This window comes from Erythrobacter sp. JB1-7 (genome assembly GCF_057365015.1).
On record NZ_CP200291.1, the window covers coordinates 1 to 113,354 of the forward strand.

Annotated in this window: 111 protein-coding genes and 5 pseudogenes (1 of these 116 running past the window's edge); 49 read left to right on the top strand and 67 right to left on the bottom strand. The window is 57.4% G+C overall.

What is annotated here, in order from left to right; all coding sequences use genetic code 11:
• Positions 1-170: 170 nt before the first annotated feature.
• Positions 171-575, bottom strand: a complete 405-nt coding sequence (locus AC0V6W_RS00005) for a DUF2177 family protein (RefSeq protein ID WP_486145948.1) — start codon at positions 573-575, stop codon at positions 171-173.
• Positions 576-640: 65 nt separating this feature from the next.
• Between AC0V6W_RS00005 and AC0V6W_RS00010 the strand changes: the two genes are divergently transcribed.
• The 9 genes and pseudogenes from AC0V6W_RS00010 (at position 641) to AC0V6W_RS00050 (ending at position 7,814) form a co-directional block, all read left to right on the top strand.
• On the top strand, positions 641-910 hold the full coding sequence (locus AC0V6W_RS00010; protein ID WP_486145950.1) for an exodeoxyribonuclease VII small subunit: 270 nt from the start codon (positions 641-643) through the stop codon (positions 908-910).
• Position 911: 1 nt separating this feature from the next.
• Complete coding sequence (locus tag AC0V6W_RS00015; RefSeq protein WP_486145952.1) at positions 912-1,826, top strand: polyprenyl synthetase family protein; 915 nt, start codon at positions 912-914, stop codon at positions 1,824-1,826.
• Between the two features lie 397 nt (positions 1,827-2,223).
• On the top strand, positions 2,224-2,736 hold the full coding sequence (gene coaD / locus AC0V6W_RS00020; protein WP_486145954.1) for a pantetheine-phosphate adenylyltransferase: 513 nt from the start codon (positions 2,224-2,226) through the stop codon (positions 2,734-2,736).
• A 131-nt stretch (positions 2,737-2,867) separates the two neighbouring features.
• The gene (locus AC0V6W_RS00025) at positions 2,868-3,542 is read left to right on the top strand and encodes a peptidylprolyl isomerase (protein ID WP_486151390.1); all 675 of its coding nucleotides are present in this window, start codon (positions 2,868-2,870) and stop codon (positions 3,540-3,542) included.
• Positions 3,543-3,593: 51 nt separating this feature from the next.
• Positions 3,594-4,631 carry a tRNA preQ1(34) S-adenosylmethionine ribosyltransferase-isomerase QueA gene (queA, locus tag AC0V6W_RS00030; RefSeq protein ID WP_486145956.1) on the top strand — a complete coding sequence of 346 codons (1,038 nt, stop codon included), beginning with the start codon at positions 3,594-3,596 and terminating at the stop codon, positions 4,629-4,631.
• Between the two features lie 10 nt (positions 4,632-4,641).
• Positions 4,642-5,618: pseudogene (locus tag AC0V6W_RS00035) on the top strand (ABC transporter ATP-binding protein).
• Positions 5,618-6,385 (top strand): ABC transporter permease, encoded by a 768-nt coding sequence (locus tag AC0V6W_RS00040; RefSeq protein ID WP_486151392.1) that lies wholly within the window; start codon positions 5,618-5,620, stop codon positions 6,383-6,385. Before AC0V6W_RS00035 ends, AC0V6W_RS00040 begins: the two are co-directional and overlap by 1 nt.
• A complete protein-coding gene (tgt, locus tag AC0V6W_RS00045; protein ID WP_486145958.1) occupies positions 6,378-7,508 on the top strand; it encodes a tRNA guanosine(34) transglycosylase Tgt in 1,131 nt (376 codons plus the stop codon). The genes AC0V6W_RS00040 and tgt overlap by 8 nt, the downstream gene beginning before the upstream one ends.
• 3 nt (positions 7,509-7,511) lie before the next feature.
• Positions 7,512-7,814, top strand: coding sequence for a chorismate mutase (locus tag AC0V6W_RS00050; RefSeq protein ID WP_486145960.1), 303 nt, complete (start codon positions 7,512-7,514; stop codon positions 7,812-7,814).
• A 93-nt stretch (positions 7,815-7,907) separates the two neighbouring features.
• Here the strand turns inward: AC0V6W_RS00050 and rpsD are convergent, their stop codons facing one another.
• From rpsD to AC0V6W_RS00105, 11 genes are all read right to left on the bottom strand, one after another.
• On the bottom strand, positions 7,908-8,522 hold the full coding sequence (rpsD, locus tag AC0V6W_RS00055; protein ID WP_486145962.1) for a 30S ribosomal protein S4: 615 nt from the start codon (positions 8,520-8,522) through the stop codon (positions 7,908-7,910).
• Between the two features lie 179 nt (positions 8,523-8,701).
• A complete protein-coding gene (locus AC0V6W_RS00060; protein WP_486145964.1) occupies positions 8,702-8,956 on the bottom strand; it encodes a hypothetical protein in 255 nt (84 codons plus the stop codon).
• Positions 8,957-9,078: 122 nt separating this feature from the next.
• Positions 9,079-9,816, bottom strand: a complete 738-nt coding sequence (locus AC0V6W_RS00065; RefSeq protein WP_486145966.1) for an RNA methyltransferase — start codon at positions 9,814-9,816, stop codon at positions 9,079-9,081.
• A 3-nt stretch (positions 9,817-9,819) separates the two neighbouring features.
• Complete coding sequence (gene nrdR / locus AC0V6W_RS00070; RefSeq protein WP_486145968.1) at positions 9,820-10,296, bottom strand: transcriptional regulator NrdR; 477 nt, start codon at positions 10,294-10,296, stop codon at positions 9,820-9,822.
• Positions 10,297-10,311: 15 nt separating this feature from the next.
• Positions 10,312-11,622, bottom strand: coding sequence for a serine hydroxymethyltransferase (gene glyA / locus AC0V6W_RS00075; protein ID WP_486145970.1), 1,311 nt, complete (start codon positions 11,620-11,622; stop codon positions 10,312-10,314).
• Positions 11,619-12,098, bottom strand: coding sequence for an RpiB/LacA/LacB family sugar-phosphate isomerase (locus AC0V6W_RS00080; RefSeq protein ID WP_486145972.1), 480 nt, complete (start codon positions 12,096-12,098; stop codon positions 11,619-11,621). Before AC0V6W_RS00080 ends, glyA begins: the two co-directional genes overlap by 4 nt.
• Positions 12,099-12,182: 84 nt before the next feature.
• On the bottom strand, positions 12,183-12,836 hold the full coding sequence (gene parA / locus AC0V6W_RS00085) for a ParA family partition ATPase (RefSeq protein WP_486145974.1): 654 nt from the start codon (positions 12,834-12,836) through the stop codon (positions 12,183-12,185).
• Between the two features lie 42 nt (positions 12,837-12,878).
• The gene (locus AC0V6W_RS00090) at positions 12,879-13,493 is read right to left on the bottom strand and encodes a DUF2059 domain-containing protein (RefSeq protein WP_486145976.1); all 615 of its coding nucleotides are present in this window, start codon (positions 13,491-13,493) and stop codon (positions 12,879-12,881) included.
• Positions 13,494-13,503: 10 nt separating this feature from the next.
• Positions 13,504-15,528 carry an RNA polymerase sigma factor RpoD gene (gene rpoD / locus AC0V6W_RS00095; RefSeq protein WP_486145978.1) on the bottom strand — a complete coding sequence of 675 codons (2,025 nt, stop codon included), beginning with the start codon at positions 15,526-15,528 and terminating at the stop codon, positions 13,504-13,506.
• A 9-nt stretch (positions 15,529-15,537) separates the two neighbouring features.
• Positions 15,538-17,463 carry a DNA primase gene (gene dnaG / locus AC0V6W_RS00100; RefSeq protein WP_486145980.1) on the bottom strand — a complete coding sequence of 642 codons (1,926 nt, stop codon included), beginning with the start codon at positions 17,461-17,463 and terminating at the stop codon, positions 15,538-15,540.
• A 60-nt stretch (positions 17,464-17,523) separates the two neighbouring features.
• The gene (locus AC0V6W_RS00105; protein WP_486145982.1) at positions 17,524-17,976 is read right to left on the bottom strand and encodes a GatB/YqeY domain-containing protein; all 453 of its coding nucleotides are present in this window, start codon (positions 17,974-17,976) and stop codon (positions 17,524-17,526) included.
• A gap of 153 nt (positions 17,977-18,129) precedes the next feature.
• On the opposite strand from AC0V6W_RS00105, the gene carA reads away from it, so the two are divergent.
• The 4 genes from carA (at position 18,130) to greA (ending at position 23,811) form a co-directional block, all read left to right on the top strand.
• On the top strand, positions 18,130-19,332 hold the full coding sequence (gene carA, locus AC0V6W_RS00110) for a glutamine-hydrolyzing carbamoyl-phosphate synthase small subunit (protein WP_486145984.1): 1,203 nt from the start codon (positions 18,130-18,132) through the stop codon (positions 19,330-19,332).
• On the top strand, positions 19,332-19,865 hold the full coding sequence (locus AC0V6W_RS00115; RefSeq protein ID WP_486145986.1) for a hypothetical protein: 534 nt from the start codon (positions 19,332-19,334) through the stop codon (positions 19,863-19,865). Before carA ends, AC0V6W_RS00115 begins: the two co-directional genes overlap by 1 nt.
• Positions 19,865-23,212, top strand: coding sequence for a carbamoyl-phosphate synthase large subunit (carB, locus tag AC0V6W_RS00120; RefSeq protein WP_486145988.1), 3,348 nt, complete (start codon positions 19,865-19,867; stop codon positions 23,210-23,212). Before AC0V6W_RS00115 ends, carB begins: the two co-directional genes overlap by 1 nt.
• A 122-nt stretch (positions 23,213-23,334) precedes the next feature.
• A complete protein-coding gene (gene greA, locus AC0V6W_RS00125; RefSeq protein ID WP_486145990.1) occupies positions 23,335-23,811 on the top strand; it encodes a transcription elongation factor GreA in 477 nt (158 codons plus the stop codon).
• Between the two features lie 30 nt (positions 23,812-23,841).
• Here the strand turns inward: greA and AC0V6W_RS00130 are convergent, their stop codons facing one another.
• The 6 genes from AC0V6W_RS00130 to AC0V6W_RS00155 all read right to left on the bottom strand — a co-directional run bounded on the left by AC0V6W_RS00130 (position 23,842) and on the right by AC0V6W_RS00155 (position 26,900).
• Complete coding sequence (locus tag AC0V6W_RS00130; RefSeq protein ID WP_486145992.1) at positions 23,842-24,330, bottom strand: GNAT family N-acetyltransferase; 489 nt, start codon at positions 24,328-24,330, stop codon at positions 23,842-23,844.
• 22 nt (positions 24,331-24,352) lie between these two features.
• The gene (locus tag AC0V6W_RS00135) at positions 24,353-24,583 is read right to left on the bottom strand and encodes a DUF4170 domain-containing protein (protein ID WP_486145994.1); all 231 of its coding nucleotides are present in this window, start codon (positions 24,581-24,583) and stop codon (positions 24,353-24,355) included.
• A 122-nt stretch (positions 24,584-24,705) separates the two neighbouring features.
• On the bottom strand, positions 24,706-25,287 hold the full coding sequence (locus AC0V6W_RS00140) for a glycine zipper domain-containing protein (RefSeq protein ID WP_486145996.1): 582 nt from the start codon (positions 25,285-25,287) through the stop codon (positions 24,706-24,708).
• Positions 25,280-25,708 (bottom strand): hypothetical protein, encoded by a 429-nt coding sequence (locus tag AC0V6W_RS00145; protein WP_486145998.1) that lies wholly within the window; start codon positions 25,706-25,708, stop codon positions 25,280-25,282. Before AC0V6W_RS00145 ends, AC0V6W_RS00140 begins: the two co-directional genes overlap by 8 nt.
• Positions 25,705-26,229 (bottom strand): phage holin family protein, encoded by a 525-nt coding sequence (locus AC0V6W_RS00150; protein WP_486146000.1) that lies wholly within the window; start codon positions 26,227-26,229, stop codon positions 25,705-25,707. Before AC0V6W_RS00150 ends, AC0V6W_RS00145 begins: the two co-directional genes overlap by 4 nt.
• A gap of 38 nt (positions 26,230-26,267) precedes the next feature.
• Positions 26,268-26,900 carry a hypothetical protein gene (locus AC0V6W_RS00155; RefSeq protein WP_486146002.1) on the bottom strand — a complete coding sequence of 211 codons (633 nt, stop codon included), beginning with the start codon at positions 26,898-26,900 and terminating at the stop codon, positions 26,268-26,270.
• Positions 26,901-27,114: 214 nt separating this feature from the next.
• On the opposite strand from AC0V6W_RS00155, the gene eno reads away from it, so the two are divergent.
• Positions 27,115-28,404 (top strand): phosphopyruvate hydratase, encoded by a 1,290-nt coding sequence (gene eno / locus AC0V6W_RS00160; protein ID WP_486146004.1) that lies wholly within the window; start codon positions 27,115-27,117, stop codon positions 28,402-28,404.
• On the opposite strand, the gene AC0V6W_RS00165 is transcribed toward eno, so the two are convergent.
• The 7 genes from AC0V6W_RS00165 to AC0V6W_RS00195 form a co-directional block, all read right to left on the bottom strand.
• Positions 28,401-28,994: a MarR family transcriptional regulator gene (locus AC0V6W_RS00165; RefSeq protein WP_486146006.1), complete on the bottom strand. Its 594-nt coding sequence runs from the start codon at positions 28,992-28,994 to the stop codon at positions 28,401-28,403. The genes eno and AC0V6W_RS00165 overlap by 4 nt on opposite strands.
• A 309-nt stretch (positions 28,995-29,303) precedes the next feature.
• Complete coding sequence (ribH, locus tag AC0V6W_RS00170) at positions 29,304-29,726, bottom strand: 6,7-dimethyl-8-ribityllumazine synthase (protein WP_486146008.1); 423 nt, start codon at positions 29,724-29,726, stop codon at positions 29,304-29,306.
• Positions 29,727-29,729: 3 nt separating this feature from the next.
• Positions 29,730-30,977 (bottom strand): 3,4-dihydroxy-2-butanone-4-phosphate synthase, encoded by a 1,248-nt coding sequence (gene ribB, locus AC0V6W_RS00175; protein ID WP_486146010.1) that lies wholly within the window; start codon positions 30,975-30,977, stop codon positions 29,730-29,732.
• 190 nt (positions 30,978-31,167) lie between these two features.
• A complete protein-coding gene (locus AC0V6W_RS00180) occupies positions 31,168-31,908 on the bottom strand; it encodes a LuxR C-terminal-related transcriptional regulator (protein ID WP_486146012.1) in 741 nt (246 codons plus the stop codon).
• A gap of 176 nt (positions 31,909-32,084) precedes the next feature.
• Positions 32,085-32,768, bottom strand: a complete 684-nt coding sequence (locus AC0V6W_RS00185; protein WP_486151394.1) for a PIG-L deacetylase family protein — start codon at positions 32,766-32,768, stop codon at positions 32,085-32,087.
• On the bottom strand, positions 32,768-33,673 hold the full coding sequence (locus tag AC0V6W_RS00190; RefSeq protein ID WP_486146014.1) for a methionyl-tRNA formyltransferase: 906 nt from the start codon (positions 33,671-33,673) through the stop codon (positions 32,768-32,770). Before AC0V6W_RS00190 ends, AC0V6W_RS00185 begins: the two co-directional genes overlap by 1 nt.
• Before the next feature lie 4 nt (positions 33,674-33,677).
• Entirely contained in the window at positions 33,678-34,880 is a 1,203-nt protein-coding gene (locus AC0V6W_RS00195; protein WP_486146016.1) for a glycosyltransferase family 4 protein, read from the bottom strand.
• A 388-nt stretch (positions 34,881-35,268) separates the two neighbouring features.
• Here AC0V6W_RS00195 and AC0V6W_RS00200 point away from each other — a divergent pair, with 388 nt between their 5' ends.
• From AC0V6W_RS00200 to AC0V6W_RS00220, 5 genes are all read left to right on the top strand, one after another.
• Positions 35,269-37,395, top strand: coding sequence for a polysaccharide biosynthesis protein (locus tag AC0V6W_RS00200; RefSeq protein WP_486146018.1), 2,127 nt, complete (start codon positions 35,269-35,271; stop codon positions 37,393-37,395).
• Positions 37,392-38,633 carry a DegT/DnrJ/EryC1/StrS family aminotransferase gene (locus tag AC0V6W_RS00205; RefSeq protein WP_486146020.1) on the top strand — a complete coding sequence of 414 codons (1,242 nt, stop codon included), beginning with the start codon at positions 37,392-37,394 and terminating at the stop codon, positions 38,631-38,633. Before AC0V6W_RS00200 ends, AC0V6W_RS00205 begins: the two co-directional genes overlap by 4 nt.
• An 8-nt stretch (positions 38,634-38,641) precedes the next feature.
• A complete protein-coding gene (locus AC0V6W_RS00210) occupies positions 38,642-39,499 on the top strand; it encodes a sulfotransferase family protein (protein WP_486146022.1) in 858 nt (285 codons plus the stop codon).
• A gap of 62 nt (positions 39,500-39,561) precedes the next feature.
• Positions 39,562-40,140: a polysaccharide biosynthesis/export family protein gene (locus AC0V6W_RS00215; RefSeq protein ID WP_486146024.1), complete on the top strand. Its 579-nt coding sequence runs from the start codon at positions 39,562-39,564 to the stop codon at positions 40,138-40,140.
• The gene (locus tag AC0V6W_RS00220; protein WP_486146026.1) at positions 40,140-41,378 is read left to right on the top strand and encodes an outer membrane beta-barrel protein; all 1,239 of its coding nucleotides are present in this window, start codon (positions 40,140-40,142) and stop codon (positions 41,376-41,378) included. The genes AC0V6W_RS00215 and AC0V6W_RS00220 overlap by 1 nt, the downstream gene beginning before the upstream one ends.
• Before the next feature lie 47 nt (positions 41,379-41,425).
• Here AC0V6W_RS00220 and AC0V6W_RS00225 read toward each other — a convergent pair whose 3' ends face one another.
• Genes AC0V6W_RS00225 through AC0V6W_RS00235 form a run of 3 tightly spaced genes read right to left on the bottom strand, consistent with a single transcriptional unit; the run spans position 41,426 to position 44,996 of the window.
• Positions 41,426-42,625: a glycosyltransferase family 4 protein gene (locus AC0V6W_RS00225; protein WP_486146028.1), complete on the bottom strand. Its 1,200-nt coding sequence runs from the start codon at positions 42,623-42,625 to the stop codon at positions 41,426-41,428.
• Positions 42,625-43,992, bottom strand: a complete 1,368-nt coding sequence (locus AC0V6W_RS00230; RefSeq protein WP_486146030.1) for a pectate lyase family protein — start codon at positions 43,990-43,992, stop codon at positions 42,625-42,627. The genes AC0V6W_RS00225 and AC0V6W_RS00230 overlap by 1 nt, the downstream gene beginning before the upstream one ends.
• On the bottom strand, positions 43,989-44,996 hold the full coding sequence (locus AC0V6W_RS00235; protein WP_486146032.1) for a sulfotransferase family protein: 1,008 nt from the start codon (positions 44,994-44,996) through the stop codon (positions 43,989-43,991). The genes AC0V6W_RS00230 and AC0V6W_RS00235 overlap by 4 nt, the downstream gene beginning before the upstream one ends.
• Positions 44,997-45,190: 194 nt before the next feature.
• Between AC0V6W_RS00235 and AC0V6W_RS00240 the strand changes: the two genes are divergently transcribed.
• The 11 genes from AC0V6W_RS00240 to AC0V6W_RS00290 all read left to right on the top strand — a co-directional run bounded on the left by AC0V6W_RS00240 (position 45,191) and on the right by AC0V6W_RS00290 (position 56,731).
• Positions 45,191-46,537 carry an O-antigen ligase family protein gene (locus AC0V6W_RS00240; RefSeq protein WP_486146034.1) on the top strand — a complete coding sequence of 449 codons (1,347 nt, stop codon included), beginning with the start codon at positions 45,191-45,193 and terminating at the stop codon, positions 46,535-46,537.
• The gene (locus AC0V6W_RS00245; protein WP_486146036.1) at positions 46,522-47,889 is read left to right on the top strand and encodes a lipopolysaccharide biosynthesis protein; all 1,368 of its coding nucleotides are present in this window, start codon (positions 46,522-46,524) and stop codon (positions 47,887-47,889) included. Before AC0V6W_RS00240 ends, AC0V6W_RS00245 begins: the two co-directional genes overlap by 16 nt.
• Positions 47,886-48,431, top strand: a complete 546-nt coding sequence (locus AC0V6W_RS00250; RefSeq protein WP_486146038.1) for a glycosyltransferase — start codon at positions 47,886-47,888, stop codon at positions 48,429-48,431. Before AC0V6W_RS00245 ends, AC0V6W_RS00250 begins: the two co-directional genes overlap by 4 nt.
• Positions 48,410-49,033 (top strand): glycosyltransferase, encoded by a 624-nt coding sequence (locus AC0V6W_RS00255; RefSeq protein WP_486146040.1) that lies wholly within the window; start codon positions 48,410-48,412, stop codon positions 49,031-49,033. The genes AC0V6W_RS00250 and AC0V6W_RS00255 overlap by 22 nt, the downstream gene beginning before the upstream one ends.
• 5 nt (positions 49,034-49,038) lie before the next feature.
• Positions 49,039-49,887, top strand: a complete 849-nt coding sequence (locus AC0V6W_RS00260) for a sulfotransferase domain-containing protein (protein ID WP_486146042.1) — start codon at positions 49,039-49,041, stop codon at positions 49,885-49,887.
• A gap of 28 nt (positions 49,888-49,915) precedes the next feature.
• Entirely contained in the window at positions 49,916-51,004 is a 1,089-nt protein-coding gene (locus AC0V6W_RS00265) for a glycosyltransferase family 4 protein (RefSeq protein ID WP_486146044.1), read from the top strand.
• Between the two features lie 156 nt (positions 51,005-51,160).
• Complete coding sequence (locus tag AC0V6W_RS00270; protein WP_486146046.1) at positions 51,161-53,512, top strand: GumC family protein; 2,352 nt, start codon at positions 51,161-51,163, stop codon at positions 53,510-53,512.
• A gap of 30 nt (positions 53,513-53,542) precedes the next feature.
• Positions 53,543-54,268: a metallophosphoesterase family protein gene (locus AC0V6W_RS00275; RefSeq protein ID WP_486146048.1), complete on the top strand. Its 726-nt coding sequence runs from the start codon at positions 53,543-53,545 to the stop codon at positions 54,266-54,268.
• Positions 54,265-55,260 (top strand): ATP-grasp domain-containing protein, encoded by a 996-nt coding sequence (locus tag AC0V6W_RS00280; RefSeq protein WP_486146050.1) that lies wholly within the window; start codon positions 54,265-54,267, stop codon positions 55,258-55,260. The genes AC0V6W_RS00275 and AC0V6W_RS00280 overlap by 4 nt, the downstream gene beginning before the upstream one ends.
• A complete protein-coding gene (locus AC0V6W_RS00285; RefSeq protein WP_486146052.1) occupies positions 55,260-56,159 on the top strand; it encodes an NAD-dependent epimerase/dehydratase family protein in 900 nt (299 codons plus the stop codon). Before AC0V6W_RS00280 ends, AC0V6W_RS00285 begins: the two co-directional genes overlap by 1 nt.
• On the top strand, positions 56,156-56,731 hold the full coding sequence (locus AC0V6W_RS00290) for a sugar transferase (RefSeq protein WP_486146054.1): 576 nt from the start codon (positions 56,156-56,158) through the stop codon (positions 56,729-56,731). Before AC0V6W_RS00285 ends, AC0V6W_RS00290 begins: the two co-directional genes overlap by 4 nt.
• 18 nt (positions 56,732-56,749) lie before the next feature.
• On the opposite strand, the gene rodA is transcribed toward AC0V6W_RS00290, so the two are convergent.
• From rodA to AC0V6W_RS00315, 5 genes are read right to left on the bottom strand one after another with little or no spacing between them, the layout of a single operon-like run.
• Entirely contained in the window at positions 56,750-57,874 is a 1,125-nt protein-coding gene (gene rodA, locus AC0V6W_RS00295; protein WP_486146056.1) for a rod shape-determining protein RodA, read from the bottom strand.
• A complete protein-coding gene (gene mrdA / locus AC0V6W_RS00300) occupies positions 57,871-59,973 on the bottom strand; it encodes a penicillin-binding protein 2 (protein ID WP_486146058.1) in 2,103 nt (700 codons plus the stop codon). The genes rodA and mrdA overlap by 4 nt, the downstream gene beginning before the upstream one ends.
• Entirely contained in the window at positions 59,970-60,524 is a 555-nt protein-coding gene (gene mreD, locus AC0V6W_RS00305; RefSeq protein WP_486146060.1) for a rod shape-determining protein MreD, read from the bottom strand. The genes mrdA and mreD overlap by 4 nt, the downstream gene beginning before the upstream one ends.
• Positions 60,524-61,474, bottom strand: a complete 951-nt coding sequence (gene mreC, locus AC0V6W_RS00310) for a rod shape-determining protein MreC (protein ID WP_486146062.1) — start codon at positions 61,472-61,474, stop codon at positions 60,524-60,526. The genes mreD and mreC overlap by 1 nt, the downstream gene beginning before the upstream one ends.
• A gap of 51 nt (positions 61,475-61,525) precedes the next feature.
• Positions 61,526-62,569 carry a rod shape-determining protein gene (locus AC0V6W_RS00315; RefSeq protein ID WP_486146064.1) on the bottom strand — a complete coding sequence of 348 codons (1,044 nt, stop codon included), beginning with the start codon at positions 62,567-62,569 and terminating at the stop codon, positions 61,526-61,528.
• Positions 62,570-62,756: 187 nt separating this feature from the next.
• On the opposite strand from AC0V6W_RS00315, the gene mutL reads away from it, so the two are divergent.
• Positions 62,757-64,622 (top strand): DNA mismatch repair endonuclease MutL, encoded by a 1,866-nt coding sequence (mutL, locus tag AC0V6W_RS00320; protein WP_486146066.1) that lies wholly within the window; start codon positions 62,757-62,759, stop codon positions 64,620-64,622.
• Between the two features lie 47 nt (positions 64,623-64,669).
• Here the strand turns inward: mutL and AC0V6W_RS00325 are convergent, their stop codons facing one another.
• From AC0V6W_RS00325 to AC0V6W_RS00375, 11 genes are all read right to left on the bottom strand, one after another.
• Positions 64,670-65,134, bottom strand: a complete 465-nt coding sequence (locus AC0V6W_RS00325) for a response regulator transcription factor (RefSeq protein WP_486146068.1) — start codon at positions 65,132-65,134, stop codon at positions 64,670-64,672.
• A 140-nt stretch (positions 65,135-65,274) separates the two neighbouring features.
• The gene (locus AC0V6W_RS00330; protein WP_486146070.1) at positions 65,275-65,739 is read right to left on the bottom strand and encodes a response regulator; all 465 of its coding nucleotides are present in this window, start codon (positions 65,737-65,739) and stop codon (positions 65,275-65,277) included.
• 8 nt (positions 65,740-65,747) lie between these two features.
• Complete coding sequence (locus AC0V6W_RS00335; protein ID WP_486151396.1) at positions 65,748-66,512, bottom strand: ATP-binding protein; 765 nt, start codon at positions 66,510-66,512, stop codon at positions 65,748-65,750.
• Positions 66,496-68,187, bottom strand: a complete 1,692-nt coding sequence (locus AC0V6W_RS00340) for a PAS domain-containing protein (RefSeq protein ID WP_486146072.1) — start codon at positions 68,185-68,187, stop codon at positions 66,496-66,498. Before AC0V6W_RS00340 ends, AC0V6W_RS00335 begins: the two co-directional genes overlap by 17 nt.
• 322 nt (positions 68,188-68,509) lie before the next feature.
• On the bottom strand, positions 68,510-69,610 hold the full coding sequence (gene ychF, locus AC0V6W_RS00345; protein WP_486146074.1) for a redox-regulated ATPase YchF: 1,101 nt from the start codon (positions 69,608-69,610) through the stop codon (positions 68,510-68,512).
• 206 nt (positions 69,611-69,816) lie between these two features.
• A complete protein-coding gene (locus AC0V6W_RS00350) occupies positions 69,817-69,975 on the bottom strand; it encodes a hypothetical protein (protein WP_486146076.1) in 159 nt (52 codons plus the stop codon).
• A gap of 134 nt (positions 69,976-70,109) precedes the next feature.
• Positions 70,110-70,256 (bottom strand): hypothetical protein, encoded by a 147-nt coding sequence (locus AC0V6W_RS00355; RefSeq protein ID WP_486146078.1) that lies wholly within the window; start codon positions 70,254-70,256, stop codon positions 70,110-70,112.
• 224 nt (positions 70,257-70,480) lie between these two features.
• Entirely contained in the window at positions 70,481-71,050 is a 570-nt protein-coding gene (gene pth / locus AC0V6W_RS00360) for an aminoacyl-tRNA hydrolase (RefSeq protein ID WP_486146080.1), read from the bottom strand.
• A gap of 98 nt (positions 71,051-71,148) precedes the next feature.
• Positions 71,149-71,823, bottom strand: a complete 675-nt coding sequence (locus AC0V6W_RS00365) for a 50S ribosomal protein L25/general stress protein Ctc (RefSeq protein WP_486146082.1) — start codon at positions 71,821-71,823, stop codon at positions 71,149-71,151.
• 136 nt (positions 71,824-71,959) lie between these two features.
• Complete coding sequence (locus AC0V6W_RS00370; protein ID WP_486146084.1) at positions 71,960-72,859, bottom strand: TraB/GumN family protein; 900 nt, start codon at positions 72,857-72,859, stop codon at positions 71,960-71,962.
• Between the two features lie 24 nt (positions 72,860-72,883).
• Positions 72,884-73,816: a TraB/GumN family protein gene (locus tag AC0V6W_RS00375; protein WP_486146086.1), complete on the bottom strand. Its 933-nt coding sequence runs from the start codon at positions 73,814-73,816 to the stop codon at positions 72,884-72,886.
• A gap of 123 nt (positions 73,817-73,939) precedes the next feature.
• Between AC0V6W_RS00375 and AC0V6W_RS00380 the strand changes: the two genes are divergently transcribed.
• The 3 genes from AC0V6W_RS00380 (at position 73,940) to ppdK (ending at position 80,013) form a co-directional block, all read left to right on the top strand.
• On the top strand, positions 73,940-74,869 hold the full coding sequence (locus AC0V6W_RS00380) for a glycine--tRNA ligase subunit alpha (protein ID WP_486146088.1): 930 nt from the start codon (positions 73,940-73,942) through the stop codon (positions 74,867-74,869).
• Positions 74,869-77,229, top strand: coding sequence for a glycine--tRNA ligase subunit beta (gene glyS / locus AC0V6W_RS00385; RefSeq protein WP_486146091.1), 2,361 nt, complete (start codon positions 74,869-74,871; stop codon positions 77,227-77,229). Before AC0V6W_RS00380 ends, glyS begins: the two co-directional genes overlap by 1 nt.
• A gap of 96 nt (positions 77,230-77,325) precedes the next feature.
• The gene (ppdK, locus tag AC0V6W_RS00390; RefSeq protein ID WP_486146093.1) at positions 77,326-80,013 is read left to right on the top strand and encodes a pyruvate, phosphate dikinase; all 2,688 of its coding nucleotides are present in this window, start codon (positions 77,326-77,328) and stop codon (positions 80,011-80,013) included.
• A 5-nt stretch (positions 80,014-80,018) separates the two neighbouring features.
• Here ppdK and AC0V6W_RS00395 read toward each other — a convergent pair whose 3' ends face one another.
• Entirely contained in the window at positions 80,019-80,774 is a 756-nt protein-coding gene (locus AC0V6W_RS00395) for a class I SAM-dependent methyltransferase (RefSeq protein WP_486146095.1), read from the bottom strand.
• Between the two features lie 86 nt (positions 80,775-80,860).
• On the opposite strand from AC0V6W_RS00395, the pseudogene AC0V6W_RS00400 reads away from it, so the two are divergent.
• The 5 genes and pseudogenes from AC0V6W_RS00400 to AC0V6W_RS00420 all read left to right on the top strand — a co-directional run.
• Positions 80,861-80,923: pseudogene (locus AC0V6W_RS00400) on the top strand (hypothetical protein); the annotation flags it as partial.
• 75 nt (positions 80,924-80,998) lie between these two features.
• Positions 80,999-81,496: a ComF family protein gene (locus AC0V6W_RS00405; protein WP_486151398.1), complete on the top strand. Its 498-nt coding sequence runs from the start codon at positions 80,999-81,001 to the stop codon at positions 81,494-81,496.
• 481 nt (positions 81,497-81,977) lie between these two features.
• On the top strand, positions 81,978-82,379 hold the full coding sequence (gene hisI, locus AC0V6W_RS00410; RefSeq protein WP_486146097.1) for a phosphoribosyl-AMP cyclohydrolase: 402 nt from the start codon (positions 81,978-81,980) through the stop codon (positions 82,377-82,379).
• Between the two features lie 31 nt (positions 82,380-82,410).
• Positions 82,411-82,875 carry a MerR family transcriptional regulator gene (locus AC0V6W_RS00415; RefSeq protein WP_486146099.1) on the top strand — a complete coding sequence of 155 codons (465 nt, stop codon included), beginning with the start codon at positions 82,411-82,413 and terminating at the stop codon, positions 82,873-82,875.
• 51 nt (positions 82,876-82,926) lie between these two features.
• A complete protein-coding gene (locus AC0V6W_RS00420) occupies positions 82,927-84,732 on the top strand; it encodes an acyl-CoA dehydrogenase C-terminal domain-containing protein (RefSeq protein WP_486146101.1) in 1,806 nt (601 codons plus the stop codon).
• A gap of 263 nt (positions 84,733-84,995) precedes the next feature.
• On the opposite strand, the gene cysK is transcribed toward AC0V6W_RS00420, so the two are convergent.
• The 4 genes from cysK to tyrS all read right to left on the bottom strand — a co-directional run bounded on the left by cysK (position 84,996) and on the right by tyrS (position 89,014).
• On the bottom strand, positions 84,996-85,916 hold the full coding sequence (cysK, locus tag AC0V6W_RS00425; RefSeq protein WP_486146103.1) for a cysteine synthase A: 921 nt from the start codon (positions 85,914-85,916) through the stop codon (positions 84,996-84,998).
• A gap of 1 nt (position 85,917) precedes the next feature.
• Positions 85,918-87,225 carry an MFS transporter gene (locus tag AC0V6W_RS00430; RefSeq protein ID WP_486146105.1) on the bottom strand — a complete coding sequence of 436 codons (1,308 nt, stop codon included), beginning with the start codon at positions 87,223-87,225 and terminating at the stop codon, positions 85,918-85,920.
• A gap of 84 nt (positions 87,226-87,309) precedes the next feature.
• Positions 87,310-87,648: a PilZ domain-containing protein gene (locus AC0V6W_RS00435; RefSeq protein ID WP_486146107.1), complete on the bottom strand. Its 339-nt coding sequence runs from the start codon at positions 87,646-87,648 to the stop codon at positions 87,310-87,312.
• A gap of 133 nt (positions 87,649-87,781) precedes the next feature.
• Positions 87,782-89,014, bottom strand: a complete 1,233-nt coding sequence (tyrS, locus tag AC0V6W_RS00440) for a tyrosine--tRNA ligase (RefSeq protein WP_486146109.1) — start codon at positions 89,012-89,014, stop codon at positions 87,782-87,784.
• Positions 89,015-89,093: 79 nt separating this feature from the next.
• On the opposite strand from tyrS, the gene AC0V6W_RS00445 reads away from it, so the two are divergent.
• The gene (locus tag AC0V6W_RS00445; RefSeq protein ID WP_486146111.1) at positions 89,094-89,609 is read left to right on the top strand and encodes a DOMON domain-containing protein; all 516 of its coding nucleotides are present in this window, start codon (positions 89,094-89,096) and stop codon (positions 89,607-89,609) included.
• Here the strand turns inward: AC0V6W_RS00445 and AC0V6W_RS00450 are convergent, their stop codons facing one another.
• Complete coding sequence (locus tag AC0V6W_RS00450; RefSeq protein WP_486146113.1) at positions 89,610-90,128, bottom strand: TspO/MBR family protein; 519 nt, start codon at positions 90,126-90,128, stop codon at positions 89,610-89,612.
• A 51-nt stretch (positions 90,129-90,179) separates the two neighbouring features.
• On the opposite strand from AC0V6W_RS00450, the gene AC0V6W_RS00455 reads away from it, so the two are divergent.
• On the top strand, positions 90,180-91,382 hold the full coding sequence (locus AC0V6W_RS00455) for an exo-beta-N-acetylmuramidase NamZ family protein (protein ID WP_486151400.1): 1,203 nt from the start codon (positions 90,180-90,182) through the stop codon (positions 91,380-91,382).
• On the opposite strand, the gene AC0V6W_RS00460 is transcribed toward AC0V6W_RS00455, so the two are convergent.
• The 4 genes from AC0V6W_RS00460 to AC0V6W_RS00475 form a co-directional block, all read right to left on the bottom strand.
• Positions 91,379-92,500, bottom strand: a complete 1,122-nt coding sequence (locus tag AC0V6W_RS00460) for a zinc-binding dehydrogenase (protein ID WP_486146115.1) — start codon at positions 92,498-92,500, stop codon at positions 91,379-91,381. The genes AC0V6W_RS00455 and AC0V6W_RS00460 overlap by 4 nt on opposite strands.
• Positions 92,501-92,577: 77 nt before the next feature.
• Positions 92,578-92,745 carry a hypothetical protein gene (locus AC0V6W_RS00465; protein ID WP_486146117.1) on the bottom strand — a complete coding sequence of 56 codons (168 nt, stop codon included), beginning with the start codon at positions 92,743-92,745 and terminating at the stop codon, positions 92,578-92,580.
• A gap of 277 nt (positions 92,746-93,022) precedes the next feature.
• Positions 93,023-93,676: an immunity protein Imm33 domain-containing protein gene (locus AC0V6W_RS00470; protein WP_486146119.1), complete on the bottom strand. Its 654-nt coding sequence runs from the start codon at positions 93,674-93,676 to the stop codon at positions 93,023-93,025.
• 4 nt (positions 93,677-93,680) lie between these two features.
• On the bottom strand, positions 93,681-94,865 hold the full coding sequence (locus AC0V6W_RS00475) for a vWA domain-containing protein (protein ID WP_486146121.1): 1,185 nt from the start codon (positions 94,863-94,865) through the stop codon (positions 93,681-93,683).
• Positions 94,866-94,991: 126 nt separating this feature from the next.
• Here AC0V6W_RS00475 and AC0V6W_RS00480 point away from each other — a divergent pair, with 126 nt between their 5' ends.
• Positions 94,992-96,410 carry a methyl-accepting chemotaxis protein gene (locus tag AC0V6W_RS00480; protein ID WP_486146123.1) on the top strand — a complete coding sequence of 473 codons (1,419 nt, stop codon included), beginning with the start codon at positions 94,992-94,994 and terminating at the stop codon, positions 96,408-96,410.
• A gap of 24 nt (positions 96,411-96,434) precedes the next feature.
• Here the strand turns inward: AC0V6W_RS00480 and AC0V6W_RS00485 are convergent, their stop codons facing one another.
• Positions 96,435-97,289, bottom strand: coding sequence for an AAA family ATPase (locus AC0V6W_RS00485; RefSeq protein WP_486146125.1), 855 nt, complete (start codon positions 97,287-97,289; stop codon positions 96,435-96,437).
• 112 nt (positions 97,290-97,401) lie between these two features.
• Positions 97,402-98,724 (bottom strand): serine hydrolase, encoded by a 1,323-nt coding sequence (locus tag AC0V6W_RS00490; RefSeq protein ID WP_486146127.1) that lies wholly within the window; start codon positions 98,722-98,724, stop codon positions 97,402-97,404.
• Positions 98,725-98,869: 145 nt separating this feature from the next.
• On the opposite strand from AC0V6W_RS00490, the gene AC0V6W_RS00495 reads away from it, so the two are divergent.
• Positions 98,870-100,096, top strand: a complete 1,227-nt coding sequence (locus AC0V6W_RS00495) for a bifunctional alpha/beta hydrolase/OsmC family protein (protein WP_486146129.1) — start codon at positions 98,870-98,872, stop codon at positions 100,094-100,096.
• 1 nt (position 100,097) lies between these two features.
• Here the strand turns inward: AC0V6W_RS00495 and AC0V6W_RS00500 are convergent, their stop codons facing one another.
• The 3 genes and pseudogenes from AC0V6W_RS00500 to AC0V6W_RS00510 all read right to left on the bottom strand — a co-directional run bounded on the left by AC0V6W_RS00500 (position 100,098) and on the right by AC0V6W_RS00510 (position 103,694).
• The gene (locus AC0V6W_RS00500) at positions 100,098-100,472 is read right to left on the bottom strand and encodes a hypothetical protein (RefSeq protein WP_486146131.1); all 375 of its coding nucleotides are present in this window, start codon (positions 100,470-100,472) and stop codon (positions 100,098-100,100) included.
• Positions 100,465-102,454, bottom strand: a pseudogene (gene parE, locus AC0V6W_RS00505) (DNA topoisomerase IV subunit B). Before parE ends, AC0V6W_RS00500 begins: the two are co-directional and overlap by 8 nt.
• A 76-nt stretch (positions 102,455-102,530) precedes the next feature.
• Positions 102,531-103,694, bottom strand: coding sequence for a penicillin-binding protein activator (locus AC0V6W_RS00510; protein WP_486146133.1), 1,164 nt, complete (start codon positions 103,692-103,694; stop codon positions 102,531-102,533).
• 47 nt (positions 103,695-103,741) lie between these two features.
• On the opposite strand from AC0V6W_RS00510, the gene rsmI reads away from it, so the two are divergent.
• The 3 genes from rsmI to gshB all read left to right on the top strand — a co-directional run bounded on the left by rsmI (position 103,742) and on the right by gshB (position 106,033).
• A complete protein-coding gene (rsmI, locus tag AC0V6W_RS00515; protein ID WP_486146135.1) occupies positions 103,742-104,608 on the top strand; it encodes a 16S rRNA (cytidine(1402)-2'-O)-methyltransferase in 867 nt (288 codons plus the stop codon).
• Positions 104,605-104,964, top strand: coding sequence for a YraN family protein (locus AC0V6W_RS00520; RefSeq protein WP_486146137.1), 360 nt, complete (start codon positions 104,605-104,607; stop codon positions 104,962-104,964). The genes rsmI and AC0V6W_RS00520 overlap by 4 nt, the downstream gene beginning before the upstream one ends.
• Before the next feature lie 118 nt (positions 104,965-105,082).
• Positions 105,083-106,033: a glutathione synthase gene (gene gshB / locus AC0V6W_RS00525; RefSeq protein ID WP_486146139.1), complete on the top strand. Its 951-nt coding sequence runs from the start codon at positions 105,083-105,085 to the stop codon at positions 106,031-106,033.
• A gap of 74 nt (positions 106,034-106,107) precedes the next feature.
• Here gshB and AC0V6W_RS00530 read toward each other — a convergent pair whose 3' ends face one another.
• From AC0V6W_RS00530 to hemW, 5 genes and pseudogenes are all read right to left on the bottom strand, one after another.
• Entirely contained in the window at positions 106,108-106,395 is a 288-nt protein-coding gene (locus AC0V6W_RS00530; RefSeq protein ID WP_486151402.1) for a GIY-YIG nuclease family protein, read from the bottom strand.
• Between the two features lie 109 nt (positions 106,396-106,504).
• Positions 106,505-106,657 (bottom strand): annotated as a pseudogene (locus tag AC0V6W_RS00535) (tyrosine-type recombinase/integrase); the annotation flags it as partial.
• Positions 106,658-106,687: 30 nt separating this feature from the next.
• Entirely contained in the window at positions 106,688-107,086 is a 399-nt protein-coding gene (locus tag AC0V6W_RS00540; RefSeq protein WP_486146141.1) for a hypothetical protein, read from the bottom strand.
• A gap of 23 nt (positions 107,087-107,109) precedes the next feature.
• A pseudogene (locus AC0V6W_RS00545) lies at positions 107,110-107,996 on the bottom strand (tyrosine recombinase XerC).
• Positions 107,997-108,034: 38 nt separating this feature from the next.
• Positions 108,035-109,201 (bottom strand): radical SAM family heme chaperone HemW, encoded by a 1,167-nt coding sequence (gene hemW, locus AC0V6W_RS00550; RefSeq protein WP_486151404.1) that lies wholly within the window; start codon positions 109,199-109,201, stop codon positions 108,035-108,037.
• 135 nt (positions 109,202-109,336) lie between these two features.
• Here hemW and AC0V6W_RS00555 point away from each other — a divergent pair, with 135 nt between their 5' ends.
• Positions 109,337-110,014: a CAP domain-containing protein gene (locus AC0V6W_RS00555; RefSeq protein ID WP_486146143.1), complete on the top strand. Its 678-nt coding sequence runs from the start codon at positions 109,337-109,339 to the stop codon at positions 110,012-110,014.
• Between the two features lie 29 nt (positions 110,015-110,043).
• Here the strand turns inward: AC0V6W_RS00555 and rdgB are convergent, their stop codons facing one another.
• Genes rdgB through rph form a run of 3 tightly spaced genes read right to left on the bottom strand, consistent with a single transcriptional unit; the run spans position 110,044 to position 111,902 of the window.
• On the bottom strand, positions 110,044-110,670 hold the full coding sequence (rdgB, locus tag AC0V6W_RS00560) for an RdgB/HAM1 family non-canonical purine NTP pyrophosphatase (protein ID WP_486146145.1): 627 nt from the start codon (positions 110,668-110,670) through the stop codon (positions 110,044-110,046).
• Entirely contained in the window at positions 110,667-111,185 is a 519-nt protein-coding gene (locus tag AC0V6W_RS00565; protein WP_486146147.1) for a YcxB family protein, read from the bottom strand. The genes rdgB and AC0V6W_RS00565 overlap by 4 nt, the downstream gene beginning before the upstream one ends.
• A 3-nt stretch (positions 111,186-111,188) precedes the next feature.
• Positions 111,189-111,902 (bottom strand): ribonuclease PH, encoded by a 714-nt coding sequence (rph, locus tag AC0V6W_RS00570; RefSeq protein ID WP_486146149.1) that lies wholly within the window; start codon positions 111,900-111,902, stop codon positions 111,189-111,191.
• Between the two features lie 115 nt (positions 111,903-112,017).
• Here rph and hrcA point away from each other — a divergent pair, with 115 nt between their 5' ends.
• Together hrcA and grpE are read left to right on the top strand one after the other, a co-directional pair.
• Complete coding sequence (hrcA, locus tag AC0V6W_RS00575; protein WP_486151406.1) at positions 112,018-113,064, top strand: heat-inducible transcriptional repressor HrcA; 1,047 nt, start codon at positions 112,018-112,020, stop codon at positions 113,062-113,064.
• Between the two features lie 32 nt (positions 113,065-113,096).
• On the top strand, positions 113,097-113,354 hold the 5' end (the start) of the coding sequence (gene grpE / locus AC0V6W_RS00580) for a nucleotide exchange factor GrpE (protein ID WP_486146151.1). Its footprint extends 321 nt past the window's final position; only the first 258 of its 579 coding nucleotides appear in the window; its start codon is at positions 113,097-113,099; its stop codon lies beyond the right edge, outside the window.

Here is a 113,354-nt window from a genome sequence, read left to right on the forward strand (position 1 = left end):
CTCTATCCCCGCAAAGGCAAGGATGAAAAACGCCCAATCCACCAATTGCGCGGCCACAAACATGGTGGCGATGCCCGGCCCATTGGCGCGGCGCTGTGTGACAGAGGCGGCGAGGAAAGCGGGAGCGAAATGACCAATAAACATGCTTCCGCTCCCAATCCCTGACCCGTTTAGCTGGTTATCTTAAGCGTTGCCCAGGTGGCAATCGCGCTGGTCGTGCCCGTTGCGAACGCGCCCCAGCAGATATCCATGACACTTATTTTCGTGGCCCATACCTTAAAAACTGCTTGCGAGGTCAAGTCAAAAGTCGCGTAGCATAGCGCGCCGAGCAACGCGCCGTTGAGCAGGGCTTTGGTCCAGTCACCGCTTTCAAGGCCGGGTTTGATGCCAAACCACATCATGCCAAGCAGATAGAAGACATAAAACACTCCGGCTGCGCCCATATTGAAATTATCGGCCATAATCTCGCCGATAATCGGGCGGTACAGATTTGGCCCGGCCCAGCTCAGCCACATCGCATCCATCGCGCCAAAGGTGACGGCGGCAATGCCAAAGGCGATGAGGTAATTTGTCATTTGTCTCTATCCTTCATTCGTCCCGGTCTTGACCGGGTGATATTGCATGTTCAATGCTTGAGCGCATGGATGAGGCAAATAGTTCCGCGCAAAGCGGCGGCGAAATTGAACAGCTCAGCTTTGAAGACGCGTTGATCGCGCTTGAGCAGATCGTGCAGCAGCTGGAGCGCGGCGATGTTCCGCTCGACCAGTCGATCAACCTGTATGAAAAAGGCGAGCGCCTGCGTGAGGCGTGCCAGAAGCGGCTGGATGCAGCCCAGGCGCGGATTGAGAAGATTGTGACGGGCGCAGATGGCGCGCCATCGGGCACTGCGCCGTTCGACAAGGCGGGTTGACGTGGCGTTGCAAGAGGTTGCCAATGATGGGCTCGCAGCTGAGCTAAAACGGGTTCAGGCCGAAGTGGATTCGGTCTTTGATGCGTTTCTACCCGTGCCAGATGACACCAGCGCCCGGCTGGTAGAGGCCATGCGCTATGCCGCGATTGGCGGGGGCAAAAGGGTGCGCCCTTTCCTGCTTGTCAGCACGGCGGAATTGTTCGGCGTGTCGCGCGATGCGGCTTTGCGGGCAGGGGCGGCGATAGAGGCGATCCATGTCTATTCGCTGATCCACGATGATCTGCCGTGCATGGACGATGATGATCTGCGCCATGGAAAGCCAACCCTGCATCACAAATTTGATGAGGCAACCGCTGTGCTCGCCGGGGACGCGCTGCATGCGCTGGCGTTTGAGATTTTGGCCGATAGCGGGACCAGCACCGATCCGTTCACACGCTCAGAATTGATCGCGACACTTGGCCAGGCGAGCGGGATGAGCGGCATGGCAGGCGGTCAGATGATGGATATGGTCGCCGATGAAGAAGGGGTGGAATATGACCTTCAGGCGATCACGCGGCTGCAACAATTGAAAACGGGCGCTTTGCTGGCAGCCAGCGTCGAAATGGGCGCAGTGCTGGGCAAAGTACCGCCCGAAGGCCGCGCGAACCTGCGGGCCTATGCGCGTGACATTGGCCTTGCTTTCCAGATTGCTGATGACCTTTTGGATGTGTCAGGTGATGAGGAAAAGGCGGGCAAAGCGCTGCGCAAGGATGAAAGCCAGGGCAAGCAGACATTTGTGACCCTGATGGGCGCGGACAAAGCCCGCGATCAAGCGCGGATGCTGGTGGATCAGGCGGTAGAAAGGCTTGGTTCCTACGGCACAGAAGCGGATATGCTGCGCGCGCTGGCTCGCTTTATTGTTGAGCGGGACCGGTGAGGGCGCTCTTGGGGGCTTTGGGAGGCTTTGCCCTTTGCAGCTGTGGTGCGTCTGCTGCTGATCAGGAAGTTTTGAGTGATATCTTAGGCCGATCAGACTTGGCTGGCTGCGGGATGTTCGAGCCAAATTTTGCAACTCAGCGAGAGGCTACATCTTCGTTCTTTGGGAATAGCGAGACGTATCAGTTTACAGCAATGATGACGCAGGTTGGTGGTTGCGATGACGAGGAATGGACGAACCATGTAAAGCTTGCTGGATATTCAGACAGTGGGGGCGGGATGTGGGAAAACCAACAAACACAGTGTCTAGCATCGGGCGTGGACAAAAATGGCACTGTTGCCGTTGTTTGTGAAGTGCCATCGCCAGTTGAAAACGTACCAATATGGAGGCCTGGCGAATGACACGCCGCATCGGAATATACCCCGGAACATTCGACCCGATCACTTTGGGCCATGCCGATATCATCCGGCGCGGGGCAAAGTTGGTGGATGATCTTATCATTGGCGTGACCACCAATCCTTCCAAAAACCCGATGTTCACCACCGACGAACGCCTCGCCATGGTCAAGCGCGAAGTGGCGGATATGGGGATCGATAATGTTAAAGTCGTCGGCTTTGATGCGCTGTTGATGAAATTCGCCCGCGCGCAAGGGGCAAGCGTTATCGTGCGGGGCCTTCGCGCTGTGGCTGATTTTGAATACGAATATCAGATGGCGGGCATGAACCAGCAATTGGATGGAGAGATTGAGACCGTCTTTTTGATGGCCGATGTGTCCCTGCAACCCATCGCCTCCAAGCTGGTCAAGGAAATCGCCATTTATGGCGGCGATGTCACTCCATTTGTGAGCGAGCAGATCTGCAAGGATGTGAACGCACGGGTGGAAAAGATCGGCAGGCGCGGTGATTACTAGCGCAGGGGTTATTGGCGCAGGGATTATTAGCGCGGGGATTATTGCCCCCGGCGCTCGCATCATTCATTGAAGTGTCAGCCTGCTCTGGTTAAGACGCGCACATGTTTGAACAAACGATCAAAATTTTTGCCATGCCCAAGACATTTCTCGCCGGAGTGGCCGCGCTCACTTTGGCTTTCAATCCGTCAATTGCATCCGCACAGGACGAAGACGAGGCGCCTACCGCGCCGCGCACCTATGCGCCGATCAATTATGATGTGAGCGCCAATCCCGAAAATGTTTGGGTGCTGGACTTATCCAATGGCGAACGCGTGTCGATCCGCCTGATGCCTGAATGGGCGCCCACGCATGTCGAACGGATCAAGGAACTGACTCGCCGCGGCTTTTACGATGGAATTATTTTCCACCGCGTCATCGATGGATTTATGGCTCAGGGCGGTGATCCAACCGGAACCGGGCAGGGCGGGTCGGAATTGCCCGACCTCGAAGCGGAATTTAACCCCATGCCGCATGTTCGCGGCAGTCTCGCCATGGCCAGGGCTGCGGAAGAAAACAGCGCCAACAGCCAGTTTTTCATCGTGTTTTACCCGCGTTTCAGCCTCGATAAACGCTACACCAATTTTGGCCGCGTGATTGATAATATGGCAGGCGTCGATGCGATCAATAAGGGCGAGCCGCCGCAAAACCCCACGCGCATCGTGCAAGCCTCGCTCGCCAGCGACAACCGCGCCCCGCCAGCGCCGCCTGCTCCCCCTGTGGAAGAGACGATCACGGCTGATCTGCTGAACGCTCCATTGGAGCAATAAGCGTCCTCAGGACTTTCCAGCGCCGCCGCCTGCGATTAGGGGCTTCGGCATATGAAAGTCGATCTGTTTGATTTTGAGCTTCCGCAAGACCGCATAGCGCTGCGCCCCGTGCGCCCGCGCGATGCGGCGCGAATGCTGGTTGTGCGCGGCAGTGATGCCCCATTCCAAGATGCCGGCGTGCGCGATCTGGCGCAGTGTTTGGAACCCGGCGATGTGCTGGTGTTCAATGATACGCGCGTCATTCCGGCTCAATTGGAAGGCCGCCGCGCAGGCGGTGAGGCCAAGATCGGTGCCACTTTGCACAAACGCATCGATTTGCGCCGTTGGCAGGCCTTTGTCCGCAATGCCAAGCGGGTGAAACTGGGCGATCAACTGGTGTTTGGCGGCGGGGTGACGGCAATTGCGGAGCACCGCGCAGACGATGGTTCAATCACGCTTTCTTTCGAAGGTGATGAGCCGGTTGAAGTGCTGCTCGAGCGTGCAGGCACCATGCCGCTGCCGCCCTATATCGCGCAAAAACGCGGCGTGGATGAAGCCGACCTTGAAGATTACCAGACAATGTTTGCGCGGGAGGATGGCGCGGTTGCTGCCCCTACCGCCTCTTTGCATTTCACCGATGCGCTGATCGGCAGTCTCGATGCGCGCGGGATAGCGCGCGAAACGCTTACCTTGCATGTGGGCGCTGGGACGTTTCTGCCAGTGAAAGCGCAGGATACCGACGATCACCAGATGCACAGCGAATTTGGCCGGATCGATGCGGCAACCGCTGAAAGGCTCAACCGGGCCCGCGCCGATGGCCGCCGGGTCATTGCGGTAGGCACCACGTCGCTGCGCCTCCTTGAAAGCGCTGCATCACCCGACCGGACGATCAACGCGTTTGAAGGCGACACCGATATCTTCATCACGCCCGGATACCGGTTCAACGGAGTGGACGGCCTGATGACCAATTTTCACCTGCCCAAATCGACCCTGCTGATGCTGGTGAGCGCGCTGATGGGCCGCGATCGGATGATGGCTGCTTATGCCCATGCGATCGCAAACAAATATCGCTTCTATTCCTATGGTGACTCTTCGTTGCTGCTTCCCTAGGTCCGCTTTCATGTCCGAACCGATCCTTACAATCGAACGCCTGTCCAAGGTTTACAAAGGCGGGGTGCGCGCGCTGGACGATGTCGATCTGAGCATTCGCAAAGGCGAGATTTTCGCGCTGCTTGGTCCTAATGGCGCGGGCAAGACGACATTGATTGGCGCGGTGTGCGGTCTGGTCCGGCCAAGCGGCGGTGTCATCACCGCTTTTGGCCACGATCTATCGCGCGATTGGCGCCGAGCGCGCGCGCTATCGGGCTGGTTCCGCAGGAATTGAGCACGGATATGTTCGATACGGTCTTCCGTACCGTATCCTATTCGCGCGGCCTGTTCGGCCTGGCCCCTGATAAAGCGCGCATCGAAGAGATTTTGAAGAGCCTGTCCTTGTGGGACAAGCGCGATAGCCAGATCCGCGAATTGTCAGGCGGGATGAAACGGCGGGTCTTGATCGCGAAAGCTCTGGCCCATGAACCTGAATTGCTGTTCCTTGATGAGCCGACAGCGGGCGTTGATGTGGAACTGCGCAAAGGCATGTGGCAGCAGATCAGCGCGCTGAAAGAACGCGGGGTCACAATTATCCTCACCACGCATTACATCGAAGAAGCCGAGGAAATGGCAGACCGCGTCGGCATTATTCGCGGCGGCAAAATCCTGATGGTCGATGATAAAGCGGCGATGATGGAACGGCTCGGCACGACAGAGGCGGTGATTGAGCTTGCCACACCGCTGGCCGCCTTGCCGGACGCAATAGCCCACTATCCCGCCGAACTGCGCAACGAAGGGCGCGAGATTTGTTATCGCGGCGGCAATAGCGGCGATGGCAGCGGCAGCGGGCGGGCAGAGGTTGCACAGCTGACCAAGGCATTGATCGGTGCCGGGATAGATTTTGTCGGCATCGACATTCACGACAGCTCATTGGAAGATATTTTCGTCAGCCTGCTTGGCGAGGAAGATCATCCGACCCAAGCCGAACAGGGCAGGGCGGCATGATGGGGTTCAATTTTCGCGGAGCCTGGTCGATCTACAAGCGCGAGTTGATGCGATCCTTGCGCACGGCGTTCCAGTCAATCCTTGCTCCGGTGCTGACGACTGCCTTGTATTTCATCGTGTTCGGGTCCGCGATTGGCAGCCGGATGGAGCCGATTGGCGGGGTGGAATACGCAGCGTTTATCATTCCGGGCCTGCTTATGCTCACCCTGCTGGGGGAGACGACCAGCAATTCCAGTTTCGGCATTTACATGCCGCGCTTTACCGGCACCATTTATGAACTGCTATCCGCACCCGTCGGGGTGGCGGAAACGCTGACCGGATTTGTCGGGGCGGCTGCCACCAAAAGCCTTGTTCTCGCCGCGATCATTCTGGGCACGGCGACCCTTTTCGTGGATTACGAAATAAAGCATCCGCTGTTCGCTTTGGGATATATCATGCTGGTTGCGGCCAGTTTCTCGCTGTTCGGCTTTATCCTTGGGATTTGGGCGGACAGTTTTGAGAAGCTCGGCATTATCCCCGTCCTCATCCTCACGCCGCTTACCTTTCTGGGCGGCACGTTCTATTCGCTCGATATGCTGCCAGCGCCGTGGGACACGATTGCGCTTGCCAATCCGATTGCGTTTCTGGTGAGCGGGCTGCGCTGGACATTCTACGGCACCAGCGATGTGTCGATTCTGGTATCCTTGGGGCTGACATTGGGATTTCTGACTGTGTGTGTTGGCGTGATCGCGTTCATTTTTAAAACTGGGTGGCGGCTGCGTGAGTAAGCGGTTCCAATTCACTCTCCACGCGACAGATGGAAAGGCACGCCGGGGCACTATCGAAATGCACCGCGGCGCAATTGAGACGCCTGCCTTTATGCCCGTGGGCACCGCGGCCACTGTGAAAGCGATGAAGCCGGAAAACGTCCGCGCGCTGGGTGCGGACATCATTCTTGGCAACACCTATCACCTGATGCTGCGTCCGGGGGCTGAACGCATTGCGCGGCTTGGCGGATTGCACCAATTCATGAAGTGGGATCGTCCCATCCTGACCGATTCCGGCGGCTATCAGGTGATGAGCCTGTCTGATCTTAACAAGCTGACCGAAAAAGGCGTTGAATTTCGCAGCCATATTGACGGGTCAAAGCATATGCTGACCCCTGAACGCTCTATGGAAATTCAGCGCCTGCTTGGCTCTGACATCGTCATGGTGTTCGATGAATGCCCGCGTGCAGACCGTCCGCGTGATGAGATCGCAGCCAGCATGGAAATGTCGATGCGCTGGGCAAAGCGCAGCCGCGATGCTTTCGATGAAGGCGGCGAGCATGCGCAGCGATCAGCCCTGTTCGGTATTCAGCAGGGCGCATTGGACGAAGAATTGCGCCGGATCAGCGCTGAGAAACTGGCTGACATTGGCTTTGATGGATATGCGGTGGGGGGACTCGCCGTGGGGGAAGGGCAGGAGGCGATGTTCAGCGTGCTCGATTATGCGCCCGCGCAATTGCCCGCAGACCGCCCGCGCTATCTGATGGGCGTGGGCAAGCCCGATGATCTGGTTGGCGCGGTGGAACGCGGTATCGACATGTTCGATTGCGTGCTGCCAACCCGTTCAGGCCGCAATGGGCAGGCGTTTACCTCGAATGGCACCATAAATCTGCGCAATGCCCGCTTTGCCGAGGATACAGCGCCGCTTGATCCCGCATCCGATTGCGCCGCATCGCGCGATTATTCGAAGGCCTATTTGCACCATTTGCAGAAATCGGGCGAGATCCTGGGGGCGATGCTGGTGACGGAACACAATCTCGCCTTTTACCAAGCCTTGATGCAAAAGATGCGCGATGCCATTGGGCAGGGCACATTTGCTGAATTCGCTGCCGAATTTCGGCGCAACTATTTTGGAAGCTCCTGATAAATGCCCAAATCTCCCGACACTTGTGAAACCATGATCGACGTGCGCGAAGGGGTCGATGCGACTGACAGGGAATTGGTCGCGCTGCTTGATCGGCGCTTTGGCTATATGCGCGCGGCAGCCCGGATCAAACCTGTGCGCGAGGCGGTTCGCGATGAAGAACGCAAAGCCAGCGTGATCGCTGCGGCGGTCGATGATGCAGAGGCGCGCGGCATTCCCTCAGACGTCATTGGCGATATCTGGGAACGGCTTGTCGAAGGTTCGATCCGATATGAATTTGAAATCTGGGATCAAACGCGCGACTGATGCATTTTATAAGCCTCTCTAACGAGGCTCAAAAATGAAAAGGCCCCGCGATCCAATCGGATGGCGGGGCCTTTTTACATAAATGCGCCTGAATTAGCGGGAATAGAATTCGACCACCAGGTTCGGTTCCATCGTCACCGGATAGGGCACTTCGTCAAGCTTGGGCACGCGGCTGAACGCGACTTTGTCATTGCCTTCGGGCACGACATAATCGGGAATTTCACGCTCGGGCAGGCTTTGCGCTTCGATGACCAGCGCCATTTCCTTGGCTTTGCTGCCCAGGCTGATGACATCACCCAGATCGCAGCGACGCGACGGGATGTTGCACTTCACACCGTTCACATAGATGTGGCCGTGGTTCACAATCTGACGCGCGGCAAAGATCGTCGGCGCGAATTTCGCGCGGTAAACGATCATATCAAGGCGGCGTTCGAGCAGACCGATAAGGTTCTGGCCCGTGTCACCCTTCATGCGAGTGGCATCTTTATAGGTGGAGCGGAACTGTTTTTCCGTCACATCGCCGTAATAGCCTTTGAGCTTTTGCTTGGCGCGTAGCTGCAGACCAAAGTCTGACATCTTGCTTTTGCGACGCTGACCGTGCTGGCCGGGGCCATAGGAGCGCTTGTTCACTGGAGAATTGGGACGACCCCAGATGTTTTCGCCCATCCGGCGGTCGAGCTTGTACTTGGCGCTTTTGCGCTTTGACATATGTCTTTCCTTCAATTTTGCTGGATTGCCCGTGTGGCAATCGTTGAACCCGGCATCGCACCACCCAGCCAAAATGCTGGATGGGGCCGCCGCTTCACCGGGGTGCGGAGCCAATTGCGAACGCGCCCCATAACAGGGCTGTTCGTGCAGTCAAGCCGCAGGGTTTGCGCCGCCCGCGATCAGCGCGGATTGTTGAGCGCGCGCCACCCTTCTTCGGTGCGGCACACTTTGGTTTTGCGCCGGCTGCTGGTGTCAAGCCGGACATAGCGGCAGATCACTTTGTCTTTATCGCCAGCGGCGGCTTCGTCCTTGGCGTCTTTGTCCTCGCTCTTGGCTGAAGCTGCGGGTTTCGCCTCATCAGGCTCAAATGCATTGGCAGGGGCAAAAGCGAAAGGTGCAGCCAGCAGGATTGCGGCGAAAATGGGAGATTTCATCAAAGTTCTCACAAAGATAGGGGGAGGGGTGGTGCTACCCAGTGCGCAAGGGCCTGTCCATCGCCCGTTTGCCAATCGCTGAAACTTGCCCAGCCGCGTTGCCCCCTCACCACACAGCCCGCTTAGCGTGGGCCGCGCTCCAACGTGCTCAAAATCCCGCGCAAGGTCCGCACCTCAAGGTGGTTCCACCCCGGCTTTGTCAGAACGGTGCGCAAAGTGCGCTGCGTCGCCTCGCGGCGGGCCTCGGGCAGGAAATAGCCACACGGATCGAGCAGCTTTTCAAAATGCGCGATCAACCCTTCAAGGTCATGCTGCGGGGCAGGGGGCAGCGCCTCTTCCTCCGCAGTGGGCTGGACCAGATCGCCAGCATCCGCCTGTTCGCGCCCGATCCGCGCCCATTCATAAGAGGCAAGGATCACCGCCTGCGCGAGATTGAGCGATCCAAATTCAGGATTGATCGGCACAGTGAGAATGTGCCGCGCCAGCGCAACATCGCCCGTTTCCAATCCTGATCGCTCTGGCCCGAACAGGATTGCGTGGCGGCCTGCTTTGCTGTGGATCAGGCGCGCTGCCTCATCCGCGCCCACCACCGGCTTTGTCACGCCGCGTTTGCGCACCGTGGTGGCATAGACATGCTCGCAATCCGCGACCGCCTCAGCAGTGTTGGCGAACACCTCGGCGCGGTCCAGCACGATGTCCGCCCCTGCCGCCGATGGCCCTGCCGATGGGTTCGGCCAGCCATCGCGCGGCTCAACCAGGCGCATCTCAGTCAGCCCAAAATTGAGCATTGCGCGCGCTGCCTTGCCGATATTCTCGCCCAATTGCGGGCGGACCAGCACGATGACAGGCTTGCTGGCCATGCCTTAATCCTTGGCCGCTTCGGCGACAGTGCTCGCAAATTCCTCAAAATCGCGCGCTTCTGAAAAGTCGCGGTAAACGGAGGCAAAGCGGATATAAGCAACGCTGTCGATCCCGCGCAGCCCGTCCATGACCAGTTCGCCAATCCGTGCAGAGGGCACTTCGGCGTCGCCTGCGGTTTCCACCTGGCGCTGAATGCCCGAGACGAGGCGGTCGATTTGTTCCTGGCTCACACCGCGCTTGCGGCAGGCGAGCGCGACGGATCGGTCAAGTTTGGTCCGGTCAAACGGTTCGCGCCGGGCATCCTCGCCGTCCTCGCCCGCTTTCACCACCACAACCTCGCGCAATTGCACGCGTTCAAAGGTGGTGAAGCGCGCCCCGCATGAATTGCACTGGCGCCGCCTGCGGATAGAGGTGTTGTCCTCTGTCGGCCGGCTGTCTTTTACCTGTGTGTCTTCATTGGCGCAAAAGGGGCAACGCATGATGGGCGGCGGCGATCAAGCGTCAGGATAGACGGGGAAGGCCGCGCACAATTTGGCGACTTCGCCGCGCACGCGCTCTTCGACCTGGCCGTTGCCTTCGGGGCCATTCTTGGAGAGCCCTTCGACCACTTCGGCGATCAGCGCCCCGATCTGGCGGAATTCCGCAGGGCCAAAACCGCGCGTTGTGCCCGCTGGCGTGCCCAGCCTGACACCGCTAGTGATAAACGGAGAGCGCGTATCGAACGGAATGCCGTTTTTGTTGCAGGTAAGCCAGGCGCGATCGAGGCCTTTTTCCGCGTCCTTACCGGTCACGTCTTTCGCCGTCAGATCAACCAACATGGAATGGTTGTCTGTTCCGCCTGAACAAATTCGCAGGCCGTTCTCTTCAAGGCTTGCTGCGAGCGCGCGCGCGTTTTCCACGATGCGGTGCGCATAGGTTTTGAAATCGGGCCGAAGCGCTTCGCGGAAAGCCACCGCTTTGGCGGCGACCACATGCATCAAAGGTCCGCCTTGCAGACCGGGGAACACCGCCATGTTCAGCGGTTTTGTGTATTTCTCGTCATTCCACAGGATGATGCCCGAACGCGGCCCGCGCAGGGATTTGTGCGTGGTCGAAGTGACGATATCGCAATGCGGGAAAGGCGAGGGATGCGCGCCGCCTGCAACAAGGCCGGAAATATGGCTCATATCGCAGAGCAAAATGGCGCCCACCTCATCGGCAATGGCGCGGAATGCGGCAAAATCCCATTGACGCGAATAGGCCGTGCCGCCGCAAATGATCAGCTTGGGCTTGTGTTCGCGCGCCGTTGCGGCAACCGCGTCCATATCAATCATCTCGTCTTCCCGACGCACACCGTAGCTGACAGGGTTGAACCATTTGCCAGACATATTGACGGGCGAACCGTGTGTGAGGTGCCCGCCAGAATTGAGATCCAGCCCCATAAAGGTGTCGCCCGGCTGAAGCATAGCGAGGAACACGGCCTGATTCATTTGGCTGCCGCTGTTCGGCTGAACATTGGCAAAATTGCATCCAAACAATTGCTTGGCGCGGTCTATTGCCAAGGTTTCTACCACATCGGCATAATCGCAGCCGCCGTAATACCGCTTACCCGGATAGCCTTCTGCATATTTGTTGGTGAAGACGCTGCCTGTCGCCTCCAGCACCGCTTTCGAAGCGATGTTTTCAGATGCGATCAGCTCGATCTTATCCTGCTGGCGCGCCAGTTCCTTGCCAATCGCTGCTGCGATTTCCGGATCGGCGGCTGCCAGATCATCGTTCCAGAATGCATCCATAGGGTTGAGTACGTCTGACGGGGCTGTGCTCATTGGAGGGTCTCAATTGTATCAGAGTGAACAGGCGGATGACCGAGCTTTGCAACCCGGCGTTGATGGCGACCTTCAGGATTGCCTTTGTCGGCAAATTCGGTCCCTAGGAAAGCAGATACGCAGGCTTTGGCCATTTCGATGCCAATTATCCGCGCGCCAAGGGCGATACAATTCGCATCATTGTGTTCCCGGGACAAAGCAGCGGACAAAGGTTCCGCTACCAAAGCGCAGCGCACAGCGGGATGGCGGTTGACGCTGATTGATATGCCGATGCCGCTGCCGCACAGAGCAACGCCTGCTTCAGCGACGCCCTCGGCCAAGACTTCGGCGAGCTTATATCCATAATCGGGGTAATCGACGCTTTCGCCCGCGTCGGGGCCTAAGTCGGCAACTTCGTGACCCGATTCGATAAGCCATTCGATAAGATCGGCTTTCAGGTCCGTTGCGGCGTGGTCTGATGCTATAGCGATGCGCATGGGCGCTACATAGTGGGTGCAGGCGCAATGCTCCACCCCGGATATTGCGGTTTTAGACCGAGTTTTGCGTTGTTCGCCGCCCAGCTACTCTTTCGCGGCCTTTTTCAGCTCTTTGCTGAGCCATTTCCATAGCTTGTCGATCTCTTTGGCGGCTTTGCTGTCCGGGTTGATTTCTGCTGCGGTTTCGCCCTTGGCGCTGGAGCGGTGGAAAGCGGCGCGGTCACCCAGTTCCACCGGGCAGACTTTCAGGCCGATTTCCTTCGCCGCGTCCTTGGCTTCGGCAGAGATTTTGGTTGCGCCCGATGGCACCGCGTTCAGAATCACAAAAGCAGGAGTGTTTGCAAAATTCACCAGATCCGCAATCGGCTCCAGCGCAGCGAGATCAAAGGCGCGCGGCTTTGTTGGGATCAGGACGATATCGGCCGCCTTGATCGCCTCTCGCGCGGCGGCATCGGCATGGGGCGGGGTGTCGATGACGATAAAGTCCACGCCCTGTTTCTTGGCGCTTTCGATGGTGCGGCCAAGCCGGGCAGGGGGCGCGGTCACGACAACGGGCAGGAAATCCCCGCGCCAATCAGACCAGGCGGCAGCGGTTGCCTGCGGATCGGTGTCAATCACGCAGCTTTCATGCTTAGCCTGCGCCGCACGCGTAGCGAGGTGGACAGCGAGAGTGGTTTTGCCAGACCCGCCTTTTTGACTGGCGATGGCTATAATCTTAGGGGCGATTGTCGTTGGCATTTTGCATTCCCCGCCGCAAAAGCGAACCCTGTATCAGCTCGATCAGTTGGAAGCGCCAACTCCGGCCTTTTCAAGGCGTTCGACCACGTCAGGGTTGTCTTGCAGATATTGGACGACTTCCTGAGCAAGCGCCGCTGAGCGTTCCTGCGAAAGCTGGGACACGTCCTGAAAAAACGTCCTGTTGGTTTCCGCAACGATGGGATCGTTCAAGAGCTGCTGCGAGCTGGAAAAGTAACGCCGGCCGCTTTCGGTTTCTGCAAAGGCGCGGATGTCTTGGAGCTCGCTCAGCGAAAATTCGCGTGTGTAAGCAATCGCGGTGGAATCGAGCATGCTGGGCAAATGTTTTACGATCACCGGGCGCATGGTCTCAGACAGATCGGCCAAGAACTGGTCCATGATCGCCCGAATGCCCGGTTCTTCAAAAACGGGGCCCTGCATCATCCCTTGGGCTGCCTGTTCGCCCATCGATGTCGCCATTGCGAGCATTGTTTCCTCGCGTGTTTCTGCTGGAAACATCACCTCGATAATGGCCTGTGCTTCCACCAGCTCATCAGTTGGCGCTTCGTAAGCCGCGTCCTGAGCGAGCGCAGGCGAAGCCAGCGGCAGAGTGATCGCAGCAGCCATTGGCAGCGCAAACCGGGTGAATGCTTTCATCATGTTGCCTTTCTCACTGATCCAGGAACGAGCGCATTTTGCGGCTGCGCGATGGATGTTTTAGCTTGCGCAAAGCTTTCGCCTCAATCTGCCTGATCCGTTCGCGTGTCACGGAGAATTGCTGGCCAACCTCTTCCAAGGTGTGGTCGGTGTTCATCCCGATGCCGAAACGCATACGCAGCACGCGTTCTTCGCGCGGGGTGAGCGAGGCTAGGACGCGAGTGACCGTTTCCTTCAGGTTAGCCTGAATGGCGGCATCCACAGGGATGATCGCGTTCTTGTCCTCGATGAAATCACCCAGATGCGAATCTTCCTCGTCCCCGATGGGGGTCTCAAGGCTGATGGGCTCTTTGGCGATTTTCATCACCTTGCGCACTTTTTCAAGCGGCATGGAAAGGCGCGCTGCCATTTCCTCTGGGGTCGGCTCGCGGCCTTCCTCGTGGAGGAACTGGCGGCTTGTGCGCACGAGTTTGTTGATCGTCTCGATCATGTGCACCGGAATACGGATCGTGCGGGCTTGGTCAGCGATAGATCGCGTGATCGCCTGCCTGATCCACCATGTCGCATAGGTCGAGAATTTGTAACCGCGGCGATATTCGAATTTATCGACCGCTTTCATCAGGCCGATATTCCCTTCCTGAATAAGGTCGAGGAATTGCAGGCCGCGATTGGTGTATTTTTTGGCGATGGAGATCACGAGACGGAGGTTGGCTTCCACCATTTCCTTCTTCGCGATGCGCGCCTCACGCTCGCCTTTTTGCACCATGTTCACGATGCGGCGAAATTCGGGAAGCGCCATGCCGGTGTTCGCTGCAATATCAGCGATTTCGGTGCGGATGCGTTCGATGGCGGAGGCTTCTTTCTCAGCGAAAGCGGCCCATTTCTTATCTTTTTTGGCGTTGGCGTAAATCCAGCTGTCATCGAGCTCATTGCCAACATAGCTTTTGAGGAAATCGATCCGTTTGATCTTATGACGCTCCGCCAAACGCAGCATCTGGCCGCCCAGCGCGGTGAGGCGGCGATTGAAAGCATAGAGGTTGTCGACCAGAAATTCGATTTTCGTGGCGTGGAACTGCATGCTTTCCACCTCAGCAGTCAGCTCATCGCCAAGATTTTCGTATTTCTTCTCTTTCGCCTTGGGAAATTCATTGCCAACCGCCAAAGTGTCGACGCGCTCAGCCTGCAATTTCTCAAAGGTTTTGAACAGCTTGGTGATGCGCGCAAATCGTTCGATCGCATCGGGTTTAAGCGCGGCTTCCATCTGCGCGAGTGAAAGAGTGTTGTCCTCTTCCTCTTCATCGTCGCGCTTTTTCTCAGAGCCTTCGCCCTCTTCGCCGTCTTCGCCTTCCTCTTTGTGATCCTCGACCTCTTCATCCTCGCGGATGGTGGGGCCAGCGGTCTCTTCAGAGATTGTGCCGTCGTCTTCCTCGTTCTCCTCCTCCATCTTGTCTGGCGGAGGTTCCTTGGAAAGCATGGCGTCCAGGTCAAGGATTTCGCGCAATTGCATGTCTTCTGCATTGAGCGCTTCGGACCATTGGATGATCGCGTGGAACGTGATCGGGCTTTGGCACAGGCCCATGATCATCATGTCGCGGCCGGATTCGATCCGCTTGGCAATCGCGATCTCACCTTCCCGGCTGAGCAGTTCCACCGCGCCCATTTCGCGCAGATACATGCGCACCGGATCATCGGTGCGGTCACCGGTTCCGGTTTTCTTGGCCGCAGGCTTGGCATCTTTTTTGGCGTCTTTCTTGTCGCCAGCACCAACCTGCATTTCTTCCACTTCGGATTCGGCTTCCGCCTCGGCCTCTGCTTCCTCGTCATTCTCGACGATCTGCACGCCCATTTCCGACAGAGCGGTCTGGACATCTTCGATCTGGTCGGGGCTCATTTCACCTGAAGGCAAAGCTTCGTTCAGCTCGTCATAGGTGACATAGCCTTTCTTCTTTGCCTTGGTGATGAGCTTTTTGATTGATGCCTCATTGAGGTCAATCAGCGGAGCATCTTCTTTATCCTGAGATTTCGCGCTCGTTGCCATATATCGCTATCAATCCATTGCCCGGTCTTGAGCAGAACCGTCTGCCCGCGCCGATGTTAATTCCGATGCTGCCTGATCGGCAGCCAGGGTGGTGTCACTTTCGTCGCTATCGGCAGGAGAGGCGTTGCGCCGTCCAAACGCTTTCAAACGATCATTAACTAAAGTCAGCTGTGTGCGGAGCCGTTCCTGTTCAGCAAAGGCCCCTTCGGGATCCTCATCAAAACGCGCGACCGTTGCTGCCATAGCAGCTTCGAGCGCTGGCTTTTGGGCCAGCAGCGACACAGCTTCAGCCAGTTGATCGCGCGCTTCAGCGGGTTGGGCGCCGTCTCGGAGAAAGGCGTATTTACGAGTATCCGCTGGGGCGATTTGGCCTTGATCTAAGGATATGGCCATTTCGCTGCCTGAATCAAGGGTGTCTGACAGGTCTATCAGCGATTCTATTGCAGCTGTGCTTTGCGGGTCGGCCTGAGCGAGCTGGATCAGCTCGCGGGAATGGCGCTCTATCTGGTCGGGATGGCGCAGGAATCCGGCGAGCACGGCCTTTAAAAGATTGTTATCGAGGCTGTTCGCCAAAACCCCCTGAAGCGCAGCGCGCGCGTCGTTGGATAAACGGGCAGGGGCCATAGCCTTGCCGCGCCATTCGCCTTTGTTCATTTTGCGCGGTTCGCGCGGGGGATAGGCGAATGCTGAAAACCGATCGAGCAATTCACGCCGGTACAGCGCTTTGATGTCGCCATCGGCAATTGTATCGACATGCTGCATCAGCCGCGCTTTCAACCCCGCTTTCGCTTCGGGTGTATCGAGCGATTGGGCATCGCGTTCGGCAATCCAGATCGCATCGAGCAGGCTTTGCGGATTGGCCAGCAGCTTTTCCATCGCGTGCGCGCCTTGCTGTTTGACAAGGTCATCCGGATCAAGGCCTGCGGGCAATCGCACTATGCCAAGCGAGCGCATCGGGGCAAGCATGGGCAAAGCGCGCGATATGGCCCGCATAGCAGCGCGCTGACCGGCTTGGTCTCCGTCAAAGCACAGGATTGGCACTTCAACCATGCGCCACAGCATTTCGAGCTGCGTTTCAGTAAGGGCAGTGCCAAGCGGCGCAACACTGTCGGTAAAGCCAGCCTGATGCAGCGCGACGACATCCATGTAACCCTCAACCACGATCACGCGGCCCGTCTGGCGCGAGGCGGTGGAGGCGCGGTGGAGGTTGTAAAGCGTGCGGCCCTTGTCAAACAGCGGCGTATCAGGCGAATTGAGATATTTCGCCACGCCGTCGCGCTTGGCCAGAATGCGCCCGCCAAACGCGATCACCCGTCCGCGCGCATCCTGAATGGGCAGCATCACCCGCCCGCGAAACCTGTCATAGGAGCTGCTATCATCGGTGTTGATGCGCATTCCGCTTGTCGCAAGCATTTGGTCATCATATCGGGCAAGGGCACGGTGCAAAGCCTGCTTGCTCTCAGGCGCATAGCCAAAGCCAAATTCGTTGAGAACCTCGCGCGTCAGGCCGCGCCGTTTGAGATAATCGAGCGCCTCGCGCCCATCCGCGCCGCGTAAGTTATCGACAAACCAATCCTGCGCGGCAGTGGTCACATCGACAAGCTCCGCGCGTTTCTCCGCCTTCTTGGCTGCGACAGGATCGGGCGCAGGCACTTCCATGCCCGCTTCAAGCGCGAGTTCCTTGATCGCATCCATAAAGCCAAGCCCGCGTTGCTCGATCATCCATGTGATGACATCGCCATGCGCGCCGCAGCCAAAGCAGTGATAGAACTGCTTTTGATCGTTCACGTAAAAGCTGGGTGTTTTCTCATCATGAAACGGGCAGCACCCGGCCCATTCGCGCCCCTTTTTGACGATTTTGGTCGTGCGCTGAACAATGGTGGACAAGGTCACGCGCGCGCGCAGTTCGTCTTTCCATTGCGGGGTGATGGCCATAACGACAAAATGCGCCCGCCGCGCTCGCAATTCAAGCGGGGCGTGTGAATATGTCTGTGGTCAAGACAGCGCGGCTTTCACCATTCCGCTCGCCAGCTTGCCGTCCAGCACGGCGCCATGGCGCTTTTTCAATTCGCCCATCACGCTACCTATATCTTTCATGGAGGACGCGCCAAGCTCGGTTTTGATCGCATCAATGGCGGCTGCGGTTTCTGCCTCGCTCATCATCTGGGGCAGGAATTCCTCGATCACGCCAAGCTCTGCCTGCTCATTTGCTGCGAGTTCAGCGCGGCCGCCTTTTTCGTACATCTCAATCGATTCGCGGCGCTGCTTGGCCATCTTTTGCAAGACACTGGTGACCAGCGCATCATCGTCGATGTCCTTGCCAGAGGTGCGCTCTTCGATATCGCGGTCCTTAATCTTGGCCGATATCTGGCGAAGGGTCGCGGTGCGCTCTTTCTCTTTCGCTTTCATTGCGGTGATGGTGGCGGCTTTGATGTCGTCTCGGATCATGGCTGTTTTCAAACTTTGCTGTGGATGAGTGGATGCATAAGCGCGGCCTAACGCACATTGCGATGGAAACCTAGGTTGACGCGGGCCATGTGCAAGCTTAGCCGGTGAGACTTAGCGACATTGCTGGAAAAACCTTTTTGAACGGAGCGCCCCATGGCCCCATCCGCCACTCCCCCTGCGCAGCCTGACGGCGCGACAGGTTGTCTTGTTCTGGCCGATGGCAGCGTGCTGTGGGGCCGCGGATTTGGGGCATCTGGCACAGCCGTTGGCGAGGTGTGCTTTAACACCGCGATGACCGGCTATCAGGAAGTGATGACCGACCCGTCTTACGCGGCGCAGATTGTCACGTTCACATTCCCGCATATCGGCAATGTCGGAACCAACAGCGAAGATGTGGAAAGCGCTGTGGATAAGTCTGTAGAAAGCGCAGTGGGCTGCATCACGCGCGAGGATGTCACCGCGCCCTCGAATTTTCGCAGCATGGATGGCTTTACCGATTGGATGGCGCGCCATGGCAAAATTGGCCTGTCCGGCATTGATACGCGCAGCTTAACCCGGCGTATCAGGAAATCGGGCGCTCCCAATGCAGTGATTGCGCATAACACATCGGGCCAGTTTGATATTCCCGCTCTGCTTGCTCAAGCGCAGGATTGGGCTGGGCTTGAAGGGATGGACCTTGCTGCGCGCGCAACCCGGCAAGCTTTGCAGAAATGGGAAGGCGGGTATTGGCGGCTTGGCACAGGCTATGGCCGAGCGGATTGGTCGAACAAGCCGCATGTGGTCGCGATTGATTACGGGGCAAAAGACAACATCTTCCGCAATCTGGCGCGGGCAGGGGCGCGTGTGACGGTGGTGCCTGCTAAAACAGCGCTGGAAGAGATCCTCGCGCTGGACCCTGACGGCGTGTTCCTGTCCAACGGCCCCGGCGATCCGGCGGCAACAGGGGTTTATGCAGTGCCGGTTATCAAGGCTCTGCTCGAACGCGATGTGCCGATGTTCGGCATTTGCCTCGGCCACCAGATGCTCGCATTGGCAGCGGGCGCAAAAACGGTAAAAATGCACCAGGGCCACCGCGGTGCAAACCATCCCGTGCAGCGCGTGGGCGAAGGCTGGGGTGAGAGCGCCGGTGTGGTCGAGATCACCAGCATGAACCACGGCTTTGCCGTCGATGCGAACACTTTGCCCGATACGCTGGAGCAAACCCATGTGAGCCTGTTCGACGGCTCCAATTGCGGGATCGCAGTCAAAGGCAAGCGCGCATTCGGCGTGCAATACCACCCCGAAGCATCCCCGGGCCCGCAGGACAGCTTCTACCTGTTCGAGAAGTTTGTCGGGGGGCTGGGGGATCAGCCATAATGCGCGTGCGCCTCGCCATCCTCCTTTTGCCCTTAACTCTCCCGGCTTGCTCCATCCTCTTCCCCGAAGACTGGCGCGATGTTGCCGAATCCACCGATGAGTGCATCGCGCGCATGGCCTCGACCACGTCGGCGCGTGATTTTCGCAATGCGGGGATTGATAGCGGGGTTTGGGTGCCGACCTTCACTTATGACATCACCAAGCTTGATCTGGATGCAATCAATGCGCTCAGCGTGGCGGGCAGTGATGAAAAGGCGGGGCGGCGCAATATGACCAGCACCAACGAAACCTCCACCGCTGTCGATCAATTCATGGCGCAATCAGTCGATGAAAAAGGCGCGTTTTTCCTTGGCAAAGACCCCGCGCTTTACCGAGTGCGCGGCGCGGCCGTGTCGCATGATGCAATCGTGCGCGCCGGGTGCGAGCGCCAGCAGGATGGCATGCGGCTGATCGCTTTCACCGTGAGCGCACCCGCCGCTAAGCCGGCTTCCAAGCCCAATTCAGACACCTCGAATGATGAGACCCCTCAATAATGCCCAAGCGTAACGACATATCCTCAATCCTCGTCATTGGCGCTGGTCCCATCATTATCGGGCAGGCGTGTGAGTTTGATTATTCGGGCACACAGGCGATCAAGGCACTGAAAGAGGAGGGGTACCGCGTCGTTCTGGTCAACAGCAATCCAGCGACCATCATGACCGACCCGGAATTTGCCGACGCGACTTACATAGAACCGATCACGCCAGAAGTTGTCGCCAAGATTATCGCCAAGGAAAAGCCCGATGCTCTGCTGCCGACCATGGGTGGGCAAACAGCGCTCAACTGCGCTCTGGCACTTGATGAAATGGGTGTGCTGACCGAGCACGGGGTCGAGATGATCGGCGCCAAGGCGGACGCGATCGACAAGGCGGAAAACCGCCAGCGCTTCCGCGAGGCGATGGATTCGATCGGTCTGGAAAGCGCGCGTTCGGGTGTGGCAAACACGCTGGAAGAAGCGCGCGTGATTTTGGAGCGCACAGGTCTTCCCTCAATCATCCGGCCCAGCTTTACCCTAGGCGGCACGGGCGGGGGGATCGCTTACAACAAGGCCGAATTTGACAAGATCGTGTCCGAGGGCCTCGATGCCTCGCCCACAACCGAAGTGCTGATCGAAGAATCGCTGCTCGGCTGGAAAGAATACGAAATGGAAGTCGTCCGCGACAAAGCGGACAATGCGATCATCATCTGCTCGATTGAGAATGTCGATCCGATGGGGGTTCACACCGGCGATTCCATAACGGTCGCGCCCGCTTTGACGCTGACGGACAAAGAATATCAGATCATGCGCAACGCCTCGCTCGCCTGCCTGCGCGAGATTGGCGTGGAAACCGGCGGATCGAATGTGCAGTTTGCGGTCAATCCGGCAGATGGCCGGCTTATCATCATCGAGATGAACCCGCGCGTGTCGCGCTCCTCGGCGCTTGCATCCAAAGCAACCGGTTTTCCCATCGCCCGCGTCGCGGCGAAACTGGCGGTCGGATACACTCTGGATGAGATCACCAATGAGATCACCGGAGCAACGCCCGCCAGTTTCGAGCCGACTATTGACTATGTCGTGACCAAGATCCCGCGCTTTGCGTTTGAGAAATTCAAAGGCGCGCAGGCATCGCTTTCGACCGCGATGAAATCGGTGGGCGAGGTGATGGCGATAGGGCGCAATTTCTCCGAATCGATGCAAAAGGCACTGCGCGGGCTGGAAACAGGGCTCGACGGTTTCAACCGGGTGCGAGAGCTTGAAGGCGTGTCGCGCGATGTCGTCACGGCGGCCATCACCAAGCGCACGCCTGATAGGCTGTTGAAAGTGGCCCAGGCCATGCGCGAGGGATTGAGCGTTGAGGAAATTGGTGCGCTTACCGGCTATGATCCCTGGTTCCTTCGCCAGATTGAGGCGATTATTGCTGCTGAGGCGGATATTGCGACAAACGGTCTGCCCCAGGATGCGCAAGGTTTGCGGCGGCTGAAATCCATGGGTTTCTCCGATCAAAGGCTCGCCAATCTTGCCGTCCGCTCTGTCGGAGTGAAAGGCGGGCTAGCTGAAACGCAGGCGCGCCGGTCTGGGCTGCTGCACGATGCGCTTCAGGCGATGGCCGGGGCCACCAGCGAAGACGAAGTGCGCGCGCTGCGCCAGCGGCTTGGTGTGCTGCCCGTGTTCAAGCGGATCGACAGCTGCGCCGCTGAATTCGAGGCGATCACGCCGTATATGTATTCAACCTACGAAGCGCCGAGCTTTGGTGAAGCCGAGTGCGAGGCCGCACCGTCTGACCGGCGCAAGGTTGTCATCCTGGGCGGCGGACCGAACCGGATCGGGCAAGGGATCGAGTTTGACTATTGCTGCGTGCATGCCTGCTTTGCGTTGGGCGAGGAATGGCCAAAGGGTGCCAATCCTGCCGAAGCATTCGAGACCATCATGGTCAATTGCAATCCCGAAACGGTCTCAACCGATTACGACACGTCCGACAGGCTGTATTTTGAGCCGCTGACAGGCGAGGATGTTCTCGAAATCCTCCGGGTTGAACAACAATCGGGCGAGCTTGTCGGTGTGATCGTGCAGTTTGGCGGGCAGACCCCATTGAAACTCGCTCAGGCTTTGGAGGATGCGGGCATTCCGATCCTTGGCACCAGCCCTGATGCGATTGACCTTGCCGAAGACCGCGAACGCTTTGCCAAACTGGTCAATCAGCTGGGTCTTAAACAGCCCGATAACGGCATCGCTTATAGCCGTGATGAAGCCGCCGCTGTCGCTGCGCGGATCGGTTATCCGGTGCTACTGCGCCCATCCTATGTACTGGGCGGGCGAGCGATGGAAATCGTCGATTCCGAAGCGCAATTGGATGACTACATGCGCACAGCCGTCCAGGTGTCAGGCGAAAGCCCGGTGCTGGTCGATCAATATCTGCGCGATGCGATTGAATGCGATGTCGATGCTTTGTGCGATGGCAATGAAGTGCGCATTGCAGGCGTGATGCAGCATATTGAGGAAGCCGGGGTTCATTCAGGCGACAGCGCTTGCACTTTGCCCGCCTATTCGCTGCCCGCTGATATTATTGCAGAAATGGAGCGGCAGGCCGAAAGTCTTGCCATGGCGCTCGGTGTGCGCGGATTGATGAATGTTCAGTTCGCGGTGAAAGAGGGCGAAGTTTATCTTATCGAGGTGAACCCGCGCGCCAGCCGCACAGTCCCCTTTGTCGCCAAAGCCATCGGACAGCCCGTCGCTAAAATTGCCGCGCGCGTGATGGCGGGCACTCCATTGAGCGAATTTGAACCGTTCAAGCGCGATCTTGAATATATGGCGGTGAAAGAGGCGGTGTTCCCCTTCAGCCGTTTCCCCGGATCCGATCCTGTTTTGACCCCTGAGATGAAATCAACGGGCGAAGTGATGGGGATTGATCGCAATTTTGACACCGCATTTCTTAAATCTCAAATGGGCGCAGGCATGGTCCTGCCGACATCCGGCACTGTGTTTGTATCGGTCAAGAACACCGACAAATCAGTTATCCTGCCGGGCGTAAAAAGCCTTCTTGAACAAGGGTTTGATGTCGTCGCCACCGCTGGCACCCAAGCGTATCTGGCGCAGCAGGGTTTGGATGTTGAGCGGGTGAACAAGGTCGCCGAAGGGCAGCCGCATATTGTTGACCGGATCATTGATGGCGACATCGCCTTGATCTTCAACACGACCGAGGGGTGGCAGTCTTTGCTCGACAGCAAATCAATCCGGCAGGCCGCTTTGGAGAACAAAGTGCCCTATTACACCACCGCTGCGGCATCGATCGCATCGGTGGGAGCAATCAGCACAATTTCGCAGGAACTTGAAGTTCGTTCTCTTCAGGACTATTACAGCTAGGCAATTGCAGCCCTTTTCCGACATTTCATAGTCCGACAGGCCGTTCCGGCAGGAGCGACCATGGCTTTGGGATGTGGGTGATTTTGAATGTGCCAGGACTGCGTCAGAAGGAAGAAAAGGTAATGGCGACGATGGAAAAAGTTCCAATGTTGGCTGAAGGGTATGAGCAGTTAACCGCTGACCTCAAAACTCTGCGCGAGGAACGTCCCCGGATTGTCGACGCGATTGAAGAAGCGCGCGCGCACGGCGATCTTTCCGAAAATGCGGAATATCACGCCGCTAAAGAGCGTCAGGGCCAGGTCGAAGCCATGATCGGCGATCTGGAAAGCAAGATCAGCCGTGCGCAGATCATCGATCCGGCAAGTTTGAGCGGTGACCGCATCGTATTTGGCGCGACCGTCACTTTGCTTGATGATGACGACAAGCCGATCAAATATCAGATCGTCGGTGAAACCGAGGCGGATGCAGCCAAAGGGCGCATTTCTTATTCATCGCCTATGGCGCGCGCGATGATCGGCAAACAGGTCGAAGACGAGATCGAAGTCACCGTGCCGTCAGGCGATAAGTTTTATTTGGTCGACAAGATCGAATTTGTTTGAGGTTGAAAGTCTGATCGGCTGCAGCAATCCTCAGCCGATCCGTTTTTCCATCGCATAATTGTGGATGGCGACATCGCGGCCCTCATGGCGAATAGTGAAGTCGCGCCTTTCGGTCACTGAGTATCCCGCACGTTCAAACGCCGGACGAGCCAGTTCGCTTGCCTCTGTGTAAAGGCGCGATAGGCCGCCTTTGGCAGCGTGGTCTGCCGCAGTCCGCAGCAAGGCATCAGCCAGTCCCTGCCGCGTATGATCGGGGTGGCAATACAGCATGTCGAGGTGCCCATCGGCTTCCAGCAGGGCGTAGGCGACCGCTATTTCGTCTTCTCCTATTGCCACCCAGATACGGTCGCCCGCCTTTGCCCGTTCGGCAAAGCGCTCTGGCCCCGGATGGCGCGCCGCCCAGGCAGCTGTTTGCTCAGGGGTATACCGCGATGACCCGACAGCTTCGATTGCTGCAACGGTAAGCGCCGCAAGAGCATGGGTGTCGCTGAGGGCGAAAGGTCTGATTGAGTATTTCAAGGAGAGCGAGCGACTGGCGGATTTACTCGCTTGGGGTCAGCAATTTGTGAATATGCACGACCACATATTTCATCTCAGCATCGTCAACTGTGCGCTGTGCCTGCGCTCTCCAAGCGTCCTCTGCTGCTTCGTAAGAGCTGTAGACCCCCACGACATGGACGCTTTCGGGATCGGCAAATTCATGCCCGCGCGGATCGGTGACCCGTCCGCCCATTACCAGATGCAAGCGCTGTTTTGTGGTGGTTTCTTCCATGACAGGGTTCCGTTTTGATAGTGTTCCCCGGCGCGTTTAGCGCTGCTCAGCGGCGTGGCAAGGGGAAGCGTGTCGAATTTGGCAGCTCCCTTGGGCCGCGCTGGCTATTGCGGGACTGGATATCAGTTCGTCACGCGGTCCTTGATGGTGCGCACTGCGCGCTCTGCACGTCTGCGAGTGCGCTGCGAAACGGCGCGGGATTTGTCCGCGGCGGACCCTGCAAAATACTCAGCATCGCGCCGGACTTCGCGCGCTTTTTCGGAGGCATCATCGGAGATGTCTTCAAGTTTGTCGCGCCCTGTGCGTGCGCCATCAAGTGCGTTGTCGATCGCCTTGATACCATAGGCAACTACGGCGTCTGCTACCAAAGCACCGAAGGCCGTTCCGCGCTTTTTGGTGGCTGTTCCAACCGATTTGGCAGCGCCTGATGCAGCCCCGCTTACGGCATTTGCAGCGCCTGTGGCGGCGCCCTTGGCTGCTCTGCGGCCTGGCTGTGTCATCATCCCGATTACCAAACCAACCGCGATCGCGCCGCCCAGAACCGTCAGCGGATTGTCTTTCACATATTGCGTCGCCGCGCCTGCCGCATCGCTGGCCTGATCGGCCATGGTGCGCTCTGCTATGCGGCGTTCGCTGGCTTCGATTTTGGCGCGCAATTCATCGCGCGGGGCAGGGACGGGTACGGTTGCGGAGGGTTTAGTCATTGTCACTCACCATATTTGAAGCCTGCTCGTCTGGCTTGGCTTCGTGATTGTTCATTGGAGCTGCCGCCGCTGGCTGCGGCGCATCCTCGTCCAGCCCTGCTTCAGTCTCTTGTGCCGCTGTATCGTCTGTTTCGTTGTCGCTTGCTGAACCGAAACCCATTGCATTGAGAATGGGATCTTTGGCAAACCACAAGATGAGCGCCGCGATGATGGCTGCGAGGATACCGCGGTTTTCCTCGGCATGAAATCTGGCGATCTCAAAAACGTCCTTGGCGCCGTCCCCTACCTTGTCGCCGACCCGTCCAGCGATGGCTTTGCCTGAGAGCGCTTCTTTGGTGTGCTCAATATCAGCCATCAAGACCATCTTGGCTGCATCGCGCATCGCTCGGTCTTCGACCAATTGCTCATCAAGCCGGCTCATGCTGCGTCATCCTTGGGCGGTGAGGCGAACAAACGGGCAATTTTCTGGCCGCTAGACTTCGCTTGCCAGCCCAAAAGCCCAACCAGAACCATCAATCCGCCCACCACAATGGCAATCGCGCCCCAAGTGGTCACCAAAGGGGCGAGTGCAATCACCAGACCCACGGCAAGCGCCAAGAACGCTATGTGAAGCAGAACAATAGCCAAGACGACACAAACAACAGTGATCGCAATGGTGCGGCCTGTCAGCTTTGCGCGCGTTTTTTGAAACGCCAGTTCAGCCTCAGCATAGGTGCGCCCATCATCAATCAGGGCCGCTATCTCGCCGGTGATCGTATCATCGAAAGGAGGTTGGGGCGGGGCGGCCTCCGCTTCCCCGGGGACTGCGCCCTGTGCGCGTGGCTCGCGCGCGTTGGCTTCGCCCGTGGGGACATATGCGCCGTGCAGCGGTGCAGCCGGGTCCGGGTTGGAACCAGCTGCACCTGCATTAGCATTGGCGGCCAGTCTGCCGTCACCGCTCATAGTTTGGTTGTTTTCAATGGGAGAGCTGTTGATTTGGCTCAGTCGCGCGATCCGCGGAACATTCGCGCCACAAGAAAGCCTGCAACCGCTGCGATACCAACGGCGACACCGGGGCTTTTGCGGACAAATTCGCGCGCATCTTCGCCCAATTCATCGACGCTTTTCGCTTCGAGCTTTGCCGAGGTTTCAGCCAATGTGCGCGAAGCCTTGCGAGCGTAATCGCCATATTGTTCGCCCAAACGCTCATCAATCTGTCCAGCGGTATCGCCAACGACCTGACCAAGCGAGGCGATGCCATCGCTGACCGCGCTTTTGCCATCAACGGCCAATTCGCCAGCCCGGCTCATCGCCTTGTCGCCATATTGTTTGGCATCGTTCACGAGTGTGTCTCCTTTGTTTTTGGCCTGATCTCGGTAGGCATCAGCGCGATCGCCCGCTTCTGCACGCAAAGCCTGCGCGCCTGCTTTTGCCTCTTCAAGCGCAGCGTTAAAGCGGCTTTTTGCCTCAGCAGTGCCGGTTGTCGCCGCGCTGGCAGCTTTGCCATTGGCGGCTTTTGCCGAAGTGGCCTTTTTCGCGGATGCCGTAGATTTGGTCGCCGTCTTCTTCGCAGCGGGTTTGCGTGTGGTTGCGGTTTTGCGTGTGGTCGTCTTGGTTGTTTTCGTCTCAGCCATGAGCTTTGTCTTGCCTTCTGATTGCGTGAATTTCCAGTGTTTAAACGCATGCAGATGCGTTTGTAGAGTTAACGCATCTTGCACCGATTGTTTCCGGCGAATAGGGCACCGGACGAAATGCTGCATTGCGTAACCGCGGTGTTGTTGACTTTTTAGAATCGCTGCACCTTAAGGTGTTTTACCTGTATACTACACATTGAGCCAGGAGCCAAATATGACTGCGATCATCGACCTGCACGGGCGTGAGATTCTTGACAGCCGGGGCAATCCCACCGTTGAGGTTGATGTGCTGCTCGATGATGGCAGTTTTGGCCGCGCGGCCGTGCCATCGGGCGCTTCAACCGGCGCGCACGAGGCGGTTGAGCTGCGCGATGGCGATGCGGGACGCTATATGGGAAAAGGCGTTCTGGGCGCGGTAAAAGCCGTCAACAATGACATCCGCGATCTTTTGGTCGGCGCGTTTGATGCAGAAGACCAGCGTGATGTTGATCTGGCGATGATCGCGCTTGATGGCACCGATAACAAAAGCAGGCTTGGCGCAAACGCCATTCTGGGCACCAGCCTTGCCGTGGCCAAAGCCGCTGCCAATGCGCGCGGATTGCCGCTCTATTCCTATCTGGGCGGAGTGTCAGCGCATGTGCTGCCCGTGCCGATGATGAATATCATCAATGGCGGCGAACACGCTGACAACCCGATTGATATACAGGAATTCATGGTGATGCCTGTGGGCGCAGATAATCTTGCCGAGGCGGTTCGGTGGGGTTCCGAAATCTTCCACACGCTGAAAAAGGGCCTGAGTGAGAAAGGCCTTGCGACCTCTGTTGGCGATGAGGGCGGATTTGCGCCCAACCTTGCGAGCACACGTGCCGCGCTCGATTTTATTATGGAATCGATCACGCGTGCCGGTTTTACTCCGGGCGATGATGTCGTCCTCGCGCTCGACTGCGCGGCCACCGAGTTTTTCCGCGATGGCAAATATGAAATTTCGGGCGAAAGCCTGAGCCTCGCCCCTGAAGGCATGGCGCAATACCTTGCCCAATTGTGCAAGGATTATCCCATCCGATCAATCGAAGACGGGATGAGCGAAGATGACTTTGCAGGCTGGAAAGCGCTCACCGATATGGTGGGCGAGAGCGTGCAATTGGTGGGCGATGATCTGTTTGTGACAAATCCCGCGCGGCTGTCTGATGGGATCGATCAGGGGCTTGCCAATTCGCTGCTCGTAAAAGTCAATCAGATCGGGACGCTGACCGAGACTATGGCTGCGGTCGATATGGCGCACCGTGCGCGCTACACATCTGTGATGAGCCACCGTTCGGGCGAAACCGAAGATGCCACTATTGCTGATCTTGCTGTGGCGACCAATTGCGGACAAATCAAAACCGGGTCGCTCGCACGGTCGGACAGGCTGGCCAAATACAATCAGCTCATCCGCATCGAAGAAGAATTGGGCGACAGCGCGATCTATGCCGGGCGAGGGTGCTTCGGATCGCTGAAGGGTTAAGCGGAGGCTTTATTCAGGCGCCTGGCGACATTGGCAAAATGGGTGTCCATCGCCTCCACCGCTCTATCGGTTAGACGCACCAGAACCCGGCGCTGATCCTCGGGATCATGCTCGCGCGCGATCAGTTCGTGGCTTTCGAGCACACCAAGCCACCGCAATCCGGTCGTGGGCGGCGAAGCGGAACCGATACAGGCGCTCGAAACGGAAACTAGCTTATCGTCGGCATGCGCGATATAGAGGTCGAGCAGGATATCCCAGGCTGGTTCGCCAAAGATCACCTCATTGGTGAATATGCCGGTGCGCTGCCGCCTGATTGCATAAGCATCGCGTGCCATTTGAGCGTAGATTTGCCGTGTGGCTGATTGGCCTTGGCGGTTGGCCTGTAACGATTTTTGAGCGATCCGAGAGCTCGATGGGGCCGGTTCATTGGAGGCCTCACCCGTGCCGGCATCCTGACTGCGCAAAGCCTGGGCAATGGCGATCAGTTGTTCTGCGAAAGGGCGGAGGTCTACAGGATCGTCCTCAAAAGCGGCGGCGCCGTCGGAGCTGCGCGATATGATTGAGGCGATTTGGCCGTCATCAAGATCCACGACGGTTCTCCGCAAGCTGACTACGCAGCCCTTTCAAACTGGAGGACTTCATCATCTTGGAAGACTTCGCAAGCAGTGTTGCGGAACAATCGCCGTGCGTGCCTTGCAATAAAACTGCGACACTAGACATTGAGAGCTATTACACCTCCATTTGCGCGTAAGAAATATGTGCTTCATTTCTTCGCATCGATTGAGGGTATGTTCTTAGTCTATTGTGCGGATGGGGGCATTAAGGATAACTGCGTAAGATACATCCATATTGGAGAAAGTAGCCTGCTTTTTGGCCAAATCCTAGTCTTGAGCAGGGCCTTACCGGCCAAACCTGCTCGCCAAATCCAGCAGCGCCAAGGCTGCCTTGGCCGCTTCGCCGCCTTTGTCCTTTTGTTCAGGATCAGCGCGAACGAGCGCCTGCGCTTCGTTCTCGACCGTCAGAATTCCATTGCCAATGGCAATACCATCCATCGTTAACGCCATGATGGCGCGCGCGCTTTCTCCTGCCACAATTTCGAAGTGATAGGTTTCGCCTCGGATCACGACGCCAATGGCGACAAAGCCGTCAAATTCCCCGCTATCCGCTGCAAGACCGATAGCGCCGGGGATTTCGAGCGCGCCGGGAACCGTGAGAATTTCAACCTCATGCCCTTCAGCTTCCAAGGCAGCGCGAGCACCCTTGATAAGCATGTCATTCAGGCCTGCGTAAAAGCGGGCTTCGACAATTAGAATGCGTGACATTGGTTACTCCGGAATGGGTTTGTGGCCAGAAATCGTGAGGCCGTAGCCTTCGATGCCGACAAGATCGGGGCGGGAATTGGATAGCAATATCATGTCATTAACGCCCAAATCTACGAGAATTTGTGAGCCGATGCCGATATTGCGAATTTCTTCGTCGTGGCTCCATTCGCTGCCGCCAATGCGGCTTGTGATAATAACAATCACGCCCGAACCATGTTCCCCGATCGCGTCCATGGCGCGCTGCAAAGTGCGTTTGCGCGGACCAGGTTGGCCCAGCACATCATCGAACACCGAAATGGGATGAACCCGGGCCAGAGTGGGATTTGCAGGATTCACATGCCCTTTCTGCAAGACATACGCCTCGGTGTTGGCCACTCTATCGCGGTAGGTGATGAGCCGCCATTGCCCGCCATAATCGCTTTCAAAACTGCGCTCACCCAGTCGGTCCACAAGATGATCGTTGCGCATCCGGTAGGCGATCAAGTCGCGGATGGTGCCAATTTTCAGATCGTGCTTGCGCGCAAAACTGACGAGATCGTCGAGGCGGGCCATTGTCCCATCCTCATTCATAATCTCGCAGATCACGCCGCTGGGATTAAGCCCCGCAATGCGCGATATATCGACCGCTGCTTCGGTATGGCCGGCCCGTACCAAGGTACCGCCATTGCGCGCGGCCAGGGGGAAGACGTGGCCCGGCGTCACAATATCGGCGGCGCCCTTGGTGGCATCAATTGCGACCGACACCGTACGTGCGCGGTCTGCGGCGGAGATCCCCGTGGTCACGCCCTCCTTCGCCTCGATTGAGATAGTGAAGGCGGTTTGCATGCTTTCGGTGTTGTTGCGTGTCATCGGCTCAAGCCCAAGCTCGTCAACACGCTTCTGATCGAGCGCAAGGCAGATCAGCCCGCGCCCATGGGTCGCCATAAAGTTGATTGCGGCAGGTGTTGCCATCTGCGCCGGGATAATCAGATCGCCTTCATTTTCGCGATCTTCGTCATCGACAAGGATATACATCCGCCCATTTCGCGCTTCGTCGATGATCTCTTCGATGGGGACCAGGACGGGCTTATCGTCATTCGCATCTAGAAACTCAGAGAGCTTCGCCAGCGTTTCTGCCGTGGGGTTCCAGTCATCCTCGGTGCAGTCACGCAAGGTGTTGGCGTGAAGGCCGGACGCGCGCGCCATGCCTGCCTTGGTCATTTGCCCGGTGGTGATAAGGTTGCGAACGCGTGTGATCGTGGATGTGTTCATGCATGCGCAGTATCACACTACAATGTGCAATCAAACTATCAATTGCGTGAGGAGTCCTCGATTTTTGAGGCAGCGAGGCGCGTGAGAAGCCAAAAAGAGCAATGCAAACGAAACAGCCGCTGACACACCTCAATGTGTCAGCGGCTGTGAACCGTGTTCTACTTCAGTGGAACCTGTCCGAAAATCCCGATCAAACAGCGATGGGGCGCTGTTCGTCAAAGTCGGCTTTGTTATCCTGAAGCTCGTCGGCAGAGACCACCAGTTCGGGCTTCTTCAGATCGACGCCGTTATTGACTGCCCAAATGGCCGCTTGCGTGCGGTTTTGAACGCCAAGCTTGCGCAAAATGGCCTTCACATGGACTTTCACTGTGGCTTCGCTGATGTTGAGATGACCTGCGATCACTTTGTTGGGCGAACCCAGGATCAGATACCGCAGCGTCTCAATCTCGCGCTCTGACAACAAAGTCACAAGCTCACGCTGGGACATGGCCGGCAATGTGCCACGAGCCCATCGGCGCGGCAGGCCAAGAGCGAGTTCGCTCGGCATGACCTTTTCGCCCATGTGAACCAGTTTCAGCGATTCAATCAGCGGCTCGCAAGCAATACGCTTGACGATATAGCCATCAACGCCCGCCCGGAATGCACCGACCATTGCGTCAAAATCGAAATCATTGCTGAGCACCACAAGACGCGCATCAGGAAGTTCTTCCTGCAATTGCTCCACTTCAGAGCAAAGATTGTCGTCCTCGTTCTCATCCAAAATGATTAGACGCGGACACTCATCGCGCTGCGTCTTTTCAAGCAGTCCGAGACTGGAATCATGTGATTCAGTGACAGAGAAAACGTCACCATTTAATATTCTTCGCATGCCCTCTCGGGCTAATGTATTTCTACTAACAATTGCGACTGGTACGCATGCACCGTTTTCCATCGCATAACCTCCTTCGAGATAAACCCCTGCGACCCGAAGAATCCGCTCCCAAGCGGCTGTTGACCTTGGTTTTTTTGCTTAGTGCTATGAAAAGCCCGCTAAGGGAAATGCCCTTGCGATGTCGAGTCTCATTTTGGCACAGGAAACACCATAAAGTTGTAGGCGTTTACCTCTGGTTAGGCGATCTCTCGAATCAGCATAAAACCCTCGGCTGCGTCCAGAAAAGCCGTTGATCCCCTAAGGGTTGCGAGCGCCTCGATCGTTTTGAACGACCTCTCATCAGGGGTAGGCTTGACCTGACTTTTGAAGCAGGCGAACGCTTTTACTTTGCGATCAAGGGTGTGGGTAACATCAAAAAAAACGTTCGGAATGAATGTTTCTGTGATGCCAGGGGCTGCCCAATTCGTCTCTGAGAGTGTTTCGTAAGCATAAACGCGATTCGGAATATCCCTCGAACGCGGTCTTGCGGCGACGAGTGCTGCAATAAAGATCAGTTGATGATCGCGATGGATATCGCCGATAAATGGAATGAACAAAGTGTCGGGCTGAACCTCGTTCACAATCCTGCCAATCGCGGCATTGATTTGAGATCCCGGCAGAGTGTCGAGCGCAGCGGCGGGCAGGTCGCAAAAATGGCATTGTTTAACGCCCAGCAATTTATGCGCTTCGGCTAACTCGGCTCTTACTTGCGTCACCAGGCTTTCGGGAAAGGAAGGCTCAAACCCTTTGGTAATGACGGCAACATGCACTTCGTGCCCCGCATCAGCGAGCCGCGCCATCGTTCCGCCGCACCCCAGCACTTCGTCGTCGGGGTGTGGGGCAATCACCAGAACTTTGCCCAAATGTGATAAATCGCTCATCAATCGCGTCCCAACACTGCATGCATGCGCAAAGGTTTGTCTCCGGTCAGTTCCCAGTCTGTGGCGCGGATAAGGCCGTCGCCGGTGAGCACGTCGAGGCTGTTTTCGCTCATCGCAACGATCTGACCCGGTGCGGCGTGATGGATGGCGCAGGCTTCAAAATCCGCCTCCCAGATCACGAGTTTTCCACCGCCGATATCGCAGAACGCGCCGGGATAGGGCCTACCGACGGCTCGGATAAGGCGATCAATGGCCTCAGCTGGTTGGTGCCAATCAATCCGGCCATCTGCGGGCCTGCGGCGCGCGGCAAACGTTGCGCAGCTTTCGTCCTGCAATTCGCGCCGGGGATTGTCGCTGGCAAGCTCGTTCAAAGCCTCGCCGACCATCGCTTCGAGAGCAATCATGTGTTTGTGATACAAAGTTCGCGCTGTTTCGCGCGGGGCGACGTGGAAGAAACGCTGCGCAAGGATCGCGCCGGTATCGGTGCCGCCATCCATCCAGAACAGGGTTGCCCCGGTGATCTTTTCATCTGCAATGATCGTCCACGGCAAAACCGCGCGCCCGCGCATTCGGGGAAGCGGTGCGGGGTGATATCCGATGATCCGATCAGGGCAGATGCCGAGAAATTCATCCCGGCAAATCTGCGACCAGCCAATCACGAAGATATAATCGGGAGCCGCATCGCGCATGGCTTTGATGGCGTGATCATCGTTGATATTACGGACATGAAGCACATCAACCCCATGCTCGCGCGCAAGAGGGGCCAGATCGACAAAATCGGAATGCCGCTTTGACAATTCAGGTTCGAGCGTAGCCACAAGCACAAGCTCGCATCCCGATGCCGCAATCATCGCGCGCATCGCGCATTCGGTGCTGTCGACCGCGCCTACCAGAGCCACTCGCATCGTCTTATTGCGCCTGACTAGCGAGCTTGCCCGCATTTGGTTTTGCAGGGGACGGCTTCACATTGGCATCAGGCGCATCGTGCGGGCGGGTCAGGTGCATTTCATCCATCAGCAAGGCGTTGACGAGGCGCACATCGTATACCGTTTCGGCCAGATGGCGCGAATGCGCGCCCATTTGTTTCACGAGGGCCGGGTCTGCGGCAAGTTTCCCCATAGCCTCAGCCAAGCTTTCAGCGCTGCGTGGTTTGACGAGAAAGCCGTTTTTGCCATCGGCAACCGCATCGCGGCATCCAGGCATATCGGTTGTGACAACCGCGCGGCCCACGGCCAGCGCTTCCAGGATTGTGCGCGGCAGACCTTCGCGGTAATAGGTTGGCAAGACAAAGACATGCGAACTGGCGAGAAAGCTGGGCACATCGTTGGTCTCTGGGATCACCTCGATCGGGTAATCGCGCTTGAGCCTTTCGAGGTCACTTTCATTCAGTCCGGTTGGATTGGCAGGTTCGGGCCGGCCAATCAGGCTGAAACGCGCATCGGGAAATTTCCCGGCAAGCGATTTGGCGGCCTCGGCATATTCCCACACCCCTTTATCGCGCATCAATCTTCCGATCATCAGGAACCGGATGGGTTCTTGAGGGGGAGGGGTGGTGGTGAACCGTTCAAGATCAACGCCAGATCCCGGCACTTGTAGGACGGGGGCCTTGGCATCGATTATGCCTGCATCAAGCATGTCTTGTTCATCGTCTGAATTGAACACGAATATTCGCTCAGCCTTGGCGAGGCCGGATCGATAAAGGCGGCAGAACACTGTCTTCAAAAGATTACGCCCTTCAGCCGCCTCGCTGAATAGGTATCCAAGCCCTGACATCAGCGCGTAATACCGTTTGATCCCGGCAATCCGGCAGGCAATCCCGCCATAGATGATCGGTTTCTGCGTGTAAGCGACCACCACGTCAGGTTCATGCGCGCGCAGCATTTTTACATAGGCGTTGATGGTTTGAAGGTCGGCAATGGGGTTTGTGCCCGTGCGCGCCATCGGCACGATTTCAAACGCAATGCCCATTTCGGAGAGCTTTTCGCGCACTCGCGGATCGTCATCGGGCGCAACCGCGACCACCTGATGGCCCGCTTTGCGCATTTCAGCCAGCAAAGCCCCGCGAAAATTGATGAGCGAGAATGCCAGGCTCGATAGAACAACGATTTTCACCGAAGAGCTCCTTGTCGCGGTCACCCGCAATTGCTGTCGCGGCTGACCGCGCTTTAATTTCCAATGTCTGCTTTGCCGCGAGGGCGGGTAAAGGGAAAGCTGCATTCAGTGGCATAAACCAAAGAATTTCTGCGCCCGGATTGGCCTTTCACAGAGCCATAGGAGAAGGCAACCTCTCGTTTGGGGAGTGCCCCGCTCATCCTTTCGCGCAGATCGCGTTCTCTCCCTGATTGCCAAAGGCTCACGTTATGCCCTTCTGGCTAATGGCTTGATGAGCAAGTGCAGCCTTGATCAAGGCCGGGTAATTAAGAAACCGTGAAATTGTATGGGCGTTGTCCGGGGAGTTCTCGGGCCACAAACGCCCAAGGATTGGGAAAGCAGTATCTTAATGGACACTCCTGCTGACGATACAGGTCCGGCAAATGTGGCAGCAAAGCTGGAGGCTGCGGAACGAAAGCCCGGTCGTTTGACCCGGTGGTCGCGCCTGTTTGCTGATACATTCGGCATCGTGCCTGCGTTTATGTGGCGCAAGATGATCCGGCTTGCCGGCGTGATGTCGCTTGACCTTGTTGCGGTGGCGGGCACGTTTTTGCTGCTGCTGCCATTCGTTCAGCCGCGCGTGACGCTGACAGGTATGCTCGACACGTTGCCGCTGCTTGCATTGTCGGCGAGCGCGTTGACTGTTGCGCTGCTGTATCTGAGCGGGCTTTACCGGCGCAGCTGGCGATTTACGTCCTTGTCCGATTGCGTCGCGATGGGTTTCAATATCGGCTTTGCGCTGGCGATAACATGGTCAGCGATCTGGTGGTCGATTGGCAGCCCGCGCAGTCTGGGCGATATTGCTCTGCTGGGCTTGCTGCATTTCTGCCTCAGCTTCCTCACCATGCAGGTGATGCGCCTGTCGCGCCGGGCAATTCGGTATCTGCCGCTTGGCAATGTCTCGGGCGGGCGCGGTGCATCGCAAGTGGAGCGCCAGAATGTCATCCTCGTTGGCCCTGCCAATTGGGCCGAATCCATCATAAAATTCAGCAATTCGGAAGCGATGGCTCCGGTTCAAGCTGTTGGTGTGCTGCTACCCGAAGCTGACGGGCCGATTGTGCAAATCCACGGCGTGCAGGTGCTCGGTTTTCCTGAGAACCTTCCAACCGCCATCGCAATATTGGAACAGCGCGGCCGGCGGCCTGAAAATATCGTTTTGTGCGATGATGCGGTGAATATGAGCGCGCGCGAAATCGCCTCTATCACCGGGCGCGCGCGTGATCTGGGCATTACCGTTTCGCGCGTTGGTGATGATTGGGGGCAGCTTTTGGGCCGCTCCACGACGCCTAACCTTGATAAGCTTTCCACCGCAGACCTTTTGGGCAGGCGCGAATTTGAGCTGCGCGAGGCGGCCATCTCGCAGCAGATTGCGGGCGAGCCAGTGCTGGTGACGGGTGCTGGCGGCACTATCGGCAGCGAACTTGTGCGGCAGCTGGCCGGCTTCAAACCGAGCAAGATCGTGCTGCTCGATCATTCCGAATACGGCCTTTACAATATCGAAAAGCAAATCCGCGAGGATTTCTCCGAGCAGAACCTTTCGATTGAGCTTTGCAATATCCGAAACCCTATCGAAGTGCGCCGCGTGTTTGAGCGGCACAAGCCAGCGATTGTGTATCACGCCGCCGCGCTCAAGCATGTTCCCATTGTCGAAGGCAATCCGTGCGCGGGCGTCCACACCAATGTGATCGGCACCAAGAATATCGCCGATGCCGTGTGCGAATTTAGCGTGCGCGCAATGGTTCAGGTCAGCACGGATAAAGCGGTGAACCCTGTCGGTATGATGGGCGCAACCAAGCGCGTGGGCGAGCTGTATGCTCAATCGCTCGATCTGTGCGGAATTGATGATCCGGATGCGCCGCGCTTTATGACGGTGCGGTTTGGCAATGTCCTGGGCTCGTCGGGTTCGGTTGTGCCCTTGTTTAAACGCCAATTGCTTGCAGGCGGTCCTTTGACCGTTACCCATCCCGATATTGAGCGCTTCTTTATGACAGTTGGCGAAGCGGTTCAGCTGATCCTCGAAAGCTCCTCGCGAGCGCTTCAGGAAAACACGCCGCGCGGCCGCGTTATGGTTCTTGATATGGGTGAGCCTGTCAAAATCGTCGATCTGGCGAAACGGATGATCCGCATTTACGGGCTGGAACCCGATGTCGATGTCGCGATCTCCTTCACCGGGCTGCGTCCGGGGGAAAAGCTGTTTGAGGAATTGTTCGACAGCTGCGAGGAACAGGACGAATCGGACATTCCCGGTATCTTCGAAGCATCCTCCAATCCCATCCCGCTGCCCTTTATCACGCGCGCTATCGAACAACTCGCGCTCGAAGTGGAAGCGGGCAATGACAGCAATGTGCGGCGCATCACGCATCATCTGACAACTCTGCCCAGCAGCGCTGGCAGTCTGGCAGGCTATGTCTCCAATTCCGAAGCATTTTGGCGCAGTCGCCGGTTCAAAACGGTTGAGGAGGTAAAGGCCCCATGATCCAGATCGCAGGCGCCATGCACACCGCTCCCGGCTTTGAAGAAGAATTGCCGCCACTCGCTAAATCTAGCTGGCCGCGCCATGATGCGGATGAAGTCGCCGCAGTCACGCGCGTACTGGAAAGCGGGCGCACCAATTCGCTGGTCCACGGTGATGAGAACACAGCGTTTCAAACAGAATTTGCGGATTACGTCGGAGTGCCCTTCGCGGTCGCAGTGAGTAACGGCACGGTGTCAATCGAACTCGCGCTGCGGGCTCTGGGGGTAGGGAAGGGCGATGAAGTTATCGTTCCGGCGCGAAGCTTCTTCGCCACCACCAGTGCAGTTGTTGCGGTTGGCGCTACACCTGTTTTTGCTGAAGTAGAGGGCGATACACAGAATATCGATCCCGCTTCGGTCGAACGGGTTATCAGCGAAAAGACTCGGGCGATTGCCTGCGTCCATCTGGCAGGCCAGCCCTGCGATATGGACCGCCTTTGCGATATTGCGCAGCGGCATGACCTGTTCCTTATCGAAGATTGCGCGCAGGCGCACGGGGCGAAATGGCGGGGAAAACAGGTCGGATCGTTTGGCGATGCGGGCTCTTTCTCGTTTTGCACCGACAAGATCATGTCAACCGGCGGCGAAGGCGGCATGCTGGTGCTGCGTGATGAAAAGGTGTGGCGGCGTGCCTGGGCTTATAAAGACCATGGCAAAGATCCCATCCGCCTGAAGGAAAAGACCAATTCTGCCCCAGGCGAATTTCGCTATTGCATTGATGATTTCGGCAGCAATTTCCGGATGACCGAGATGCAGGCCGCGATTGGCCGGGTGCAATTGGGCAAGCTTGATCAATGGGTCGAGCAGCGGCGCGAAAATGCCTGCGCATTGGTGACAGAGGCGACCAAGCATCCCGCCGTCAGCGGCATGACCATTCCCGATCACGCCCTTCACGCTTTCTACAAATGCTATGTCCTGCTTGATCTGGACGCATTGCCAGCGGGCGTTTCGCGAGCAGATGTTCTGGGCGGCCTGATGGCAGAAGGTATTGCGTGCGGCAGCGGATCGTGCCCCGACATGAGCCGTGAAGGCGCATTCTCTGATCTCGAAGTGCGCCGGGATGGCGATCTTGCTGCAAGCCATGCGATGGCAGCGCGCACGATCATGTTTCAGGTCGATCATACATTGTCGCGCGAAGACACGGCCCGCTATGGCCGCGCGCTTGTGAGCGTGCTTGACCGGCTTGAGAGTGAGGATTGAGGCAGGCCATGGCCGTTTCCCCCAAACCTCCCTTAGATTTTATCGTCATCGGCGCGATCAAAGCGGCGACGACATGGGTGCAGGCACAGATGGGCCAGCACCCAGACATATTTGTACCAGAGATTGAACCGCATTTCTTCACCCGCGATCATGATAAAGGGTGGCAATGGTATCGCGATCTGTTCCCTGATGAGAAAGCTGACGGCGAACTGTGGGGCGAGAAGACGGCCGATTACCTTGCCAAGCCCGAAGCCGCCGAGCACATCAAACGCGAATATCCCGATGCACGATTGATCGTGCAGTTTCGCAATCCGATTGAGCGAGCCTATTCCGATTACAAAATGCTATATCGCCGGGGCACTGTGAAAGGCCAGCCGGAAGAATATCTCACCGCGCCCGGCAATGCCCAGCCGCGATTTTTGAACGATGGGCTGTACGCAAAGCACCTGTCGCGCTGGTTTGATCTGTTCCCGAAAGAGCAAATCCTCAGCTTTACATTTGAGGATGTGAAACAGCGTCCCCAAGAAACTCTCGACAAAGTGTGGGGCCATATCGGGGCCAATCCGCATTTTGACAGTGAATTTGCCAAGCGGCGGCAAAATGACAGCTCAGCGCGGCTGTTGCCTTTGCCAGTGCGGCAGGCGCTTGCCCCGCTAAAGCCGCTGGTTAAGCCCTATCGCAATTCATCCCTGTTCAAATCAACCCGCGCCTTGTTTGCGCGCGATCTTGAATATCCCGCGCTTTCGCCTGATCTGCGCGCGCATCTGGCTGAATTCTATGCCGATGATGTCGCGCAGCTTGGAACGATGTTGGGACGCGATCTGTCACCGTGGCTTTCTGCACAAAAACATGCAGATGCCGCCTAGTTATTGTTATGTATGATACAAACCGCCCGAATGCGGGCCAGATGAGAAGGAGGGGCACCGCCATGCGTACAGTCTCAATCAACACCACCAAAGCCGCCGCCGCAGCAATTCTGCTCGGCGCGATGACAGCCTGCACCAGCGGGACGGCTGACTTGCCGCCGCTCGAAAGCGCAAGCGCAACCCAATTGCGCGTTGCGCCAGGGGACAAGGTTCGCGTTTCGGTTCAGGATCTTGATACAGTCAATGGCGATTACACCATTGATGAAACCGGTTCAATTTCGCTGCCGCTGATCCAGCAGGTAAAAGTGAGCGGTCTAACCTATGTGGAGATCGAAGAAGCTTTGCGAGGTGCACTGGCCGCCAAAGAGGTTCTCAAAAACCCCAATGTCACGGTCCAGCCGCTTGAACTGCGCCCGATCTATATCCTTGGTGAAGTGCGCCAGCCGGGCGAATACGCCTATCGCCAAGGTCTCACCGTCTTTGCAGCGATTTCGCTTGCGGGCGGGTACACATACCGTGCGAAAACCGACGAAGTTGAAGTGATCCGCACGATTGGCGACCGCGAAACCACTGGCAAGGCATCAGAGGACACCGTCCTTTTGCCCGGTGACCGTATCCGCATTTATGAACGGTGGTTCTAATGCCGAAACAACCGGGCGCATGGCGCGCTGTCTCGCTGTTGGCGATTTCCGCAGCGACGCTTTCGGGCGCTCCTTTGGCGGCGCAAACGACGATTGCTCCGTTGGTGGATGGAGAGGATTCTGAATTTCAGATCGACCCCATCACCGCCGGCCCGCTAAAGATATCGCCCGGTATCAATGCGACCACGAGGTATGACAGCAATATTCTTGCCGCCCCGCAAGGGACCGAAATTGACGATCTGGAATTCATCGTCCGCCCGGAATTGGGCGTGGAAATTGGTGAGAATGATTTTCGTGTCAATTTCGATGCGTTCGGCCAGTTCACCCGTTATCTCGATTTCACCACGGAAAATTCGGATACTTATGGTGCCGGGCTGGGCGTAAGTTACAGCCCGCGTCAGGGTGAGCGGCTCAGCTCCAATGTCAGTTTTGCCCGACTGGCAGAGGATCGCGGTGATCCCGAAGCGCGCAATATTGCCGGGCCAGGCCCGCGTTTGATCGATCAGCTTGAAGCAGGTGTGCGCTATCGCCGCGAAGGGGGCAGGATCCTGCTCGATTTCGAAGCCGAAGTGCGCGAGCTTGATGCGACAGCGGCGATTGACGACGATCGCGATTTCACCTCGTTTGGTGGGCGTGCAACAGTTGGCTATCGTTTGAGCGGGCCGCTTTATGCGACCGTCACAGGTTTTGCGACCTATCGCGATTTTGTGCTGCCAGCGACCGCGATTGATCCAGATCGCGATGCCACAACCTATGGCGGACGTGTGGGGCTCAGCTTTGTTGACAGCGACCGTATCAGGGGCCGTGTCGGCGTGGGTGTGTTCCAGTTCGATCCGCAAGATGCGCGGCTCGATGCGCGCACGGGGCTGTCTGTCGATGCCTCGATTTCGCTGCTGCTTGACCGCCGCGCGGCGGTTGTCATTGATGCGTTCAGAGGCGACGTTGCAACCTTCCGTCAGGGCGCACAAGCGCGAACGGACACGCGCGTCGCGGTAACGGGCCAGGTTGAAATGCGGCACAATTTCTATGGCCGGGTTGGCCTGCGATATCGCGACACCAACTTTGTCGGCTCAGGCATAAGCGAGCAGACTTATGGTCCGACAATTGCGGTGGAATATCTGGCCAATCGCAATCTTTCGCTGATCGCGGATGCCAATGTGGCGGAACGTGTAAGCGATGATCCGTTTGAGGAATTTGAACGGTTCCGCGTGGGCCTTACCGCGCGGCTGCGCTTCTAATCCGGTTTGGCTGCGGCCCGCGTTTTGCGCGGTCGCAGCCCGCCTGATTAGCGCGAAAGTTCCTCATAAACCTGTGTGACACTTGCCGTGTGGCGTTCCACGCTGAAGCGGTCGCGCGCTGATGGCGCGGCGCGGGCAATCATCTGAGCGGTTTGATCAGGATTTGCCAGAACGGACCTTACTCCCTCAGCCAAAGCGGCCGCGCTTTCCGGTTCCACCAGAATGCCCGTCTCATCCTTGAGCGCTTCTGGGCTGCCGCCTGATCTGGTTGCGACCACCGGCGTTCTCACCAGCATCGCCTCCACCAGAGTGCGGCCCAAAGGCTCACCCGTTGCGGGAACCAGCAATTGATCGCATGCGCCGATCCAGACGTGACCGGGTTTCCTAAAGCCCATCACCCGCACCGCATCCTTCATCCCGCTTGCCGCAATATGATCGCGCAATTTCGCGTCCATTTCGGGCACCTTTGCCTCGCCAAACATCAAGCCGAAAATGGGACGGTCTAGCGTGCCCTGCAAGTGCTTGATCGTATCGACGAACAGCAAGGGCCGTTTGCGGGGCACAAAACTGCCGAAAAAGCCAAGCACAAGGGCATTATCGGGCAGGCCCGTTTCGCGTAGCAATTGGGCGCGCGCTTCATCGCGGTTTACGCTGATGGTAGTGTCAAAGGGGCTGTGAACGACCTGAGCCTTGTGCGCCGCGCTCCAGATTTTGCCTTTGGGAAGGGAGAAGCTGGACACAGTCAGCACGCGGGTTGCGAGGGCAGGGGCGAGCAACCGCAAACCCATCGCGGTGGGGTCGGCGCGGTGGTGCCAGATAAGCGGCAGGCCGGCCATGCGCGCGGCCAGTGCCCAGGTGGCGTGAGTGCGGCCATCATTGGTGTGCACAATGCTAACCTGCTGATCGCGCAGGAATTTTGCGCGCGGGCTTACGCCTTTCAAAGTGCGCACAAATTTGCCCGCGCTGAATGCCTCGCCCGGAGTGAAGGATGTGACCGGAGAGGCAGGGTCAGCGATTTGCTCAAATGCACCGAAATGCTGGGCGATTTTGCCGCCTGCCACTTCGGGCACTATCAGAATGCGAAACCGCGTCTGGTCAAGCCGTTGGAGCAAACCGAGCAAGGAAATGTGGCTGCCGCCTATGCTGTCACCGGCAAAGGGAAAGCAGATCGTGATGCGCGAGTTTTGCTTTGGTCCATCACTGTTGCTCGCCGCTTCAAACCCTTGTTTGGGAGGAGCAGCGTTCATCAGCCTTTGCCTTTTTTCTTCAGACTGTCGCGGAAGCTCAAGAAATTGTCGAAATTGGAATATCCATCGCCATTGGCATCGCCCCAGCTATCGGCAACGGTGGGGTTGGCGCCGTGGCGGACTTCCCAATTGTCATCCATCCCGTCGCGGTCTTTATCCTTGTAGGCCGTGCCATCGCGCAGCTTGCTGATGGTGCCGGGGCGAGAGACAATCTTGCCTGTCTGGCTGCGGATTTCGCTGACGACCTTTTGGTCAATCCCATCGCGCGGCCATGTACCTGCACTGGCAAGAACATCGCCGTAAGCTTTCGCGGCGCTTTTCGCCTTGATGGTGGGCGCGCAGGGCGCATTGGCGACCTGACGCTGACGCGCGGATGTCGCGACAAAGCGGAAATTGCCGATAAACTTATTGTCCCAGAGGTAGATGCTCGCTTTGCCCTTTGAGCCGATATTGTTGCGCGCGATGCCTTGCGTGTTCTGGCTGCCATTGGGGCCAAGAACAAAGGTGTTGCCGACGATGGAAACGGGTGTTCCGCCAAAGCTCTCCCAAACCTCGGCAAACTGGCTTTCCGCGTTGTAGAGGACGTTGTTGACCACTTCGACGCAGGAGCCCTTGGGGAAATTTATGTCCGGATTGCGGTCGCCATTATGCGCGCAGATATTGCCGATAAAGCTGACGCGCTGCGCGTCTTTGGGATCGCTTGCCAGCAAAGCGCATTTGTCATGGCGAGGGATACCGTAAGAAAAGATCGAATTGCTGATCGTGATCTGATCATTGTCGCCATATCCATTGATCAATTCATCGCTCGCCCAACTGGCGCTGATGTGATCGAGCAAAACTTTGCGGCTGTTTTCAATGGTGATGGCATCATCGCTTTTGCGATTGGCGCTGAGCCGGTCGAGCCGGATGCGCACATGGCGGACAACCACATTGTGCGTGTTCTTGATAAGGATGGGGGTGCGCGCAGAATTGCCGCCTGCATGACTGATAACAATGCCTCCGCCCGGAGCGGTCTGCCCGGCAATCGTCAGATAGGGGTTTTTGATCACCGGAGGGCGCGATGTGAAGCGGAAGACGCCGCCGACGCGGAACACGCAAACACGCGGACCTTTCGCCACAAGACAGGCGCGCAATGATCCTTTGCCGGTATCCTTGCGCGTGGTGACATAGATAATCTTGCCCCCGCGCCCGCCAACAGCGCCCGCACCATGTCCAATAGCGCCCGGAAATGCGAGCGTGCCGCTTACCGGCTGCGGCGCGGGCGGAGGCGCTGCATCCACCGGTTCAGCGCAGGCCGTAAGGCCCAGGGCCAGCGCGGTTCCTGCGGCAAATGTTGTTTTTGCCGAATGCGCAAACATCTTAATCATGCTGGTCTCCCTGACATAGACCTGTCCTGAGTTTCGTTTGCGACGTTATCATCATTGGACTTGTTGAAATAACCATACCGCCACAACAAGGGTGCAGCAAGCAAGCTGAACATCGCCTGTTTGGCGCGCGGCATTTTGGATTTCCATCCGATATCTTTGCTGATGCGGATTTCATCTGACATCCGGTGACGGCTTCCCGCGACCTGATGCTGCGGCTTCATAATCTCGCCGCCATGGGCAGGGCGGACATACTCTTCACCAACCAGCGCCATGATCCGTTTGATCGTGGCTTCGGGGTCGGCGACGAAATCCTCATAGCGCACACGGATGCTGCGATTGCCTGGCAGCCTCCAGCGCAAGATTTCCGCTCCCATGTTGACGACGAACCAGCGCGCAGCGGTAAACCACAATGGCTTGGGCTTAAGTTCTTTCTGAATGCCGTCTTCGACTTTGATGTTGTACGGCTTCATCATCGACCATGCGACACCGCGTCCATCGCGGACCACATGGACAAGATAAATCTCGACATCGTCCATGGCGAGCATGCTGGACGCGCGGCCCGGCAATTTTGAGCTATCGAGCACAATGCGCGTGCCCGCCTGATTTGCGATTTCGGCAAAGAGAGACCGGGAAAGGCGGGCATACGCCTCCACATCCTTTTGCGGGCGCAGCTTTTGCAGCAGGCGTTTCAAGCTGAATAACCACTCTGAGCGGTCCAGCAGCTGCCCGTATTCTTCAACCGAAGTTTCGGGATTGGCATCCTTCCAGCGGGTGACAACTGGCCCCCAAAACTCGCAATCAGGCACGGTTTCGCGGCATGCGCAAAATTCGCTGTTTTCCCATACATGCCGCGGAAGCGCGGTGATCTCGCCTGCTGCAAACACGCTTTCCTGCTGGCCCACAGCGATATCAAGCAGCGTTGTCCCGCTGCGGCCATAGCCTGTCACATAGATCAATTTGAGCGGAGCGCGCCCGCTTTCCCCCTGGCTTTGATGCTTGGACATTGATCGCGGGCTTTCTGGCTCGAGGCGAAACTTCTACGCGATGTTAAATCGGCTATTTTGGGCACAGTGAGCAAGGTATCTTTGGTATATCCAAAGGACCAATTCCTGATACGAAGTGATAGCCACAATGCGCAAGCGGCTGTCCTTCTACGCAATTGTGTGACGGCGGGCGTGAAGGCACTAAGGCCGCAGACATGTCTAGCGAACACACCTTGGACCAAACCGAAAGCGCTGCTGAAGCGCCGGAAACATCTGCGGATGAGGCCGGATATTTTGCGCCGCCGGTTTATGGGGTTGAACAACAGGGCCACATGAATGTCGGTGCCCAGCCGCGCATCACGCGTCTGGTTCTGTTTCTGGCTGTGTTCCTGTGCGGGTGGAGCGTGCTGCGGGTTGGCGATATCAACCTGACATTGAGCGATATAGGGATCACCGTGGTCATCTGCGCGATGCTTTTCCGCGGAGAATTGAACACCCGGCCATTTGGATCGATGAGCGTCTTCTGGATATCTGGCATCGCGCTTATGCTGGGCGGGCTCTTGTTCAGCACGATTGCCAATGGAGAGATGATCCGCTGGCTGCTCGTCGCCGCGCAATATCTGTTTGCGTTTCTGTTGGTGCCGATGGTCCTTATGGGTCAGCAAATCACAGTAACCCGGCGGCTGCCTGCGCTGTTTGTGCTGGGCATTACGGTGTCGCAAATGATCGGGATTTCAGCGAGCTTGCTGTTCGATCACACTGACACGCTCGCGCTCATGGGCGATGGATTTCTCACGGGCAATGGGCGCGTCGGCGCGATGACGGGAGAGCCCAATCCCAATGGCGCCATGATCGCCTTTGCGTTTCCGATGCTGCTTTATTGTGTGCGTAATAGCACCATTCCAGCCAGCATCGCGGTGATCTGCGGAGTGATCTTGGCCTGGGGATTGCTGGCGAGCGGGTCTTTCACAGGCTTTATTGCGGCGGTTGTCGCGACCGGTGTGTATTTCGGGTTTTCCGGCTTTGCCGCATTCACTCGGTTCGCGATCGCCGGGGCGCTTGGAATCTTTTTGTTTGTCGCATCCGGTGCGCCCCTGCCCGAAGCGTTTGAGACCCGCGTGGCAGGCGCGCTTACGACAGGCGATCTTAATGAAGCGGGCACATTCACTGACCGCGCCGATCTGATTTCAGAAGCCTGGCAAATGGCCGACGATAACGTGCTGGTTGGCTTGGGCGTCGATCAATACCGCGTCGTCAGCCCGCATGGCGCGCCCGTGCATGAACTGCACCTGTTAATCTGGAATGAAGGCGGCGTTGTCGCATTTGTCGGCTTGCTGATGATCCTGATCATGCTGATCGCAGCGGGGCTGACCGCGCTTGCCCGAAGCCGGGATGAAGGCGCGATGATCATCGCGGTTGTCGCGGTGTTTATGGTGTACACCTTTTCCATCCCGCACATGTATTCGCGCCAATGGATCATGCCCGTCCTGCTTGCGATGAGCACCTATTTCGCCATTCATCCCAGCTATCAGGCGGTCTTCAGACCATGGCAGCGCAGCTGAATATGGGCGCTATCGGGCAAAAATGGGCGCAGCTGTCGGGCAACGATATGCTGCGCTCGCGGCTTGGCAGCATCATGCATTTGCTCACCGGCAGCATCGGTGTGGCTTTGCTGATGATGGTCAGCACCGTGCTGGCTGCGCGCGCATTGGGGCCAGAGGCTTACGGCGTCCTGGCTATCGTGCTCACCATCGGGCGCATTTGCGAGCGTCTTTTGCGATTTGAAAGCTGGCAGCCGCTGATCCGTTTCGGCACTCAGGAAGAGGTTGAAAACGATCCTGAAAAGATGTCGCAGCTGTTCCTGTTCGGGCTGTTGCTTGATGCAGGGTGCGCTTTGCTTGCTGCGGCGGTTATGTTGGGGGCAGGGTTCTTTCTGCTCGAACAAGTCGGGCTCGAGCCATCGGACTTTTACCTCCTTGCCATTTTTGCACCGGCCATCGCGTTCAACATCAGAGGCGCGCCCACCGCTGCGCTCAGAATGGCGGGTCAGTTCAAACGGCTTGCCTATTTCAAACTGTTTTCTGCCGTGCTGCGGATCATCATGGCGGGCGCCGCTTATCTTGCAGGGGCTGACATTGCGACGTTTCTGGCGATCTGGATGGCTGCGCAATTGATTGACACTGCCGTGTTTGGCTGGCTGGCGAAATTAGCGCTTGAAGACATGGGGGTCGCCAATCCGTTCAAAGCGGGGGTCGCAGGCATGACGAACCGCTTCCCCGGCTTTATGGGATTTGCCTGGTCCACCAATGCATCAAGCGCGCTGCGAACCCTTACGCAAGAGGCGGACACTTTGATCGTCGCTGCATTTGTCGATCCTGCGGCGGCCGGTTTCTACCATCTGGCAAAACGCTTTGCGAAAGTTGCACAGCAGGTGGGCCAGCATGTGCAAGCGGTGATCTATCCCGACCTTTCACGCATGTGGGCGCGTAAGCAATTCACCGATGTGCGCGGGCTAAAACTGAAAGTGCAATTGGCGCTCGGGACGATTGGCGTGCTGCTCATTGGGGGCACGTGGGCCGTTGGACGGCCCTTGGTTGAATGGGTGTTTGGCTCTGATTTTGAACTGGTGTTCCCGTTACTGCTCACTCAATTGGTTGCGGTGACTTTGATTATGGTGGCCGCGCCAGCGCGCTCAACCATGCTCGCGATGAACCGGCCCACGATTGTTCTCGGTATTGCCATTGCGGCAACGGCGGCGTTTTTTGGTGTCGCGTTCACCGCTCTACCCGCCTTTGGCGCGATTGGCGCGAATTATGCGCATATCGCGTTTGCAGGGCTGACAGTCATCGCGCTCGAAATTGCGTTCCGGTTTGGGTATGCCGCGCCGCGCGATGCACAGGCGAGAGCGTCATGACCGCGCCCCCGCGCCATATCACATTTGTGCTGCCCGGATTGCGAGCCGGAGGTTCTGAGCATGTCGTCACTTTCGTGGCGGGCAAGCTGGCAGAGCGCGGCCACAAGGTTGAAATTGTCAATTTTGAAACCGGCGAAACACCGCCTTATTATCCCCCCGATCCGCGGGTTGAGGTTTCTTATCTTTCGCGGCCAGTGAAGAAGCGCGCCAAGCTTGATGCGCTGCGCGAAATTGCAGTGCGCACGCGTGATCTGCGCCGGCATTTTGAGCGCACAAGGCCCGATCTCATCATCAGTTTTCTGACCCGCACCAATGTTCAAACGGTGCTCGCCAGCTGCGAATTGGGCATCCCGGTGATCGTGTCTGAGCGCAACAATCCGGTGCAGCAAAATCCGGGCAGAGTGTGGAATTGGCTGCGCCGTAAAACCTATCCCATGGCGACCGGGCTTGTAACGATGACGCGCGGCGCGATGGAGTGTTTCCCCCTGCTATGCGCCAAAGATCTTGGGTTATTCCCAATATGGCTGAGTGGGGTGATGTGAACCCGGCGGGCCATAAAGGGGCGGATAATCAAGAGGCGGGCAAAGTGCTTACCGCTGTAGGCAGGCTGACCCATCAAAAGGGTTTTGACATGCTGCTCGAAGCCTTCGCCAAAATCGCGTCCGACCATCCCGATTGGATTTTGCGCATCTGGGGCGAAGGGCCTGATCGCCGCGCGCTTGAACAATTGCGCGACAATCTTGGCCTTGAAGGGCGAGCAGAGCTTCCCGGTGTGACCGAAAGGCCAGGCCAATGGGTCGAAAGCGCCGATGCCTTTGTCTTAAGCTCGCGGTTTGAAGGCTGGGGCCTTGTCCTGGGCGAAGCGATGGCGGCGGGCATTCCCTCAATCTCATTTGCTTGCGATTTTGGTCCTGAAGACATGATAAAAGATGGCGATGATGGCCTGTTGGTAACCGCCGATGATCCGCACGCCTTGGCGCAGGGGCTTGACCGATTGTTGGGTGACAATGACCTGCGCCGCCAGCTAGGCGCGCGCGCGAAAGAAACCAGCCAGAGATTTGTGCCAGAAGCCATTGGTAAACAATGGACCGATATGATTGAAAGTCTCCTGAGCGAGACGGCACCTACAGATACCGGAGTTTGAAGACGATGTTGACTGCCCTCAAAGCCCGTGTGCTGGATTTCAAACGATCCAACCATGATGCGCGGCTGCAAACCATGGTGGGCAATGTCAGCGCCTATCTGGTTTCCTACCCCAAAAGCGGGCGGACCTGGCTGCGGTACCTGCTCTCGCTTTATCTGGCGCGCACATATGATCTGGGCTTCGAGCCTGATCTGCGCTCGACTTTCAAAGTGCTGCCAAATTTCGATCTCGATATGGAGCGCGGCCTGCCATCGACTGAGGCTTTGGCTACCAAGAACCTGCCTTTGATCGCGGTCAGCCACCGGGATTTTGACGCAGAATTGTTCGCCCCGCGCAAAACGATCATGTTGGTGCGTGATCCGCGCGATGTGCTGGTCTCATCCTATTTCCACCAAACCAAGCACAAGCACCGCTTTGAAGGTGATATTGCCGCATTTCTCGAAGATGAAACTTACGGTGCTGCTGCGATTGCTGCTTACCACAATGGCTGGGCGCAAGGCTTGATCGGGCATCACGCGCTGACGATCAGCTACGAAGAATTGAGCGAGGACACGCACGGGGTTGTTCGCAATGTCCTGCACTTTTTGGGCATTCCGGTGGATGAAGCGGTGCTGGATGAAGCGGTGACCAAGGCGCAGTTTGATAAGATGCGCAAGAAAGAGCAGAAAACCGGCATTCCTGGCCACGAATACAACCGCGAAGATGCCGATGCATCGCGGGTGCGGCGGGGTAAAGTTGCCGGATACACTGATTATCTTGGCCCTGATGAAGACGCGCGCGTGCAGGAATTGTTCGATGCGCATTTAACGCCGGCAGGCCGCGCTTTGTTCGCGCCAACCGGCTTTCTGGCTTAGGCGAAAGGGTGCAGGGTCAGGCACGCTTGTGAAGATTTGCTCCATCACCAACAGCCTGACATCGGGCGGCGCAGAAGTGCTTGTGAGCGGGCTTTCGGCTGAATTCGCACGCGCGGGCGATGCGTCATTGGTGATCGCGCTTTGCGATGCTGAAACGGTCGGCAATTCGCCGGAAACCGAAGCGCGCATGATTGCCGAGATCGAAGCGGCGGGCGGCAATTTTGTGTCGCTGGGCCTGTCGGCAAAGCGAGGGCCTGTGGCAGCCGCTTTTGCGATGCGCAAAGCTTTGCGGACTTTTCAGCCCGATATCGTCCATGCGCACACTGTCCGCGCGCTTCCGATGCTGACATTGAGCCGGAATAAAGCGCCGGTTGTGCTCACTCATCACAACACCAAATTGCCGTTTTCGCCGCGCATGTTTCCGCTGTTTGACCGGATGACGGACACCTATGTCGCCATCGGAGCGGATGTTGAAAACGTGCTTGCACCTTTGGTCCAAAAGCCGATTGTCCGCATTCCCAATGCAGCAGGCCGTTCGTTTGCGCAGGGTAAACCGCGCGCTGCTTCGCAAGCTAAGCCGCATATCCTTTCGGTAGGCACGATCAGCGAGCAGAAGAATTACCCGCTGCTGATAGAAGTTGCCATGGCAATGAAGGCCAGCGCGCCGGGCCATCCCATGCCGGTGTTCCAGATCGCGGGCGGCGGTGCGCAGCTGGACGCCTTGCGCGCGAGTATTACGCGCGAAGACCTTGATGAAATGGTTCGCTTTCTGGGCGAACGATCTGATATTCCTGATCTTATGCGGGCGAGCGATCTTTATCTAAACGTGTCGCTCTATGAAGGCATGCCGATCACATTGCTTGAAGCGATGGCCAGCGGATTGCCGATCATTGCCACCAATGTTCCCGGCAATTGCGAGCTGGTCGATGATGATATCAACGGGCTGAAAGCACCCTTGGGCGATGCGCATGCCATTGCCGCGCGGATCAGCGATATTCTTGGCGATGGCGCTCTTTATGCGAAGTTATCGAAAGGCTCGGTTGCTCGCAGCGGTGATTACTCCATGGAGAACACCGCTGCAAAGCACCGGAATCTCTACGTTTCTTTGGCGGGGTGAGCATTCGGACAGGGCGACCTCCACCAAAGGGGTAGTCTCAAGAGGGACGGGTCCGCTCCGCAATAGCCTTTTACCCCGGTGACTGATCTACGGTATTGAGGCTGGGAACTTGCTGCGGGACGCAACCCTTGGTGCAGCAATCATTGGAGACGAACGGTGAACGATCTAGCCCTCAATCAGCCTCGGGAAAACCTTCCCACCCAGCGCCGAGGGTATCTCACGCAGCAGCTGCAGGATTCGCAGCCGCAAACCTTGCAGGCGGAACAATTCGGCCTGCAAGATCTGGTCCGCATTTTTGAACGCCACAAATTGCTGATCCTTGGCATTGTTGCGGCGGTCACTTTGGCGACGTTGGCGTGGCAATTGCTGTCGCCCAAGCTTTACCAGTCCACCGCCAATATTCAGGTTGAGCTGATCGATGACACCGGCACCAACCAGGCCGATGTTCTGGCGCGCAATGTTCAGCGCTTGGCAAACGAGCGCAAATTGTACCGTTCGCGTAATTCTGCACAGACTGTTGTTGAAACGCTGGCCTTGCATGAAGACCCCGCCTTCCACCGCGAAATGGGCGGAGCGCCTTCGGGCAGCGAGGCGGACCAGATCAACAAGGCCGTTTCCACCGTCCTTGATATGACACGGGTGGAATCGGAAGATGGGTCTGACCTTATCGAATTGACGGCAACCGCGCGCTCGCCCGAAATGGCCGCCGATATCGCCAACGCATTCCCCGCAGCCGTGCGCGATCTTAAGCGCACACGCAGCGAAGAGCGCCGTCAGGAATTGCTCGGCGATCTGGGTGCTGAACGCGAAGAGCGCGTGACGGTTGCAAAAGAAGCGGCCGACAAGCTCGCTGAATTTCGTGTTGAGAACCGGATGCTGGTCGGGGCAGGGGGCACAGAAGACCTTGCGCAGATCAACCGCATTGCTGCCGAAGCGGCCTCTGCCACCGCCCGAGGAGCAGGCGCATCAGCCGCTAGCGCAGGTGTTGCAGCCGCCGCTGGCATTCGCTCAACCGCGGGCGCTACCAATGCTGCGGTCAACCAATTGCAACGCCAGGAGGCGCAATTGAGCGCGGAACTGGCGCGTTTGTCGCAAACTTATGGTGATGGATATCCTGAATTGGTGCGAGTGCGCACCGAGCTGCAAACCGTGCAGTCCAATCTGGCGCGCGAACAGGCAGCCGCACGCGCTGCTGCGCAGGAACAGGCCAATGCCGAAAGTGCGCGCATGGCCCAATTGTCCCGCGCCGATGCCGCCCGCGATCAGGCGCGTGCTGGCCAGTTGCAGTCCGCAGTCGCCTCGCTGACATCCAAAGCGTATCAGAATGCGGCCAATACTCCGCTGTTAGAACAGCTCGAGCGCGAAGCTGTCACCAGCGCGCAGGCCGTTGCCGAGGTCGCTGAACGGATCACGCGCGTGCGTTCTGAAAAGCTGGTTGAAGGTGTGACATCCAACATCATCTCACCTGCGACAGCCAACAATGAAGCCGTATCACCATCACCGCTGAAGACGACATTGATCGCGCTGATCGGCTCGGCCATTCTGGGTATGATTATCGCATTCATGATCGACATGCTCGACGACCGGCTGCGCACTGTTGCGCAAATCCGCAAGTTCTTCGGCATGCCGGTGTTTGGCATGTTGCCGATGCTGGATGAGGGTGTCTCGCCCAAGCTGCGCGAAAGCCCGCTGTTCAAAGAGCCGCAATCGATGTTCTCCGAAGTGTCGCGCTCCATGTATTCCGAAGTGCGCGCGCTGATGCCTGTCAATCAATCGCAAAGCGTGCTGGTCACATCGCCATTGCCGGGGGATGGCAAATCGGTGGTCGCGCTGACATTGGCAGCGGCGGCTGTTTCGATGGGTAAACGCGCGGTGATCCTTGATCTTGATCTGCGCCGTTCGGGTATCTTGCAGATGATCCAGCAGGATATCAACGCGCCCGAATTGATGGACGTGGTTCGCGGCGAAGTTGACTTGCCCGCTTTGAATGCGCCTGAGGATCCCGATGTGGTTGATGCAAAATCAGGTGTTGATCTGGTCACGCACCCTAATGACGATGAAGAGATGATTAGCCGTTTTGCCCTGCTCAGCGCCTCATCGCCGGTGGCAGAGCCTGCCGCAGTTCTAAGCTCGTCGAAGTTCCACAATATGGTTCAAGACCTCAAATCACGGTTTGACCTGGTGGTCGTCAATGCGCCTGCCGTGCTGGCTGTACGCGATGCCCGTTCCATGTGCGATTACACCGATGATACGGTATTGGTTGCGCGCTGGGGTAACACCACGATCGATCAATTCCGTGCCACGCTGGAAATGCTCGGCTCGGGCAATGTTGCAGGCTGCGTCTATAATCAGGTCGATTACGCCGAACATGCGCGCCGCCGTTATGGCGACTCGGTCCAGTTCTACTACGAGGCTGCTGATTACTATGTCGGTGTGCCGCGTCAGTTGACTTTGAAAGAACGGATCATGCGCAAATTCGGTCGCCGCCCGGCCAAAGCATCGATCTAATAAAGGCGGGTTGAGCGCCCATCAAACCCCATGCGTATCGCGGTTATCTCTGATGTCCATTCGGTGGCGGCGCCTTTTCGCACTGCGTTGAAAGACGCGCGCGCCGAAGGGTTTGATCAGATGATCCTGCTGGGTGATTTGTTCACCTATGGCGTGGATCCCGCTGAATGCATGGATCTTGCGATTGAAGCGATGGAGCGCGATGGCGCTTTCCTGGTCGGGGGAAACCACGAACAGCTCTATATCGATATGACCGAAAAGCGGTCTGCCTATTTTGACAAACTGCCCGACTGGATCCGCGAGTCTGTTGAATGGACCTGGCGCGAATTGGGCGAGACTTGGCCTGCCAAACTGGAATGGATCCCGGAATGGGCGTGGGGCAATGTGCTGTTCGCGCATGCCAATCCGTGGGGCTATGGCGATTGGACCTATCTGTCGAATGAGGAATTGCAGGGCGCGGCGGCGAAAACGCTGTCGGAGCGAGGTTTTCGTGCAGGGATCTTCGGTCATCTTCACCGTCCGAAATTCTTTTGTGCTGACGACGGGACACAGGTGCACGTGGTGAATTCGGTTGGCCAGCCGCGCAGCAAGACCGAACAAGGGCCATCATGGACAATGGTAACATTGGAAAGTGGCGATCTGTCGGTCGAAACGCGTCCAATCCCCTTTGATACCGAAGACCATTGTGCCGCAATCACGGCGACCAACGGCCTTTCGGATGATACCAAATCTATGCTTTGCAGGTTTTATCAATGACAAAAATTGCGGTTACTGGCGCGGGCGCTGTTTTGGGGCAGGGGATTATCAAATCTCTCAAAAGCGCCTCGCGAGTTTATCAGGTGCATTGCCTTGATCCAGATCCGAGGTCGCCGGGGCTGTATTGGGGCGACAGCCACGGGCTTTTGCCGATGGCGAAAGACCCCGCTTACAAACCTGCGATTGAGGCAATGCTGCAGCGGGAAAAACCTGCCGCTGTCCTCGTCGGCACGGATGTAGAGCTGGATATCTTTGCAGAGAACCGCGCAGAATGGGAGGAGCGTTTCGGCACCCATATCGTGGTCAGTTCGCCCCAGATCATTGCGATTGCCGATGACAAGCTGAAAACCGCCCGCTGGCTTGAGGCGAATGGTCTGCCTTTTCCGAAATCGGTTCCGGGAGAGGATGCAGATGCGATTGACGCTTTGGTCGCAGACATCGGCTTTCCGCTTATCGTCAAACCGCGCATTGGCGCGCGCGCTGTCGGTGTTTCGATGGTCAGCAACCGGGCGGAGCTCGATGCGGCGCTGGAAGGGCGTGAGGGGCTGGTGGTGCAGCAATGGGCCGGGCCTGACGATCAGGAATACACCGCTGGGGCTTTGTGTTTCGACGGCGAAGTGAAAGCTAGCATCGTCCTTCGCCGCGACCTGCGCGATGGCAACACATTCCGCGCCTATGCGGGCGAATATCCCGAATGCGAGGAGTATGTCCGCAATCTGGCTCAAGCGCTGCAACCTTACGGCCCAGCAAACTTTCAATTCCGCAAAGGGCCGGACGGGGTATTCCGTCTGTTTGAGATCAACGCCCGGTATTCCGGCACCACGCCCATGCGCGCGCTGTTTGGTTTTAACGAGGTCGACATGGTGCTGGGCAAATTGCTGTTCGGTGAAGCGATCACGCAGCCCGACATTCATAAAGGCACCGTCGTCCGCTTTTTGGAAGAGCAATTGCTGCCAGACGATCTGGCGCGAGAGTCAAAGGCCGAAGCGTAGTGCGCATTGCCATTACAGGCGGCACCGGCACTGTTGGCCGGGCATTTGCTGAACGCGCAGCGGCGGCGGGGCACAGCCTTGTCCTGCTGAGCCGGACCGTGCCTGATACGCTGCCTGCCAATTGCGAATGGCAAAAATTTGATCTGACCGCGTCAGACTTTGCTTTGGGCGATGCGCTGGATGGCGCAGAATGCGCGGTGCATTTGGCGGCTTGTATTGATACCAATCCTGCTGATGAGGCAGCCGCTGCGGCTTTGTGGAACACCAATGTGCTGGGCACAGGCCGCTTTATCGAAGCGCTGGCCAAAGCAGGCGCGGCGCATATCGTGATGGCATCGAGCGCCAATATCTACGATCCCGATGTCGAACGCGCCGATGAAAACACTCCCATCCGCCCGCAGAGCCGCACGCTATACCTTTCATCCAAGGCCGCGCAGGAAGCCTATGCGCGCGAGACCTGCCGCAAGCTTGGCATACCCATGGCAATCCTGCGCATTTCATCGGTCATCGGGACGGGCAATGATCTGGCGAGCAAGTTCCTTGATATCGCCATGTCGGGCAAAACCATCGCTTTGGCGAACCCGGAATACGGTGCTGATATGGTGGGTTTGGACGATGTGGCTGATGGCCTTTTGCTGGCAGCGCAGGAACGCCTTGAAGGTGATTTCAACCTCTCCTCTGGCCAGCGGTACACATTGGAAGACCTCGCAGTGACAATCGCGAAAGTGTGCGCCGCGCCGGTCAATATCAACGAAAGCGGCCCGCACGGCGCGCCCGATACTGGCTTTCCCGCGATTGATTGCACGCGGCTCTCAGCGCATGGATATAAACCCGATACGCTTGAAGATGTGCTGGTTAAAATGCGCGCCAACATTTTGAACGAGGAAGGGCAGGCATGATCTCGCTTCTCACCCGGCTGCTTGCACTGATTGTGCTGCTTGTGATCCTGCCTGTGCTGCTCGTTCTGGGGGTGCTGGTCATCATCTTCCAAGGCCGCCCCGTCATGTTTCGCCAAATGCGCGCAGGCAAAAACTCTGTTCCGTTTGAGCTTATCAAGTTCCGGTCCATGCGCGACACCCGCGATGAAAAAGGTGAATTGCTGCCGGATGAGGCACGCACGACAGGCATCGGCAAATTCCTGCGCCGGTCGCGGATTGATGAGCTGCCGGGCATTTGGAATGTCGTCACTGGCGATATGGCGATTGTCGGCCCGCGGCCTCTCCTTCCTGAAACGATCCGTGATCTGGGCGAGGCGGGGGTAAAACGCCAATCGGTGCGGCCGGGCCTGACCGGATGGTCGCAAGTAAGCGGGAACACGCTGCTGACGCTAGACCAGAAAGTCGCGCTGGACCATTGGTATATCGACAATCGCAGCTTCGCGCTCGACCTTCAGATCATTGCGCGCACGGTTATCGTGATGGTTGGCGGGGAAAAGCTGAGCGCCGATGTGCCGGAAAGCTCTGCTGATTAACTGGACCGGATCACGCGATTAAGACAGGCCGCTAAGCCCGCCGCGCGGAGCATTCTGGTTCCAGCGATTGACCATCATCAGCGCGCCGATGCAGATCATATTGGTCAGCATGGATGATCCCCCATGGCTCATAAACGGCAAGGGGATGCCAACGACAGGCGCAAATCCCATCACCATGAGCAGATTGACCGCGATGTAGAAAAAGATCGTCGCGCTCATGCCCGCCGCCATCAGCGCAGCAAAGCGATCCTGCGATTGACGCGCGACGCGTAGGCCCCAGCGCAGGATGATTGTGAATATTCCAATCACGAAAATCCCGCCGAGCAGGCCCCATTCCTCCGCCATGGTGGCAAACACGAAATCGGTGTGGGGTTCAGGCAGGTATTGCAAATGGCTTTGCGAACCTTCGTTGAAGCCTTTGCCAAAAATGCCCCCCGATCCAATGGCGATCTTGGATTGCGTGATGTGATAGCCAGCGCCCAGCGGGTCTGATTCCGGATCAAACATCGTCATGACGCGGCGCTGTTGATAGTCCTGTAGACCGAAATAAAACACCAAAGGCGCAAGCGCAGCGCCCGCCACACCAGCGCCAATAAACCAGCGCAGCGGTAATCCCGCCAGCAGCATAACCACCGCCCCGCCGAACACGATGGCAAGCGATGTGCCCAGATCAGGCTGAAGCAGAACAAACGCAACCGGCAGCATAATCAAAGCTCCCGGCAGCAATATGGCGCGCCAAGTCGCGATCATGCCCAATGGCAGCGATGAATAAAAATGCGCCAGCGTGACCACAATCACCGGCTTCATCAATTCGGACGGTTGTAGCACCATGAACCCCAGGTTGAGCCAACGCTGGCTGCCGCCGTTGACCTGGCCAACAATCTCCACCCCGATCAGCATCAGCAGGATTATGACATAAGCAGGATACGTCATAAACTTGACGAGCGGTTTCGGCAGGACCGAAATAAACGCGGCAATGCCGAGCGCCACGCCAAAACGCATAAGATGCGAGGAAGCGAATGGCTGCATTGATCCGCCCGCGGCTGAAAACAATACTGCTGCACCAAACGCGACGAGCAAAAACAGCGGGATCAACATCCCCCAGGGCTGGCGCGCTATGGGTTCCGGGACGATGGAGTTCATTGCGCCGGGCCTCGCGGCGTCGGTGTTGCGCCAGTGATCGGCGTTCCCGATGCCGCCTGATCGGCGCGCGGAATGATCGCATCGTCAGCGATTTCTTCTGATTGAGAGGCCGCGAGGCGCGCTTCTGCTTCAACCATGTCGAAGATTTCTTCATCGCGGCTAGGCGGGCGGGTCACGCTTTCCCCGCGTTCGGCGGCATAAGCGGCATAGCGTTTTTCGAGCCGTTGCTGCGCCGTTCCGCCCCAGGCCCGTTCCAATTCCCGCAATTGATCGAGCCCGCGTTGCGGATCGAACATGAATGTCATCACATCGCGGGCAATCGGATAGGCTGAACCGGACCCGCCGCCATGCTCAATCACAACCGCGCCTGCATAGCGCGGATTGTCAAACGGTGCGAAGAACACGAAGAGGCCATGATCCCGGTATTTCCACGGACCGCTGCGGCCATCAGATACGCTCAAGGAAACGACCTGCGCTGTGCCTGTCTTGCCCGCAAGTTTGACGCCCGGCAAAGGCAAACGCGCACGGCGAGCAGTGCCTGCACCATTCACCACATTGCTCATGGCCTGCCGGATATAGGCCATTTCGTCTTCGTTGAAATTATAGCTCTTGATGGTCGGTTTGGCATCGTCGATCACAAGACGAGGATTGACCACTTTCCCGGTCGCAAGCCGGGTTGCAAGCACGCCCAGTTGCAGCGGGCTGGCGAGGTAATAGCCTTGCCCGATGGATGCGTTTACAGTGTCATGCGCACGCCAGGGCTGATCAAATTTCTTCAGCTTCCAATCCGGATCGGGGACCGTGCCATAAAACTGGCTGGAGACGGGTAGGGGGTATTGCTGGCCCATGCCCATCAGCTTGGCCATATTGGCGACCTTATCAAAGCCGATAACCTGCGCGAAATGATAGAAATAGCTGTCGCAGCTTTGTGCGATGGCCTTGTCCATGTCGACCACGCCGTGGCTTGAGTGGCAGCGGAAAAAGCGGTTGCCGATCTGCCTGCCGCCGCCGCACACAATGGTGTCGGTTGGTTTCACCCCTTCTGCCAGGAACGCCATGCAATGCATGGGTTTGATGGTTGAGCCGGGCGGGTAGAGACCCTGAAGCACTTTGTTGCGCAGGGGCACGCGTTCGTCTTCACGCAGCATGGCGTATTCGATGCTGCCAATCCCATCGGAAAAGCTGTTGGGATCGAAACTGGGCATGGATGCCATGCAGAGCAGGTCGCCCGTCAGGCAATCCATCACGACAACCGATCCGCTTTCCAGCCCGATGCGGCGGGCGGCGTAATCCTGCAGCGGGCCATCAATCGTCAGCTTGACCGGGTCGCCTTGTTCATCATCGCGCTTTTCCAGATCGCGAACGACCCGGCCCGATGCAGTGACCTCCACGCGCCGCGCGCCGGGAATGCCGCGCAGATTGGTTTCAAACCGGCGCTCCAGCCCATCCTTGCCGATTTTGTAGCCCGGGGTGAGCAGCAGAGGATTTCTATCTTCCTCAGCGTATTGTTCGGCATCTGCCGGGCCGACATAGCCGATCAGATGCGCGACGCTGGATGCGGTGGGGTAATAGCGGGCAAAACCCTGCTGCGGGATCACGCCCTGCATATCGGGCAGGCGCACGCTGAGCGCTGCGAATTCATCAAAGTTCAAGCCGCTCGCAACTTCGACCGGTTGATAGCCCTTCTGTTCGAGCACATTGCGTTTGATATCCGCAATGCGCGCAGGCTCCAGTTTCAGCAGCTCGCCGATTTGATCGACCGTTTTTTCTGGCTCTGAGAGACGTTCAGGGATCACATCAACACGAAAATCCGCACGATTGGTGGCAAGCGGAGAACCATTGCGGTCCAATATCCATCCACGCCGGGGCGGGATCAGCGTCAGATTGACGCGGTTGCTTTCGGATTCGAGCCGATATTTCTCGTTCTCTGCAATCGCGAGATAGCCCATCCGCCCCGCCAGCAGCACGGCGATGCCGCCCTGAAACGTGCCAAGCATGACCGCCCGGCGATCAAAGGCATTTTTGAGCGTTGATGCGTTGACGATTTTTGAGGGGCGCCGCTTTGCCTGACCGCTGCGCCATTTCTTCCAGTTTATCACCCCACCCTCCGCGAACGGGCAAGGCGAAAGCGATCAAGCCGCGCGATGATGCGGGCAAGGATCGGGTAAAACAGAACGGAGAAGACGATTTGGGGCACAGCTGAAAACAAGTGGAAAGGGGTCACGTTGCCCCCTGATACTACAATAGCGGACAGAACATAACCGATAATGGCAAGCGTCGCGGCGAACCAATCCTGCCAGAAACCGCGCCAGGGAAAGCGGCTTTCAATGATTTCCAGCATGATCATTGTGATCGACCAAAGGAATATGGCACTGCCAAATGGCTGGCCGCTGAACAGATCATCAAACGCGCCTAGCGGCACGCCGACCCAAATCGGCAAAAGGCCGGGCCGCATAATCCGCCATGCAATCAGCATCAAAAAACCCATCGGCGGAAAAGTGGGCATCACAATCGCCAGAAAAAGCACAGGCAGAAAGCTTGCCGTCATGATCGAGGCATAGGGCACCATAAGCGCACGCCACGGCGATTGCTCGTGATTGATGCGGTTCTGAAAGCGATCTGCGCGCGATATTGGGCTGAGGCGGGCCATTATTCTGCCGGGGTTTCAGCGCCTGCGGGCAGGTTGATTTGCTGGGTATCGCTCAACACATCATCGCTCAGCGGTTCCTCAATCGGGATCTGCGATGCGGCGACGCCTTCGGGTTCATAAATGGGTTCAACCGAGACAAAGTCCGTCGCTGCCGGATCAGCAATCAATTGCGCCAGACCGCCATCAGGCAGAATTTCGCTCATAATCGCGACGGCGACGCCGGGACGGTAATAGCCGCCGGCCCCTGATGTTACGAAGACATCGCCTTTTTCAAACGGGTTCAAACCCAAATTGATAAGCCGAATGCGCAAGAGGCCATCGCCGCGCCCTTCGGCAAAAGCGACATTGTCATCGGATGTGCGGCGCACAGGCACGATGCTTTCGCTATCGGTAAGCAGTAGGACGCGTGACGAACCGCGCGCCACTTCGAGCACTCTGCCCACCACGCCGCGCGGGGATCGCACGGGCATGCCAACCTCGATTCCCTGATTGCGGCCTGCACTAATTGTGGCAAAGCGGCGGCTGCTCGATGCGCTGGACCCGATCAGCCTGGTCACCGCGACAGGTTCAATTTCGCTGTCAGCCAGTGCGATGAGCGAACGCAGCCGTTCATTCTCCTGCTCCAGCGCTTCTGCCTCTGCCAATTTGATCCGCGCCAGTTCAACTTCTTCGCGCAAAGCCGCGTTTTGATCCGCTGCTTCGAAATAGCCTGAAAGGTATTCCCACCAATCGGTCGTCTCATCGCGCACAACGGCCGTTGCAACACCAGCAGGCGCGGTCACATCCTGCGCTGCGCCGCGCAAAGGGGCAAAGCTGGCGGGTTGCCACATGGACAAAATCAGGAGGGCAAGACCAATCAGCGCCCCAAGCGAGGCGAGAACATAGCCAGTAAAGACTGAATATTGCGCCTTCTTCGAAAAGCCCGATCGGCGCGATGATGGCGACGCCATGGCTTGCCTTTGTCCTTCTTTTCCGTCTTGCGAGCGACCCTTATAGGAGGTTTACGCAGTCATCAAAACGCCGCGATAGATCGGGTCTTCCATCGCCCGGCCCGTACCAATCGCAACGCAAGTAAGGGGGTCTTCGGCGATAGAGACGGGCAGGCCTGTCTCTTCGCGCAAATGTTCATCCAACCGGCGGATCAGCGCGCCGCCGCCGGTGAGCACGATGCCTTGATCGACAATGTCAGCGGCGAGTTCGGGAGCCGTGTTTTCAAGCGCGATGCGCACACCTTCGACGATCGCGCCGATGGGTTCGGACAAAGCCTCTGCCACATGCGCCTGATTGATCGTGATTTCCTTGGGCACGCCGTTGACCAGATCGCGGCCTTTCAATGTGATGCTCTCGCCCGCACCGTCCTCGGGAACGACGGCGATGCCGTAATCCTTCTTGATGCGTTCAGCGGTGGCATCACCGATCAGCAGGTTGTGGTGCCGGCGCACATAGGAGACGATTGCCTCGTCCATCTTATCGCCGCCCGTGCGCACCGATGTGGTGTAGGCCAGACCGCGCAGCGACAGAACGGCGACCTCTGTCGTGCCGCCACCAATATCGACGACCATCGATCCCACGGGCTCTGTCACGGGCATATCGGCACCGATTGCGGCTGCCATGGGTTCAAGGATCAGGTGAACTTCCGATGCGCCAGCGTTGGAGGCCGCATCGCGAATGGCGCGTTTTTCGACCGAAGTTGAGCCTGAGGGCACGCAGATCACGATTTCAGGATAGCGAAACAGGTTGCGCTTTCCGTGCACTTTGCGGATGAAATGTTTGATCATTTCCTCGGCGATTTCGATATCTGCAATCACGCCATCGCGTAAGGGGCGGATCGCTTCGATGGTGTCAGGTGTTTTGCCCATCATCATCTTGGCATCATCGCCCACCGCTTTGACGCGCTTGATCCCATTGATCGTCTCAATCGCGACGACAGAGGGTTCGTTGAGGATAATGCCCTGGTCCTGCACATAGACCAGCGTGTTGGCTGTCCCCAGATCGATCGCCATATTCTGCGACCCGAATTTAAACAGATTCGAAAAGAAGCTCATTGCGTTTGTATTCCACGGCTGCCGGGCGTGACTTGCAGACCCCCTGCAAGGTTTCGTGCCCCGATTAATGCAACATCTCTCGCGCCTAGCGAATCCAGTGCCAAAAGGCCAAAATTTTGTTGACGAGACGCCAATTTATTCACGGCAACCCTCGAAACCGGGTCAGATCGCGGCTAGTTTGCGACCAATGATTGGTAATACCCCCCATATCCGCCGTCTTCCGCCCGGCTTGGTGAACCGAATTGCGGCAGGCGAAGTGGTGGAACGCCCTGCTGCTGCGCTCAAAGAGCTGGTGGAGAACGCGATTGATGCCGGATCTTCGCGAATCGCTATCGCGCTGAAAGGGGGCGGGCTGGGGTCGCTGGAAGTTACCGATAATGGCTGCGGGATGGGACCGGATGATATTGCTTTGGCGCTGGAACGCCATGCGACATCCAAACTGCCCGATGAAGCGATTGAAATGGTCACCTCGCTGGGTTTCCGGGGAGAGGCCTTGCCTTCGATCGCCAGCGTTGCCGAAGTGACCATCGAAAGCCGCCCGCATGATGCGGACACGGGCTGGCGATGCCGGATAGATCATGGCGAAATCGTCGATCAAGGCCCTGCGGCATTGCCTCAGGGAACGCGAGTGAGGGTGGAAAATCTGTTTGGCAAAGTGCCCGCGCGGCGCAAGTTTCTGCGCACCGAACGCAGTGAGCATATTGCGAGCCTCGATTGCGTGCGCCGCCTCGCAATGGCGCGGCCCGATATCGCCTTTACCTTGACGAACGAAGTATCGGGCAAGGTCCGCAAAGTTCTCACAACGCAGGGTCAGGACGATCTTGCGTCGCGTGTTGCGCAGATTGTCGCGCGCGAGCTGAAAGACAATTCGGTCGCCATTAATCTTGAACGCGGCGGGCCAAGCGGCATCATGCGGCTGACCGGGATTGCCGGATTGCCAACCTACAATCGCGGGATTGCCGATCACCAATACCTGTTCGTCAATGGCCGCCCGGTGAAAGACAGATTGCTAACAGGCGCGGTGCGGGGCGCGTATTCCGATATGCTCGCGCGGGATCGGCACGCTGTGCTGGCGCTGTTTCTGGATATTGCGCCGCAGGATGTGGATGTGAATGTCCATCCGGCTAAGACCGAGGTCCGCTTTCGCGATGCGAGCGGGGTGCGCGGATTTATCGTGTCGGGTTTGCGGCAGGCTTTGGCGACGGGCGATCAGCGCTCTGCCCAAGGGCCGGACCGCGCAGCGATGGGGCGTTGGCAAGCGGAACCGGTTGTGCCGGCTCCCGAAGCCGCACCTGCGCTGCGCTCTATCTTTGAAGGTCGCGATTGGTCTGCTTCGTCAGGGCAGGTCGCAGAGCCGCGAGTGGATTGGAACAGCGCTGCCGAAGGGCAAAGCGATCAGGCGCTTCCTCAGGGGCGGGCGGAGCAGGCGGAACCTTTGCCGCAAGATGCTGCACAATATCCGCTGGGCATTGCGCGCGGGCAGGTGGCGAACACTTACATCATCGCCGAAAGCGCCGATGGTCTGGTTCTGGTCGATCAACACGCCGCGCATGAACGCCTTGTGCTGGAAAGGCTGAAAGCGTCTGGCGCTGCTGAGGCCGCGCAACGCTCGCAGGCTTTGCTCGTGCCCGATGTCGTTGAGATGGACGAGGTTGATTGCGACCGCTTGGAAGAAGCCGCCGACGGCCTCGCGCGGTATGGATTGTCGGTTGAACGGTTTGGCCCGGCTGCCATGTTGGTGCGCGCTGTGCCAGCCGCTATTGCCAAAGCGGATAGCGCAAAATTGCTGCGCGACCTTGCTGACGATATTGCCAAACACGGCCCCCAATCTGACAGCGGCGCCTTGTTACTTGCCGAAAGACTGGACTATGTCCTCGCCACCATGGCCTGCCACGGATCGGTTCGGGCCGGGCGAGTGTTGAGCGTGGCGGAAATGAACGCCCTCCTGCGCGAAATGGAAGCCACCCCGCGATCAGGCCAATGCAATCATGGCCGGCCCACTTGGGTCAAACTCAGCATGGACGATGTGGAAAAGCTTTTCGGACGGCATTGAAGCCCAGCCCAACCCAGCCCCGTCAAGCATGTCCTTGCCGTCGGCGATTACAGATAGGTGCGCACCAGCGCGATCAATTCGATCGGCTTGATAGGTTTTGCCAAAGTCTTGTCAGCGCCAACTGTCATCGCTGCTGAGATAGCCTGATATTGATCGGTCGCAAAAGAGCCGCTGATCGCAATGACTGGAGCAGGGTGGCCAAGAATCTTCTTGAGGGTTGAGATCAATTTGATCCCGCCATCCTGTAAGAAGCGCCCCTCCTTTTTGATCAAAAGATCCGCGATAACGAGGTCAACATCGTGCGTTTCGATGTATTCTAGCGCGCTTGTTGCATCGACATGAAGGGACACGACGAAGCCTTCTTCTTCCAGCGACCATTTCAGGAGCGGGCCAAACTCGACGTCGTCTTCGAGAATCAGAATCGTTTTAGTTTTGTTTTTCGCCACAAATCCGCTTCCCCAATCAGGCCATTTGTGTTCGAGCATATTTTCAGGTCTGGTCAAGACATTCATGACGAAACACACTTCCAAATCAATGTGAGATATCGCGCAAGATGCGAGGTTATCTCACGCCAACAAAACCCGCTGCCGCGCCTGAGTGATGACGGCCGATTTGAGCGCAGGTTAATACGCGTGAATACCTAAGCGCTTTCTTAATGCGCGGTTTTGGGCGGGCCTGCGCGACCTTCAGCAGAAGCCTGCGGCGGCTTTTCGTTACTTACGATAAGCCCAGCTATCGTTTCTGAAAACGCAGAAAGGTCAATAGGCTTCACAAAGTGTTCATCGCTTTTTGCAGGTGTCCCAGGCTGATTTTCTGTAAGATTGGACAAAACGGCATCCATTTCCACGCCCGACATCGACACAATCGGAAGATCAATTGATCCCCCGTGATTGCCATTGCGAACCGCAGTTATAAGATCCAGCCCTTGCGCCTCGTCATTGTCTTCGCCGCCATACATGTCCGTTATAAGCAGATCGAAATCGCTTTGCTCTTGCAGCTGTTTTAAGGCCTCGGCTCCTGTGTGAGCCACTTGGACCTCATGGCCGTCCAGCTCCAACCAATCCGAGAGCATCATGGACTGCAGCGTGCAGTCTTCCATCACCAAGATTTTCGCCATGATTTACCTTACTTCTTCGCCCTGTCGAGCACGGATCTGATTTGTTTCGAGGTCATGGTTGGAGAAGATGGTTTGGGCAGCAGCGGCGCGATAACATCGCCCATCTCTTCATCGGTGAAACCTGTGTAGCCCGACATGTAAATGATCGGGATATCGGGAATGATTTCGCGTGCATTGCGGGCCAGTTCAAAACCGCCAATCCCGCCCGGCATGACAACATCCGTCAGGATCAAATCGGGCCGTGCGCCGTCTCTCAATACGGCAAGCGCTGCTCTTCCGTTGGGTATTCTAAGAACGTTGTAACTCAGCTCTTTCAACAACTCAGCCATCTGTTCGAGCAGATATTCTTCATCCTCCACGAGCATAATCGTTTCACCAGAACCCAGAGCAAGCGGATCAAGTTCGGTGGGCTTTTCCAGCCCGATATCGCGAGATCCGCGTGGCAAATACAGCTTGACGGCGGTGCCTTCGCCTTCCTCTGTGTAGATACGCAGATCACCATTGGCCTGCTGGACAAAGCCATAAACCATCGACAGGCCCAGCCCGGTTCCTGAATTGACGCCTTTGGTGGTGAAGAAAGGATCAAGGGCGCGGCTTGCAACGGCTTTGGTCATGCCGGGGCCGTTATCGGAAACGGAAATCTCGATATACCGGCGTGAATGCCCAGCCTTGGCATCGCCATCAGGAACTTCAGGATACTCTTCCGGTTCGCCAGATTGTTGCTCGCCGTCTTTCGATTGTTCGGTGGGCAGAGCATCAACTGCGCGCGAGATCGATCCGGATCAGATTGCCCTTGTTATGCTGCATGATCGCATCGCGGCTGTTGAGTATCAGATTGAGAATGGCGTTCTGCAATTGGCCTGAATCGCAAAACACCAAATAGTCTTCACCCGCTTCGGCAAACTCAACTGCCAACGACGCTTCGATTGCAGGGCCAACCAGCTCTCGCACATCAGACAGAACCTCACGCAAGGGATGGGCGGCCGCGCGAGAGGGCTGTTTCTTGGCAAACGCCAATAGGCGATTGGTCAAATCTGACCCGCGAGTGATCGATTTTAGCGCCGCTGCGACGGATCGCTGACTTCGCTCGCTCAGGTCATCGCGTCGGATCAATTCGAGAGCATATTGCATTGTATTGAGCAGATTGTTGAAATCGTGCGCGATCCCGCCTGTTAGCTGTCCCAGAGCATCCAGCCGTGATTGACGCTCGATATGCTGCCGGTTGCGTTCCGCCTCGGATACGTCATCAAGCACGATCACTGTCCGTAAGGCAGTGCTTGCGCTTTTCACTTCAGAAGAGGTGACGCGCACATATCGGCTTTCGGACGATGACTTGCGGGTCATCAAATGCACTTCGCCGCCTATGGCGTGTCCGATCAGCGCCCGAGCAATGGGATCGTGTGAGGATTCCAGCGGCTGCATATCGGCAGGATCAAGGAATTCGATATCATCCGGCCAGGCAAAAGGAGTTTCGGTGGACTTACCGCCGATCATGTGGCGTGCAGCGTTGTTTATCATCAACACCTGCTTGTCGTTATCGAGACCAATGATTGCGCCCGTAACGGTTTCGAACACGGTGTTGAGCAATGCTATGGAAAGCTCATTGTCCCTGCGTGCTTCGACCAGTTCGGTGATGTCCCTGCCGATGCCAAGCACGAACCGTTCCCCGTCGCCATTTTCAAAACGGGCCTTTTTTGTGAACAGAACGCGCCGTTGACCATCGGGGAAAACAAGGTCTTCCTCGGTTTCGGAAAAGCCGGTTTCAAACGCGATCCTGTCCTGCCTAAGGAACTGTTCGCGCTCTTCCTTGTCGTATTGCTCGATTGTTGTTGAACCGATTACTGATGCGCGCACGTCGCTAGGATAGACGTTGAGGAAATTCTCATTGGCTTTGATGATTTTGAAATCTTCGTCTTTGACAAACACCATGTCGGGGATGTGATCGAGCATTAGATCCTGAAAGGTAACCGCTGAACGAAGCTGTTCTTCTGCCTTGTGGGCGACGGTTACATCGCGTGCCAAAGCAAGCAGATAAGGTGTCCCATCTTGCGTTTCGAACCGAATTTTCTTGGTGTGATATCTACGGGGTTCTTGGCCGGCGACCGTAACAATCTCTGTCGTCTCTGAATGCCCGTTTTCAAAAGCCTCATGGTCTTTAGCCTGAAAAGCATCGACGTCCTGAGGCGCAATCTCTTCAGCGCCAGTGGAACCCAGTACGCTTTGGCGCATGTCCTCGGGAAACAAACTAAAGAAAGCCGCATTGCCTTGAATATGGCGGAACTGCGCATCTTTAATAAACACGACATCTGGAATGCTATGCAGAATGAGACTTAGAAAGTCGCGCGCCTCTGCCGCACTCATGCGTTCTGTAATCGAGAGAAACTTCACATGATCATTAAACGCGCCGCTTGCTTCGTTTTTTTCGTTGGAACCTGTTTTGTCACTCACCAATTAAGCCCCACAAAACATCGCGGATAGTCGTTCTACCCTTGTAGTGGTATGTATTGTTAGCGCAATAGGACTTACATTTTTACAACACACAAAGATTTTGCGGAGGAGTTGAGGTTGCAATGTTTTAACTCCACCCAGAATCCCCTTAATTCAAGTAAATCAATTGCTTTTGAGGTATGGCATTTGGTGAGGGAGTGGCGATACTGTTGTATTTTTACTAAGGTATGAAGAATAAGTGATGGACCTGAGCGACCGCACGCGCTCGATCAGCCTTCGTTCCGGTTTTCAACCGGAGGAATTTAGGTGTGGTTCAGTTCTGTCAAACATTGAACTTGAATAGCATCACATCCCCATCCTGAACGTCGTAATCCTTGCCTTCCTGACGCAATTTACCCGCGTCACGCGCAGGGGCTTCACCACCGAGCGCCACGTAATCGTCAAAGGCGATCGTTTCTGCACGAATAAATCCGCGTTCGAAATCCGTGTGAATTTCGCCTGCGGCTTGCGGGGCTTTTGCTCCTTTGGGAAAAGTCCATGCGCGCGATTCTTTCGGGCCAGCGGTGAAGAATGTTTGCAAGCCAAGCAAAGTGTAGCCGGCGCGGATGACGCGGGCGAGGCCGCTTTCTTCAAGTCCCAATTCAGCTAAAAATTCACCGCGGTCTTCTGTCGGCATTTCCACCAATTCCGCTTCAATTGCGGCAGAGACGACGACTGCCTGCGCGCCTTCGGCTTCGGCTTTGGCAAAGACTTTGGCGGACATGGCATTGCCTTTGGCCGCATCTTCCTCAGCAACGTTGCAAACATACAGGACGGGTTTGGCGGTGAGCAATTGCGCCTGAGCAAACATGCGCGCTTCTTCGTCATCTTTGGGTTCGGTCAGGCGGGCGGGCTTGCCGTCTTTAAGCAGGTCCAATGCCTGGCCCAGCACACTGGCAAGGATCTTGGCTTCCTTGTCGCCGCTGGTGGCTCGTTTTTGAGCGTTGGGCACGCGTTTCTCTAGGCTTTCCAGATCAGCCAGCATCAATTCGGTTTCGACCACTTCGGCGTCTGCGATGGGATCGACCGTATTGGCGACATGCTGAATGTCGTCATCTTCGAAACAGCGCAGCACATGCACGATGGCATCAACCTCGCGGATATTGCCGAGGAACTGGTTGCCCAATCCTTCGCCCTGGCTGGCCCCTGCGACCAATCCGGCGATATCGACAAACGCCAATTGCGTCGCCACCACCTTGGCGCTTTTCGCAATTGCCGCGATTTGGTCGAGCCGTTCATCAGGCACTGCGACCTGGCCCACATTGGGTTCAATCGTGCAAAACGGATAGTTTGCCGCCTGCGCCGATTGCGTTTCTGTAAGCGCGTTGAACAAAGTTGATTTGCCGACATTGGGCAGGCCGACAATTCCGCAACGAAAGCCCATGTGAGATGATCCTTGAGTGCATCGGCGTTGCTTGATTGGCGGGTGCCAATGGCTGTGCCTGGATAGGTTGCTGCCTCTTTGAGATTTGTTTGCCGCCCGTCAAGCGTCAGGGCCAATGTTGCGTGCACGCAATGCGCATAAAAAGAGGGCGTGCCTCACGACCACTATGCAAGGCACGCCCTTCAGGCAACAACTTGTGAACACGCTTAATTGGAGGATTTGTCCTGATGCAACGTTTGGACTTTCGATCCAATCTGATCGATGACAGAGCCGATTGAGGACAGGTCTTTGGCAGCCGTGGGCGCGCCAGCCAGGCACACGGCCATAACCGTCAGCACCAGCGGCATGATGATATCTTTACGCATAGTTCCCCCGTAGATCGTCATATGCGATCCGTTAATCCGCGTTAACCACAGGCCTGTGACTTTTCCAAGTCAACGCGCTGGTCCGCTTTGCACCGTTCCTTTTTGGGTCAGTTTTCGTGGCTCACGCAGCGGCTTCAGCCTTGCGCGGCGTTGTCCAATGCGGCGATTTCGCTGGCAGTGTCGCTATCGTCCGATCCGAACACTTCGCTGCGGTCAGGAAAGATCGTCATGCCGATGACCATGACGGTGAAAATGGCGGGAAGGATGAATTCGCGGCTCATGTGAACAATAACCCCTAAAGCAATTGGTTAAAAACCAGTTCGTTATTGATTTTTAACTAATGGAGGCTGGGCGCGCTGTCCCGCGCGAAACGGGGGCTGTGCCGCATCGGATCAGAATTTCTGTGCGGGTTATTCCGGTTAAGAATCAAAGCGATTTGGTTAACGGAAGAGCGCAGCGGGGAAGGGGCAGGCCGGCTTGCTGCCTGCCTTTGGGTTTGCAGCGTTTAGCCCTGCATTCGCATGGCAATCTCGCTCATGAAGCGGGGATTGTTATCATCGGCCAGCCACTGCGCCTCTGCTCCGATGGCGCCAAGCATGGCCGCCAGATTATCCTGCTCGTCCTTGGCATAATTGCCCAGCACGTGCGCGTTCACTCTTTCCTTGTGCCCCGGATGACCGATCCCGATGCGAACCCGGCGAAAAGCGGCACCCAGATGCTGGTTGATAGAGCGCAGACCATTGTGCCCAGCATGCCCGCCGCCCTGTTTCACCTTGATCTTGAACGGGGCCAGATCAAGCTCATCATGGAACACCGTAAGCGCGTCCAGATCGAGTTTATAGAACCGCATCGCTTCGCCCACGCTGCGTCCGCTTTCATTCATAAAGGTAGCGGGTTTGAGCAGCAGGATTTTATGCGGGCCAATCCGGCCTTCCTGCACCCATCCGGAAAACTTCTTTTGCACCGGGCCAAAGCTGTGCATGTCCGCCAGCACATCCAGCGCCATAAAACCGATATTGTGCCGGTGAAGCGCATAGCGCGGTCCCGGATTTCCAAGGCCTACCCAAATCTGCATCTGCGCTCCCTAGCGCTGCGCGTCACAAAACAAAACACCGGACCCCTTGTGGGAGCCCGGTGCCTTGGTGATTGGTTCGATGACCGAAGGAGTGGGGCTTATTCGCCGCCTTCTTCGCCGTCGCCATCGTCTTTCTGATTGGTGGCTTCAACCTCATCGGCTGCCACTTCTTCGCCTTCTTCTGCTTCGTCTTCGCTCTTCTTGAGCGCGGATGGAGCAACGAGGGTCGCGATGGTGTAATCGCGGTCTGTGATCGCGCTTTCGCTGCCTTCGGGCAGAGTGACTTCGGAAATGTGGATCGAATCGCCAACTTCCTTGCCGGTGACATCGATAGCGATCTCGCCGGGAATTTTGTCTGCGGCACAGATCAATTCCAGCTCGTGGCGGACCACGTTCAAAACGCCGCCTTTTTTGAGGCCGGGCGATTCTTCCTCGTTGATGAAGACCACTGGGATCGAGACATCAACTTTCGCATCTTTCGAAAGACGCAGGAAATCCACGTGGGTCGGGCGATCCGTTACCGGGTGCAGCGCAACGTCTTTGGGAAGCGTGCGAACCTTGTCACCACCCAGCTCAACCTGCACGATTGAGTTCATGAAGTGCCCTGTCATCAATTGCTTGACGAGCAGCTTCTCTTCAACATGGATTGTTACTGGTTCTTCTTTTCCGCCATAAATAACAGCAGGAACCCGACCTTCGCGGCGAAGTGCACGGGAGGCTCCCTTGCCAGCCCGTTCGCGCGCTTCGGCGGGCAGGTTAAGAGCTTCGCTCATAATACGTGCCTTTCGAATGCATTGTTTACAGTATTGTCTTCCAGCGCGCCGCCTCCAGGGATGACCAGAACGCTTGGGAAGGGCGCACATAACGGGGATGGGCGAAAACGCAAGCCTTTTGCGGGTAAGCGCGCGCCTATTGGTGGATGCGGGTTACGGTGTAGCCGCGGTCTTCCAGCATCGCCGGCAATCCAGCTGCCCCTACAAGATGCGCAGCGCCGACCGCGACGAGGGGTTTTTCCGGTTTCGTAAGTGCTGCGGCGAGCTGTCTGTCCCAATCCCGATTGCGCTGAACCAATAAGGCATCGCGCAATTCGCGGTCTGCCATGATGCCGCTTTGCGTCGTTTCGATCAGGCTTGCCTCGTCGCCGGTGATCCAGGCGGTGCGCAGTTTATCGGTCTGGTCATCCCGAATTGCGATTTCGGTGATGACTCCTTCAAGGAGATCGCGCTGATCCTCTAAGGGCAGCTCGTCAAAAATTCTCAGCTGTTTTTCGGCCCCTTCCAATTCGATCACATCGCGCCCTGAAAAATCGGCGATTACGGCGCGGTCAACCCCATTGGCAGGATCGCCCGCCGCGCCCACTTGCGAGAGCATCAGGGCGACTGCCCATGTCTCTGTCGCTTTGAAATCGGCGAGGGAGAATTGCGAGCGTTCGACCAGTTTGGCGAGCTCTTCGCGGTGTTCGGGGCCGACGCGCGCAGTTAGGTCAGGCAAGTTGGTCGAAGTGGACAGCTGCGCAAGAGTTTTGGCGATCCCAGCGCGGTCGGATAAATTGGCAACCTCGACCATGACATAATCGGCCCCGTCAATTGCCTTTTCCGTCGCAGCAGAGCGCCATTTGGTATCATCGGGCAAGGCGTGGATTGTGCCCAGCATCCATCCTTCGATTTCGCCGCCCGCATTGGTGATCTCGTAAACGATGGGGTCCGCGGCAAGGGCTGGCTCAGCCGCGCGATCTTCCGGTCCGCACGCGGTCAGAGTGAGCGCGGCGACACCAAAGAGCGCGGCTGAGAGTACCTGCCGAAAATGCATGATGAGCTAGGGTGAGCGAGAGCTTTACTGCAAGCGCTCGGTCGCAATGCCTTCTTTGCTGAGATAATCCTGCACGCTCATATCGCCCGCAAAGTGCAAGGCGCCCGCCGCAATGAAGACTGTTCCCGGTGTATCAAGGCGTTTTGCGATCCACTGCGCCCATGCGGCATTGCGGTTGTAGAGCAAGCGTTCCGCGAGGACGGTGTTGTCGGCAAAGCCATCATCCATCAGATCGGCGAGCTCATCCACTTTGCCCATGGCCCAAAGATCGACCAACTGGTTCAATAAGGTGATCCCTTCGAGTGGGTCTTTCGAGCCTTCAATCAGAAAGTCCATTTGCGCATCGATCGGCATTTCATCAAATGCGGCCAGCTGGCTCTGGATCGTCTCAAGCGCTCCGCGCCCTACATCTGGCCCGACCTTCTCTTCCAAAACCGACTCCACCCCTTTTTCCGGTGTAAAACCAGAAGCCTGCGCGATGATCTGTGTCATTATTAACGACGCGAACCAAGGCTCCATTGTATCAAAGGTTTCAGCAGGGACGTTGATTTTCGCCAGGCCCGCCTCAAAGGTGGTGCGCTGTTCCTCTGTCATCAGACCTCGCAGCGTCTGCCCCTCAGGCAGCATGCCTAGCGTTCCCATAAGCGCTGCCGCCTCTTCCATCTTCTCAGGCGTCATATCGATTTCGGTGACGAGAGTGTCTGCGCTATCCAAAGCGGTTTTTATCGGGCCTGCATACCATTCGACATCATCGGGCAGCATATGGACCGTGCCAAGCATGTAAATGGTGGTGTCCTCATCAGACACCAGCCACATTGCTGGCGCGCCCTCAGGCTCAGCTGCGGCATCGGCCTCGGCAGGCACTTCGGCAGCAGCGTGATGATCTGCAAAAGCGGGGGCGGCGTAAAGCATTGCGAATGCGGCAGCAGAAGCGGTGAGTGTTGAGCGAAGTTTCATGATGTCTCCTTTGCGAGGCAAGATAGAGCGTTGCGCAACAAGGTCAAATGGCCCAAATTCGCGCACATCTGTGCTGCGCTGCGGCATTGACGATAAACGGGCCATCCTGCATGGGCGGCTGCCATGAGTTTAGAGCCTGAAATCCAGCTTCCCGTGCGCAATCCCAAGGCATCGTTTCAGGATTTGATCCTGGCGCTGCACGACTTCTGGGCGGCGCAAGGCTGTGTGATCCTCCAGCCCTATGACATGCGTATGGGCGCGGGCACGTTTCACACCGCCACAACCTTGCGCGCGCTGGGGCCAGAGCCTTGGAATGCGGCTTTCGTCCAGCCATGCCGCCGCCCTACCGATGGGCGTTATGGCGAAAATCCGAACCGTTTGCAGCATTATTACCAATATCAGGTCATCCTGAAGCCATCGCCCGCCGATATTCAGGATCTCTATCTCGGCAGCCTCAAAGCCATCGGGATTGATCCGCTGCGCCATGACATTCGCTTTGTCGAAGATGACTGGGAATCGCCAACCCTTGGCGCATGGGGGCTGGGCTGGGAGGTTTGGTGCGATGGGATGGAAGTCACCCAGTTCACCTATTTCCAGCAAATGGGCGGGTTTGACTGCAAACCGGTTGCAGGCGAGCTGACATACGGGCTCGAACGGCTCGCCATGTATGTGCAGGGCGTCGACAGCGTTTACGATCTCGATTTCAACGGCCGCGGCGTTTCTTATGGCGAAGTGTTCCTTGAGAACGAAAAGCAGATGTCGAAATGGAATTTCGAGGTTGCTGAGACGGACGCTTTGTTTGACCTGTTCACCAAGGCCGAGGCAGAATGCCAAAATGCACTTGAAAATGAAGTGCCTATTGCCGCTTATGAACAAGCGGTTGAAGCCAGCCACATCTTCAACCTGCTGCAAGCGCGCGGCGTGATCAGCGTGCAGGAACGCGCCAGCTATATGGGCCGCGTGCGCGATCTGGCGCGTGGGTCTTGTGAGAAATATGCTGAGCTAAAAGCCCCCGAATGGGCCGAGAAGTATCCTGAATGGAGTCTCGTCTAATGGCTGACTTCTTGCTAGAATTGCTGTCCGAAGAAGTGCCCGCCCGCATGCAAAAAGGCGCGCGGGCTGAATTGGAGAAACTGTTCCGCCGCGAATTGGACGCGGCAGGCATTGCTCTGGGCGATCTTACCGTCTGGTCCACTCCGCGCCGCCTTGCTTTGATTGCGCGCGGGCTTCCGACCGAGACCGAAGCGGTGCGCGATGAGGCCAAAGGTCCGCCCGTCAGCGCTCCCGATCAGGCGGTCGATGGGTTCTGCCGCAAGAACGGTGTCACCCGCGATCAGTTGGAGGAGCGCGAGGTAAAGGGGCGCGCGACGTACTTTGCGGTGATCGAAAAACCGGGCCAGGCGGTGGCCGATCTGCTCGCCGCCGCGATCCCCGCCATTATCCGCGATTTCTCTTGGCCCAAGAGCATGCGCTGGGGCGATGCCTCTGTCAGCAATGAAAGCCTCAAATGGGTGCGGCCTTTGTCAGGCATTGTTGCGCTGCTTGATGGCGAGGTTGTGCCGTGCCTGACCGATGGATTTGCCAGCGGACGCACAACTGTGGGCCACCGGTTCCATTCGGCGGGCGAGATCGAGATTTCGGGCGCCGATGATTACGCCGATAAGCTGCGCGAGGCATGCGTTATCGTCGATCACGAAGAGCGCGCCGGCATCATCCGCGAAGGCGCGCGCAAAGCGGCAAAAGCGGTGGGTCTGACCGTCGTCGAGGACGAAGGGCTGGTGATCGAAAACGCAGGTCTTACCGAATGGCCCGTGCCGCTGCTTGGCCGGTTCGATGAGGCGTTTTTGGATGTCCCGCCTGAAGTCATCCAGCTTACCGCGCGGGTGAACCAGAAATACTTCGTCTGCGAAGAGCGCAACCCTGATGGCACCACGCGGCTCGCCAATGCCTTTATCTGCACCGCCAATATCGCCGCCGAAGACCCTGCCGTGGTGGTCGATGGCAACCGCAAAGTGCTCGCTGCCAGGCTGGCTGATGCGCGGTTCTTTTGGGAGCTGGACCAGAAGAAAACGCTTGCACAGCATGCCGAGGAGCTTGCGCGGATCACGTTCCATGAGAAGTTGGGCACTGTTGCGGATAAGGTGGACCGGGTGGCGAAGCTGGCGCGGTGGCTGTGTGAAGAGGGGATTGTGACACCAAATGCGAGTCCCTGCGAAAGCGGGGACCTGTCGCGGCCAAGCGCCACCCCGAATGAGGTCCCCGCCTTCGCGGGGACTCGCGATGAACTAGCTGGTCTCGCCCAACAGGCGGCGGAGCTTTGCAAAGCCGATCTCGTCACCGAAATGGTGGGCGAGTTTCCCGAGCTGCAAGGCCTGATGGGCGGATATTACGCTGAAAAAGAAGGCCTGCCGCGCCAAGTGTCAGACGCGATCCGCGATCATTACAAGCCGGTGGGGCAGGGGGATGAGGTGCCGACTTCTCCGGTTACTGTGGCGGTGTCGCTGGCGGATAAGCTGGATTCACTTTCTCAGTTTTTCTTGATCGACGAAAAGCCCACGGGTTCTAAAGATCCATTTGCACTTAGACGCGCAGCGCTTGGTGTAGTCTCCATGCTCCTTAAGAACAGTGTCCGATACAGATTCCGCGATTTCGGTGAACACCTGGATGCCCTGACTGGAAGCCTTTTTGAGACGGGTGCCTGGGAGACTGTTTGGGACGTTTCGGCACAGGAGCTAATTGCTAAGCATTGGCAAGGTGAGCAAGACGATCCAGAAACCATGCAAGGATTTGCTTACGGCTCACACCTTAAATCAACTCAAGACGAGATGTTCGCGTTCTTAACTGACCGCCTCAAAGTCCAGCAACGCGAAGCAGGGGTTCGCCATGACCTCATCGACGCAGTCTTCGCGCTAGGCGGAGAGGACGACCTCGTCCGCCTGCTCGCCCGCGTTCATGCTCTCCAAGCTTTCATCGAAACAGAGAACGGCGCAAACCTCCTCGCCGGCTACAAACGCGCGGCCAATATTCTGAAGAAGGAAAACCACGTCACCCCAGCGCAGGCCGGGGTCACTGGCGGCACCGCTCAAACGGATGCGATCCCAGCTTCCGCTGGGATGACGGATGCAGAACACCCGTCTGGTAAAGACCTTTCCTACACGCCGGAAACAGCCGAAAAGGCGTTGATTGATGCGCTTGGCGATGCGGCTCCCAAGGCTGCCAAAGCTGTTGAGGCGGAGGACTTTGAAGCGGCCATGGCGGCGCTGGCCACTCTGCGGGCACCGATTGATGCGTTCTTTGACAAGGTGATAGTTAATGACCCAGACCCGGACAAACGCGATGCTCGCCTTGCGCTGCTTGGCGCATTTCGCGATGCGGTTCACCGGGTTGCAGATTTCAGCCGGATCGAGGGGTAAATCACCCGGTCCATTTTTAGTCTCTGGACCGTGTAACATGCGGTCCATGTCTCATCAGATGTCTCCCTCTCCAACGATCCCAAAGAGAGCCCAATAATGGTCAAAACGGTCTACACATTCGGCGGCAATGCCAAGCATGATGATGCTCGCCAAAAGGACAAGACAGTCACTGGCGGCAAAGGCGCGAACCTTGCCGAAATGGCCAGCATCGGCCTCCCTGTGCCCCCCGGCTTCACCATCACGACCGAGGAAAGCGTGCGTTACCTGCGCGAAGGGGCGGACTTCTCAGAAGAGCTGCGCGGTGAAGTGGCCTGCGCTTTGGCTCACATCGAAGAGGCTGTGGGCAAAAGCTTTGGAGATAGCGCTGATCCGCTGCTGGTCTCAGTGCGATCCGGTGCGCGTGTGTCGATGCCTGGCATGATGGACACGGTGCTCAACCTTGGTCTCAACGATGCAACGGTTGAAGGGTTGGCACAGACAAGCGGCGATGAGCGCTTTGCTTGGGACAGCTACCGGCGGTTCATTCAGATGTACTCAGATGTGGTGCTGGGCCTTGATCACGGATTGTTCGAAGAAGCGCTGGAAATCGCCAAAGAAGACAATGGCTATTACGCCGATACCGAGCTTTCAGCCGATGAATGGCGCACTCTGTTGGGAGAGTTCAAAGGCATCGTGGAAAGCGAATGGGGAAAGCCGTTCCCGCAGGATGTGAAAGAGCAGTTGTGGGGCGCAATTGCCGCTGTGTTCGACAGCTGGGACAGCGACCGGGCGAAGGTCTATCGCCGCTTGAACGACATCCCTGCCGATTGGGGCACGGCGGTCAATGTGCAGGCGATGGTGTTCGGCAATATGGGCGACACGAGCGCGACGGGCGTTGCCTTTACCCGCGATCCGGCAACGGGTGAGCGGGCCTATTACGGCGAATACCTCATCAACGCACAAGGCGAAGACGTGGTGGCAGGCATCCGCACGCCGCAATACCTGACGAAACGCGCGCGCGATCTGGCAGGGGCCAAGCCGCTGAGCATGGAAGAGGCGATGCCCGATGCTTACGGCGAATTGGCGCGGGTGTTTGACCTTCTCGAAAACCACTACCGCGATATGCAGGATATCGAGTTCACCGTGGAACGCGGCAAGCTGTGGATGCTGCAAACGCGATCTGGCAAGCGAACCGCGAAAGCGGCGCTGACGATGGCGGTGGAAATGGTGGGCGAAGGGCTCATCACCAAAGAAGAGGCTGTTGCGCGGATTGACCCGATGGCGCTCGATCAACTGCTTCACCCAACGCTTGACCCTGAAGCGGACCGCGATGTGATGACATCGGGTCTGCCTGCCTCTCCCGGTGCTGCGGCGGGCAAAATCGTGCTTGATGCGGATACGGCAGAGCAATGGGCCGGGCGCGGCGATAAGGTGATCTTGGTGCGGGTTGAAACCTCGCCAGAGGACATTCACGGCATGCACGCAGCCCAAGGCATCCTGACAGCGCGAGGCGGTATGACGAGCCATGCTGCGGTTGTGGCGCGCGGGATGGGGCGTCCTTGCGTATCGGGCGCAAACGGCGTCGCAATTGACCGGAAAGCGCGCACTTTGCGGATCGGCTCTAAGGAGCTGAAAGAAGGCGATGAAATCACGCTTGATGGCGCCAATGGCCAGGTGATGCTGGGCATTGTGCCCACGGTCGAGCCAGAGCTTGTTGGTGACTTTGGCACGTTGATGGAATGGGCAGATAGCAGCCGCCGAATGCGCGTGCGCACCAATGCGGAAACACCTGCGGATTGCACGATTGCGCGGCAGTTTGGAGCAGAAGGCATTGGGCTTTGCCGGACAGAGCACATGTTCTTCGATGCTGGCCGGATCAAGGCGGTGCGCCAGATGATCCTTGCAGAAGACGACGCAGGACGGCGCGCGGCGCTGGACCAGTTGCTGCCTGAACAGCGCGCGGATTTCACCTCGATCTTCGAAGTGATGGCAGGCCTGCCATGCACGATCCGGCTGCTGGACCCGCCTTTGCATGAGTTCCTACCCACGCGGGATGAGGACTTTGCCGAGCTTGCCGATGCGACAGGGCTGGGCGTTGATCACCTGAAACGGCGCGCGGATGAGCTGCACGAATTCAACCCGATGCTGGGGCACCGCGGTTGCCGATTGGGCATCACTTTCCCCGAGATCTACGAAATGCAGGCGCGCGCCATCTTTGAAGCTGTATGCGCGGTGCAAAAGGCCAGCGGTGAAGCGCCTTTGCCAGAGATCATGATCCCGCTTGTCGCGACCCGCAAAGAGCTGGCAATCCTGCGCGAGCTGGTGGACCGGGTGGCCAAAACGGTGTTTGAGGAGCAGGGCGCTGAGGTTGCCTATCTTGTCGGCACCATGATCGAATTGCCGCGCGCTGCGCTGATGGCGGGCGAAATCGCGGAAGAGGGCGAGTTCTTCAGTTTCGGCACCAATGACCTCACTCAGACCACTCTTGGTGTCAGCCGGGACGATTCGGCCAAGTTTCTCGCACCCTATGTCGACAAAGGCATCTTCGCGCGCGATCCCTTTGTAAGTTTGGATGTCGAAGGGGTTGGCCAATTGGTCGATATGGCGGCAACCAGCGGGCGGATGGCCCGGCCTGATATCAAGCTTGGCATTTGCGGAGAGCATGGCGGTGATCCAGCCAGCATCGCGTTTTGTGAAAGCGTCGGGCTCGATTACGTCAGCGCCTCGCCATACCGCGTTCCGATTGCACGGTTAGCTGCGGCGCAAGCGGCATTGGCCGAGAATGCGGCGGCAAAGCAGAAATAGCTTCCCTACTTCCACGCGGTAAGCGCAAGGATTGTGAAGGTCTCAGTGACCTTCCCATCGGCGTCGCGGCGCGCGTCAAAGGCCGCCTTGGCCCGCGCTAAGCCGGCTTTGGTCAGCGGTTTGGGACGATCGGCCAGAATACCGGTCAAAGCTTGGTCACGCAGATCCTGGATCATGCGCTCATAACTGGAAAACCGCACGGTGAGAACACGGCTGTCCACCACCTGGCGCGTAAAGCCAGCGCGTTGGAGGAGGGCAGAGGCCGAAGCGTTGTCGATCTGCGGATGGATGCGCGCTGCGGGCCGATCACCATCCGCCTCGATCATGATAGCGCGCAGCGTAGAAAGCGTGCCTGCGCCAAGGATTTGCGCAAAGGCTATGCCATCAGGCGCAAGCGCACCGCGCAAATGAATGAGGCTGCCGGGAAGATCATTAAGCGTGCTAAACGTGCGGATTGCGAAGATGTAATCTTGGGAGGCCATAGGCCAGGGCCGCTCTTCATCGAATTGGCCGGGATGAGAGATTTGCGCAGTTAGCCCGCGGCGCTCCAATCGCGGGGCAAGGGCGGCTGAAATGTCGCCCAAAATCAAAGCTTGCCCCTCGGTAAGCTGCATGAAATCGGCCCGGTCCAGCAGGTCTTCTGCCATATCGGTATCGAGCCAGTTTGCTGGATCATCACGCTGGCTTAACTGTAAAGCTCGCTGGTGCCGCGCGATGCGCCGGTTGGGATCAAAGATGTTCGGGATGGTGTCCGCTGGCATAACCTGTGCCCTGCCGTGCTTGCCAGGAATGCGCAAGCCGTGCGAGACCATGCGTGATGGGGATTGCAGCGCATATATCGCATGGCATGCAGCCGTTGGTGGACTTGGTCTATCCACCGCGTTGCCCGTCATGCGGGGGTGCGGTGGCACAGCAAGGCGGCTTATGCCCCGAATGCTGGAGCGAGATTGAGTTCCCCTGTGATACAGGCGACCACGACGCGGTGATGGCTGCCACGGTATATAACGATATCTCGCGCAAGCTGATTCTGACGTTCAAGCATGGCGGCAAAATCACTCTGGCAAAGCTGCTAGGCCAGATCATGGCCTCACGTATGCCGCCGCCCGATGGCAACGATCTGCCGCTATTGGTTCCCGTCCCGCTACACCGGATGCGTTTGTGGCAGCGCGGGTACAATCAGGCGGCGCTGCTTGCAAAGGAGCTGGCACAGCGGGGGCACGGTGAACTGCTCGTCGGCGGGCTGCAGAGGCGCAAGCGCACCCCTTCGCTGGGCGGTTTAGGCAAGGATGAGCGCAAGGCCGCATTGGCTGGAGCCATTCAATTGGGGTCTGGATCTGGCCGGAAAGTGAAAGGGCGCAGCGCTATTCTGGTCGACGATGTGCTCACCAGTGGTGCGACCAGCAATGCCTGCGTTGCCGCCTTGCTGGAGGGCGGTGCCCGGTCGGTGCGCATCGCGTGTTTTGCGCGGGTTAGGGATGGTTAGGGCAACACTTCAACGGTGCAAGTACCGGCCTGACGCCGCAGCCTATCGTACAATTCGAAACGCCCGGGGCCATTACGACCCCGGGCGCCACGTGACGAAATGGTATGGATCCGCTCATGAAGAGCTCAGACGGCGACCCCCTAACTTCGCCATCAGGATCCTATCCTTGTCGTTCAATCAGCTGCGCTGACACCCCGCTGCCAGTTCGCCGCCGATCACCCCCTGAACCTGGCCAAAAGCCCGTTGTTCGGTTGAAGAATACCCTAGGGCATCCTTGAGTGCCTTGTCCCATTAGCCTGTCAAAATCGGAAGCCGAATTTAGCCACTTGTCCGATTTTGAACCGTTAATGTGGTTATCGTGCAACAACCAATCGCATAAGGAAGTCCACTGGACGCAAATTTTCAAATGGTTCAGGAACGGGTTGCTCATTGTCATGGGTCTGATGCGCAGCTGTATTTTCAAAACACGAGAGACAAACCGATGAACACCGAAAACGTGCTTACCACAGCAGAGCGCGAAGAAGGCTCTGCGTTCGCTCCAAAATTTGATGCCAATGGATTGCTTACCGCCGTTGTAGTGGATGCGCATACGAAAGCGGTTCTGGTTGTGGCTTTCATGAATGCACAAGCGCTCGATGCGACGCTATCGAGCGGGGAGGTGCATTTTTGGTCGAGGTCACGCAGTGCCTTGTGGAAAAAGGGGGAGACCTCGGGCAATCTGCTGCACGTTGCAGAGATACACGTCGATTGCGATCAAGACGCGCTGGTGATCATGGCCAAGCCTGCCGGACCAACCTGTCATACCGGGCGCACAACCTGTTTCTACCGACGACTTCAGACGGCCGGAGGTGTCAGTCCAACTCTCGTGAAGGTAAAGACTTGACGCTCACGTAAAGGGAAGGTAGTGAAGGGCCATGGCTACAGCACCACTTCGTACCGATCAAACGCAAGCTGGCGGTGGAGAAATCCGCCAGAACCGCGCGCATCTTGATACACCCGATGAACAGGAACGTGAGCAATTCACGATTTCCGATTTAACGGGTGAGTTCGGCTGCACCGCACGTGCTTTGCGCTTTTATGAAGATGAGGGGCTTATCAGCCCAGCGCGGGTCGGTTTGACGCGTGTTTATTCAAAACGAGATCGAGCGCGGCTTGCCTGGATTATGCGCGCCAAGAATGTCGGGTTTAGCCTCACTGAAATTCGTGAGATGATCGATCTTTATGACCTCGACGATGGCCGGGTTGAGCAAAGACGAGTCACCATTGAAAAATGCAAGACGCACATTGCCAAATTGAAGGCCCAACGGGCTGATATTGAATCGTCGATCAAAGAATTGTCACAATTTGTCACCGAGATTGAGCAGCTTGATCTTGGCTAGACCGCGCCGTCATTACCCAGTTAAAACAACTCTTCACGAAGGGATCTTGTGATGCCAACTTATACTGCACCCACACGCGACACGCGCTTCATCATCAATGAAATGCTCGATCTTGCGAGCTATGGCAATTTGCCGGGCTTTGAAAACGCTTCGCAGGATATGATCGACACTGTCGTGAATGAAGCTGGCAAGTTTTGTTCAGAAGTGCTCGCACCGCTCAATCAGATTGGTGATGAGCAAGGGTGTACGCGCCATGATGATGGTTCGGTAACCACGCCGGACGGTTTCAAAGGGGCCTATGATCAGCTGGTTGAAGCGGGTTGGACGACTTTGACCGCTCCCGAAGAGTTTGGCGGACAAGGCCTCCCGCACGTAATGGGTTTTGCATTTGAAGAATATATCGGCACCGCCAATCAGGCGTTTGCGATGTATCCCGGTCTGACCGGGGGCGCTGCGGCTGCTCTTCAAGCTGCGGGTAGTCAGGAATTGAAAGAAACCTATCTGCCGAAAATGGTTTCGGGCGAATGGTCCGGAACGATGAACCTGACAGAGCCGCATTGCGGCACCGATCTGGGCATGATCCGCACCAAAGCGGAACCTCAGGGCGACGGTTCGTATTCCATCACTGGCACCAAGATATTCATTTCAGCTGGCGAGCATGATCTCACCAGCAACATCATCCATCTGGTTCTGGCTAAAACGCCGGGTGCCCCGGATTCCTCCAAAGGCATTTCGCTGTTCGTCGTGCCGAAATTCATCCTCGATGAAAATGGCGAGCCGGGTGAGCGCAATGGCGTCTCGTGCGGATCTATCGAGAAGAAGATGGGCATTCATGGGAACGCCACCTGCGTCCTCAACTATGACGGTGCCAAAGGCTGGCTGGTTGGCGAGGAGAACAAAGGCCTCGCTGCTATGTTCGTCATGATGAATGCGGCCCGCCTTGGTGTCGGCATGCAAGGGCTTGCCCAAGCAGAGGTCGCCTATCAGAACGCTGTGACTTATGCGCTGGACCGCCGTCAGGGCCGCGCTTTGACAGGGCCGGCTGACAAGGATGCGCAGGCTGATCCGATTTTCGTGCACCCCGATGTGCGTCGGATGCTGATGGATGCGAAAGCATTTAACGAAGGGATGCGGGCTTTGTGCCTTTGGGGCGCTTTGCAAGTTGACCTGAGCCACAAGGCGCAAACCGAGGAAGAACGCCAGTTGGCCGACGACCTTATCAGCCTGATGACTCCGGTTATCAAAGGCTATGGCACCGACAAGGGTTATGACATCGCCAACAATATGCAGCAGGTTTATGGCGGGCATGGCTATGTCAAGGAATGGGGCATGGAACAGTTCGTGCGCGATAGCCGGATTGCTATGATCTACGAAGGGACCAATGGCGTTCAGGCGATGGACCTTTGCGGGCGCAAGCTGGCGTCGAATGGCGGGCGCGCTGTGCAGGCGTTCTTTGCCGCGGTTGATGAAGAGATCGCTTCGGCCAAGCAGGTGGACGGTTTGGCCGATATGGCGGGCAAGCTTGAAAAGGCACTGGGCGAACAAAAAGCGGCCACGATGTGGTTCATGCAGAACGCTATGGCGAACCCCAATCACCTGGGCGCCGGCGCGCATCATTACATGCATATCATGGGCATTGTGACGCTTGGTTTCATGTGGCTCAAAATGGCGAAGGTTGCCAAATCAGCTTTGGAAAACGCTCCTTCCGACGCGGCTTATTATGAGGCGAAACTCACCACCGCTGCGTATTATGCCGAACGCTTTTTGCCGGATGCTGGCGCTTTGCGGCGCAAGCTTGAGGCGGGTAGCGATCACATGATGGCTCTGCCGCAAGAGGCGTTTTCGACCGCGGCCTAAACCCCGGTTTCACCCTACCAAAAAGGCCCGGCAGGTTACCGCTTGCCGGGCCTTTTTTGCGCCCTCATTTCCGATTCGCCGCGCCTTTCTGGTTGACGAAATACATACTGGGGAGAGTGACTTTTCGAGTGGGGGAGGCGGGCTGTGGGCGCAAACTCCCCGCCGCTTCAGGCACAGAAACGCCCGCGTCAAACATAACAGCGCACCGCCATGTAGGAAAATCGCTTCCTACACGGCCCTGCGCACTCACAATAAACAGCCCCTTATTCCACCGGCAGGAAATCGGGCACCGACAGATACCGCTCGCCCGTGTCATAGTTAAAGCCCATCACCCGTGCGCCTGCGTCCAGATCCGCCAGCTTCTTCGCAATCGCAGCCAAGGTTGCGCCTGATGATATGCCGATCAGCATCCCTTCCTCTGCCGCAGCCCGGCGGGCCATTTCCTTGGCATCATCGGCATTCACCGCGACCGCGCCATCAATCGCATCGGTGTGGAGGTTCTCGGGAATAAAGCCCGCGCCGATCCCTTGAATGGGATGAGGGCCGGGCTGTCCGCCTCCGATCACGGGGGATGCTTCGGGTTCGACCGCATAGGCTTTAAAACCGGCCCAGTGCTTTTTCAGCTCTTCAGCGCAGCCGGTTAAATGCCCGCCTGTGCCAACGCCCGTTATCATCACGTCAATCGGGCTATCGGCGAAATCTGAGAGGATTTCCTGCGCCGTAGTGCGCGCATGCACGGCAGGGTTCGCCCCGTTTTCAAACTGGCTTGGCATCCATGCGCCCGGCGTGCCGTCCACCAGCTCAGCCGCGCGTTCGATCGCGCCTTTCATGCCCTTTTCCTTGGGCGTTAAATCAAAGCTCGCGCCGTAAGCAAGCATCAGGCGGCGGCGTTCAACCGACATGCTTTCAGGCATGACCAGCACCAGTTTGTATCCCTTGACCGCGGCAACCATGGCAAGGCCAATGCCGGTATTGCCGCTGGTGGGTTCAACAATCGTGCCGCCGGGGGAAAGTTTGCCCGATGCTTCCGCATCTTCGACCATGGCCAAGGCTATGCGATCCTTGATCGAGCCGCCGGGATTGGACCGTTCTGATTTCAGCCACACTTCGTGATTGGGAAACAGCCGCGACAAGCGAATATGCGGAGTGTTGCCAATGGTTTCGAGGATGCTTGCAGCTTTCATATCAGGCTCCCTTGGATGATGGTGTTTGATCGTCTTCTAGCAGGTCTTGCCCGGTTAGGTCAGTGGGGGGATCGAAGGTTTTCGTTGTCCGCAATACAGGAAATATTCGGCTCCATAACAAAACGATCCCAATCGCGCCCGCGCCGCCTGCCACCAATGCGGCGACCGGACCGATCAGGAATGCCAAAGCGCCCGAAAACGCATCGCCGCCTTCGTTCGATGCGCTGATTGTCATCATCGACACAGAGGATACGCGCCCGCGCTTTTCATCGGGCGTGTGCAGCTGGATCAGCGATTGGCGAACATAGACGCTGAACATATCGGCGGCCCCAATAATAAACAGCATGGCAAGGCTGAGCGCCATGATCTTGGAAAAGGCAAAGACAATCGTGGCAATCCCGAACACCAACACCGCGCCCAGCATTTTGGGGCCGACATTGGTTTTGAGCGGCCTAAACGAGAAATACGCCGCGACCAGTCCCGCACCGATGCCCGGTGCCATCGCCAATTGGGCAAGGCCGGTGGAGCCTGTTTGCAAGATATCGCGAGCAAAGACGGGCAGCAGCGCATTCGCGCCTGCCAAAAACACCGCAAACAGATCAAGCGTGATCGCGCCCAGCACCATTTTGTTGCGCACGACATAGCGCATTCCATCAATGATCTGGCCGATGGGCCGCACATCTTTGCGCAAAACGGGCTGCGCCACTTTGCCCACCAGATTGAGCGCGACAAATCCCAGCGTGAACAATCCGGCAGAAACGGCATAGGGCAAAGCGGGCGTGATCGAATAAAGATACCCGCCCAATGCCGCGCCCAGTATCGTGCCGACCTGCCATGCGACCGTGGAAACGGCGATGGCAGTGGGAAGCAGCGTTTTGGGCACCAGATTGGGGGCAAGCGCCGACAAAGCAGGCCCGGCAAATCCGCGCGCAATCCCCAGCACAATCGCCACGCCGTAAAGCACAGGCAGCGTGATCCCATCATTGGCCGTAAACCACCATAGCGCCCCCGCGCAGCCCAATTGCAGCAGGATGGTGATCGATCCGATGGTCCGGCGATCAAACCTGTCTGCGGCAAGCCCGGTAAACGGAGTGAGCAGGAACAGCGGCACAAATTGCAACAGGCCAATCAGCGCCAATTGCCCCGATGCAGCGGCAATCGACATCCCCGCATCGCGCGACAGATTGTAAACCTGCCAGCCAATAATCAGGATCATCGCATATTGACCCAATGTCATCGCAAAGCGCGATGTCAGGTAACTGCGAAAATTATGGATCTGGATGGGATGGGCGGGCTGAGCGGAAGTCACTCATCGCCCATGGCAGGCGGGCAGGCTTATGCCAAGCGGCGCCGTGTTCCGCTTGCAATTAACCGGCGTGTGCGAAAAAGGGCTTTAGCGTTTTTTTCGCAGGCGCGGATTGGGCTGAAGGCCGTCAATAATGGTCATGAAGTCATCAAGCCGGATGATGCGTTCAAATTGAAACCCGGCGCGTTCTTCATGACACCACATTGCATAGGCTTCGATCCGGCCAACAATCGGCAGGCGAATGATCACACGGTCGCCGCGTGCGATGCTGTGGGCATCGTCAATCATAAAGCCATGGGCGGACATATTGCAGACATGCACGCTGAGATCGCCATGCGTGTTGTGTTCCACAATAGCCGGGAAATCGACCGGGTGACGGGTCGCCCGGCGCATATCGGTTACGCTTAAATTTGCTCCGGCAGACACGGGGTTTCACCCTCCAACTAAAACGCCAATATCTCCTAGTGCAGGAAAAAGGCTGATAATTGGTAAAACAGGCGCAGAAAGGTTGTGCCGGGCAAACATGGCCGCCCGCGATAGGCGCGGCAGGGTTAGGAATTTAACGCGTGATAAGCCCGTGTTTCTTCTTACCCAGGCTTAACCGGATGGTCTGATTATCGGCGGCGGTCACCAGATGGCCTGCGTCACTCACGGTGTCGCCATCCAATTTCACGGCCCCTTCGGCCAGTTTGCGCTTCGCCTCTTTATTGGATGCGGTGAAACCAATCTCGGTCAGGACAGCGCCGATGCGCTTGCCTTCTTCGCCCACGCTGATCGTGGGCAGATCTTCGCCCGCGCCGCTGCCTGCAAAGGTTTCGCGCGCGGTTGCCTCGGCTGCTTTGGCGGCATCCTCCCCCCGCACCAGAGCGGTGACCGCATTGGCGAGCACCGTCTTTGCCTCGTTAATCTCAGCGCCTTCCAATGCTTCAAGCCTGGCGATCTCATCAAGCGGGATATCGGTGAACAACCGCAGGAAGCGGCCGACATCACGGTCATCTGAATTGCGCCAATATTGCCAGAAATCATAGGCGGGCAGGGCGTCTTCGTTCAGCCAGACGGCGCCCGATGCGGTCTTGCCCATTTTGGCCCCATCCGCCGTTGTCAGCAAAGGCGTGGTCAGCCCGAAGAGGTCGCGCCCTTCCATCCGGCGGCCCAATTCCATGCCATTGACGATATTGCCCCACTGATCGCTGCCGCCCATTTGCAAGCGGCAATCATAGCGGCGGCCCAGTTCAACAAAATCATAAGCCTGAAGGATCATGTAATTGAACTCCAGGAATGTCAGCGGCTGCTCGCGGTCCAGCCTCAGCCGGACAGAATCGAAAGTCAGCATCCGGTTGATCGTGAAATGCGGCCCCACATCGCGCAGCAGCTCGACATAGCCGAGCGCAGACAGCCATTCATCATTGTTGACCATAATGGCATCCGTTGGCCCATCGCCAAAGGTGAGCAGTTTTTCAAACACCGTGCGGATGCTGGCGATGTTCTGGTCGATCATGTCAGGGGTGAGCATCTGGCGGCTCTCATCCTTGCCCGATGGATCGCCGATCTTGGTCGTCCCGCCGCCCATCACGACGATGGGTTTGTGCCCTGCCTGCTGCAATCGGCGCAGCATCATGATCTGCACCAGGCTGCCGACATGCAGGCTGGGCGCGGTCGCATCAAAGCCGATATATCCGGGCACGACCTGCTTTGCAGCCAGCTGATCGAGCGCGCCGGGATCGGTGATCTGGTGGATATAGCCGCGGCTTTCGAGCAGGCGCAGCAGATCGGATTCGTATGCATGTGTCATAAGGCTGAGCGCTTAACAGCGCAGGGGCGGGTGGGGAAGTGACTTGCCCAGATGATCCGCATGTCCGATAGGAGCGGCCATGCAACCACTCATGCTCCACCAGACCTGCGATCTTGGCCCCATCCGCGCGGTAACCGCTGCGCTTAAAGCGACACCAGAGGGGTGCGAGGCGGAATTTCGCCTTGATGGGCGGATTGCGGGGATCGAAGTGCCCGCGCCCGGCCCATCTGAGCGGATGGACAATCTGTGGAAGACGACGTGCTTTGAAATCTTCTGGCAGCCCATTGGCGGTACTTCCTACCGCGAGTTTAATCTGTCCCCATCCTCGCGCTGGGCATGTTATGATTTTGACGCGTTCCGCGAAGGGATGCGCGATGCGCCGGTGGATGCGATTGCGCTGTCATGCTCGCATTCGGATAATGAGTTGGTTTTGAAAGCCAGCATCGCCAGCGAATTGCCGGCCCCTGCGCAAGTGGCGCTCAACGCTATTGTCGAACACGCCGATGGAGGCTTGCAATTCTGGGCGCTCGCCTTTGGGCCGGGTAAGCCGGAGTTCCACTCAGAGGCGTGCCGTCAGATGATCGTGGAGCGGTAGTTAGGCCTGCGCACGGGGACCAAACGGTCCGTTCTTTTTGACAACCGCGTAGTTGATCGCCTGCGCAAAACACGTCCAAACAAGATAGGGCACAATCAGCCACGCCGCCAAGGTAGAGACAGGGGCAAGCACCACAATCAGCGCAGCGCACGACGTTATCAGCGCGAAATTCTCGATAAATGACCAGTCCGGCCGCTTGAACGTGAAAAACAGCGGCGACCACAGGAAATGCAGCACCGCATTCACGCCAAACGCAGCGGCGACCGCGCCAAACTGCGCCGGGCTTCCCGCCTCAGTCCAGCCAATATACAGCGCCCATCCGGCCAGCCCCAGAATTATCGTCCATGCCGGACCAAAGGCCCAACCGGGCGGCTGAAACCACGGTTTCTCCAGTGCTTCGTACCATTCGCCAATATCGGTAAGCAGCCCTCCTGCGACATTGAGACCAATGCCGTACAGCAATGCGAAAGTGAGCGCGGTGTAATCCATAATCCCGGCAATACGCTGTTCGAGGCGCAAAGGCCATTGCCTTTGACGCGCGCCTGCGCCACTTCGCTCCTTATGACGCGTGTGACTTTCGGCATCGACCGCCTTTTGGCAGACCCGCAATTGCTCGGCGAACTGGAGGGCAAGCGAACCGCTCTTATCGCCCATCCGGCGAGCGTGACGGCAGACCTCACCCATTCGCTCGACGCGCTGATTGCGGCGGGAGTGAATGTCACCAGCGCGTTCGGCCCGCAACACGGGCTTAAAGGCGACAAGCAGGACAATATGGTCGAAACTCATGACGAGGTGGATGCAAAATACGGCATCCCCGTCTTCAGCCTGTATGGAGAGGTGCGCCGCCCCACGCCCGAAATGATGGCATCTGCCGATGTGTTTCTGTTTGATTTGCAAGACCTTGGCTGCCGCATCTACACCTTTGTGACAACTCTGCTTTACCTGCTCGAAGAGGCCGCAAAGGCAGGCAAAAACGTCTGGGTGCTGGACCGGCCCAATCCCGCTGGCCGCCCGGTCGAGGGGACTTTGCTGGTTCCGGGGCATGAGAGCTTTGTGGGCGCTGCGCCCATGCCCATGCGCCACGGTTTGACCCTGGGCGAGATGGGCCACTGGTTTACCGATCATTTCGGCCTCAATGTGGATTACCGCGTCATCGCGATGTCGGGGTGGCAGCCCGATGGGGAAGGGCATGGCTGGCCGCAAGACCGCGTGTGGATCAACCCGTCCCCCAACGCGGCCAGCATCAATATGGCGCGCTGTTATGCGGGCACGGTGATGATCGAGGGCGCGACCGTGTCAGAAGGCAGAGGCACCACGCGCCCCCTGGAAGTGCTGTTCGGCGCGCCCGATATTGATGCAGGCGCAGTCTGGACTCAAATGCAGCGCACCGCGGGCGAATGGTGCGCAGGGGCCGCCGTGCGCGATTGCTGGTTCGAGCCGACCTTTCACAAACACACCGGCCAATTGTGCAACGCGCTGATGGTGCATGCCGAGGGGCCGCATTACAATCACGACGCGTTCAAACCATGGCGAATGCAAGCGCTCGCGTTCAAAGCCATCCGCCAGCTTTACCCCGATTACGAGCTGTGGCGCGGCACCGATTTCAAATATGAATACACCAATGACGTGCTGGCGATTGACGTCATCAATGGCGGGCCGTCCTTGCGCGAATGGGTGGATAACCCGGCAGCCCTGCCGGGCGATCTTGACGCGATTGCCTCAGCGGATGAAGCCGCATGGGTGCAGACGGTGAAGCCGCATCTGCTTTATTAAGAGTGATCGGGCACGACGATTTGCCGCACCGCTTCGCCCGCTGCCAGCTTATCCATCAGCGTGTTAATCTCGCTCAATGGGCTGACTGATGTGAGCAGTTTTTCAACCGGCAATCGGCCCGCTTTCCAAAGCCCGATAAACCGCGGAATATCGCGCGATGGGATGCACGATCCCATATAGCTGCCCTGCAAGGTCTTCCCATCGGCCACCAGAGACAGCGCGGAGATATCAAGCTTTTCATCAGGATGGGGCAATCCGACGGTTATGATCCGCCCGCCGCGCGCGGCGGCCTCGTAAGCGCGGCTTAAAACAGCAGCTTTGCCAGCGGTTTCGATCACCACATGCGCGCCGAACAACGCCTCATCATCATCAGGCGCGGCCGTTTTGGCAGCGCCAAGCTCGGCCGCCAGCGCGCGCTTTTCAGGCGAAGGATCGACCGCTGTCACCGGATTGGCCCCTGCCGCAATAGCGCCCAACAGCGCAGAAAGCCCGACGCCGCCCAAACCGTAGATCAGCACCGATTCCCCCGGTTTCACCTGCGCCGTGTTGAACACAGCGCCCACACCCGTCAGTACCGCACACCCGAACAAAGCGGCGATTTCGGGCGCGATATCATCGTCAATCTTTACCGCGCTGCGTTTGTCGATGACGGCGTGATCAGCAAAGGCCGATACGCCCAAATGGTGATGCACCGTTTGATCGCAGCAGCTGAGCCGCGAGCCGCCTTTGAGCAATTCGCCCTTGCCGTTGGCCGCCGCGCCATTGGGGCACAAATACCCTTCGCCGCTGGCGCATTTTGGACAGGCCCCGCAGCTTGGCAAGAACACCAGCACAACCTTGTCGCCCGGGGTGAAATCGTGCTCGTCAGGATCGCCTGTTTGGATCACCGTAGCAGCCGCTTCGTGCCCCAATGCCATCGGCATCGGGCGAGGGCGATTGCCATCAATCACAGACAGATCGCTGTGACACAGACCGGCAGCATCAATCCGCACGAGCAATTCGCCGGGCTTCGGCGGCGCCAATTGCAGCTCAGTGATGGCGAGCGGTGCTGAACTGTCATAAGGGGCGTGATGCCCGCCGGTTTGGCGCAGGAGAGCGGCCGAAATAGTGTTCGTCATACCGGCCTTTGTCGCTTTAGCGAATGAAAAGAGCAAGCAAGTGCATTCGGCTTTGCGCCTGTCGGATAGCCTTGCGCTTACTCGCCCGCTGCCGGGATGATCTGCAACGGCTCGGCGCTGTGTGAAGGAAGCGCGCGAATATCTTCTGTGTCGCCCATCATCACCATCACCGAACAGCCGTTCTCTTTGCGGTCCACGGCATAGATCAGATAGGGTTTGTCAGGCGATGCGGGTTCGCGCTCCATTTGGGGTTGCCGGGCATCGGAGCGGCAGACAGTCCCGAATCCGTGCCGGGCGATCTTTATGCGATTGCCTCAGCAGATGAGGCCGCATGGGTGCAGACGGTGCGGCCTCACCTCTTCTACTAACATCCGTCACCGCGGCCCCCGAGCCGGGGTTTGGCTTCTTCTCGTGCCTCGAAAAGGAAGCTGGATCCCGGATCAAGTCCGGGATGACGGAGGAATGTTGAGACTGAGCCAACGCGCCGAACGAGGCGTTTTGAGTGTCGGGGAGTTTGAGTTGTTAACTGCGGCTGACGCGAATGTAATCCAGCGCTTCGTCATTCCATTGGAATGCACTTCCCGGTTTGCTATCGATTAAATGTAGCCAACGATCGTCGTTGTTCAGAACAACTCCCAAAGCAACATATTGGGGATTGCATCCGTCTTCCTCGTCTTTCTCAACGGCCTCTGGAGTACCCCGAATTCGCCAGCCACTGTCGGGATCATTATCGCCATCCCGTGTCATATCGGGTTCCTCACGATACAAATAGTCGACTTGACTGAGGCCCTTGATGACGCAGTCATCGACGATGCAGCGATCCCAGTAAGAGCGTTTCTCTTCGACCTTGGGTAATTCGCGGCCATCTTTTGTGAACACAGAGATAACATGGGTGAATGGGATTGTCAGGCCATCCCCATGGCATAAGTTCTTCATATCAGTCGGTGTGCTATCGAGCCGACCCGTGAAGCAGTTTTCCTCAATCTCCTCAATAATGACCCACATTCGCTCCGCGTTGTAAGCGCCATCAACATCTGAGATCACTGCCTTTACCAAATCACCGACTTCCATAGCCGCAACATGGTCCGGGTGAGCTAGTTCGAATGTGTAGGGAGCTTCATTGGCCACCGTCCGTGGATCGACGATTGAAATTCCAGCAGGTGCACTGACGGGCATAAACTCAATGCCCCTGCTTGCGGCTAAGCTCCCGCATCGCTTCGTCCAAGCCGTCCAGTGTCAGGCCGTACATCCGGTCATTCACCAGCTCTTTCATCATCTTGGTTGATTGTGAATAGCCCCATTGCTTTTCGGGGACGGGGTTTAGCCATACGGTTGCGGGGTAGGTGTCCGTTACCCGTTTCATCCACGTGACGCCCGCTTCCTCGTTCATGTGTTCGACACTGCCGCCTGCATGGGTGATTTCATAGGGGCTCATCGCGGCATCGCCTACGAACACCACTTTGTAATCATGGCCATATTTGTGGAGCACGTCCCATGTCTTGGTGCGTTCCTGCCAGCGGCGTTTGTTGTCTTTCCACACGCCTTCATAAAGGCAGTTGTGGAAGTAGAAAAATTCGAGGTTTTTGAACTCAGCCGTGGCCGCGCTGAACAATTCTTCGACCAGTTTGATAAACGGGTCCATTGATCCGCCCACATCGAGGAACAGCAGGAGTTTCACCGCATTGCGGCGTTCGGCGCGCATGTGAATATCAAGCCAGCCTTGTTTTGCAGTCCCTTCGATCGTGGCATCCAGATCGAGCTGATCCTGCGCGCCTTCGCGAGCGAAACGGCGCAGGCGGCGCAGCGCCATTTTGATATTGCGCGTGCCCAATTCCTTGGTGTTGTCGAGGTTTTTGAACTCGCGCTTTTCCCACACTTTGATCGCACGCTTATGCTTCGATTCTCCGCCAATGCGCACGCCTTCGGGGTTGTAGCCGGAATTGCCGAACGGGGATGTGCCGCCCGTGCCGATCCATTTATTGCCGCCCTGATGGCGTTTTTCCTGCTCGGCCAGACGCTCTTTCAGCGTCTCCATGATCTTGTCCCAATCGCCCAGCTTTTCAATCTCGGCCATTTCCTCTTCGGAGAGGAATTTTTCGGCGACCGCTTTCAGCCAGTCTTCGGGGATATCGACAGGGTTTTGCCCGTAATCGGCCATGATCCCTTTGAAGACCTTGTGGAACACCTGATCAAACGTATCGAGCATCCCTTCGTCTTTTACGAAAGTCGCGCGCGATAGGTAATAGAACGCCTCGGGCGTCTGATCGATCACATCGCGATCCAGCGCTTCCAATAGCGTCAAATGCTCTTTGAAACTCGCGCCAATGCCTGCGCTGCGCAATTCGTCGGTGAAATTGAAAAACATGCGGCAGGGTTTAGCTGCGAACCGAGGGGCTGACCAGACCTTTGCGCGCAACATTCAGGCGAACGCTTAAACCTTCGCTAACCATATATGCGTTACCTTGTGCAAATACCGGGGGACGCTGCTATTATGAAACACGACGCTATCGACACTTCTGACGCATCCGCGTTGGATACCATCCCTGAAAAGTGCGGGGCCGTCACGGTTGGCTGCGCTGATGTGGCGGGCATTGTCGAGGCGGTTATCCGGTCATCGGAAGCGTTGCGCGATGAGCACCAGAAACTGCAGGGCACTGTCACCGCTCTCGAAGCGGATCAGGCCAAAGTGTCTGAAGCAAGTGACGAGGCGCGGCTGTTGTCGGAACGCGCGATTGAGCGGCTTGGTGAGGGCACGTCGCTGATCAATTCCTCGCTTGCCCAAATCGGATCGCTGCTGGTTCTGGTTGAGACTTTGGGCAAGCACGTCACTAGTTTTTCCGCCGCGATGGAGCAGGTTCGCCGCAGCGCGAAAGATATCGAAGATATTGCCGAGACAACCAATATTCTGGCGCTGAATGCCACTATCGAAGCCATGCGCGCAGGTGATGCCGGGCGCACATTTGCCGTGGTTGCAAACGAAGTGAAAAGCCTTGCCAATGACACGCGCCATGCCACTGAAGAAATCTCCACGACCATTGATGCGCTGGGCGAAGAAGCAGCGGTTGTCATTGGTCAGATAGAGCAAGGCGCTTTGGTCAGGGATCAGGCGCAGGCATCGGTGACCCGGATCGAAAGCACGATCACCAGCGTCGGCGAGCTTGTTGAGGAAGTTGACAAGCAGAACGATATGATCGCGCGCTCAACCGGAACAATCAGCGGCCGGGTAATCGAGGTGCAAGACGTGCTCGAACGCTTTGACAGCTCGAGCAAAAGCAATGAAGCCGAACTGGTCGATGCGCAGCGACGGATCAATGATCTGGAATCGCTTGCGAATGATATGTTCGATGGGCTGGTCCAGTCCGGCCTGTCCCCGCTCGATAGCGCAATGGTTGACCGCGCACAGGAAACCGCGCGCCGCATTGTGGAAGTGACCGAAGACGCGGTCGCGAATGGCACTCTCACGATAGCGCAATTGTTCGACTATGATTATCAGCCAATCCCCAATTCAAAGCCCGAACGCTTCACCAATGGCTTCTCACAATTTGCAGATTTGAACTGGCGCACCGTTCTCAATGAGACGACCAATTCCATTGAAGATTGCGTTGCGACGGTGTGCGCCGATTTGAACGGCTTTATGCCAACTCATATCGATCAATTCTCGCAGGCTCCCACCGGGGATTTGGCGCATGATACGCGCTATTGCCGCAATGGCCGGATTGTTATGGATCAGGCTGACAAGGCCGCCTTGCAAAGCACCGCACCTTACCGGATGTCCGTGTTTCGCCAGGAAGGCGACGGCCAGCACTATTTCATCGTGCGCAGTGTCTATGTTCCGCTGATTATCACCGGCAAACGATGGGGCGATCTGAAACTCGCCTATATGCTCGGCGGGTATGACCACCTGATGTGATTGCCCGTCAGGTCGGATTGCACGTTAGGTGGGATTGCGGCGGGCCATAAAGGCTAGCCGTTCAAACATCATCACATCCTGCTCATTTTTGAGCAGCGCGCCATGCAAAGGCGGGATCGCATTGTTGGGATTGGCATCCTGCAATGTCTCAAGCGGCATATCCTCATTGAGCAGCAATTTCAGCCAATCGAGCAATTCACTGGTCGAAGGCTTTTTCTTAAGGCCGGGCACTTCGCGCAGCTCGTAGAAAATATCCATCGCCTTTTTCACCAGGGTTTTCTGGATATCGGGGAAGTGCACATCAATGATCGACTGCATCGTGTCGCGGTCGGGAAATTTGATGTAGTGAAAGAAACAGCGGCGCAGAAATGCGTCAGGCAATTCCTTTTCATTGTTGGACGTGATGACAACGATGGGCCGCTCTTTCGCCTCGATGCGTTCCTGCGTTTCGTAAACGTCAAAGCTCATCCGGTCGAGTTCCTGAAGCAAATCGTTCGGAAATTCGATATCGGCCTTGTCGATCTCGTCAATCAGCAGGACGGGCAGCTTTTCGCTGGTAAAAGCTTCCCACAATTTGCCCTTTTTGATGTAATTGCGAATGTCGTGAACGCGCTCTTCGCCCAATTGCCCATCGCGCAGACGCGCCACCGCGTCATATTCATACAGGCCCTGCTGAGCCTTCGTTGAGGACTTGATGTTCCATTCGATCATCGGCGCGCCAAGCGCTTTTGAAATCTCATGCGCCAGAACGGTTTTGCCTGTCCCCGGTTCGCCTTTTACCAGCAAAGGCCGACGCAAAGTGACAGCGGCGTTCACCGCGACTTTCAGATCATCGGTTGCGATATAATTGCTGGTGCCTTCGAAACGGGTATCGGCCATGAGTTTTCCTATGAGACTTAATTTGCTTGCCCAACCGATAAGCGGCGAGCCTTCGCCGCGCAAGGGGGACAGCGCTAGTGTTTTTAGCGTGACAAGATGAAATGGCGGGCAGTCAGGGCAACGTTAGCAGGCGCTTGGCAAACCCCAATAGCGTTTCCGTGCTGACATCTTCATCAGGATTGTTCCATCCCAAAGTCAGAACGTGATCGGTGCCCTGTGTATCGGTGAGCAGCCAGGTCAGATTGCGCACGCCGGGTTCTGAGCCGCCTTTATGGCCTGCATAGGTCCATTTGGTGAGGTATTCATCAGGGATCCCTTTATTGATGGCCATCACGTCAAATGTTTGCGGATCGGCCGTCCGCCGCATGTATTCAAACAGAGCAAGCAGGTCGTTTGCGCTCGACAACCATTCCACATCAATGCGCACAGGTTTGCCCGAAAACGCCTGAAATATCTGACCCTGGCTGGGCGGATTGGTTTCTACTGCGGCCAGAATGGCAAGCCGTTCTTCGACGTCTGCGTCTGCATAAGCGGCAAGCCGCGCGCTATCGCCGCCTTTCAGCAGAAACAATTCGCGCGTGGTCATGAAAGGGGCAGAGATTTCCGGATTGGTATGCCCCGTTGCGGCGAATGTTTCATACACATTTTCGCGGCCCAACAGCTTTATCAGCTGATCGGTGGCGGTGTTATCGCTGATGGCCATCATCAAACTGGCATAGCTGTACAGTGTTGCAGGCGAGCCTTGGGGAAAGTTCTGCATCACTCCGCTGGGATAACTTTGCGCAGATAATGGTTCGATATCGTCCCAAGATCGCTGGCCGCCGGCAATCTGTTTGCCAAGCTCTGCCAGCACGTAAAACTTGAAAGTCGAACCCAGCCCCAAGGGGGTATCGGCATTGATCGATAGCAAGGGATCAGACCGGTCTATCGGCCCGAAATACGCGCTGATTGTGCCGGGCAGGGCGGCCAGATCAGCCGCGATTTTTTCCGCGCTGTCATTGCCATCTGAAACAGGTTCAATGGAGCGAAAAACCAGTTCGCTCACCCGGTTATTATCGGCAGGATCAATCGCAATGCCGCCCATGGCAATCGCGCGTTCAAACCGGATGTGCAGTGCAGAACGGGTGCCGGTTTTGGGCGCAAGAAATTCAACCGCGACCGCTTTGCCGAATTGATCGGCGATGTTTTTGGTGAAAGCCTTGATCTGTTCAGGCGGGAGCGCGGTCAAAAAACCTTCGGAAAAAACTGCCTCTGCCGGGATTTCATCGTTGATGAATGCAACGATCTGATCGCTGCGCATTTCAATTGGCGCTTCGATTGGAGCTGCGGCACTGGCGTTGTTTTCGTCTGCGGGCGGCGGGCTTTGAGCCAAGGCGGCCGAAGGAGGCAACACAAAACCGGCGGCAAGGACGCCTGCCATAGCCAAAGTTTTCATTGTCACTCCTTTTCAAAACCAGCCCAAGGAATACCGCATTTCGGCATCCCTTCCAAACTGCCAATCAAACCGGCAGCCAAGCTTAGGCGGGGCAGGTGTATCCATTTGCCGCTGCGCTGCGTATCCAGCCCATAGGAGACGAACGATGCCGACAGAGAATTTTTCGATTGCAACAGATGCTGGGCACATTTTGTCAGGCGCGCTTGAGCTGCCCACGGGCCTTGTGCGCGGGGCCGCGATTTTTGCGCATTGTTTCACTTGCACAAAAAGCAGCAAGGCAGCGGTCAGCGTTTCGCGCGCATTGGCGCGTCAGGGTTTGGCATGCTTGCGATTTGATTTTACCGGGCTTGGCCGCAGCGAGGGAGAATTTGGCTCTGCTGGTTTTGCCGTCGATATTCTCGATCTGCTGGCCGCAGCCAATGCGTTGATAGACCGGTTTGGCAATCGCTTACTGCTGGTTGGTCACAGCTTGGGCGGGGCCGCAGTTCTGGCGGCCGCGCATCAAATGGGCAAAGACAAAGTGGCGGCCATTGCGACAATTGGCGCTCCGTCCGACGTGCCGCATGTGCTGCATAATATCAAAGGGGATCTGGAAGCCATTCGGCGTGATGGATCGGGCAATGTGATGATTGGCGGGCGTGAATTTCCGCTGAGCCGCGATTTTCTGGCACGCACCGAAAACGTGGATTTGCTTGCGATGGTCAGGGAATTGCGCCTCCCTTACCTAACGCTCCATTCGCCTACGGATCAGATCGTCGGGATAGAGCATGCAGGCGCATTGTTTGATGCAGCGTTCCATCCCAAGAGCTTTATCAGTCTGGCAGGCGCGGATCATCTGCTCACCGATAGCCATGATGCCGAATTTGTGGCCAGCATGATCGCAAACTGGGCTCAGCGCTATCTTCCCGTATCTGAGGTTGAAACGCATCCCGAAACAGGCGTGAACGTGCGCACAGGGCACGGCAAATTCGGCACCGAAGTGCACACCGCGTCCCATCACTTTGTCGCGGATGAACCGGTGAGTTTTGGCGGGGATGATACCGGGCCAACGCCCTATGATCTGCTCAACGCATCGCTTGGCACTTGCACCGCGATGACGATGAAGATGTATGCAGACCGCAAAGGCTGGCCATTGGAAGCGGTGCGGGTGCATGTCAGCCACGAACGCGATCATGCAAAGGATTGCGATCACTGCGATGATAACAAGGGATCAGGCGTGCAAGCGCTGAACCGCGTGATCGAAGTATTCGGCGAGGACTTAAGCGAGGAGCAGCGCCAGAGAATTATCGAGATTGCCGATAAATGTCCGGTGCACAGGACGCTCGAAGGGCATTTGCACATCCACACTCAATCAGCAGAGGCAGTGGGTTAGATCAAACTGAAAGAGCAGCAGCCGTCACGAATAGCGTATTCATAGCCAGTGCCAAAACGGTTGCCACTTTCCACCCCCGGCCAGCGGAATGCATCCCGCGATCCCATGTCCATTTAAGCACCGCTCCGCCCGATAGCGCCGTCAAGGCCACTGTCACCCAATCGGCCCTATTGATGGTGATGACGAGCAATGTGCTGGCGACTACAAAATGCAGCAGAAATGCGCCTGTGAACCAGACAATCGGAACAGGCCGGTAGGCGGTGTCGGGCATTTCCCAATCCGGCAGCGAGCTATCGGGCCGCGACAGACGGCGGTCGCCCGCCATAATGTCCTCTTCGCGCGGATTGGGGTATTTGGGCGGCTCTGCGTCACGCATCAATCATATCGCGGTCCACATCGCTTGCGTGGTTCTGGATGAAGTTGAAACGGTGTTCCGGATTGCGGCCCATCAGCTGATCGACCAGCACTTTAACGCTTGCGCGGTCTTCAAATTCGGCGGGCAGGGTGATGCGGATAAGGCTGCGCGTGTCCGGGTTCATCGTGGTTTCGCGCAGCTGTGCCGGGTTCATTTCGCCAAGCCCTTTGAACCGGCCAACTTCGACCTTTTTGCCTTTGAACACGGTCGCTTCCAATTCCGCGCGGTGGGCATCATCGGCGGCATAGCGGCTCTCTTTACCCGCAGTCAGGCGGTAAAGCGGGGGCTGGGCGAGGAACAGATGCCCTTTTCGCACCAGATCAGGCATTTCCTGAAAGAAGAATGTCATCAAGAGCGTTGCGATATGCGCGCCGTCCACATCGGCATCGGTCATGATGATGACCCTGTCATAGCGCAGATTTTCCGCATCGCATTCCTTGCGCGTCCCGCATCCCAGCGCGAGCGCTAGATCGGCAATTTCGGAATTGGCGCGGATTTTATCGGCAGTGGCGCTGGCGACGTTGAGGATCTTGCCCCGGATCGGCAGAATTGCCTGCGTTTTGCGATTGCGCGCTTGTTTCGCACTGCCGCCAGCCAGAATCCCCCTCAACAATAAACAATTCGGTTTCGCCATCGGTTTCGCCCGAACAATCGGTGAGCTTACCGGGCAAGCGCAGTTTTTTCGCATTGGTCGCGGTCTTGCGCTTGATCTCGCGTTCCTGCTTGCGGCGCAGGCGTTCATCCATGCGCTCCATCACTTCGCCCAGCAGCGCCTTGCCCCGGTCCATATTGTCGGTAAGGAAGTGGTCAAAATGATCGCGCACCGCGTTTTCGACAAGGCGATTGGCCTCAGGCGAGGTCAGGCGGTCCTTGGTTTGCGATTGAAATTGCGGATCGCGGATAAACACGCTCAGCATCACTTCGCATCCGGTCATCACATCATCGGCGGTGATGTCCTTGGCCTTTTTGGTGCCGGTGAGTTCGCCAAAGGCGCGCAGCCCCTTGGTCAAAGCCCCGCGAAGGCCCTGTTCATGCGTGCCGCCATCAGGAGTGGGGACGGTGTTGCAATACCAGCTGGTCGATCCATCGGAGAAAAGCGGCCAGGCAATCGCCCATTCGACGCGGCCTTGCACGATGCCATCAGCCTCCGGAAATTCCTGATTGCCGGTGAAGGGCTCTGCCGTGACGCATTCGCGCCCGCCAATCTGTTCTTTGAGATGATCGGCCAGCCCGCCGGGGAATTTGAACACCGCCTCTGCCGGCACATCGTCTGAGGCTAAGCTGTCGGCGCATTTCCAGCGGATTTCGACGCCTGCGAACAGATACGCCTTGGACCGGGCAAGCTTGAACAATCGGTGCGGTTTGAACGCGCGGTCGCCGAATATCTCGGTATCGGGAGTGAAAGTGACCGTGGTGCCGCGCCTGTTGGGAGCAGCGCCCAGTTCCTCAATCTTGCCAAGCGTCTGACCTTTGGAAAAGCTTTGCGCATAAAGTTTCTTGTCGCGCGCGACTTCGACGCGGGTGTCGGAGGATAGAGCGTTGACTACGCTCACCCCCACACCGTGCAAGCCGCCGCTGGTGGCATAGGCTTTGCCCGAAAACTTGCCGCCCGAATGCAGCGTGGACAAGATCACTTCGAGCGTGGATTTGCCCGGAAATTTGGGGTGCTCATCCACCGGAATGCCGCGGCCATTATCGGCGATGGAAAGCCTGTTGCCTTCTTCAAGCCGCATTTCAATGCGCGAGGCATGGCCCGCGACCGCTTCGTCCATGGCATTGTCGAGAACCTCTGCCGCAAGGTGATGCAGCGCGCGATCATCGGTCCCGCCAATATACATGCCGGGGCGGCGGCGGACGGGCTCTAACCCTTCGAGAACCTCGATCGAGGAGCTATCGTAATCGCCGGAGGAGGCAGGCGTGCCATCAAACAGATCATCGGACATGGCGCTGATATAGGCAGCGCGTGTCCGATGTCACAAGGTGGAGCCGCGCCTTATGCGCAATTGTGCGCAGGTACTCTTAGCGTGAAAAGCTTGACGGGGCCGCATCAACCCGGACAACGCCGCCCGATTGCACCTCGCGCACTTCCAAAGCGCGTTCGGCAATGCCGTTTGCACCAAAGCGGAAAGCGCCATCGACCCCCAGAAATCCGCCGCGATCAAACAGCTTGGATTTGGGGAAATCGTCCCCCACGCGCCAATCGCGCGCCACACGCAGGGTCAACAGGACAGAATCGTAACCCAATGTCGCGATCCGATAAGGCTTTGCGCCAAAGCGCTGTTCGTAACTGTCAGCAAAACGGCGGAAACGGCCATCAGAGACCGCAGAAAACAGCGCCCCTTCGATCATGGCGGACTGGGTGAGTTCGGATTCGCCGCTCCACAATTCGGTGCCAAGGATACGGGTGCCGGTTGCCCCGCTTGATTTAAGCTCGCCTGCCGCCTGCACCGCAAGGCGCGCGCCATCGGCAATCAGAACCGTGTCATATCCCCCTTTGGTGCGCAGACGCTGAGCCGCGCTGACGATGGATGTGTTGCCGCGGGCATAGTTTTCATTCGACACCAGAACGCCGCCATAATCGCGCAAAGCGTTTTGCAGCGCGCTGTAAGAGCGTTGTCCATAGGCCCCTTGTGGCACCAGCGCGGAGAAGCGGTTTGACCCGCGCGCACGGGCATAGCGGACCGTGCGGCGAATGGATTGTTCGGGGATATGGCCCATCACAAACACATCCGCGCTGGCGACAGTGGCATCGTTGGAAAACGCAATCGCGGGCACGCGCGCGGGCCGGGCGGCGGCTTGCACTGCGGGCACATTGCCTGCCAGCAGCGGGCCAAGGATCAGTTTGTTGCCATCCGCAATCGCCTGACGCGCCGCAGCGCCTGCGCCTTTGGCGGTGTCATAGGTGGTGATGCGCAGATTGTTCGCATTGGTATCAAGCAGCGCCATGGTGGTCGCATTGGCGAGCGATTGGCCCACTTCTGATGTGTTGCCCGATGTTGGCAGCAGCAACGCAATCCGGTGGCGCGTTGCGTCTGTGGGCAGGCCCGTTGTCGGCTGCGGGGTCGGCGCTGCGACAGGCGGCGGAGTATCCACAGTTGTTTTGGGAATAACACTGCACCCGGCAAGCGCCACCGCGCCCAGCGCCAATGCCGCTGCACCGCGGCCCATTTTGCTTAAATTCATGCGTTTCATTCTTGCCGACCCCCATTTGCTGCTTCATTGCCCGTCTTGTGACCAATACCGCCAAACCCACAAGGCCTGAATCAGCTTTTTACGAACCCTTGGATCAGGGCCTTTATATTGTCGCAACGCCGATTGGCAATCTAGGCGATATAACGATGCGCGCTGTCGATGTGTTGAGGCGCTGCGATGCTATTGCGTGCGAGGATACGCGCGTCACTGCGAGACTTATGGGGCATCTGGGCCTCAAAAATCAGCTGGTTCGGTATGACGATCACGCCTCCGATGAAAACCGCGCGCAATTGCTGGGCCGGGCGCGGTCAGAGGCGATTGCCTTGGTGAGTGATGCGGGCACTCCGCTGATTTCTGATCCGGGTTACAGGTTGGTGAGCGAGGCGCGCGCCGCTGGGATCAATGTGATTGCCGTGCCCGGAGTTTCAGCCGCAATTGCCGGATTGACCATATCGGGTCTGCCCACGGACCGGTTTGCCTTTGCCGGTTTTCTGCCCGTTAAGGACAAGGCGAAATCCGATATGCTGGCAGAGTTTGCTGACTTTTCCGGCACTGTCATATTTTACGATACCGGCCCGCGTTTGGTGCGCAGTCTGGATATGCTCGCCGCGCTTTGGCCTGCGCGCGCCATTGCAGTGGGGCGCGAATTGACCAAGCTGCACGAGGAATGCCGCACCGGCACCGCAGGTGATCTGTCGGCGCATTACACTCAGCATCCACCCAAGGGCGAGATTGTGCTGATGGTCAGCCCCCCGGTGGCAGAGGAAACAGCGCATGACACCGATGCGATGCTGCGCGATGCTCTCACGCAGATGAGCCCCAGCAAAGCGGCGGGCCAAGTCGCAAAAGCCAGCGGGGTGGACCGCCAGACGCTGTATGCGCGGGCGGTTGAGCTAAAATCATGACCGATCCCAAACGCGTTATCGCCGATCAAAAGGGCCGCGATGCTGAAGCTGAGGCGGCGCAGTGGCTGATGCAGCAGGGCTGGCGCGTTGTGGCCCAGCGGGTGAAGACCAAGCTTGGCGAAATTGATCTGATCGCGGCAAAGCCCGGCATAACCGGCTTCTTCGAAGTAAAATGGCGAAAACGCGCCGCAAACCTTGCCGATGCCATTGATGAAAAGCGATTGAGCAGAGTTGCAGCGGCGGTGGAATTGGTCGCACATGAGTATGCAGCGCCTATGGATGACATAACAATCGACGTATTGCTGCTTGCACCCGGCACCAGCCCGCGCCACATCGAAAATGCATGGATGCCATAGGGCACCCCTACCAAACCCGTTCGTGCTGAGCCTGTCGAAGCACCGCTCTTATTTGGGTGTGACGAGTTTAGAAAAGGACGGCCCTTCGGCAGGCTTAGGGCAAACGGAGGTTTAGGCTTTGGCACTCAGAGTTGCGGTCCAGATGGACCCCATTGAAGATATCAATATCAAAGGCGACAGCTCGTTCGCGCTAATGCTGGCCGCGCAGGAACGCGGGCACACTTTGTATGAATACCACGTCGAAAGCCTGACGCTGGATGCGGATGACCGCCTCTATGCCGAATGCGCGCCGGTGAGCGTGCAGCGGGTCGAGGGCGATCACGTGAAAATTGGCGCGCGCCAGCGGCTCGATCTGGGGCGCGATATTGATGTGATCTTGATGCGGCAGGACCCGCCCTTTCACATGGGCTATATCACCGCGACGCACCTCCTTGAACGGATCGGGGATGAAACTTTAGTGGTGAATGACCCTGCCAATGTCCGCAATGCGCCGGAAAAGGTGATGGTCTTGAACTACCGTCAGTTTATGCCGCCAACGCTCGTCACCCGGTCCCCTGATGAAGTGAAACGCTTTATGGAAAGCCACGGCGCGGTGGTGGTCAAACCCATTCACGGCAATGGCGGCAAAGCCATCTTTCGCGTGCCCGAAAACGGCGAGAACCTGACAGCCCTGTTCGAGGTGTTCAACCAGACCTGGCCCGAACCGCATATGGTGCAGCCTTTCCTTCCCGAAGTGGCACAAGGCGACAAACGCATCGTGCTGGTGGACGGCGAAGTGGCAGGCGCAATCAACCGCATTCCGGGCGAGGGCGAATTTCGCTCAAACCTTGCGATGGGCGGCAGCGCCGAGGCAACAGGTTTGACGGAGCGCGAGGCGGAAATCTGCGCCGCAATGGGGCCGGAATTGAAACGCTTGGGGCTAACCTTTGTCGGCATCGACGTAATTGGCGGCAAATGGCTGACCGAGATCAATGTGACTTCGCCCACGGGGATCGTGGCGATATCGGAGTTTGACGGCAGCGATGTGGCGGGGATGATCTGGAACGCTATTGAGGGGCGTGTAGGGTAACTGTTTGGCAGTTGAGGGAAATGAACTGGGCGCGAAACAATTCACCGTCATCCCAGCGAAAGCTGGGATCGCTTTCAACTTAAGATCCGCCCAAACAAATCATCCCAACTGGGATTTCGGGATTCAATTAGCTCGATCTTCCATTGCCGTTTCCAAGCTTTCATCGCCTTCTCTCGAGAAATGGCCGCCTCGATTGTCGCCAAATGTTCGGCATAGACAAGCCGATCAAGTCCATAGCGTCGGCAAAATTTTGAACCTTTGCCGTTTCGGTGCTGCGTTACGCGGGCTGGCAAGTCGGCGGTAATGCCGACATACAGAACGCCGCGCGCTCGATTGGTCATGATATAGACCCAGCCACCCATTTTTCGAATGTAGCGCATCTCGCGAGCGATCCCATCTTTCGCTGGGATGACGGCTGTGAAGATTTGGTAATGCCGAGGTGCGTTCTGGCTCCCCACCCGTAGCGAACGCTCATTTCTTTCCCGCCCGCGGATGCGCGCCTCTATACGTCTGCAGCATGCTCGCAGCATCAACCCTGGTGTAAATCTGCGTCGAGCCAATCAAAGCGTGACCAAGCATCTCTTACAAGGACCGCAAATCCGCGCCCGCTCCCAAAAGATGCGTTAGTCAGCGCCGCGAAAATTCGCTTTTAGCTCAAAACATCTCGCATTGTGCAATGATGGCTTTGCCGCTCGTTTCGACTTTCAAATCGGCGCTCACTTCGCCAAGCGCGCTGTCATTGTATGTCACATTGGACCCTTTGACGCTGGCACCGGCGTTGCCCATGAAGGCGAGAGTCAATTGGTCTTCGAGCGATTTGTAAGCGGCCCTTTGCTGGGCGGGGGTTAGCTTTTGAAGCTTGTCGTCAAAGCATTCGCATTCGCTTGATGAGGCGCTGAAGCCCAAATGCGAAGCGCTTTGCAGATAATCGGTGTCGCATTTGGCGTAATATTCGCCGCGTTCATACCCTTCGCTGGTGTTGGACCTGCCCAGCACATCGCATCCCGCGAGGCTCAAACCGATGATTGTGATGGTCGCAAATCCGGTTTTCATAATATCTCTCCCCAGGGGTGCGGTCAGCGTTTTTTGCCAGCTCTTGGGTGCGCGCCGCGATAGGTTTCCAGCAGGCTTGCTGCGTCAACTTTGGTGTAGATCTGTGTGCTCCCAAGCGATGCATGCCCCAAAAGCTCTTGCAAACTCCTTAAATCCGCGCCTGCTCCCAGCAAATGCGTTGCAAAAGAATGGCGCAAGGCGTGAGGCGTGGCCGTATCGGGCAGGCCAAGCGCAACCCTTGCGCGCGCGACGGCTTTTTGCACCATTCCGGGCGATAGCGGCCCGCCTTTTGCTCCCCGAAACAACGCCTCTTCCGGCGCGAGGGGGAGGGGGCATGCCTCGGCATATTCGGCCACTGCCTGGCGGGTGATGGGCAGGACGGGGACGATGCGCTGTTTGCCGCCTTTACCGGTGACGGTCAGAGTCTCTGCCAATGGTGCGTCGCTGCCTTTCAACGACAATGTCTCTGCTATTCGCAACCCGCTGCCATACATAAGCAGAAGCACCGCCCGGTCGCGCGCGCCGATCCAGTCTTCTCCCGCTGCCCCCTCGACCAGATCGGCAAGGCCCACCGCCTCATCCGGAGTGACAGGGCGGGGCAGCCCTTTTTGAGGCGCGGTCCGCGCATTCGCGGGGCTGCGGGGGCGGGGTCGCCCGTTTCAGCGCGGGCAAAAGCGATAAAGGCTTTCACCGCTGACAATTCGCGCGCGGCGCTGGCATTCGATAAACCGCCCGCGCGGCGCGCTGCGAGGAACGCGCGCAATTGGGCAGCTTCAATGGCGGCGATATCGGTCAGCGCTTTGCACTGGAAATGCGCGATCAGATTGCGCGCGGCATTCCCGTAAGCGCGCACGGTGTGCGGGGACCGGCGCAGCGAATGGGTGAGGTGATGCGTCCACACCTCCAACATGTCGGCGATGCTTTGTGTCGTGCTCACGTCTGAAATGCTCATGGGGCCACCAATTCATCAGCGACAAGCTCAGCCAGCAGCGCATCAAGCAGCGGCCTGCCATCCCGCGCCACGCCCAAAAGCTGGGCACCTCTTTCGCCATCACGCCAGATCAGGCCCTGTTTTTCATACAGCGCGGCTTTGCCGGGATTGATGAGGCGGTCTGGCGCGATGCCAAACCTGTCCGCCAATTCGCCCAGATCTATGCCTTGCGCCAATCTGAGGCCCATCAGCAAAGCCTCACTCGCCTGTTCGCGCGCGCTCAGATGGCGCTGTTCGGCAATGCCGTGGCCGCGCTGTGTCACCGCGCGCAGGTAATTTTCGGGCTTCTTGTGCCGCACCGTCGCAGCGCCCGCGCGCCGCCCATGCGCGCCGGGGCCAATGCCGCAATAATCCTGATACCGCCAATAGGTAAGGTTATGGCGGCTTTCCTCGCCGGGGCGGGCGTGATTGCTGGTCTCATAAGCTGGCAGGCCCGCCGCCACGGTTAAGTCCTGTGTGATCGCAAACAGATCGGCTGCACGGTCTGCATCAAGCGGTTCAAAAACGCCGCGCCGCACATCGGTTTCAAACCGGGTCGATGGCTCAATCGTCAGCTGATAAAGTGAGAGATGCCCTGTCCCAAAAGACAGCGCGCGCGCCAATTGCGCTTCCCATGCCTGCGCTGTTTGATCGGGCAGGGCGTAGATGAGATCAAAGCTGACCCTGTCAAAACACGCCTGCGCCGTTTCAAGTGCGGCCAAAGCTTCGCCTGCGCTGTGCAATCGGCCCAGCCATTGCAGCGCCTCATCCTCCAGGGATTGCACGCCCAGCGATACGCGGCCAATCCCGCAAGCGGAAAGATCGGCAAAGCGGCCCGCCTCGACCGAGGAAGGGTTCGCTTCCAAAGTGATCTCAATATCGGGCGCAAATCCCCAAAGCGTCTCAGCCTCCGCCAGCAAGGCCCCAACCAATGCCGGCGGCATCAGCGACGGCGTGCCGCCGCCAAAAAACACTGAGGTAAGCGGCGCGCTGGTGTCTGCCGCGCTCGCCTCTGCGCGCATATCCGCGATCAAAGCGGTCTGCCATGCCGACACATCCACATCCGCACGGACATGCGAGTTAAAGTCGCAATAGGGGCATTTCTTTTCGCAAAAGGGCCAATGGATATAAAGCGCGCGTGCCATCGCATCTGTCATAGGCCCGTTCAGCCGGAAATGGCCACACCTTGCCGCTAACCTGCGGGGGAAGGCGCGTTTGCTAAGGCGGCGGTAACCCTTTTTGCCTAGGTTTCAGCAAATAAATTAAAGAAGACGGGACGTATGAAAAACACACATTTTGGCGCAGGCGTGCAACGCGCTTTGGCAATTGCTTTGGTTCCCATGATGGCGGCTTGCGGGGGAGGGGATAGCGCATCCTCTGCTGGCGCAGCGATTGCAGGGCCCGGACCGACACCGTCGCCCAGCCCATCGCCTTCGCCGACCCCATCGCCAACACCGTCCGCATCGCCCTCTCCCACGCCTACGCCCACGCCTACGCAAGGGACAGCATCAGGGCGTCAGAACCAGATGCTCGCCGTGATGCTGGCGGCGCACAATGATGCGCGCGCAGAAGTGGGCGTGCCCGATCTGGTGCTCGATCAGGATTTAAGCGATCAGGCGCTTGCCTATGCAGAGGAACTGGCGCGCACGGGCCGGTTTGAACACAGTCCCGGAAACACGCGGCAAGGCCAAGGCGAAAACCTGTGGGCCGGAACTGCAGGCGCGTTTTCATACGAAGTGATGGCCGCTGGCTGGATTGATGAGAAGCAATATTACATCCACGCCGCATTCCCGCAGGTCAGCAGCACGGGCAATTGGGCCGATGTCGGGCATTACACCCAGATCATCTGGCGCAACACCACACGATTGGGCTGCGGGGTCGCTACCGGAACGGGGCGCGATTATCTGGTGTGCCGCTATGCGCCGCCGGGCAATGTCACCGGGCAATTCGCCTATTAGCGGGCTGATCTGACGCGCTAGGCTAGCTTTCAGCCAAATTGATGCGCGACCAGTTTTGCAAACGCATCGGCGCGGTGGCTGATGGCGTGTTTGGCCTCTGGCTCAATCTCGGCGAAGGTCTGACCTGCGCCTGTGGGCACAAACACTGGATCATAGCCAAATCCCAATTGCCCGCGCGGGGGCCAGGTGAGAGTGCCGGAACATGTCCCTTCGAACACGTGATGCTCCCCATCGGGCCAGCAAATCGCGAGCACACAGTGAAATGCAGCGGAGCGGTCTGTATCAGGGCCAAGCTCTTGCAGCATCCCTTCAACCTTGCCCATCGCCATGTACCAATCGCGTCCCGGATCGCCTTCGAAATGCTGCCGCTCCGCCCAATCGGCGGTGTAGACACCGGGGCGCCCGCCTAAAGCTGCGACGGCGAGCCCGCTATCATCGGCCAGCGCGGGCAATTGTGAGGCTTCAGCTGCGGCGCGCGCTTTGATTAGAGCGTTCTCGATAAAGGTCGTGCCGGTTTCCGCAGGTTCCGGCAGGCCCAAAGCGCCCGCGGACAGACATTCCATCCCGTAAGGGCCAAGCAAGGCCGATATCTCTTTCAGCTTGCCCGCATTATGCGTTGCTATCACCAGCGATCCGCCACCCAGTTTGCGTGTCATTTTCGCATTGTCCGTTTCTCGTGCAGACCGTTTTCGATAAGCGCGGCCCGAATGTGATCGATAAAGACCGGATCGACGCGCCGTTTTGGAATGATGTAGCCCAACATGCGGTTGGCATAGCACACAAAGACATGTTCATCTTCGTTCCAGCGGACAATGTTGGCCCACAGGATGCGGTTCGTACCGCTGGTTTGCGAGATTTCTGCACCATCTGGTGTCAAAACCCAGCTTTGCTCTTCTTGCAACGACACGGTTTCATTGAAAATCTTGCGCGATTGCGGCGGCAGGACGAGGAAATAACAAACCGACCACAACACCGCGGCAATCAGCAATCCGGCGGCAAGCGCCATGATGGCGCTAACCAACCGGAATTCCTCGATAACGCCCAAGACTATAATCGCCGCCGAGACAAAGATGACGGCAAGCGCAAACTGGCCTGTTTGTCCCCGCCAATGAAGCTTGTGAAAGGCCGTGTGGTCCGCCTCGCTCAGCTTTATCAGGACAGGAGCTGGCACAGCTTACTTTACCGCGTCCAATTGCGCCTTAAAGATCCCATCGCAGCCAATATTGGCGAGACGGAGCAAGCGCAAAAGGCCTTCTTCGTCATAAGTCGCGCCTTCTGCGGTGGCTTGCACTTCGGCGATCTGACCGCCTGAAATCAGCACGAAATTGGCATCCGCATCCGCATCGCTGTCTTCAGGGTAATCCAGATCAAGCACGGGAGTGCCTTTATAGATACCGCAGGAAATCGCGGCGACTTGGGCAGTGATCGGATCTTCTTTCAGATCGCCCGATGCCATCAGCGCATTAACCGCCAGACGCAGCGCCACCCATGCGCCCGAAATGGACGCGGTGCGCGTGCCGCCATCGGCTTGGATGACATCGCAATCGAGCGTGATCTGACGCTCGCCCAGTTTCTTAAGGTCAACAACCGCGCGCAAGGATCGCCCGATCAGGCGCTGAATTTCCTGAGTGCGGCCCGATTGCTTGCCGCGCGCTGCCTCGCGGCTGCCGCGTGTGTGGGTTGCGCGGGGCAGCATGGAATATTCGCCCGTAACCCACCCTTCGCCTTTGCCGCGCAGCCATGGCGGGATGCGTTCTTCGACGCTGGCAGTGCACAAAACGCGCGTATCGCCAAAGCTGATAAGGCATGACCCTTCTGCGTGTTTGGTAAATCCGGTTTCAATCGTGATAGCGCGCATTTCATCAGGCGCGCGTCCAGAAGGTCGCATGGGTCAGGTTCCTTAAAAGGGGATGATTCGTCTGATGCGCGGTTTGGCTGGGAACAATCCGGGCTGCAAGGTTTTGCGAATTGGCAAAAACAATTAGATTGGGATCATGAGCGATATGCCCACCATTCTGCCCATCACCGAAATGACCGAGCGCGCGCGCGAAATCTTTCGCCGCGTGGTTGAAGGATATATTGATAACGGCCAGCCGGTCGGCTCCAAAACGCTGGCCGCAGATGGCGCGCTCAATCTGTCGCCCGCTTCGATCCGGTCGGTTCTGGCGGATTTAGAAGGCGCTGGCCTTTTGGAAGCGCCGCATACGAGCGCGGGACGCAGGCCTACTGATGCGGGCCTTCGCATATTTGTCGATGGGATGATGCGGGTCAATCAGCCTACCGCTCAATTGCGCGATCAAATCGAAAGCCGCCTTGGCGCTGCTGGTCCGATTGAGGCGGCGCTGGAACAGGCCAGTTCGCTGTTGTCAGACCTGTCGGGCGCTGCCGGGATGGTCATGGTGCCCACGCGCGAGGTGCGGTTGACGCAATTTAATCTGGTGCCTTTGGGCGCGGATAAAGCGCTCGCTGTGCTGGTGGGCGAAGATGGCAGCGTGGAAAACCGCGTCATCGAAGTGGCGGCGCAATTGCCGCCTAGCGCGCTGGAACAGGCCAGCAATTACATCACCGCAAGGTTGGCCGGGCGCACTTTGGCCGATGCCGAACAGGCGATGCGATCCGAGATAAGCGCAGGTGAAAGCCAGCTTGATGATGCAAGCCGCGATCTGGTGGAGCGCGGCCTTGCCGTGTGGAGCGAAGATGCCAATGCGCGCCCGGTTCTGATCGTGCGCGGGGCGGCCAATTTGCTGGATGAAGCGGCGCTGGATGATATCGAACGGGTCCGATCGCTGCTCGATGATCTGGAAGACAAGCAATCAGTCGCCAGCCTTTTGGAAAGCGCGCGCGGCGCAGATGCCACGCAAATTTATATCGGCAGCGAAAACCGTTTGTTCGGCCTTTCGGGTTCTTCCGTAATTGCATCGCCCTATTATGATAGCGAAGAGAGAGTTGTGGGTGTCTTGGGCGTGATTGGCCCCACTCGCTTGAATTATGCGCGTGTCGTGCCCATGGTAGATTTAACGGCTCGAACACTGGGCCGACTTATCAAATAACGCAAACTTTTAGACCGGATCGCTAAGGCTTTATGGAACATATCGACAAACCTTCTTGTGAGCCCGTGCCTGACGAATTGGAAGGCGTGCCCGAAGAATTGCTGGATCAAGGCAGCGATGATGAAGACGCTGATAGCCTGGATGAAGCATTGGAAAGCCTGCGCGGCGATCTTGAAGCGGCCAAGCAGGATGTCCTTTATGCCAAGGCTGAAACGCAAAATGTGCGCCGCCGGATGGAAAAAGAAATCACCGATGCGCGCAATTATGCCGCAACCAGCTTTGCCCGCGAT

Bases quoted from the DNA above. Each gene is read 5' to 3' on its own strand.
- AC0V6W_RS00005 (WP_486145948.1), bottom strand. From the start codon at position 575: ATGACAAATTACCTCATCGCCTTTGGCATTGCCGCCGTCACCTTTGGC.
- AC0V6W_RS00010 (WP_486145950.1), top strand. From the start codon at position 641: ATGGATGAGGCAAATAGTTCCGCGCAAAGCGGCGGCGAAATTGAACAG.
- coaD (WP_486145954.1), top strand. From the start codon at position 2,224: ATGACACGCCGCATCGGAATATACCCCGGAACATTCGACCCGATCACT.
- AC0V6W_RS00025 (WP_486151390.1), top strand. From the start codon at position 2,868: ATGCCCAAGACATTTCTCGCCGGAGTGGCCGCGCTCACTTTGGCTTTC.
- queA (WP_486145956.1), top strand. From the start codon at position 3,594: ATGAAAGTCGATCTGTTTGATTTTGAGCTTCCGCAAGACCGCATAGCG.
- AC0V6W_RS00040 (WP_486151392.1), top strand. From the start codon at position 5,618: ATGGGGTTCAATTTTCGCGGAGCCTGGTCGATCTACAAGCGCGAGTTG.
- AC0V6W_RS00050 (WP_486145960.1), top strand. From the start codon at position 7,512: ATGCCCAAATCTCCCGACACTTGTGAAACCATGATCGACGTGCGCGAA.
- rpsD (WP_486145962.1), bottom strand. From the start codon at position 8,522: ATGTCAAAGCGCAAAAGCGCCAAGTACAAGCTCGACCGCCGGATGGGC.
- AC0V6W_RS00060 (WP_486145964.1), bottom strand. From the start codon at position 8,956: ATGAAATCTCCCATTTTCGCCGCAATCCTGCTGGCTGCACCTTTCGCT.
- AC0V6W_RS00065 (WP_486145966.1), bottom strand. From the start codon at position 9,816: ATGGCCAGCAAGCCTGTCATCGTGCTGGTCCGCCCGCAATTGGGCGAG.
- nrdR (WP_486145968.1), bottom strand. From the start codon at position 10,296: ATGCGTTGCCCCTTTTGCGCCAATGAAGACACACAGGTAAAAGACAGC.
- glyA (WP_486145970.1), bottom strand. From the start codon at position 11,622: ATGAGCACAGCCCCGTCAGACGTACTCAACCCTATGGATGCATTCTGG.
- AC0V6W_RS00080 (WP_486145972.1), bottom strand. From the start codon at position 12,098: ATGCGCATCGCTATAGCATCAGACCACGCCGCAACGGACCTGAAAGCC.
- parA (WP_486145974.1), bottom strand. From the start codon at position 12,836: ATGCCAACGACAATCGCCCCTAAGATTATAGCCATCGCCAGTCAAAAA.
- AC0V6W_RS00090 (WP_486145976.1), bottom strand. From the start codon at position 13,493: ATGATGAAAGCATTCACCCGGTTTGCGCTGCCAATGGCTGCTGCGATC.
- rpoD (WP_486145978.1), bottom strand. From the start codon at position 15,528: ATGGCAACGAGCGCGAAATCTCAGGATAAAGAAGATGCTCCGCTGATT.
- dnaG (WP_486145980.1), bottom strand. From the start codon at position 17,463: ATGGCCATCACCCCGCAATGGAAAGACGAACTGCGCGCGCGCGTGACC.
- AC0V6W_RS00105 (WP_486145982.1), bottom strand. From the start codon at position 17,976: ATGATCCGAGACGACATCAAAGCCGCCACCATCACCGCAATGAAAGCG.
- carA (WP_486145984.1), top strand. From the start codon at position 18,130: ATGGCCCCATCCGCCACTCCCCCTGCGCAGCCTGACGGCGCGACAGGT.
- AC0V6W_RS00115 (WP_486145986.1), top strand. From the start codon at position 19,332: ATGCGCGTGCGCCTCGCCATCCTCCTTTTGCCCTTAACTCTCCCGGCT.
- carB (WP_486145988.1), top strand. From the start codon at position 19,865: ATGCCCAAGCGTAACGACATATCCTCAATCCTCGTCATTGGCGCTGGT.
- greA (WP_486145990.1), top strand. From the start codon at position 23,335: ATGGCGACGATGGAAAAAGTTCCAATGTTGGCTGAAGGGTATGAGCAG.
- AC0V6W_RS00135 (WP_486145994.1), bottom strand. From the start codon at position 24,583: ATGGAAGAAACCACCACAAAACAGCGCTTGCATCTGGTAATGGGCGGA.
- AC0V6W_RS00140 (WP_486145996.1), bottom strand. From the start codon at position 25,287: ATGACTAAACCCTCCGCAACCGTACCCGTCCCTGCCCCGCGCGATGAA.
- AC0V6W_RS00145 (WP_486145998.1), bottom strand. From the start codon at position 25,708: ATGAGCCGGCTTGATGAGCAATTGGTCGAAGACCGAGCGATGCGCGAT.
- AC0V6W_RS00150 (WP_486146000.1), bottom strand. From the start codon at position 26,229: ATGAGCGGTGACGGCAGACTGGCCGCCAATGCTAATGCAGGTGCAGCT.
- AC0V6W_RS00155 (WP_486146002.1), bottom strand. From the start codon at position 26,900: ATGGCTGAGACGAAAACAACCAAGACGACCACACGCAAAACCGCAACC.
- eno (WP_486146004.1), top strand. From the start codon at position 27,115: ATGACTGCGATCATCGACCTGCACGGGCGTGAGATTCTTGACAGCCGG.
- ribH (WP_486146008.1), bottom strand. From the start codon at position 29,726: ATGTCACGCATTCTAATTGTCGAAGCCCGCTTTTACGCAGGCCTGAAT.
- ribB (WP_486146010.1), bottom strand. From the start codon at position 30,977: ATGAACACATCCACGATCACACGCGTTCGCAACCTTATCACCACCGGG.
- AC0V6W_RS00180 (WP_486146012.1), bottom strand. From the start codon at position 31,908: ATGGAAAACGGTGCATGCGTACCAGTCGCAATTGTTAGTAGAAATACA.
- AC0V6W_RS00185 (WP_486151394.1), bottom strand. From the start codon at position 32,768: ATGAGCGATTTATCACATTTGGGCAAAGTTCTGGTGATTGCCCCACAC.
- AC0V6W_RS00190 (WP_486146014.1), bottom strand. From the start codon at position 33,673: ATGCGAGTGGCTCTGGTAGGCGCGGTCGACAGCACCGAATGCGCGATG.
- AC0V6W_RS00200 (WP_486146018.1), top strand. From the start codon at position 35,269: ATGGACACTCCTGCTGACGATACAGGTCCGGCAAATGTGGCAGCAAAG.
- AC0V6W_RS00205 (WP_486146020.1), top strand. From the start codon at position 37,392: ATGATCCAGATCGCAGGCGCCATGCACACCGCTCCCGGCTTTGAAGAA.
- AC0V6W_RS00210 (WP_486146022.1), top strand. From the start codon at position 38,642: ATGGCCGTTTCCCCCAAACCTCCCTTAGATTTTATCGTCATCGGCGCG.
- AC0V6W_RS00215 (WP_486146024.1), top strand. From the start codon at position 39,562: ATGCGTACAGTCTCAATCAACACCACCAAAGCCGCCGCCGCAGCAATT.
- AC0V6W_RS00220 (WP_486146026.1), top strand. From the start codon at position 40,140: ATGCCGAAACAACCGGGCGCATGGCGCGCTGTCTCGCTGTTGGCGATT.
- AC0V6W_RS00225 (WP_486146028.1), bottom strand. From the start codon at position 42,625: ATGAACGCTGCTCCTCCCAAACAAGGGTTTGAAGCGGCGAGCAACAGT.
- AC0V6W_RS00230 (WP_486146030.1), bottom strand. From the start codon at position 43,992: ATGATTAAGATGTTTGCGCATTCGGCAAAAACAACATTTGCCGCAGGA.
- AC0V6W_RS00235 (WP_486146032.1), bottom strand. From the start codon at position 44,996: ATGTCCAAGCATCAAAGCCAGGGGGAAAGCGGGCGCGCTCCGCTCAAA.
- AC0V6W_RS00240 (WP_486146034.1), top strand. From the start codon at position 45,191: ATGTCTAGCGAACACACCTTGGACCAAACCGAAAGCGCTGCTGAAGCG.
- AC0V6W_RS00245 (WP_486146036.1), top strand. From the start codon at position 46,522: ATGGCAGCGCAGCTGAATATGGGCGCTATCGGGCAAAAATGGGCGCAG.
- AC0V6W_RS00250 (WP_486146038.1), top strand. From the start codon at position 47,886: ATGACCGCGCCCCCGCGCCATATCACATTTGTGCTGCCCGGATTGCGA.
- AC0V6W_RS00255 (WP_486146040.1), top strand. From the start codon at position 48,410: ATGGCTGAGTGGGGTGATGTGAACCCGGCGGGCCATAAAGGGGCGGAT.
- AC0V6W_RS00260 (WP_486146042.1), top strand. From the start codon at position 49,039: ATGTTGACTGCCCTCAAAGCCCGTGTGCTGGATTTCAAACGATCCAAC.
- AC0V6W_RS00275 (WP_486146048.1), top strand. From the start codon at position 53,543: ATGCGTATCGCGGTTATCTCTGATGTCCATTCGGTGGCGGCGCCTTTT.
- AC0V6W_RS00280 (WP_486146050.1), top strand. From the start codon at position 54,265: ATGACAAAAATTGCGGTTACTGGCGCGGGCGCTGTTTTGGGGCAGGGG.
- AC0V6W_RS00290 (WP_486146054.1), top strand. From the start codon at position 56,156: ATGATCTCGCTTCTCACCCGGCTGCTTGCACTGATTGTGCTGCTTGTG.
- rodA (WP_486146056.1), bottom strand. From the start codon at position 57,874: ATGAACTCCATCGTCCCGGAACCCATAGCGCGCCAGCCCTGGGGGATG.
- mreD (WP_486146060.1), bottom strand. From the start codon at position 60,524: ATGGCCCGCCTCAGCCCAATATCGCGCGCAGATCGCTTTCAGAACCGC.
- mreC (WP_486146062.1), bottom strand. From the start codon at position 61,474: ATGGCGTCGCCATCATCGCGCCGATCGGGCTTTTCGAAGAAGGCGCAA.
- AC0V6W_RS00315 (WP_486146064.1), bottom strand. From the start codon at position 62,569: ATGAGCTTCTTTTCGAATCTGTTTAAATTCGGGTCGCAGAATATGGCG.
- mutL (WP_486146066.1), top strand. From the start codon at position 62,757: ATGATTGGTAATACCCCCCATATCCGCCGTCTTCCGCCCGGCTTGGTG.
- AC0V6W_RS00325 (WP_486146068.1), bottom strand. From the start codon at position 65,134: ATGAATGTCTTGACCAGACCTGAAAATATGCTCGAACACAAATGGCCT.
- AC0V6W_RS00330 (WP_486146070.1), bottom strand. From the start codon at position 65,739: ATGGCGAAAATCTTGGTGATGGAAGACTGCACGCTGCAGTCCATGATG.
- ychF (WP_486146074.1), bottom strand. From the start codon at position 69,610: ATGGGCTTTCGTTGCGGAATTGTCGGCCTGCCCAATGTCGGCAAATCA.
- AC0V6W_RS00350 (WP_486146076.1), bottom strand. From the start codon at position 69,975: ATGCGTAAAGATATCATCATGCCGCTGGTGCTGACGGTTATGGCCGTG.
- AC0V6W_RS00355 (WP_486146078.1), bottom strand. From the start codon at position 70,256: ATGAGCCGCGAATTCATCCTTCCCGCCATTTTCACCGTCATGGTCATC.
- pth (WP_486146080.1), bottom strand. From the start codon at position 71,050: ATGCAGATTTGGGTAGGCCTTGGAAATCCGGGACCGCGCTATGCGCTT.
- AC0V6W_RS00365 (WP_486146082.1), bottom strand. From the start codon at position 71,823: ATGAGCGAAGCTCTTAACCTGCCCGCCGAAGCGCGCGAACGGGCTGGC.
- AC0V6W_RS00370 (WP_486146084.1), bottom strand. From the start codon at position 72,859: ATGCATTTTCGGCAGGTACTCTCAGCCGCGCTCTTTGGTGTCGCCGCG.
- AC0V6W_RS00375 (WP_486146086.1), bottom strand. From the start codon at position 73,816: ATGAAACTTCGCTCAACACTCACCGCTTCTGCTGCCGCATTCGCAATG.
- AC0V6W_RS00380 (WP_486146088.1), top strand. From the start codon at position 73,940: ATGAGTTTAGAGCCTGAAATCCAGCTTCCCGTGCGCAATCCCAAGGCA.
- glyS (WP_486146091.1), top strand. From the start codon at position 74,869: ATGGCTGACTTCTTGCTAGAATTGCTGTCCGAAGAAGTGCCCGCCCGC.
- ppdK (WP_486146093.1), top strand. From the start codon at position 77,326: ATGGTCAAAACGGTCTACACATTCGGCGGCAATGCCAAGCATGATGAT.
- AC0V6W_RS00395 (WP_486146095.1), bottom strand. From the start codon at position 80,774: ATGCCAGCGGACACCATCCCGAACATCTTTGATCCCAACCGGCGCATC.
- AC0V6W_RS00405 (WP_486151398.1), top strand. From the start codon at position 80,999: ATGGCTGCCACGGTATATAACGATATCTCGCGCAAGCTGATTCTGACG.
- hisI (WP_486146097.1), top strand. From the start codon at position 81,978: ATGAACACCGAAAACGTGCTTACCACAGCAGAGCGCGAAGAAGGCTCT.
- AC0V6W_RS00415 (WP_486146099.1), top strand. From the start codon at position 82,411: ATGGCTACAGCACCACTTCGTACCGATCAAACGCAAGCTGGCGGTGGA.
- AC0V6W_RS00420 (WP_486146101.1), top strand. From the start codon at position 82,927: ATGCCAACTTATACTGCACCCACACGCGACACGCGCTTCATCATCAAT.
- cysK (WP_486146103.1), bottom strand. From the start codon at position 85,916: ATGAAAGCTGCAAGCATCCTCGAAACCATTGGCAACACTCCGCATATT.
- tyrS (WP_486146109.1), bottom strand. From the start codon at position 89,014: ATGACACATGCATACGAATCCGATCTGCTGCGCCTGCTCGAAAGCCGC.
- AC0V6W_RS00445 (WP_486146111.1), top strand. From the start codon at position 89,094: ATGCAACCACTCATGCTCCACCAGACCTGCGATCTTGGCCCCATCCGC.
- AC0V6W_RS00460 (WP_486146115.1), bottom strand. From the start codon at position 92,500: ATGACGAACACTATTTCGGCCGCTCTCCTGCGCCAAACCGGCGGGCAT.
- AC0V6W_RS00465 (WP_486146117.1), bottom strand. From the start codon at position 92,745: ATGGAGCGCGAACCCGCATCGCCTGACAAACCCTATCTGATCTATGCC.
- AC0V6W_RS00470 (WP_486146119.1), bottom strand. From the start codon at position 93,676: ATGCCCGTCAGTGCACCTGCTGGAATTTCAATCGTCGATCCACGGACG.
- AC0V6W_RS00475 (WP_486146121.1), bottom strand. From the start codon at position 94,865: ATGTTTTTCAATTTCACCGACGAATTGCGCAGCGCAGGCATTGGCGCG.
- AC0V6W_RS00480 (WP_486146123.1), top strand. From the start codon at position 94,992: ATGAAACACGACGCTATCGACACTTCTGACGCATCCGCGTTGGATACC.
- AC0V6W_RS00485 (WP_486146125.1), bottom strand. From the start codon at position 97,289: ATGGCCGATACCCGTTTCGAAGGCACCAGCAATTATATCGCAACCGAT.
- AC0V6W_RS00490 (WP_486146127.1), bottom strand. From the start codon at position 98,724: ATGAAAACTTTGGCTATGGCAGGCGTCCTTGCCGCCGGTTTTGTGTTG.
- AC0V6W_RS00495 (WP_486146129.1), top strand. From the start codon at position 98,870: ATGCCGACAGAGAATTTTTCGATTGCAACAGATGCTGGGCACATTTTG.
- AC0V6W_RS00500 (WP_486146131.1), bottom strand. From the start codon at position 100,472: ATGCGTGACGCAGAGCCGCCCAAATACCCCAATCCGCGCGAAGAGGAC.
- AC0V6W_RS00510 (WP_486146133.1), bottom strand. From the start codon at position 103,694: ATGAATTTAAGCAAAATGGGCCGCGGTGCAGCGGCATTGGCGCTGGGC.
- AC0V6W_RS00520 (WP_486146137.1), top strand. From the start codon at position 104,605: ATGACCGATCCCAAACGCGTTATCGCCGATCAAAAGGGCCGCGATGCT.
- AC0V6W_RS00530 (WP_486151402.1), bottom strand. From the start codon at position 106,395: ATGGGTGGCTGGGTCTATATCATGACCAATCGAGCGCGCGGCGTTCTG.
- AC0V6W_RS00540 (WP_486146141.1), bottom strand. From the start codon at position 107,086: ATGAAAACCGGATTTGCGACCATCACAATCATCGGTTTGAGCCTCGCG.
- hemW (WP_486151404.1), bottom strand. From the start codon at position 109,201: ATGGCACGCGCGCTTTATATCCATTGGCCCTTTTGCGAAAAGAAATGC.
- AC0V6W_RS00555 (WP_486146143.1), top strand. From the start codon at position 109,337: ATGAAAAACACACATTTTGGCGCAGGCGTGCAACGCGCTTTGGCAATT.
- rdgB (WP_486146145.1), bottom strand. From the start codon at position 110,670: ATGACACGCAAACTGGGTGGCGGATCGCTGGTGATAGCAACGCATAAT.
- rph (WP_486146149.1), bottom strand. From the start codon at position 111,902: ATGCGACCTTCTGGACGCGCGCCTGATGAAATGCGCGCTATCACGATT.
- hrcA (WP_486151406.1), top strand. From the start codon at position 112,018: ATGCCCACCATTCTGCCCATCACCGAAATGACCGAGCGCGCGCGCGAA.